Raw genomic sequence first — 111,660 nt, forward strand, 5'->3', positions numbered from 1 at the left:
ACGGCCCAGCTCGAAGAGTTCAGTCACCGCCAGGGGCTGCGAGATCTCGACCAGCATGCCTTCGTAGCGCTCCAGCGTGGATTCGTCGGCCACCGGCAGCGTGATCTTCGTCGGGGCGATGGTCATGCCGCTGGCGCAGACGCTGATGGCAAGCGGCTCCTGGCTCGTGCCGGCGATCTGCGTGATGCTGTCGGGCTTGGCCCCAGCGGTCGTGGTCTGGCCGAACTCGGCGACCACGCCGGAGACCTGGACGAAGTCGCCCACGGCCACGCGGGTGGCACCGCTGGGGGCGTAGACGAAGACGCCCTCCGAGGTCATCGGATCGGCATCGGGGTCGAGCTGCTGAACGAAGAAGCCGTTCAGCTTGACGGTCGTGGTGCCGGTGTTCTGGAAGTCGCCGACGACCACGCCGCGCACCGTCACGGCCTGGTTCGCCAGGGGGCTGATGTCGCCCGTGCCTTGCACGGACGAGATGGCCTTCAGCGGCGCGCTGGCCGGAATGGCGGCGGTGCACGTGGCCGATGAAGGCGGAGGAACGACCGGCGGGTCCACGGCCGGAGGCGTCACCTCGGGCGGCGGCGTTGTCACGACCGGCGGTGTCGCTTCGGCCTGCGTTGCTGGCGGCGGCGTGCCCGCAGGCGTGTCACCGGCCGGCGGTGTGCTGCTGCTGGCCGGCGGCGCAGCAATCAGCGGAAAGGGTGCGTTGCCGCCACCGCCGCCGCCGCAGGCGGTCAGCGCGATGGCCGATATCAACGCTAATGTTCTGAACAGCCACGTGGGCCCTGATCCTCGATGTGTCATGTGGGTTTCTTTTGTATTTGGGGGAAAGGTCCGGCAAGCGAACCGCAGCCGTTTATATGGACCTTGTGTGTAACCCCCGCGAAACCCAACGCCAGAGTGGTCGTTTTGCAGCAACCCCTTGCCGATCCGCTCCAGTAGCCCCTTCTTTGACGACACCAGGGCCGAAGCGGCTATGGCATGCCGCGCGCCAGCAAGTGATCGACAAGCCTGCGCTGCGGAAAACTCAGCGCCTCCTGTCGCGTGCAGAGATACATGCGGCGCGAGGCCCATGCATCGGTGAGATTGATGAAGCGCAGCTTCATCTCCTTGCGATACGTCGCTGCCGCCCCCTCGGGCAAGATGCCCACGCCCATGCCCGCTTCGATCATCCGGCACACGGCCTCGAAGCTCTTCACCCGCACGCGAAGCCGCAACACCTTGCGCGCGCTCATCGCCGCGTCTTCCATCGTGCGCGAGATCGCGGAGTCGTCTTCGAGCCCCACGAAATCGAAGTCGAGCAGTTCCTCGAACGACACCTCGCGGCCACGCAACGGATGCTTCTGCGGCGCGATGGCCACGAGCCGGTCGGTGCGGTAAGGAATGAAGTGCAGCGCCGGGTCGGCCGCCTCGCTGGTGATCACGCCAACGTCGGCCTGCCGGTCGCGAATGGCCTGCACGATGTAGACGCTGCGGTGCTCTTCCACGCTCACGCGAATCTCGGGGTAGCGCTGCCGAAAGCTCGCCACGTCGTCGGGCAAGAACTGGCCCATCGCCGATGCGTTGGCATGAAGGCGCACGCGACCGGTCGCGCCCTGCGCGTAGTCCGACAGGTCAGCACGCATGCGATCGACGTCGCGCAATATCTGGCGCGCATGCATGGCGAGCGACTCGCCGGCGCCGGTGGGCGTCACGCCGCGCGAGCTGCGGTTGAGCAGGCCAACGCCGAGCTGGCTTTCAAGGATCGCCAGGCGCCGGCTCGCGGCCGACAGCACCATGTGGCTTTCGGCGGCGGCCTTCGACAGGCTGCCGTGCTCAATCGCGCGCAGGAAAAGCGCCAGCGAATCCAGGTCGGGTCTCATCGCGTTCTCGTTGTGGGGACGGGCACCGAGCCCGGGGGCGGACATTGTCGGGCCTGCGGGGTCTTGCGGGGTTCGCAGGGCCGCCGAATGTCTTTCGGCGAAACGCCACTGCCAAAGACAAATCTTCCGTTAAGCACCCGAACCCGCCTCAACGAAGAAGCACTTTCCGCGCACAACGCGGAAGAATCGTTGCTGCCCCGCCGTCTACCCCGGCGGGGCGTTTCGCGGGCCGGCCCTCTACCGGGGCCACGTCCGCATTCCACGAGTCCTACCCGGAGTCTTTTTCAGTCATGGCATCCCACGAACTGGCCAGCGTTGCGCTGGACGACAAGTACACGGCCACCGAAGGCCGGATCTACCTCAGCGGCATCCAGGCGCTGGTGCGCCTCATGCTCGTGCAGAAATGGCGCGACCAGTCGGCCGGCCTGAACACAGCGGGCTTCGTCTCGGGCTATCGCGGCTCGCCGCTCGGTGGCCTGGACGAAGCGCTGTGGAAAGCCCAGCCGCAGCTCGAAGCCAACGCCGTCAAGTTCTTGCCGGGCGTGAACGAAGAGCTGGCCGCCACCGCCGTCTGGGGCACGCAGCAGGTGCACCTGACCGGCGAGGCCGCGGTCGATGGCGTCTTTGCCATGTGGTACGGCAAGGCGCCCGGCGTGGACCGCTGCGGCGACGTGTTCAAGCACATGAGCCATGCGGGCACGTCGCCCCATGGCGGCATCCTGCTGGTGGCGGGCGACGACCACGGCGCGTCGTCTTCCACGCTGCCGAACCAGAGCGACCACCTGTTCGCGGCCTCGATGATCCCGATGCTCTATCCGCAGAGCGTGGAGGAATACATCGAACTGGGCCTGCATGGCTTTGCGATGTCGCGCTTTGCAGGCCTGCCGGTGGGCTTCAAGGCGCTGGCGGACACGGTCGAGTCTTCGGGCTCCATCGCGGCCGGCGCGCTCGACGTGCACACGCGGCTGCCCGAAGGCTTCGTGTTTCCGCCGGGCGGCGTGCATGCGCGGCTGTCGACCGACACGCTCGGCGTGCAGGCGCGCAAGCAAGAGGCGCTGATGCAGGACTACAAGATCTACGCCGCCATCGCCTATGCGCGCGAGAACCGCCTGAACCGCGTGACCATCGATTCGCCGAATGCGCGGCTGGGCATCGTGGCCTCGGGCAAGTCGTACCGCGACGTGCTCGAAGCGCTCGAAGAACTGGGCATCGACGCCGACGAGGCCGCGCGCATCGGCATTCGCCTGTTCAAGGTGTCGATGCCATGGCCGCTGGAGCCCGATTCGATCCGCGAGTTTGCAGATGGGCTCGAAGAGATTCTTGTGGTCGAAGAAAAGCGCCAGATCGTCGAATACCAGCTCAAGGAGCACCTGTACAACTGGCGCGAGAACGTGCGCCCGCGCGTCATCGGCAAGTTCGACGAACAGGGCGAATGGGGTGCGCATCCGCGTGGCCACTGGCTGCTGCCGGCCACGGCCGACTTCTCGGTGGCGCAGATCGCACGCGTCATCGCCGGGCGCGTGGCGCGCTTTCACACCAGCGACCGCATCCGCATGCGGCTCGCGATTCTCGACGCGAAAGACGTGGTGCTCGGCAAGGCCGTGGCCACGCCGCCGCGCCCGGCCTGGTACTGCGCGGGCTGCCCGCACAACACATCGACCAAGGTGCCCGAAGGCAGCCTTGCGCTCGCGGGCATCGGCTGCCACGTGATGGCCACCGCCATCTACCCCGAGCACAACAAGACCACCACGCACATGGGCGGCGAAGGCGCGCCGTGGCTCGGGCAGGCGTGGTTCTCCAAGCGCAAGCACGTGTTTGCCAACCTGGGCGACGGCACCTACTACCACTCGGGCTCGATGGCGATCCGCGCGGCGGTGGCGGCCGGCGTGAGCATCACCTACAAGATCCTCTACAACGACGCGGTGGCCATGACCGGCGGCCAGCCGGTGGACGGGCCGATCAACGTGCCGCGCATCGCGCACCAGATGGCGGCCGAAGGCGTGAAGCGCCTTGCGCTGGTGGCCGAAGACCCGACGCGCTGGGCCGACCGCAGCATGCTGCCGGCGGATCGCGAGGGCTTCATGCTCACCGTGCACCATCGCGACGACATGGACGCGGTGCAGCGCGAACTGCGCGAGTTCGAGGGCGTCTCGGTGCTCATCTACGACCAGGTGTGCGCGGCCGAGAAGCGCCGCCGCCGCAAGAAGGGCGAGTTTCCGCAGGCCGCGCGGCGCGTGTTCATCAACGAGGCCGTGTGCGAAGGCTGTGGCGACTGCGGCGAGCAATCGAACTGCACCGCCCTGCTGCCCCAGCCGACCGACCTGGGCCTGAAGCGCCGCGTCGACCAGAGCGCGTGCAACGCCGACGAGTCGTGCATCAAGGGCTTCTGCCCGAGCTTCGTGACCGTGGAAGGCGTGAAGCCGCGCAAGCAGGCACCGGTGGTGGCGAAGGCAACATCTGAAGAACCGCCGCTGCCCGAGCCCGCGCCGCTCGCGCTCGATGGCATGCACAACATCCTCATCACCGGCATCGGTGGCACGGGCGTCATCACCATCGGTGCGCTGATCGGCATGGCGGCGCACCTCGAAGGCAAGGGCATCAGCGTGCTCGACATGACGGGCATGTCGCAGAAGAACGGCTCCGTCACTTCGCACGTGCGCATCGCACGCGATGCGGCGCAACTGAAGGCGCAGCGCATTCCCACCGGCGAGGCCGACCTGATCCTGGGCTGCGACATGCTCACGGCCGGCGCGCCCGACGCCATCGCGCGCATGCGACCGGGGCGCACCTATGCGCTGGTCAATACCTTCGAGCAACCGACCGGACACTTCGCGCAACAGCCCGACTGGGAGTTTCCGGCCGCGCAGGTGCGCGCGCTGATCGAGGAATCGGTCGAGGGCCGCGCCGACTTCATCGATGCGACGCAACTGGCCACGCGCCTCATGGGCGATGCGATTGCGGCCAACCTCTTCCTGCTGGGCTTTGCGTTCCAGAAGGGATTCGTACCGCTGTCGGCCGATGCCTTGAACAAGGCCATCGAGATCAACGGCGTGGCGGTGAAGGCGAACCAGGCGGCGTTCCGCTGGGGGCGCAAGGCGGCGCTCGACCTCGCGGGCGTGACGCGCGAAGCCACGCCGTCGAAAGTCGTCGCGCTGCAGCGGCCGCAAAGCTTCGAGGCGCTGGTGGCGCATCGCATCGAATTGCTGACCGCGTACCAGAACGCGGCCTATGCGCAGCGCTATTCGGAGCTGGTCGAGCGCGTGCGCGTGGTCGAGCAGCGCGCGCGCGGCGGCAACGTGCTGGCCAAGGCCGTGGCCTCGGGCCTCTACAAGCTCATGGCCTACAAGGACGAGTACGAGGTCGCGCGCCTGTACACCGACAAGCGCTTCATGGAAAAGTTGAATGAGCAGTTCGAGGGCAAGCCCACGCTGCGCTTTCACCTCGCGCCGCCGATGCTCGGCCGCCGCGATGCCGAAGGCCATGCGGTCAAGACCAGCTTCGGGCCGTGGATGCTGGGCGCATTCGGCCTGCTCGCGAAATTCCGTGGCCTGCGCGGCACAGCGCTCGACCCCTTCGGCCGCACCGCCGAACGGCGCATGGAACGCCAGTTGATCGACGACTACCGCGCGATGGTCGAAGACCTGCTGGCGCGCTTCGATGCCATCGACTTCGACACCGCACTGTCACTCGCGCGGCTGCCAGAGCAGATCCGCGGCTTCGGGCATGTGAAGGAAGAGAGCGTGGTGTCGGCGCGGGTGCGGTGGCAGGCGCTGGTGAAGAAGCTGGATGCTGCGGCAGCAGTGCCGCAGCGCGGCAAGGTCAGCGCTGTCTTGTGAGTCAGTGGTCCGCGCCGTGGGGTGGAAGCGGCGGCAATGCGCTGTCGTCGCCCCGAAGCCACGGCCGGTCGGCCCACGCGAGCATCTCGCGGTCGCCCCGGCTGTCGCCGTAGGCGTAGACCGTGGCTGGGCGCTCTCCGTCGCCCAGCCATTGCTTCAGGCGCACCACTTTCTGCGGACCCCAGCAGTTTGGGGAAGCCAGGCGGCCGGTGAATCTGTCGTCGGTGAATGCGAGTTCGGTCGCCAGCACCGCGTCGAAGCCCGCTTGCGCGGCCCACACGTTCAGGTAGAGCGATGGGGACGCGCTGACCAGCACCAGCCGGTGCCCACGGCGCTTGTGCTCCCGGACTCTGTCGAGCATCTCGGGACGGATCATCTCCAGCAGTTCGTGCGTCGCGAAATGCCGCGCTGCGTCTTCCAGTTCGCGCCGCGCCATGCCGCCGATGGTGGCGGAGAGGAACTGCGCCTTGGCGGTGCCCCGGTCGCAGACGCCAGCCCATGCGCCTGCCAGCCAAGGTGACGAACGCAACGCGCCGGTGGCGAATCGCCCCTGGCCGACCAGCCCGTGCACGAACGCGCGCAGGCTGTCGGAAGTGGAGATGGTGCCGTCGAAGTCGAAGGCGGCGAGGGTGGGGGTTGTGGGCATCCGAGGGCTGCTTGCCGTTGGGCAGCGGTGCGCGAGAAGGCTAGAGTTTACCGGCGCTCATGTGCTGCGCCGCTTCGCAGCGGGAGCGGACCGTCGTTGGCGGGCTCTAGACTTCGCGGTTCGGCGGTGGATTCAACCGGTTGCTATCGCCCGATGAGCCAAACGCTGCCACCGTCGAACGGTTCGTTCAATGGTGCGGCAGTGCACGATTCAAACCCATGCGAATCAACTCGAGTGATGCTCGATGGGTTGGTTATGGCCACGAAAGCGTGGCCTCTGAATCCGAAGCTCTGACGGACGCGGGGGCTACAGTTGGCCAGAAGCCGACCTTCCCATCGACTTCCCAATCGCGAAACCAGACATCGAAAGGCGGACCTGCATGGGCTATGAGATATACATCACTCGCGCACCGTCGCACCTTCAGACAAAGGAATTTCCGATTTCCCGAGGCGAGTGGCAGGACGTCGCTGACTCTGATGATGAGCTCGTATATTCGAACGAAGATTGGTACGAGCGCCGCCTAGATTCGGGAGAGGTTGAGCGCATGCATCCGTGGCGCTACATCAAGCATCCGGATCGTCCACCCCTCTGGTTCAGCGACGGTGCAGTTCACACGAAAAGCCCTGATCAGGCCACCATCGCAAAGCTCGTGTCGTTGGCAAAGAGGCTCAATGCCATTGTTCTCGATGAGGATGGCGGAAGCAGCTATGGCGCAGATGGCACATGGAAGCCGTGGGAGCCTCCAGCAGACCCGAGATTGCCATGGTGGAAGCGTTTGTTTGGAGCACGAAACTGAAGAGATTCGCTCCCAAGAGCAAACGCCGTGGCTCGAGCGTCCGCTTTCTGAATGTCATCACGGCCGCTTCGGGCCCGAAGCCCTGCGTCGGCGACCGGCTACAGTCGGCCAGAACCAGTTACTCCGATCAGAGAAGCCGCGCGATGAGCCAAGAAGCTTCACACGACGAGATCGAATGGTTCCATGATTTGGCAAAGCTGCCTGTCGAGGAACTTGTTCAGCAAGCGACTGACCACAACCGCACGAGGTTCAAGAAGTTCGTGACTGCGAGCTTGCCGGATCACGTGCCACCTGACAACCAATCACCCGCCGAATTTGCGACGACGGTCCTCGAGCTCAGGGCAAACCAACGTGGATGGAATCGAGCCCTCGGTGAAGCGCTAATACACGCGGACGACCAACGGTCCGAAGGAAACTTGCAGGCCGCGATCTCGGCATTGCGCTCTTTTGCCAACTCATGCCCCTGGAAAGCCTTTGGGGATTTCGCGCACGCCCAGGCCGACAACCTCGGGAAGGACCGGAATTAGCAAGAGGCCGCATTCGGCCAGAACCAGTCGTTCGCAGCGTCGGGCAAAATCCGGCTAGAGGCAGCCGGTCGCTGGGTCTCTGCGCACCGCCGCATTCGTTTGACATTCTGGAGGGCCAGTGGCAGGAACCATTTCAATAAGCGCGGGCGCTTTTTTTGACTTGCGGACGATTGACTTTGAATGGGTCGCGGAAGAGCTCCGCTCGCGCAGAACAGTTGAAAACAACTCGGCGCTCTCGGCTGTGCTTCAGTCACACGACGAATATGGTATGGATTTTCTTGTCGCAGATAAGTTGGACGCATACGACTTTCGCCGCTTTGGCGAAGCGTTCGATAGCCTCACAGCAAATCTGCAGTCCACGGCGGCTGGGCGGGACGGATTGTTGACATTCTTGGCGTCGGTTCAAGCTGCGATTCACAACGACTCGCGATGGATGCTCCCCGACCCCACTCGCAATCATCCCAAGCTCGTTGCTGAGTAGAACTAGCCATCCTCAACTTCGGACGCGATTCGGCCAAATTCCGTCGTTCGCCGCCGGCCTCCAATTCGTCGCACAGCAGTCATTCCTCCTGTACCGCCGCGCCCACTGGTAGCATTCCGCACTGTAGCAAAGCCTTGTGGAGGGGTATAGATGGCGGCAGGATTGGGGCAACGGAACGCTCGAGTAGGAGAGCCTTCGTTTTGGCTGTGCATCGCGCTTTGTGTGGCTGCCTTAGCCGCAGGGTGCGCCACAGGGGGGCGCGACAACGCCAGCGAATCCACCATAGTCGGCCGGTGGTCGATTGTTTCCAAAGGATGCGCCGAGCAATATGAGTTTCGCGCTGACGGAACCTTTTCCAGCGCGAGCAGAAACGAGCGTCTTGACGGCCGGTACTCAGTTCAGGAGCTTACGGGTCGGCCTGCTTCTGCAAAGGTCACACGCAGCATCGAGAGGGACAATCTCGGCATGGACTGTTCCGGGTCTTATCAGGACGACACAGGCCGTCAGGACGTCCGCTTCATAGTCTTAGACACTTCAAAGAACCGAATGCAGGTATGCGGAACGGATGCCGCAACGGGTTGCTACGGTCCCCTCATTCGGCAAGTGTCACCTGCCGCCCCAGCCTCAGTTAGCTCGCCCGCAGATGCTGGAGCAAGCAGGCTTCTTGGTCACCAGTGAGATGGTGTTGTAGGCGTGGTTTCGGCCATAACCGGTCGTTCGGGAATGTCGCAGAATCTCAGTGGCATTCCTTGACCAATTCAATCCATGAACATGCTCTTTCGTTTTGCATTCATTGCTTGCGCTACTTGGGCGATGCTCACAGCTTGTGCATCGCATGCCCCAGAAAGAACGGCTGAGCCATCGCTCAAGCTTTCTGAGGGTGCAAAGGTCGGCGTGTTTATCGGCATCAGCCCACAGCCCAAGCAACTTCATCAAGGGATGACCGTTGCTGGAAATTTCGTAAAGACTTACCCCTTCAACTGGGGGCTTGAAAAAGATGTCAGGTCGACGATCAACGAGGCGCTGAAGGCGCAGGGCTTGGTGCCTATCGATCTCAATGAGGCCAAGCTCAATGCTGGCTACTTGACCCTGCAAGAACTACCGGCGATTCGCGAACAATCGGGCGTCCAGGCTATCGTTGTCGTCAAGAATGTTCGCTCATACATCGGCCTGCCGGTACATCAGTACGCCGATGTGCCAGGCGTGTACAGCGTCCGCACTTGGCTGCGCACGAGCTTTACCACCGTCGCGCCGCTGCAATGGAATGTTTGGTCTCTTGACGGTTTGGGCGAAGACATCGCAACGAGGCCAGAACTCGCGAAGCAACTAAATACGCTTCGCCAGATGCGCCCCGAGATGTGGAAAGGTGTGGAGGTAGCTGACTATGAAGCCATAACCGCTGCTGAATTCCAGCCGGTCAAGGCGATCATTCTGAGGTCGGTCGCCCAGACAGCGGAGCAAGTCGCCCGGACGTTGGTCGCGCGATAGTCATACAGAGGTGGAAAAAGATTGCCAAGGATCACCCTTTCATGTCCTTGGTCGGCGTCGCGGTGGTCTCCGCGCGTTTCTCAGGAACCAGCCGAATAGCAAGTTGCGGATTCTTTACGGGCCGCACGCGGATGAACCAGTCCTCCCAATTCATGTTTGATGGGGACGTCATCTTTCTGTGGCGCGAGATCGCTGCCCTCAGCGTCTCCCACCACGAGGGCGGCTTCGCACACATTGGCTAGTGAGGCGGCGTGGAAACCTTCTTCCACTTTTCGCTCTGAAGCAGGAAGCCCCTTCGCGACGGCCGCTCGACCGGCTACAGTCGGCCATGAACGGACATTGCTCACGAGCTTCCGATCGTTTTGCCGACACCGACGCACCGAGCTGCCAAGGCCATACAGCGTGACTAGGGCATATGTAGAAGCGATCCCCAATGACCATCACCATCAAGCGAACAGCAGTCGGCCACGAGTTTTTTCAAACCTTGGTAGCGCCAGTCGTCTACTTTGATCATTGGGCAGTTCGCAGGTTTGCGGAGGAGCGAGAGGTGCAAGACAGATTTGTCCGCGCACTTCATCGGGCAGGGGGGACGCTACTCGTCTCACTGACGAATTTTGGTGAATTCAGCGCTATGACAGACCGAAGGCAAGCTGTCGAGGCTGAGGAGTTTTTAGATCGGGTGCTGCCTTCGCTCTACATTGCGGACTTCGGCGCTGACCCCGGTTTTCTTCAGGCGCAGGGGCGCCCTGGCCCGCGTCCGGAAAATTTGCTTTTCCGCCAAATGGCGGAGGAATGGGACGCGAATGGCAATCGCATCTCCACTAGAACGCTCATCGTCAACTCAGTCGATCAACGCCACATCGTCCAGCCGGCCTTCCAGGAACTGAAGACCGGGGTCGCGGCGGTCGTCAACGCAATACGAACCGATCCGGTCAGGGTAGCGTTTGCCCGTATGGATCGCATCGCCGAAGGGGCAACTTTTCGCGACGTTCTCCAGAACGCGCTACTTCGCGACTTCATGCTCGACCAGAACGCAGCTTTCAGCGAGAACGACGCCATGGACTTCAACCATGCGATGGGTGCTTGTGTCTCGAGCGACATTGTCTTGTTGGACGCCAGTTGGGTCCATAAAGTGCGCGAGGCGGACCGTCGGCTACAGGCAGCCAACGCGACGCGCCATCGGTTGCCACGCGCCTTTTCGCAGCGGGAAATCGACATGTTCCTCGACGCGCTGGAGGCCCTTCAGCCTAACGACGGAAAGCAGCTTCCGGTTCTCATTCGTGTGTAGGGCGGCAGCACCAGCCGAGTGACTGCTTTGCGCGCCCCAAAGCTCGGAGTTCGCGAGCGGCTACAGTCGGCCACAAGCGGACTTTCGATCAGAAATCGACCGCACATAGAAGGCTCTCTAGTTCCTTTGCTGATCGTCTTGGTGGGTGGCGAGATCGAAACTCATCTCCTGAGTCGCAGAAGAACTAGGCGTTGCAGATAACTCCCCAACAACGGGCCAACTGAGAATGCATCCACCCAACTACAAGTGCACGGGCTGCAGCAAGGTCTTCAGCTATGCGTTCCACGGGGCACACTGCTACCTCAGAGTGGGTTCCGCGCAGCCTGGTGGCCCTTTGTCTGATGCCGATCTGCTGACCATTCCTCTGCGCCCAGCCTGGTGTAAAGACTGCGCGGCCCTCAGCGTGGTGGAGGACATTGCCCCGGTCCGTGCCTTCGAAGATGCCTACGGCGCAGTGCGGGCTGGCCGCCCTGTGGAGTACCCCGTGGAAACGCACTTCATGGAGGCCGAGCAAGCGCAAGAACAAGTGTCGGACTATCTGCGCTGGCGGCTTGACCGCAGACATCCGCCCCGCGCGCTGTGCTGCGGCGGCAGCAACTATCAGCCCATGGATGTACCACAACCGCTATTCAAGCACGCGGATTGTGATTCTGGCGTCATCGAGCCGGCCCCGAGTTTCTTAATTTCAGGTGGCATCTACCGCCGCCCCGCAGTAGGCACACCAGCAAACATCCGCCTCTACAGCGGCGAGGGTGTCCTTCTAGGCAGTCTGCGGTGGAGCAGTCACCAAACTCTCATATGGGACGTGAGCCCTGCCGAGTACCCGCGGTCAGAGGAAGATTAAGACGACTCATGAGGCCGCATAGGGCCCGTGGCTGCCGCTGATACGATGGCCGCTCGCGGCCAGAAGCTGACCTTCCCGGTACACACTAGATCATGAGAAAAGAGCAGGTCGAAATCTATTCCGATACAAGCAACGCCGCAGTTCTACGGCACCCGGACCGCCACTTTCCCGGCTGCTTGGTTCAAGGCGATACGCTTCACGGACTTCAGCAGTCGGTTCGTCGCGTCCAACGCAGTGCCCATCTCCTCGACGAGGAGGCTGCTGCAGATCTCGCCGATGTTGCAGATCATCTTGAGAGCCTTATGAACCACTACAAAACAGTGCTCACAGCCCACGCGATCAAACTACCGTTCACTGATACGTCGAGCGGCTGACGCCGCCATCCGGCCAGAAGCTGACGTTGCTGGGGCTTCACCAGTTGAAACCATGAATGCAACCCAGAGCTAACGGTATAAGGAATGTCGATGTTGTCGATCTTCAAATTCACGCGGCAGCCTGCAGCGAAGTTTCGCGTCATCGAGGAGCACTGGTTTCTAGACAAGTACCACTTCGGCTCGGACGATCCCGGTGTCGTGGCTGCATGGCTGCAGCAGAACGGCGGCCGCGGCCAATCGTTGAAGTTTGACGCAGGACTGCACGTGCGCACGGCGAGTGGAATTGTGCGGAGCGGTCCGGTGCTGGACGCATGGATCGACGCTCACTTGGAGCAGACGGGGCGGCGCTCAAGTTAGTCTGTCCACGAGATGGTGTCGAACGTCCGATTCGGTCCTAATCGGAATGCTAAGCCCGGCCCCGAAGCTCGCCGGTCGCAACAGGCTGCAGTGGGCCAGGAGCCGACGTCCAGCGCCCAGGCACGTTTGGTCATGAGCCGGCGCCAATCTGCTCGCGCGGATCGTGATATGGGCGCAATTGCACGGCGGTGTTTCGCCGCACTCGTGCCGTACTATGTTGAGGTGCAGATTCAGTTCAGCCAGAGAGGTTCTTGCGTATGACAGTTCAGCTCCGAATCGTTCGCCCAGTCCGGTCAGTTGAGCGCTCGCTCGCCATGTATTGCGATGGCCTTGGCCTGCGGGAACTCGACCGGTTTGTAGACCACCAAGGATTTGCTGCGGCAATAGTCGGATTCCCTGCCTTGCCCTACCATTTCGCGTTCACGCATTGCGGCGACCACCCGATAATCCCGACCCCCACGGTGGAGGACCTCACCGTCTTCTATATGCCGGACCCTACAGAATGGCAGCGCTCATCCGAAGCCATGCTCACCGCCGGATTCACCGAGGTCTCGTCCTTCAATCCGTATTGGCAACGCCGCGGTCGCACGTTCGCAGACCTCGATGGCTACCGCGTTGTGCTTCAGCAGGCAGCGTGGGGAGCGCAATAACGTGCGCTGAAGCGCTCGCGAACGTGTAGAGCGAACTAGCCTCACCCGAACGACCGCTTTGGAGCAGTGCTTAAGACCGGTTCGGGCCCTTTGCGCTGAGGATCTGTCCAGCTACATTCGGCCAGAATCCGACATCCACACAAGAAAATCGTATGACAAGCTCTGTGCCCGTTGACACGCGCCGCGCGGGCGCTATGGCCCTGGCATCGCGTCTGGCACCTCGCCTGGGAGCCGCCTTCGGCTTCCTGCTGGCGGGACTGGGCGCCTTCGCTCAACCACAGCCCCAGCTCCCAGCGCAACCACAGGCCCGACTCCAGGCTCAGCCGCAACGCGGCGTTCTGGATTTGAGCTACAAGGTTGGAAGGCCCACGTTCCCCGTCGCTGCCTATCAGGGCATCGGTGCCCCGGAGTTCAGGTCGATGGTGCGCCAGGCTTTCCAGAAATCGGGCTTCTCGTTCGTCGCCGTGGATGAGCAGAAAAACAAGTCGACGGTCTTCAAGTTCAAGCTCGATGTCGATGCGAAGACACGGCCGGCGGTGCTTCTCGTGTCCGCAGATGAATTGCTCGATGGCCGGAAGAAGTGCAGTCCCTGTTTCCTGAGGTTTGCCGAAGTCAGCAACGCGCAGGAGATCAATGCGCTGCCATGGATGGCCCAGTACGACCTGAGCGCACGACTCGTTCCGGCGATCGACAAGGCGTACGCGACGATCGAGTCCGCCGGGCGCGAGCATCTCGCCCCTTCGTTCGGCTTTAACTACAAGCGGCAGTGGGAAGGCGAGCAGAACCTGTTCGGCAACTCCTTCGTCGGGATCAGCGTATCCGATCTCAAGGAAAGCATCGTCCGCGCCTATCGGAGTGTCGGCTTTGTTCCTCTTGAGGGCGATGTCTCGTCAAGAGCATCCGAACTCGCGGTGACCTTCAGCTTCCCTGTGGATCCTGCCAAGGAAGGCGGCGTGGTCTATCAGATCAGGCTGCACAACCAGTACGACGAAGACGGGCGATGCCACCCGTGCGAGGCCACCGAGAACTACGACCCGTACCAGCCGCTTCCTCCGTCGGGCTTGTCTGGGGTCCTGAGCCGCGCGACTCTCGAATCGAGGTTCACGGCCGCGCGGAATGCCGCATACGACAACATGCGGACCGAGCTCGAGCGCCGACTGCGGCCGCGCTCCGTGTTCTCGGTTCCGCCCAAACGAGCCCCACTGGGGTCGCCTCCGCCTGCGCCCACTCTGCCTGTCGTGACATGACAGCTCGCGCAGAGCCTGCGTCAGGGAGCGCCACGATGGCCAGGGTGTGCAGAGAGCATTGGATCATCTTCGGCAACCTGTTCGCGGCGCTCGCGGCTGGAGCACTCGCCTCGTGGTCTACCCCCATGATGCTGGCCGTGCTTTACGTCGATATATGGCTGCTGGCCAATCCCCATATCGTCGCGACCTACACGCGCATCGGCTCGATGTCGTCGCACACTCGCCTGCGATGGGCCTTGATCGTCGTCGCCCCCATCCTGGTTCTGGCGGGATTGACGGTCGTTGCGCTCGCATATGAAGCGACCGGACTGTTCGCCCTGTATTTCGCGCTTCAGGCCTTTCATGTTGCCCGCCAGAGCTATGGCATCGCGAGACGCCACGACCGTCGGCTCCAGGTGCCATTCCGCAACCTGCCCTATCTGCTGATCTATCTGTTTCCTACGTGGGGATACCTGCACCGCGGCGCGCAGGCACCCAGCAGCTTCCTGGGCTACCCCATCTGGCTGCCACCCGTGCCCCAGGAGCTGGCCCTTGCGGCAGGCATCGCGGCCATTGCCGGTTCGCTGTGCTGGCTGGTGTGCCTGGGCTACGCCAGGCGAGCGCCGCAGGCGAATGCGCCCTTCGACACTTTCGTGCTTTCCCACTTGGTGGTCTCGCTGGTTGGTTATGTCTGGATCAGCGACATCACCGTGGGCTGGCTGGTGGTCAACGTCTGGCACAACATCCAGTATCTGGTGTTCGTCTATCGCCAGCGGCAGCCCGGCGTTGGGGCGGACAGCGTAAGCAGCGAGGCATCGGACACTGCTCCGGCACACGGCAAATCGCTGCTCAAGAAGCTGAGGCCACCGGCGGCCTTCTTTATCGGATGCGCGATTTGCGGCGCAGCCCTCTTCATGGCCGCCAGTCACATCGGAGGAAGTCTCCTCTGGCTTGGGCTTCCGACGGTCCTCATTGCACACTTCACCCTGAACTTTCACCACTATCTTGCGGACAGCGTGATATGGAAGCGCCATCGTGCCGGTAGGCTCAACGGTATCTCGCAATGCTGACGCAGACGGATGCTGTAGCACCGTCAACCGAACCGTAGGGCCGAACTGGGCCACTTCGCGATACCAGCGCGACCGGCTACAGTCGGCCAGAACCCGACGTCCACACAAGAAGACCGTATGACAAGCTCTGTGCCCGTTGACACGCGCCGCGCAGGCGTTATGGCCCTGGCATCGCGTCTGGCGCCTCACCTGGGAGCCGCCTTCGGCGTCCTACTGGCGGACCAAGCTTCGAAGGCGGCTGCCGCACGAGTTCTTGTCGAGGGAGAGGTCGTTCACGTCGGGTCCTTTGCCGACCTGGTACTGGCTCACAACCGGGGCGCAGCCTTTTCCCTTTTCGCTGACGCCTCGGGCTGGCAGCGATGGCTGTTTATAGGCCTCGCCATCGCGGTGGCGATGTTCATCCTCAGATCGCTTGCGCAGCCGAACGGAGAACCTTGGTCTCGAACTGCTTTGGCACTGGTGCTCGGTGGCGCGCTGGGCAATGTAGCCGACCGCTTATGGCACGGGCATGTAGTCGACTTCATCTCGCTTCATTGGCGCGAGGTTTACTACTTCCCTGCCTTCAACGTTGCCGATTGCGCCATCACAGTTGGCACCGCCCTCCTGGTCTTCGCCGAGATTAGGCGGTCGCGCACCGGCGGAAATCCATCCGCAGCAGCCTGAGACAGCAGACGGCCAGGACCCGTCACTCGCACCCACGGCAGAATTCGAATGAGCTGGGTCGTAGCGATTCGCAGAAAGTGAACGAATGCCGAACTACTTCGCCTATGGGTCCAACATGTCGCAGGACCAAATCCGTGCACGTTGTCCGTCCCACAAATTCATCTGCGCCGCCGAGCTGCCCGGCTACAAGCTGGCATTTACGAGATACTCTAGCAAGCGCGAGTGCGGCGTCGCTGACATCGACCCGGCGCCAGGGCAGTCTGTGTGGGGCGCGCTGTTTGAGGTGAACGATGAGGACTTGGCCAAACTTGACCGCCACGAGGGAGCGCACTTGAGTCCGCCAGCCTATGTACGTGTTCAAGTACAAGTCGCAGCCTCGGATGGCGGCTCTCTTGATGCAATCACCTATGAGGTCCTCGACAAGGCGGCGGCCGAGCACTCCCCAAATGTGGAGTACCTTAGCCTCATTCTCGATGGTGCTCGGAAGTGGGGCCTGCCCCAGGCCTACCAAGAGACGCTGAGAAGGTTCGAGGATCAATCTGAACGGTGAGCGGCAAGATGCGGCCACAACTGGCCGTTCGCCGTGCCGACACAATGCGGCCAGAAGCGGAAACTGAACCGCTTGTCCGGGACGTAGCGCCACATTTTCAGCGTGAGATGAAAACGCTGAACAGCATCAAGATCGACGCCGAGACTCATGGTCGTCGCTTCGCCCATAGACAGTGCTCGGACTGCATAGATCAGCACCAACTCTCGAAAGAGGCTAGGTAAGCTTCGTGCGAGGTCACGCGAACGTCCTCCGCCTTGGTCTACCCTGTTCACAATGGACGCTCACAGATGGCCCGACATCCAAAATGCTTGATCTCTATGCCCCCATCGAGCCAGGAAACTCCGCTGCAGGATTCAGGATAGGTCAGTCACTATCGAGCATAGAACCGTTCCTCCAGGACGTTAGTCATGTTGACTACGCTCCTGATTTTCATCTCAACGCCGCACTGGCAGCGAACAAGGGAGCCCTTGTCCTCCGAGACTTTGGTGGCCACGGAGGTGTCACGATATTCTTTGGTTCAGACGTCGTCCGCCTAGTGTTTTCGGCGCGCGAGCAGCTTGGGAGCATTTACGTCTTCGAGGGCTACTTGGGCACATACGAAGGCGTGCGGGTCGGGGACATGCTGGCAGCGCTGTCAACGTCTGAGGCACTCGAATTTGATGATGGCGACGAGATGTATTACCGCCTCGATGGCGACGGGCAATACCTCCCCGGCTTTGCGGTTGTCGCGGTGGCGGCCGAGACGTCAGAGCGCGCTTCAACCCAGGTCACAGGCTACTGTGTCCACGACTGGAACATCCTCCGAGCTCGGGCTTGATCGTGTAATCATTGGGAGAACTGCGGCTACAGACGCGGTCTTGCGAGCAAACGCATCTCGGCTTCAGGCTATTTCTCACCAGAGGGGGATACGGCACTGGATAGAGATCACCGACGATGTTCAGAAGCGGCTTGAGTATCTGCATCATCAGTGGCCCGACGAGGATTGAGGGCAGCACGTCGATTGCGGCTGATCGCGGCGACTTTCAGTGGAACGCTATGACCGCTTTGGAGAACTGTGAGCGGCAGCTCAGGGCCCGATTGCGACGGTCAGGCGTCGCGGCGTAAGGACCACAACCAGCCTGAAGCAGTCATCCAGATCGACTTGCATTGGGCGGTCTGCAACGAGCCCCTTTTCTCTCCATCGGCACCGGCTCGACCCGCATACTGCGGCGCCTGCCCGCGCATAGGGCCGGTCGCATCGACGAGTTGTGTCCTCACAACCGGCACCCCGTCTGCCGCCCCACACAACAGGCCGCCGACTTCATGTTCGGCGGCCAAGGTGAGGCAACGTGTCAACGACCTCGTCATCAAGCGCGATTGATCGACACCCCCCCATCCACAAGCAGCGCCGCCCCAGTCATAAACGACGCAGCATCAGACGCCATATAAAGAACCGACTGCGCCAACTCTTCCGGCGTAGCAATGCGCTTGAGCGCATGCAGCCCTGCCACATGCGCCATCGCCTCAGGCGAGTCGCTCATCTCCCGCCCCATCGGCGTGTCGACACCACCAGGCAGGATCGCATTGACGCGAACCGCCCTCGGGCCCAATTCGGCGGCGAGCGATTGGGTCAATCCGATCAGCCCCGCCTTGCTGGCGGCGTAGGCCGCGACACCCGGAAACCCGACGGTGTAGCCGACGAAGGTCGAGGTGAAGATGATGCTTCCGGCGCCACGAGCCAGCATCGCCGGTATCTGATGCTTCGCCCCAAAAAATGCGCTGGTGAGATTGGTGGCGATGGTGTCGCTCCAGCCCGCCGCCGATACGCCCGATGTGGGGCCCATTTCGCCGAGTGTCCCCGCGTTGTTGAACGCGATGTCCAGGCCGCCGAAACGGTCGATGGCCGTCTGGACGAGGGCCTGCGCATGCTCTTCTTCTCGCACATCGCCCGCGACGCAAACGGCCCTTCCGCCCTTGCCGGTGATCTCTTCGACGAGGCTTTCCAGTTCAGCCCTGCGGCGACCGGCGACGACCACTGCCGCGCCCTCGCGCGCGAAAAGCCGCGCCGTGGCGCGCCCGATGCCCGAGCTGGCGCCCGTCACGATCGCGACCTTGTTTGCAAGCACATCCATGTTTCTCTGATCCACATATTGAGTTGATGAGCGCGCAGCATGTGCGCTGGGGCGTTTCGTGTCTGGTCGTTTGTGGACATCCGATTTCGATGGAATTCGCACGACGAGTGGCAGGCTCCGCGTCGACTCGCCAGTCAAGATGAAGCGGCTGTGCGGCCGCCTTGTTGGCACCGCACAGCAAGCGCGGCCCCTGCCCTCTTCGCCCTGCCGCATCCCCCGCCCGCGAGGGCGCCGCCGCGATCAAGGCAAAATTCCGGTCGCCGCGCCGGTCGGCCCTGTCCCCATGCCGCCCCTCACGCCCGAACCCACGATCTCCAGGCCTCGCCCCGGCCAGCGCACGCTGTACGCCTGGGCGGCGGCCGTGCTGGCGGCGCTCCTGCTGATCGGCATCGCGGGCCAATGGGCCGCGAGCCGCGAAGCGAGCTTCCAGGCGGACTCGATCCGCCGCGCGATGGAAGTGCATGTGCTGGGCCTGCGCGATGCCGCCGGCAAGTACAGCTACCTACCGTTCACCGCGGGCATGCATCCCGACGTGCTGGCCGCGCTGGCCCATCCGCAAGATCCGGCCACGCGGCAGCGCGCCAACCGCTACATCGAGGAAGTGAATCGCCTGGCCGGCTCCGACGATCTGTACCTGATCGACCTGCAGGGCCTCACGCTGGCGGCGAGCAACTGGGCGACGTCGCACAGCTTCGTCGGGCAGTCTTACGCCAACCGACCCTACTTCATCGACGCCCGCGCGGGCCGCAGCGGGCTGTTCTACGGCGTGGGCCAGACCACGGGCGAACCGGGGCTGTTCATCTCGGCGCCGGTGCAGCCCGAGGGCGGCCCGGTGCTGGGCGTGGTGACGGTCAAGGTGAGCCTGCGCGAATTGCAAGAGGCCTGGGGTTTCGCGCGCGAGCCGATCCTTTTGACCGACGCGCGCGGCATCGTGTTTTTGAGTTCGGTGCCGGCGTGGCTGTACCGGGCCAACCACGCGCTGGACGAGACGGATCTGGACTGGGTGCAGCGCCACCAGCAGTACGGCCCGCGCACCAGCTTCCCGTTGTTGCCATGGAAGGTGGCACGCGACGAAGGGCAACCGGGCTACCTGGTGCGCACCGACATCGACGGCAAGCCGCGCCGCTTTCTCGCGGTGGACGAGCCGCTGCCCGACCTGGGCTGGACGCTGACGGTGATGGCCGACCATTCGGAAGTGACGAACGCGCGCGAGCGCACCTGGATGCTGGGCCTGCTGTGCGCCGGCGTGCTGCTGCTGGGCGGCCTGTACTGGCAACTGCGCGAGCGCCGTTTCGCCGAGCAGCGCGACGCGCGGCGCGACCTCGAACTGCGGGTGCGCGAGCGCACGCACGCGCTCGACGAAGCGCATGCCTTCCGCAAGGCGATGGAAGATTCGCTGCTGGTGGGCATGCGCGCACGCGACCTCGAGGGCCGCATCATCTACGTCAATCCGGCCTTCTGCGAGATGACGGGCTACAGCGCCGACGAGCTGCTCGGCAAGCTGCCGCCCTACCCCTACTGGCGCCCCGAAGACACCGCGCAGCACTGGCGCGAGTACGAAACCATGATGAGCGGGCAATCGGCGCTCTCGGGCTTCGAGTCGAGCGTGCGGCACCGCAACGGGCACGAGGTCATCACCATGGTCTACACGGCGCGGCTGATCGATGTCGAGGGCCGCCACAGCGGCTGGATGAGTTCGGTGGTCGACATCACCGAGCAAAAGCGCGCCGAACTGCGCCAGCGCCAGAACGACGAGCAACTGCAGCATGCGCAGCGGCTGGCCAGCCTGGGCGAGATGGCCTCCACGCTCGCGCACGAGCTGAACCAGCCGCTGATGGCGTTGAGCAACTTCGCCAGCGCGGCCAAGGCCTTTGCGGAACAGGGCAACCAGTCGCTGCTGGTCAGCAGCCTGGACGAAACCGTGGCGCAGGCCCAGCGCAGCGCCGAGATCGTGCGGCGCATTCGCGGCTTCGTGCGCCAGCAGACCGTGGGCGCCGAAGACTGCGCGGTGGCCGCGCTGGTGACGAACGCGCTGGCGCTGTTGCAGGGCGAGATGCGGCTGCGGCAGGCCCGCGCCGAGGTGCGCATTCCGCCCGCGCTGCCCGCCGTGCGCGGCGACCGCGTGCTGCTGGAGCAGGTGCTGCTGAACCTGCTGTCGAACAGCCTGCAGGCCATGCAGACCACGCCGCCGGAGCAGCGCGTGGTCGAGGTCGAGGCCGAGGTGCTTGGCGGCCGCATGCACATCCGCGTGGCCGACCACGGGCCGGGCATCGACGCCGCGCTGGCCGAACAGGTGTTCGCGCCCTTCTTCACCACCAAGGCCGGCGGGCTGGGGCTGGGCCTGAACATCTGCCGCACCATCGTGGAGGCCCACCGTGGCCGCCTGTCTTTTGCCAACCGTGCCGAAGGCGGTACGGTCTTCACCCTGGAACTGGAGATTTCATCGTGAATGCGCTTGCCAACAACCTGTGCGTGGTGGACGACGACGAAGCCGTGCGCCGCTCACTCGGCCTGCTGCTGCTGTCGCGCGGCTACGCGGTGCAGACCTTTGCCTCGGGCGAAGACTTCCTGGCCGGCGCCGACCTGCAGCGCGCGGGCTGCGCCGTGCTCGACCTGCGCCTGAGCGGCATGAGCGGGCTGCAGGTGTTCGATGCGCTGCGCGCGCAAGACAGCCCGCTGGTGGTGTTGTTTCTCTCGGGCCATGGCGACATTCCGATGGCGGTCGAGGCGGTGCAGAACGGCGCCTTCGGCTGGCTCGAAAAGCCCTGCAACGACGAGCGCCTGCTCGACAGCATCGCCCGCGCCCTGCAACAGGCCGGCGACATTGCCGTGCGCCGGCAGGCCCGCCAGGCCGCGCAGGCGCTGTGGGCCAAGCTCACGCCGCGCGAGATGCAGGTGGCCCGGCTGGTGGCCGAAGGGCTGCCGAACAAACGCATCGCCCTCGAACTCGCCCCGCTGGAGCTGCGCACGGTGGAAACCCATCGCGCCCACGTGTTCGCCAAGCTGGGGCTGTCGAACAGCCACGAGCTCGACCGCTTCCTGCGGGAGCACGGGCTCTGAGCGTCGGCGGCCCGGCCGCCCCCGCTCAGGTGACGAAGAAGCGGTCCTGCCCGTCCTCGGTATCGAAGTAGGCCTTGTGCGTGCGGCGCACCGGCCGCCCGTCGGCCAGCCGGTAGCTGACGCGGGTGCAGACCGGCTGGTAACGCTTGGTGATGCTCACGCGCTCGGCATAGGCGCGGCACTCGATCACGGTGTTCCGGTGGTCGAAGGCATCGACCACCTCGATCCGGTCCGTTTCGCGGATGACTTGCTCGTAGGTCGCCATGGTTTCTCCTTGCGCCAGTGGGAGAGAGAGCCGGGAAATGACCCGATTGGAGATTCCCATGCCTACTACGTGCTGACTTGGCGGGTGGATGCGCGGGTTTGTGATGAAAAAGGCCTAGGTATTTACCCTTGCGTACACCTACGCAGCCGCGCGGCCGGAGGCTACGGACGACGGCGCGGGCACGGCGCGCCAGACTCGCCGGCACGGCTTGCCGCGTCCTCGCGGCGGGCCGCAGCCAGAAGAGACAAGGATTCCTCCCATGACCGCCATCGCCAGTCCGGGCGCCAGCGCCGGTGCCTCCGGCACCGAAGCCGCCGACACCACCCCCTACACCTTCGAAGAAAAGCGCAAGCGCATCTTCGCGATCTTTGCCGCTTCGTCCGGCAACCTGGTGGAGTGGTTCGACTTTTATGTCTACGCGTTCTGCGCCATCTACTTTGCGCCCGCGTTCTTTCCCAAATCGGACCCGACCGTCCAGCTGCTGAACACCGCCGGCGTGTTCGCAGCCGGCTTCCTGATGCGCCCCATCGGCGGCTGGCTGTTCGGCCGGCTGGCCGACCGCAAGGGTCGCAAGACCTCGATGGTGACCTCGGTCGTCATGATGTGCGTGGGCTCCCTCGTCATCGCCTGCCTGCCGACCTACGCGCAGATCGGCGCCGCGGCGCCCGCGCTGCTGCTGGTCGCGCGGCTGCTGCAGGGCCTGTCGGTCGGTGGCGAATACGGCACCACCGCCACCTACATGAGCGAAGTGGCAATGCGCGGCCAGCGCGGCTTCTTCTCGTCCTTCCAGTACGTGACCCTGATCGGCGGCCAGTTGCTGGCCGTGGTCGTGGTGGTGGTGCTGCAGCAGTTCCTGGACGAAGCCGAGCTGCGCAGCTGGGGCTGGCGCATTCCCTTCGTGCTGGGCGCCGTGGCGGCCATCGTGGCACTGATGCTGCGCCGCACGCTGACCGAGACCGCCAGCACCAAGACCCGCACCGCCAAGGGCGCGGGCAGCGTGGCCGAGCTGTTCAAGCACCACAAGCGCGCCTTCTTCGTGGTGCTGGGCTACACGGCCGGCGGCTCGCTGATCTTCTACACCTTCACCACCTACATGCAGAAGTACCTGGTGAACTCGGCCGGCATGTCGATCAAGACGGCCAGCAACGTCATGACGGCCTGCCTGTTCATCTACATGTGCATGCAGCCGCTGTTCGGCGCGCTGTCGGACCGCATCGGCCGGCGCAGCAACATGCTGCTGTTCGGCGCGCTGGGCGTGCTGATGACGGTGCCGGTGCTGACCAGCCTGCAAAGCGTGAGCAGCCCGCTGATGGCCGGCGTGCTCATCACCGTGGCGCTGGCCGTGGTGAGCTTCTACACCTCGATCAGCGGCATCGTGAAGGCCGAGATGTTCCCGCCGGAAGTGCGTGCGCTGGGCGTGGGGCTTTCGTATGCAGTGGGCAACGCGATCTTCGGCGGCAGCGCCGAGTACGTGGCGCTGGGGCTGAAGTCGATCGGCCACGAGTCGTACTTCTACTGGTACGTGACGGCCATGATGGCCGTGGCCTTCCTGGTGAGCCTGCTGCTGCCGAAGCAGGCGACGTACCTGCACAACGACAAGTAAACAAAGCCGCCGCGGGGGCCAGGCGCCCGGCATCCCGCGGCAAGGTGCGATGCGATGCAGTGCGTCCGGCTAGAGCTGGATGCCCTCGAAGCTGGTGATCAGCACCAGCCCCTCGCCCACCCTGGGTTGCGCGGCATTGGCGATGGTGTCGGCCGCACGGACCAGGTCGCCGAAATCGAGCCCGGCCTGGGCTTCGATCTTCGCGATCGGCACGCGCCAGTGGTTCACGTCCACCGACGGCAACGGCTGCGGCGCGCCCAGGCTGTGCCGGGCCTCCGACAACAGCTTCGACTGATCGACCACCAGCCCCACCGCCTTGGGCCCGGCCTGCCCCTTCCAGACCACGACCTTGAAGAACGACGAAGGGATCTGCACGTCGTCGGCCCAGAGGTCGATCTTGTCGTCGAAGATCGGCCCCTGGAAGACGACCAGCCTGCGTTTGGTGTCACCGGCCAGCGTGCCGTTTTCGAGCACATAGCGCTCCAGCCCCTGCCAGTACTTGGCGCTCTGGTTGAACCTGAAATGCTGGGGCGAGCAATTGGTGAAATGGAAGGTGTCGGCATTGGCCCGCGCGGCCTCTTCCGGCGTGCCCCAGGTCGGATCGGTGCGGCGCGTCAGGTGGCCGCGATCGAAGTAGGTGGACCACGCCGAATAGAAGGTCTGGTCCAGCACAAGGCTCGCGCTGATGCGCGGGTCCTTGAACCAGACCTCGCCTTCCGAGGCATTGGCCTGGCCGGTCTTGCGGTCGACATCGAGGTAGGTCTCGCCGTCGATGTTCGTCGCCGTGAACGCGGCGATCCGCTTCGACTTGTTCACCTTCAGGCTGAAGTGCTCGTACTTCAACTCCCCTTCCGCCGCGCCCGCCTCGCCGGCGCGCAGCGAAGCGATCTGCCTGGCCAGCGCGGGCGAGGGTTGCGGCAACGGCAGCTCCAGGCCAGGAATGAACCCCGAGTCGTAGCCGTTGCGATTGCCGTAGTCCTGGTCGACCTGCACCGCCTCTGCGCCACGGGTCAGCACCTTCGGCTGCAAGGCGGCGGGCGATGGCACCGGCGCGGAAGACGTCGATGCCACGGCAACACCCGGCTGCATCTGCGATTGCACCGCCTGCCCGATGCTGATCGTCAATTCGACGGGCACGGTCAGTCGGATCGATTGTGGGGAAGGCGACGCGCTCGAAGTGGCCATGGTGTGCTCCGTGGTGGGGTTCGTGATGTCGATGACCTTGGCCTCCTGCGCCGAGGGCCGGGGCGGCGAAAGCCTGCGGTCGCCCGCTGCGGCCGGCGTGCTGGCGGCCACGGCGAGCGCCTCGCGCAGCAGGGCTTGCCACTCTGCGGGCAACCCGCTCATGCGGCTCGCAAGGTCGCGGTAGATGGCGCTGATGCGCACGCCTTCGTTCACGTTTCTCGGCACCTCGCTGCCGAAGGTGTCGCGGTCGATGAAGGGCTCGCCCCAGTGGTGAAGGGCCACCAGTTGCCAGTCGTCGTTGAACACCGGCGAGCCTGACGAACCCTGCTCGGTGTCGGTCTCGTAGAGCAGCGTACGGTCGGTGCGCGCCGTGAGGATGTTGTTGCGCACCGTGATCATCTTCGGCCAGCCCGAGGGGTGCTGGACGATGTTCGTGTTCATCCCGAGCACGTGCTTGTCGGGCTGGTCCGACAGCGCGCAAAAACCCAGGTCGCCCGCCTCGGCCAGGCCCGACTGCCTGCGGCCCAGCGCGATCAGGGCGTAGTCGAGCTGGTCGTCGGGCGAGAACAGCGCAAAGCGGTCGGGGTCGAGCAGGAAGGTCGTGGTCGGCTTCGGAACGCCGCGCTCGTCGAGCTCGCGAAAGAAGGTCACCTGGGCGCCCCGCGCCGCAGTCGCGTCTTCGATCACGTGGCGGTTGGTGATCAACAGGTTCGGGCTGACCATGAAGCCGGTGCCGATCTCCGCCTTGGTGCCGTAGTTGACCTCGACATAGCCGACCGCCCTGGCACTGAGCGCGCCCTGCGACAGGAATCCGACCCGCTGGAAATCTTCGGTGCTGCCGGTGATGGACTCCGCGCCGCTGGACGACATCAGCATGCGATGCCGCACGGCATAGGCGCGCGACCGGTCGACGTCCGGCTCGGCCTCGCGCCAGCGGCCCGAGGCCACCAGCTTGCGCACCTGCTCGCGCGCCTGGGCGGTGCGCTCCACGCAGTCCTGAAAAGCGCCGATCGCGTCCTCGTTCATGGCGGTCCCCTTGCGAAGGCGCGGGGTTCAGATGAACCGCGCGACGCGGTTCATTGGATCGGCGAAAGGCGTCAGTGGCATGACACCCGAGGACTGCGCGAACCCCGGAGCGGTTCGGCCGCGGCGTGGCGTCAGTTCGACTTTGCCGCGCGCCTCAATGCATCAGGGTCCAGTACCGTCAAGGCGCTGTATTCGAGGCCGATGGCCCCGGTGTCCGCCAGTGCCTTCAGCTCCTTGTTGATCGCCTGCCGATTGGCCTGCAGCATCGTCGCGAGACTGGACTGCGACAGCTGCAAGCGAACGCCGCCTTGTGCGGTGCGGCTGCCGTAGAGCGCGGCAAGGCGCTCGATCGTGGCGGCCACGCGCCGTTGCAAGGCGCCTTCGATCTGGCTGCGCAGCGTTTCGACGTGCGCGGCGTGCTGCTGCACGAGCATGAACAGCATTCCCTTCCAGAGCATCGGGTCCGCGTCGAGTATCGAGAGGATCAGCGGAGTGGGCATGTGAATCGCCACCACGTCGCTGTGGGCGCTGAAGTCGTAGGCCGCGCGCTCTGCGTTGCCGAAGACCTGGGTCATGCCCATGACCACGCCGGGGCCCAGCAGCATCACGACCGATCGCTCGCCCTGCGGAGACACACGTGCCGCCATCGCTTCGCCGTAAACGATCAGGAAGGTTTCGGCCGGCGTCCGCAGCTCGCTCGAGAAGACATCCCCCCGCAGATGGCGTCCGACACGGGAATGCGAAAGGAGCTTTTCCATCGCCACGCGCGACCAGGATGAAAAGGCCGGCACCGTGCGCAACTCGGCGCTCATGAGCATTGCGTCTGCAATGGAGGCGCGCAATTGGCTCATGCGGGAACCGCGTCATTCAGTGGCGCGGAAGGCCGCGACATTCTCTGCAGCGCCGGCGCGTCGAGGATCACGATCTCGTTGTATTGAATCCTGACCACGCCCAACGCAGCCCAGGCCGACAGTTGCTTGTTCACCGATTGGCGGCTGACCTGCAGGATGTCCGCAAGGCTCTGCTGGCTCAGGCGAATGCGTATGGCGTCTTTCTCGATCGCCCGAACGCCGTAGAGCGCAGCAAGCTGCGCCACGACGCTGGCAAGCCGCTGCGCCAGCGAGCCGACGATCTGGCCGATGACCAGGTCGATCTGCGTGCGCTCCTGCTGCAGCACCATGCGGGCCATGTGCTTCCAATGCAACGGGGCCTTGTCGAGAAACCCGAAGAGCAGATGCCCCGGCATGTGGATCGCCACCACCTCGTCGTTCGCGATGTATTCAAGGATGCGGCCACCCAGATCGAGCATGTACGAAATGCCGAGGATGTGGCCCGGCCCCCGCAATGCCCAGCTCAGGCGGACGCTTTCGGACGAGGTTTCGACATGCACGACATGGCCGGACACGATCACGAAGATGGTTGGCTCGCCCGCCTGGACATTGGCCGACAGCAGGCTCCCGCGCTCATGCCAGCAGAGCGTGGAAGCGGCGACGAGCTGGCTCATGGCGACGGGCGCCCACTCGGCAAAGCAGGGCATTTCTCGCAATGTGCTTTCGATCAGCTCTTTGTGGTTCAAGCGAAGCCTGGCATTGGCCGCTTGGCTCTCTTGACGGGGGGATCGGTCGGTCGTTCCGGCAGACATTCGCGCTGCCGGACTCACGGGTACCCAATGAATTCGTTCTGCAAACGCAATGCGACTTTGTCGGACACCAATGTGTCTATCAAGTCAACGCTGAACGTGTCATTCGCACGAGACTTTTCAATCCGTTTTTCTTCTCGAAAGACGCTGGCACCGAGATTGCAGAACTCGCCTGCAGTCATTGCCAATTCCAGGTGATCGCTCTCCAAAGCAGCAACCAGAGATAAACGATATTTCATCTCGAATGTCGAGTTAAAAGAGGGCTCGATGCTGAAGGTTGGCTCGTGCATTGGGAATCATCATTTCTGCAAATCCAAATCACATAAATGAACAACCTCAACTGGAACGATCTGCGCTACGTGCTCGCGGCCGTGCGCAACGGATCGGCCGCCGCTGCAGCCCGTGCGATGCAGGTGTCGCACGCCACGGTCTTGCGACGGCTCCAGGAGGTCGAGGCCAGTTTCGGTTTGAAGATATTCGGCCGCACGCCGGGCGGGCACGCGCTGACGAAGGAAGGACAGGTGGTGTTCGAGCTGGCTGAATCCGTCGAAGCCCAGGTGGGCAGGACGCAACGCCTGGTCGACGCGCAGGGCTCGGAGATGGAAGGAGAAATCCGGTTCACGACAACCGACTCCCTCTTCGCAGCGGCCGTCATGCCGCTTCTGGCGTCGTTCCATGGGCAGTTCCCCACCATCAAGGTCCGCACGTCGATCGGCAACGCGTTGCTGGACATCGAGAACCACGCGGCCGACGTGGCGCTTCGCCCCTCCATCGCGCCGCCCGATTCGCTCGTGGGGCTCCGGTTGTGCCGTGTCGACTTTGCCGTTTATGCATCGCGGACTTACCTGTCGCGCAACACCGCCAGATCGCCCAGGGACATGGCTTGGCTGATGCCCGACGAATCGCTGTCGCGCACGCCCATCTTCCGCTGGCTGAAGGAGAGCCTAGCGCCCTCGCATGTGCAGCACGCCTTCGACTCCTTCGTTGCGCTGCGCCGGGCGGCCGAGGCCGATCTGGGGGCGACCGCCCTGCCGCGGTTTCTCGGTCGCGCGTCGGCCACCCTCGTTGCCTTGGGCAACATTCCAAGATCGGCGTCCGCCGACCTGTGGCTGTTGACGCACCCGACCTTGCGCCACAGCCGGCGCGTGCAGGTGTTCATGGACCACATTGCGCAGGGCATTCGCGCGCAGCGGGCAGCGTTCGAGTCGGGCGCCGACCTCCAGGAATGGTCCGCCGAACGCGATCTGCGATGGCGGCCGGATGAATGGGCCGACGGCGAGCCTTCGGGGTGATCCGGCCGCGCCAGCCGCCATCCTGGCGCCCCGGAACAGCCGGGAATACCCTCTGACCGCTCCGAATTCTTCTTGCCTACATTTCTTGCATGCAAGACAAGGCATTGCTTGCATGCAAAAACTCGACAAAACAGTCTGGCAACAGACAGGAGATTCCATGCCTCGCTTCGCCAAATCGCTTTTCGGTCAGGTGGTCATCGCGCTAGTGCTCGGCGTGCTCGTGGGGCTGTTTGCGCCCGAGTACGCCGTCAAGCTCAAGCCGCTGGGTGACGGGTTCATCAAGCTGATCAAGATGATCATCCCGGTGCTGGTGTTCTGCGTGGTGGTGCACGGCATCGCCGGCGCGGGCGACCTGAAGCGCGTGGGCCGGGTGGGCGTGAAGTCGCTCATCTACTTTGAGGTGCTGACCACCGTCGCACTGGCGATGGGCCTGGTGCTGGCCTTCGTGTTCCAGCCGGGCGCGGGCATGAACGTCGACCCGGCCAAGCTCGACCCGGCCGCAATGAGCGCCTATGCCTCGACCGCCGACAAGCTCACGAGCGGCGGCACGGTCGAGTTTCTGATGAAGCTCATTCCGACCACGGTGGTCAACGCCTTCGCCACCGGCGACGTGCTGCAGGTGCTGCTGTTCGCGGTGCTGTTCGGCTGCGCGCTCACGCTGCTGGGCGAGCGCGGCAAGCCGGTGGCCGTGGTGGTCGACGCGCTCTCGCTGGTGCTGTTCAAGATCATGGGGATCATCATCAAGCTGGCGCCGCTGGGCGTGCTGGGCGCCATCGCCTTCACGGTGGGGCAGTACGGCATCGGCTCGCTCAAGCAGCTGGGCATGCTGGTCGCCCTGTTCTACGGCGCGGTGCTGATCTTCGTGTTCGTGGTGCTGGGGCTGGTGATGCGCATGTCGGGCTTCAGCCTGGTCAAGCTGCTGCGCTACCTGCGCGAAGAGCTCACCATCGTCTTTGCCACCACATCGTCGGACAGCGTGCTGCCGCAGGTCATGGCCAAGCTGCGTCGCATGGGCATCCGCGATTCGACGGTGGGCCTGGTGATTCCCACGGGCTACTCGTTCAACCTCGACGCCTTCTCGATCTACATCACGCTGGCCGCAGTGTTCATCGCGCAGGCGACCAACACGCCGATCTCGATGGCCGACCTGCTGACGATCCTGGCGATCGCGCTGGTCACGTCCAAGGGCGCGCACGGCGTGCCGGGCTCGGCCATCGTGGTGCTGGCCGCCACGCTGCATGCGATTCCGGCGATTCCTGCCATCGGGCTGGTGCTGGTGCTGTCGGTCGACTGGTTCATGGGCATCGCCCGCGCACTGGGCAACCTGATCGGCAACTGCGTGGCGACCGTCGCGATTGCCGCATGGGAAGGCGACATCGACCGCGAGCGCGCGCACGCGGTGCTCGACGGCACCTTCTCCCCCGACGACGAGCCGCTGGCCGAGCCCGATGCCGCGCCCGTGGTAAACAGCGGCACCGCCGCCGCCGCATCGCGCGGCCACTGAAGCGAACGAAGAGAAAGAAGAGAAGCAAGACCCATGGCCACCGACGTCAGCCCCACCGCCATCGCCGAGCGCGTCGTCGAGGCCATCCTCGCGCAGAAGCTCGCGCCGGGCGAGCGGCTCGGCGAGCAGGCGCTGGCCGAGAACTTCTCGGTGAGCCGCACGATGGTGCGCGAGGCGCTCATGCAACTGCAGGCGCGCGGCTTCGTCGAGGTGCAGTCGCGCCGCGGCTGGTACGTGGTGGAGCCTTCGGCCGAAGAGGCGCGCGATGCCTTCTCGGCACGCCGCATCGTCGAGGCCGGCATCCTGGCCGCGAGCGAAGGCCGGCCGCTGGCCAAGGTGATCCGCAAGCTGCGCGACCACATCGCCGACGAGCGGCGCGCCATCGAAGGTGCCGACGCCGCCACACGCGCCTTCTTGCTGGCCGACTTCCATGTGTGCCTGGCCGAGCAGATGGGGCACCAACTGCTGGTCGACGTGCTGCGCGACCTCACGGCACGCACCACGCTGGCCGCCACGCTCTACCAGTCGAAGCACGAGGCCGGGCAGTCGTGCGCCGAGCATGGCGCCATCGTCGCCGCGCTCGAAGCGGGCGATACCGACAAGGCGCGGCAACTGATGCTCGACCACATCGGCAATGTCGAACGCGCGCTCGAAGTGGATGCCACCGCCGAGCCCGACGCGCCGAGCCGGCTGCGCGCCACGCTGGCGCCGGTGGCCCTGCCGCGCGCCAAGCGCTGAAGCCAGCTGTGCATTAGTGCCGGCGGCCGCTACCAATCCGATAGCGCGTATCGACCGTCACGCGTCCGTTTCAGGCGGATTCGCCATGCAACCCCACGGCACCGCACGAGGGCGCTCCGGCTGACACGGACCCGGCTTCCGGCTCGGCTACAGTCCGAGACACTTATGAACTCACCCCAACTCCAGCGCGGCGTGTTTCTCGCCCTTCTCGCCGCCGTGACCGCCGCCTTCATCTGGGTGCTGATGCCGTTCTTCGGCGCGGTGCTCTGGGGCGTGGCGCTGGCGATCCTGTTCACGCCGCTGTTCAAGTGGCTGCTCAAGAAGATGCCCGGCAAGCCCAACGTTGCGGCCCTTTCCACGCTGACCATCTGCCTGTTCATCGTGATCCTGCCGCTGGCGATGGTGGGCGTGTCGCTGGTGCAAGAGGTGGCGCTGGTCACGCAGAGCATCCGTTCGGGGCAGCTGAACTTCGCGGCCTACTTCCAGCAGATCCTCGATGCGGCGCCGCAGTGGCTGCTGAACCTGGTCGAGCGCTTCAACCTGGGCGACATGGCGGCCTGGCAGGCACGCATCTCGGCCATCGCGGGGCAGGCCAGCCAACTCATCGCGAGCCAGGCGCTGGCCATCGGGCAGAACACCTTCGACTTCGTCGTCAGCTTCTTCGTGATGCTGTACCTGCTGTACTTCCTGGTGCGCGACGGCGCGACGCTGTCCAAGACCATGCGCGACGCCGTGCCGCTGGCCAAGCCGCACACGCACTACCTGCTCAACAAGTTCACCACCGTGATCCGTGCCACCGTCAAGGGCAACGTGGCCGTGGCCATCGCGCAGGGCACGCTCGGCGGGCTGGCCTTCTGGTTCCTGGGCGTGCAGGGCGCGCTGCTGTGGGCGGTGCTGATGGCCTTCCTGTCGCTGCTGCCGGCCGTGGGCGCGGCGCTGATCTGGGGGCCGGTGGCCATCTACTTCCTGGCCACGGGGCACTTCTGGCAAGGCGGCGTGCTGATCTTCGTGGGCGTGTTCGTGATCGGCCTGGTCGACAACATCCTGCGCCCGCTGCTGGTCGGCAAGGACACGCAGATGCCCGACTACATCGTGCTGATGTCGACCATCGGCGGCATGGCGATCTTCGGCATCAACGGCTTCGTGATCGGGCCGGTGATCGCGGCGCTGTTCATGGCCGCGTGGGGCCTGTTCGCGGACTCGGGCCACGTGGGCACGGGGCATGACCCGGTGGTGGAAGACGCGACGGGCGCACAAGGCACCGAAGGCGCCGAAGACAAGAAGAAGGGCCAGGGGAAGGCCTGAAACGCGGCAGGCAGGTAATGGGGCAGTGACGAGGCGCCCCGCTCCGGCCTGATCGCCTCGCTCCGTTTGCTCCCTTTGCTCCCTTTCCGCGCATTTCGCGCGCACATTCCCGCATTCCGTCGCATGGCGCTGGGCACCGCAAGGTGCCTGCGAGATCGTCGGGCCTCCAAACCCAGAAGAGGCCTGCCATGCACCTTTCCAAGTTCCCGTTCCGTCCGGCCGTGCGCGCCCTGTGCGCCGCCGCGATCCTTGCGCCCGTGGGCGCCCTTGCCGCCGACCTGAGCCTGAGCGTCGCCGACGGCCCCGCCGCCGACGCCACGCTCTACGCCGCGCTGTACAGCGACGCCGCCGGCTACGCCGACAGCAAGCCGGTCGCGTCGCAGACCACGCCGATGCGCGGCGGCAAGGCCCAGCTCGTGTTCCCCAACCTGGCACCGGGGCGCTACGCGCTGCGGGTGTTCGCCGACGAGAACGGCAACGGCAAGCTCGACACCAACCTCATGGGCATGCCGATCGAGCGCTACGGCTTCTCGAACGACGCCAAGGGCAACAGCGCCGCCCCCGACTTCGAGGCGGCGGCGATCCGCGTCGACGCCGACATGCAGACCGTCATTCACCTGCGCTGAGGTGCCCGCCATGGAACGACGCGAACTCCTGCGCCTGCTGGCATCGGCCGGCGCCCTGCCCCTTTTTGCCCCGCTGGCGCGCGCCGCCGGCACGGCCGACGCCACCGGCGGCGACAACTGGCAAGCCCAGTTCGAGGCCGCCAGCGCCCCCTGGAAGACGGGCTTTGCCACGCCCGCCAACGACCTGCCCCTGACCCGCGCCACCGTGCGCGGACGCTTTCCCGATGCCGTGGCCGGCACGCTCTTCCGTGTCGGCCCGGCCGGGCACGACATGGGCGGCGAGCGCTACCACCACTGGTTCGATGGCGACGGCATGGTGCATCGCTTCGTGATCGACGGGGCCGACGTGCGCCACCAGGGCCGCTACGTGGCCACGCCCAAGCGCGTGGCCGAGGTGCGGGCCGGCCATCGCCTGTACGAAACCTTCGGCACCATGCCGCCGGGCGGCGAGTCGCCGACGTCGGCCGACAGCATCAACGTCGCCAACACCAGCGTGCTGCCGCTGCAGGGCGAGGTGCTGGCGCTGTGGGAAGGCGGCTCGGCCACGCGCATCGACGCACGCACGCTCGACACGCTGGGCGTGAAGACCTGGCGCGCCGACCTTGCGGGCATGCCGTTCTCGGCGCACCCCAAGGTGGACCCGGACGGCACGGCGTGGAACTTCGGCGTCAGCTCCGGCCAGGGCCTGCTGGCGCTGTACGAGATCGCGCCCGAAGGCACGCTGCGCCGCGCCGCCGTGGTGCCGGTGGCCGACATGCCGATGGTTCACGACTTCGCGGTGACCGAGCGGCACCTCGTCTTTCTCATGCCGCCGCTGGTGTACGACAACAAGCGCAAGGAAGCCGGCTCAACCTTTCTCGATGCCCACGTCTGGCGGCCCGAACTCGGCATGCGCGCACTGGTCGTCGACAAGCACGACTGGGAGCGGCGGCAGATGCTCGAGCTGCCGGCGGGCTTTCTCTTCCACGTGGGCAATGCCTGGGAAGAAGACACGCCGCGCGGCACGCTGATCCACGTCGACTACGTGCGCTCGGACAACACCGATTCGGTGTTCATCTCCAACCGCGAGGTGATGCGCGCGCGCCGCGTGCGGGGCGCCGACCCGCACCTGACCGTGGCCACGCTGAACCTCGGCACCGGCAAGGCCACGCAGGTGGCGTTGGCGCAAGAGGCCGAGTTTCCGCGCATCGATCCGCGCCGCGTCGGCCTGCGCCATCGCCAGGTGGTGCACGCCACGCAGATCCGGCCCGACCTGCCCGGCTTCGGCGCGGTCGCGCGAACGGATGTCGAGACCGGCCGCAGCCAGCGCTTCAGCTACGGCGCGCAGGCCATCGTGGAAGAACACGTCTTCGTGCCGGACGGCAAGAAGCCCGGCTGGGTGCTGGGCACGGCGTTCGACTTCGGCCGGCAGAAGACGGTGCTGTCGTGCTTTGCGGCCGACCACCTTGCTGCGGGACCTGTGGCGCAGGCGACGCTGCCGTATGCGCTTCCCTTGGGGCTGCACGGGGCCTTTGTGCCGGCCTGACTTCGGAGGCTGCTCGAGGCCTCTGTTCGAGAGGCTGCAGATTGCCGCGGCGCTTCAAGGGAAGTGCATTGCGCGAACGCCAGAACGACAAACGGACCCCGAGGGGTCCGTTTGCTGGAAACCGTTCGCCCAGATCAGCCGGGTGTGTAGGTCATCTTCGTCACGAGCGCTGGCGATTTCGGATCAACGCCCTTGAGCAGTTGGCCTCGGTAGGGGCCTTCGGCAGCCAGCCACATCTCTTTCGTGGCGCCCATCGAGATCGCCGACACACCCACCGCGACCCTCAACGAGAACTTACACGTATCGAAGGTTCCCAACGGCGTTTCCAGCTTCTCCCGGCCGTGATAGGTGAGTTCGCCCATCGCCGGCAGGGAAGTCGTCGGATCGCTGCGACCATTGAAAGTCCTGGTCTCGATCACGGAAGATTGTTGGCTTGCAACCTGCCCGGCCTTCATGTCGACAGGAAACGAGAACGGCGGCGTAAAGACCTGGGAGACGGAAGAAACCCGATCCAGAACGAAACCTGGGCCCAGTGGAGCCCCGGCTTTCGGATCGATCTTGATCTCTTCGGTGAATGCTTTCCCGTAGAGCAGGATGCTGCCATTCACCAGATCCTTGTATTCCTTCTTGACCATCTTTCGCTGATACACAGAGGGAAAACTGGATGTTTCCGTGCCGACGTTGAAGGCCACCGGATTGGCGCCGGCAAACACCTCTCGTCCTTCGGTCACGCTTGTTCTCTGGAAGGCGGTGGTCGCGGGGTCCGCGCCCGGCTTCACCGCTTCGAACTCCAGGCGCGTTCCTTCGCGGAAGTCGGCTTCGTTGAAGCATGGCGCCGAACTGTCCGCCACGGGTGCGGGCGCCGGTGCCGGTGGCTGCGCTTGATCGGCCGCCGGTGCCGGCGCGGCGGCGATCGGCAATGCGGAGAATCCGCCGCCCCCACCGCCTCCGCATGCGGAAATCGCTACCGCTGCGGCCGCAACGGCGAGCAATCGCGCGCGCGGCATCGTTGAGTTGATATCTACTCTCTTCATGGTTCCTCCCTGTTGATGATCACTTCTGCTTATTGCAGGGAGCATATGTTTGACTTCGGCAGATCCACGCTCCCTCGCGCGAATTAAGTCACGAAGAATCCGACCAAAACCCTGAATGGCTTTGGTGAGAGGAACGCGGTCAATCACATACAGGCGCGGCAACGAAGCCGACCATTCGCCGGAGACGCTGATCGTGGCGTGCGTCTGTTCGACCCGCCAGCACCACGGCGGTTGAGCAATGCGGCCCCCGCCCTCAGACCGCCCACCACCCCTCGTCGAACCGCCCCTGCAGAAAAGCCACGAAGCCCGACACCTTCCCCGGCACCAGCTTGGGCGATGGAAAGACGGCGTGGATCTCCTGCTCGGGCAGCGCATGGTCTGCCAGCACCGAGACCACCTTGCCCGCGGCCAGCGACTCGCTCGCCACATAGCGCGGCATCAGCGCAATGCCCAACCCATCGCGCGCGGCCGCCAGCACGGCCGACAGGTTGTTCGAGCGGAAGCGCCCCGACACCGGCACCGTCACCGGCTCGCCCTTGGGCGTGTGCATGCGCCAGAACTCGTCGCCCACCACGCTGCTGTAGATCAGCGCCACGTGCGCGCTCAGGTCCTGCGCGCGCTTGGGCGTGCCGTGCTTCTTCAGGTAGCCCGGCGACGCGACCATGACCCACGGATTCGCGCCGAGGTAGCGCGCACCCAATGACGAATCAGCCAGCTTGCCCATGCGGATGGCCACGTCGATGCCTTGCGCGATGAGGTCGACATAACGGTCCTCGAAGCTCAGGTCGAGCTGCACCTGCGGATGCCGGCGCATGTACTCCAGCGCCAGCGGTACCACCACGCGCCGCCCGAAAGCCACCGACGTGCCCACGCGCAAGAGGCCCTGCGCCTGGTTCTGCCGCAGCTGCACGATGCTGTCGGCCTCTTCGGCCTCGCGCACGATGGTCTTGCACTTCTCGTAGTACAGCGCGCCCGGCTCCGTGAGGCTCACGCCGCGCGTGTTGCGGTTGAGCAGCCGCACCTTCAGCCGCGCCTCGGTGGCCGCGACCTGCTTGGTCACGGTGGGCTGCGTGGTGTTGAACTCGCGCGCCGCCTTCGAGAAGCTGCCGGTCTCGACCACGCGCACGAACATTTCCATTGCCAAGAGACGGTCCATGGCCGGATGTTAGTCACTTATTCCGCCATGGAATAGGTTTTATGGCCCGCAGCCGTCTTCTTCGAATGCGCCCCGCTTCCTACAGTGAGGCCACCTCAAGGAGACATTCAATGGCAAAGATGACAGCGGTCCAGGCTGCGGTTCTGGTGATGGAAAAGGAAGGCGTGACGCAGGCCTTCGGCGTGCCCGGCGCGGCGATCAACCCGCTGTATTCGGCGCTGCGCCAGCGCGGCACCGTCTCGCACATCCTGGCGCGCCACGTCGAGGGGGCCTCGCACATGGCCGAGGGCTACACCCGCGCCGTGGCCGGCAACATCGGCGTGTGCATCGGCACCTCGGGTCCGGCGGGCACCGACATGATCACCGGCCTGTACTCGGCCTGGGCCGACTCCATTCCCATTCTTTGCATCACCGGCCAGGCGCCGCGCGCGCGCCTGTACAAGGAAGACTTCCAGGCGGTCGACATCGAGTCGATCTCCAAGCCCGTCACCAAGTGGTCGGTCACAGTGCGCGAGCCCGGCCAGGTGCCGCAGGTCTTCCAGCAGGCCTTCCACCTGATGCGCTCGGGCCGCCCCGGCCCCGTGCTGATCGACCTGCCCTTCGACGTGCAGATGGCGCAGATCGAATTCGACATCGACGCCTACCAGCCGCTCACCCCCTACAAGCCGGCTGCCACCCGCGCGCAGGTTGAAAAGGCCATCGGCATGCTGAACGCCGCCGAGCGTCCGCTGATCGTGGCCGGCGGCGGTGTCATCAACGCCGATGCGGCCGACCTGCTGGTTCGCTTTGCCGAAGCCACCGGCGTGCCGGTGATTCCCACGCTGATGGCCTGGGGCGCGATTCCGGACGACCACCCGCTCATGGCCGGCATGTGCGGCCTGCAGACCAGCCACCGCTATGGCAACGCGACCATGCTGGCGAGCGACTTCGTGCTGGGCATCGGCAACCGCTGGGCCAACCGCCACACCGGTTCGGTCGAGGTCTACACCAAAGGCCGCACCTTCGTGCACGTCGACATCGAGCCCACGCAGATCGGCCGCGTGTTCACGCCCGACTTCGGCATCGTGTCCGACGCCAAGGCCGCGCTCGAGCTCTTCGTGCAGGTGGCCGAGGAGATGAAGGCCGCCGGCAAGCTGCCGAGCCGCAGCGCCTGGGCCGGCGAATGCCGCGACCGCAAGAAGACGATGCTGCGCAAGACCAACTTCGCCGACGTGCCGATGAAGCCGCAGCGCGTGTACCAGTGCATGAACAACAACCTGGACCGCGACACCTGCTACGTGAGCACCATCGGCCTGTCGCAGATCGCGGCGGCGCAGTTCCTGCACGTGTACAACCCGCGCCACTGGATCAACTGCGGCCAGGCCGGCCCGCTGGGCTGGACCATTCCCGCCGCGCTGGGCGTGCGCGCCGCCGACCCGACGCGCAAGATCGTCGCGCTCTCGGGCGACTACGACTTCCAGTTCATGATCGAAGAACTGGCCGTGGGTGCGCAGTTCAAGCTGCCGTACATCCACATCGTGGTCAACAACTCCTACCTCGGCCTGATCCGCCAGGCGCAGCGCGGCTTCGAGATGGACTACTGCGTGCAGCTCGCGTTCGACAACATCAACGCGGCACCCGACAGTGGCATCGAGCGCAGCTACGGCGTGGACCACATGAAGGTGGTCGAGGGCCTGGGCTGCAAGGCGATCCGCGTGAGAAAGCAGGAAGAGATGGCGCCCGCCATCGCCCGGGCCGAAGCCCTGATGGCCGAGTTCAGCGTGCCCGTGGTCATCGAGGTGATGCTGGAGCGCGTGACCAACATCGCGATGGGCACCGAGATCGACGCCATCAACGAGTTCGAACCGCTGGCCGAGAGCACGGCCGATGCACCCACGGCCCTTGCCGTGGCGATGCTGGACTGAGAGAGAACGCAAGAAAGAAAGCAAGAACGGAAGAGAGACAGACATGCCCAAGTTCGCAGCCAACCTCACGATGCTCTTCACCGAGCTGCCTTTCATGCAACGCTTCGAGGCCGCCGCCAAGGCCGGCTTCAAGGGGGTCGAGTACCTCTTCCCCTACGCCTTCGAGAAGAAGGAGCTGGCCGCCGCCCTGCGCGACAACGGCCTGCAGCAGGTGCTGCACAACCTGCCGGCCGGCGACTGGGACAAGGGCGAGCGCGGCATCGCCTGCCACCCCGACCGCACCGGCGAGTTCCGCGAAGGCATCGCCATGGCCATCGACTACGCGACCGCGCTCGGCTGCCTGCAGGTCAACTGCCTGATCGGCAAGATTCCGCCCGGTGCCGACATCAACGTCGTCAACCGCACGGTGCTGGACAACCTGCGGCTGGCCGCGCGCGAGCTGGAGGCCGCGGGCCTGCGCCTTCTGATCGAGCCGATCAACAGCTTCGACATTCCGGGCTTCTACCTCACGCGCACCGACAAGGCACTGGCGCTGATCGAGGCGGTGGGCTCGTCGAACCTGCGCGTGCAGTACGACATCTATCACGCGCAGCGCATGGAAGGCGAGCTGGGCAACACGCTCACCAAGCACCTCGCGCAGATCGGCCACATCCAGCTGGCCGACAACCCCGGACGCGGCGAGCCGGGCACGGGCGAAATCAACTACCCGTGGCTCTTCAGGCACATCGACGCGCTGGGCTACGACGGCTGGATCGGCTGCGAATACAAGCCGCGCACCGACACCGTCGCGGGACTCGGCTGGCGCGAAGCCCTCACGCAGCCGCAATGAACAACACAGGAAACACAGACATGGCAACCCAGCAAAAAATCGGATTCATCGGCCTCGGCATCATGGGCGCGCCCATGGCGGGGCACCTGCTCGACGCGGGCTTCGAGCTCTTCGTGAACACGCACGGCAACACGCCGGAGCCCTTCGTTTCGAAGGCGACCATCTGCGCCTCGGGCGCCGAGGTGGCGCGCAAGGCCGACATCATCTTCATCATGGTGCCCGACACGCCCGACGTCGAGAAGGTGCTGTTCGGCGAACCCGGCAAGGAAGGCGTGGCCGCGGGCCTGAAGGATTCGCACGGCAAGATCGTGGTCGACTGCAGCTCCATCGACCCGATCGCGACGAAAGACTTCGCACGCCGCATCACGGCGCTGGGCGCGGGCTACATCGACGCCCCGGTCTCGGGCGGCGAAGTGGGCGCCAAGGCCGCGAGCCTGACGATCATGTGCGGTGGCGAAGAAGGTACCTTCGGCCGCGTGAAGCCGCTGCTCGAGAAGATGGGCAAGAACGTCACGCTGGTGGGCGGCGCGGGCGACGGCCAGGTCTGCAAGGTGGCCAACCAGATCATCGTGGCGCTGAACATCGCGGCCGTGGGTGAAGCGCTGGTGTTCGCCTCGAAGGCCGGTGCCGACCCGGCCAAGGTGCGGCAGGCGCTGATGGGCGGCTTTGCCAGCTCGCGCATTCTGGAAGTGCATGGCGAACGGATGATCAAGCGCACCTTTGCGCCGGGGTTCCGCATCTCGCTGCACCAGAAGGACCTGAACCTGGCGATGCAGAGTGCGCGTTCGCTTGGCGTGTCGTTGCCGCAGACGGCCAATGCAGCGCAGCTCATGAATGCCTGCTCGGCGCTGGGCTATGGCCAGCTCGACCATTCGGCGCTGGTGAAGGCGCTTGAAGCGCTGGCCCAGCACACTGTTTCGCCGGACTGAGGCTCCTTGAAGGGCTGCGCAGGGGTCGGAGTCATTCGGGGTGCGCGCGGATGACACCGGGTACTCCCCTCCGCGAATGTCCCCCGGGGCTGCGCCCCTCCTCCTTTATTTCGCTGCGGGGAGCACCCGGTGCCATTCGCACAAGGCACGCTGCGTGTGTACAGCCGATCAACAGTGCTCTGACAACGCTCACGCTGGCGGCGTGCTCCCCGCAGCGAAATAAAGGAGGAGGCCGAAGGCCGGGGGACATTCGCGGAGGGGAGTACGCCGTCGGCGTGAGCGACGCCCCGAATGCGCCGGGAACCATGCCCCGGCCCCACGCATGAGATCAGCTCTTCGCAGTTTCCAGCGATTCCTTGAGATTGCGCCGGCGCCACGCCCAGGTCTTGATGGCCTGCGGCAGGATGCCGACGCACGACGCGTAGTACGTCACCTTGAAGCCCCAGAAGCGCGGCCCGATGGGCGTGTTGCGGAACAGGTCGCCGGCCAGGATGGACAGCAGCGCCTCCTGCATGCGCCAGATGTTGCGCGGCGCCATGAACAGGCGGCGGATGGCCGGCGAGGTGATGCGGTAGATGAACCACGAGAACATCTTCGGCCCGCGCTTCATGACCTTCTCGTAGTGTCGGAAGGCCTTCTCGGCCTCCTTCGCCTCGCCCTTGAGCCAGAAGTCGGCCGCGGTGGCGGCCTCGAAGCCGCTGTTCATCGCCAGGTACACGCCCGACGAGAACATCGGATCGACGAAGGCATAGGCGTCGCCGACCATCATGAAGCGGTCGCCGCGGCAGAACTTCGAGTCGTAGGCGTAGTTGCCGGTCGAGGTCGCGCCTTCCATCAGCGTGGCGTTCTTCAGACGCGCGGCCAGCTTGGGCGCCAGCGCGATGGTTTCCATCAGGAACTCTTCGAGCGACCCCTTGCGGCGCTTGAAGTAGGCCGGCGATGCCACCGCGCCCACGCTCACCGTGCCGTCTTTCAGCGGGATGTACCAGAACCAGCCATGGTCGAACCAGAACAGCGAAATGTTGCCCTCGAAGCGGCCCGGCCGGCGCTCGGCATTGGCGAAGTGGCCATAGAGCGCGGCACTGGCGTGCTTGCGGTTGCGCTGCTTGGCGTCGAACTGGTTCGACAGCAGCGTGTCGCGCCCACTCGCATCGATCACGAAGCGCGGGCGCCAGCTGGTTTCGGTGCCGTCGTCGGCCTTGACCTTCACCAGCGGGCGGTTGTCGGGCATTCCCTTGCCGGCATCCATGTCCACGCCGGTGACGCGCTGGCCTTCGAAGGTGCGGGCGCCGCGCTTGCCGGCATGGCGGAACAGCAGTTCGTCGAATTCCGAGCGGCGCACGTGCACGGCATAGGGAAAACTCTTGTCCATCGCCTGGCCGAAGTCGAAGTGGCTGCTGTGGTCATGCCAGGGCGAGACGAACTCGGCACCGTGCTTGCGCAGGCCGATGGCCTCGACCTCGGTGCGAACGCCCAGCCGGTCGAACAGCGGCATGTTCATCGGCAACAGCGATTCGCCGATGTGAAAGCGCGGATGCTGCGCCTTCTCGATCAGCACCACGTCGTGCCCCTTGTCGGCAAGCAGCGCCGCCACGGTGGAGCCCGAAGGGCCGCCGCCGATGACGACGACGTCCGGGTCGGTGCCGATGAAAGGTCCGGGTGTCATGCGCTGCCCCTCTGTTGTCGTTTTGTATCGTGGTTGACGATGCCCCAATTAACTTTGGGTAACAGTGCCGCAGTTTAGCGAACCGGCCAACCGGGCCGATCAGGCGGAAGATATGCATCCAGGTGTTATCGATCCAGGCCTTTTCGGCATTCACCCTGAAAGAACAAGCCGCACTTTTGCGGTAGCCTCATTGCCCGTCAGAAACAAGGAGACATTCATGGCTGCACCCCTTTCCCCCGCAGAAGAAGCACTTCGCGAAGCAGCGCGCGAATACCACCGCTCGCCCGTCAAGGGCAAGATCTCGGTCACCCCGACCAAGCCCCTGCTGAACCAGCGCGACCTGTCGCTGGCCTATTCGCCAGGCGTGGCCTATCCCTGTCTCGACATCGCGGCCGACCCGGCCCTGGCCACCGAATACACCGCCCGCGGCAACCTCGTGGGCGTGGTCACCAACGGCACGGCCGTGCTGGGCCTGGGCAACATCGGTCCGCTGGCCGCCAAGCCGGTGATGGAAGGCAAGGGCTGCCTGTTCAAGAAATTCGCCGGCATCGACGTGTTCGACATCGAGCTGGCCGAGAACGACCCCGACAAGCTGGTCGAGATCATCGCGGCGCTGGAGCCCACGCTGGGTGGCATCAACCTCGAAGACATCAAGGCGCCCGAGTGCTTCTACATCGAGAAGAAGCTGCGCGAGCGCATGAACATCCCGGTGTTCCATGACGACCAGCACGGCACGGCCATCATCTCGGCCGCAGCCCTGCTCAACGGCCTGGAACTGGTCGGCAAGAAGATCGAGGAAGTGAAGATCGCGGTGTCGGGCGCCGGCGCCGCCGCCATCGCCTGCCTGGACGTGATGGTGGGCCTGGGCGCCAAGCCCGCCAACATCTACGCCTGCGACTCCAAGGGCCTGATCTACGCCGGCCGTGCCGGTGGCTTCGACGAATCCAAGACGCGCTACGCCCAGAAAGACACCGGCGCCCGCACCCTGGCCGACGTGGTCAAGGACGCCGATGTGTTCCTCGGCTGCTCGGCTCCCGGCGTGATGTCGGCCGAGATGGTCAAGACCATGGGCACGCAGCCGATCATCCTGGCGCTGGCCAACCCCGAGCCCGAGATCCGGCCCGAGCTGGCCAAGGCCGTGCGGCCCGACTGCATCATCGCCACCGGCCGTTCGGACTATCCGAACCAGGTCAACAACGTGCTGTGCTTCCCGTACATCTTCCGCGGCGCGCTCGATTGCGGCGCCACCAAGATCACGGAAGAAATGAAGCTGGCCTGCGTGCGCGAGATCGCCGAGCTGACCAAGGCCGACATCAGCGAAGAAGTGGCCACCGCCTATGCCGGCCAGGAGCTGGCCTTCGGCCCCGACTACATCATTCCGAAGCCCTTCGATTCGCGCCTGATCCTGCGCATCGCGCCGGCCGTGGCCAAGGCCGCCGCTGCCTCCGGCGTGGCCACGCGCCCGATCGAGGACATGGAGAGCTACCGCCAGCACCTGACGCGCTTCGTCTACCAGACCGGCATGTTCATGCGCCCGGTGTTCACCGCCGCCAAGCTGGCCACGGCCAAGCGCGTGGCCTATGCCGAAGGCGAAGACGAGCGCGTGCTGCGCGCCGCACAGCTGGCCGTCGACGAAGGCCTGGCAAGGCCGATCCTGGTGGGCCGCCCCGCCGTGATCGAGGCGCGCATCAAGAAGGCCGGCCTGCACATCCGCGTGGGCACGGACTTCGAGATCGTCAACCCCGAGGACGACCCGCGCTTTCGCATCTACTGGGAGAGCTTCCACAAGCTCATGGGCCGCCGCGGCGTCACGCCCGAGGCCGCCAAGACGATGGTGCGCCGCTCCAACACCACCATTGCCGCGCTGATGCTGCACCTGGGCGATGCCGACGCGATGATCTGCGGCCTGGTCGGGCGCTTCGACGTGCACCTGGAGCACATCCGCAACCTGATCGGCCTGAAGCGCGGCGCACCGGGCTTCGCGACGCTGAACGCGCTCACGCTCGAAAAGCGCACCGTCTTCATCACCGACACCAACGTGAACGAAGACCCGAGCGCCGAGCTGCTGGCCAGCATCGCGATGATGGCCGCCGAGGAAGTGCGCCGCTTCGGCATGCCGCCGAAGGTGGCGTTCCTCTCGCACTCGAACTACGGCACCTCGAGCCGCGCCTCGGCGCGCAAGATGCGGCTGGCGCGCGACCTGTTCTCGCAGATGGCACCCGACATCGAGTGCGACGGCGAAATGCATGGCGACTCGGCCCTGTCCGAAGAAGTGCGCCGCACCGCCCTGCCCGAGACCACGCTCACCGGCGAAGCCAACCTGCTGGTGTGCCCGAACCTCGACTCCGCGCACATCCTCTACAACGTGCTGAAGATGACCGGCGCCAACGGCATCACGGTCGGCCCGATCCTGTTGGGTGCGGCAGGCTCGGCGCATGTGCTGACGCCTACGTCGACCGTGCGGCGCATCGTCAACATGACGGCGCTGGCAGTGGCCAACGCGACGACGGCGCTGAAGTAAGCCTGATCTCGCATCATTGAAAGCGCCCCGCTGCGGCCATCGCAGCGGGGCGTTTTTCTTGATGCCGCTCAGGCGTAGAAAGGCGATGCGATGGGTACCTGCGCCGGGTCGAAGACATTCCAGGCCAGCAGTTCTTCAGCCTCTGGCGGCGGCTCACAGCCACCCACGCGGCTGGGCTTCCAGCCGAAGCGCTGCTTCGTATCGGCCAGCGCTTCGGCACGCTTGAATGCGGCCAGCGCCGAGTCGATGACGGGCACGCCCAGAACATCCTGCAGCTGTCTGTAGAAGCCGAACTCCAGCGTGCAGCCGAGGATGAGCGCCTCGGCGCCGTCTTCGTCGATGGCGCGCCGGCCCTGCTCGACCATGCGGCGCACGGTCTCGTTGCGGTCGCGCTGGAAGTCTTCCACGCCCAGCTGCAGCGCGCGGCACGAGGCCAGCAGATGGCCGTGGCCGTACTCGCGCACCCGCGACTCGATGCGCGGCACCCACTTGCGGCGCCCGACGATGATCGACACCTTCTGCGCCAGGTTCGATGCGATCTCGAACGACGCCTGGCATGGCGCGACCACCACCGTCTCGCCCGAAATCTCGCGCGCCTCGACCAGCACCGGGTCGTAGAAGCAGCCGACCACCACGGCGTCGAACTGCTTCACGGCGGCATCGCGCACCACGCGCACGATGTCGGCGCCCAACAGCGCCTCGTAGCTCTGGTATTCGACGTGGTGCTGCACCGAAGGGTTGCGCAGCGACACCACCTCGACCTCGGTGCCGGGGTTCTTCACTTCGGCGAACTCACGGGCAAAGCGCTCGTTGTAGGTGTCGTTGCCGACCGTTCGTATCCATCGCACGCGCAATGTCATGGTGATTGCTCCCTGTGTGGGTTTGAACGGATCAGGCCAGCGCTTCTTCTTCAGGCGCGAAGGCCTCGCCCAGCGACTTTTCGAGTGGCCGGTACAGCTCGGGCATGAACATCGTGCGCGAGAGCAGCAAGCGCGCGCGCGGTGCCACCAGCACGCGCAGCTTCGCGCCCTGGCGCACATGCGCCGACACCACCGGCTTGCCGTCGTCCGAGAAGGTCATTACCAGATCAGGGAAGCGCGCGATGCGCTTGCCGCCTTGCTCCAGCAGCATGTATTCGTTGATGAAGCGCAGCGTGGTGCCGGCCGTGTCGTCGAGTTCGACCACGCCCACGTCCAGCCCTTCCTGCTGCTCGCAGCGGTAGGTGCGCACGGTGCCCTCGGCCACGATGCGGCCATCGAGCGAACGGGCCACGGCATCGACACCGCCATCAAGGTAGGTCTGGCCCAACGCAATCGCATGGCTGATGGCGCCCGGCGCACCGTGCTGGCGGGCGTAGCCCACGCTCACCGGATTGCGCGCCACGGCCACGAGGCCGCCCGCCTCGACCGAGGCGCGGCGCACCACGGCGGAGGTCTGTTCGAGCCGGCCCGACACCACGCCTTCGACATAGCGGTGCGGCTCGCCGCCCGAATAGGCCTGCACCGACAGGTAGTCGGGCTCGGTGTGCAGGCCCAGCGCGCCCATCACGCTCGACGGATGCGCGCGGCCGTTGCAGGCCAGGTCGATCACGGGCAGGCCGGTCATGGCGGCGTGGAACCAGCCGTTGACCGTGGTCTCGGCACCGTTCTCGTTGGCATGCAGGCCGACCAGCTTCTGCCCCGCGGGCAGCTCGCGGCGCAGCAGTTCGAGCGTGCGCAGCAGGTGTGCGGGTTGCACATGCGGATCGGGCGCGGCCGGTGCGCCGACCAGCGCCATCGTCGCGGTGAGCGCCGCAGGGTCGAACTCGTCGATGCTCCACAGCTGCGGCGTGCCGACCTGCAGCGCGAGCTTCGCGGCGCGCTCGCCGGCTTCGATCAGCCCGCCACCGCCGCCACCGAGGATGGCGCCGCCCCAGATGGCCGCGCGAACGTCGTCGCTTGTCAGATTGCGTTTCATGGATTCGTTGTTCCTGTGTGATGAAGGGAAGAAAAAAGAAAGGTGCGCAGCGCTACTTGCGCAGGCTCTTCACGGCGCCGGAGAAGAAACTGTAGAGCGCATCGCCCGCGATCACGCCGCCTGCAAACACTTCGAGCTTTTCGCGCGCGGACGCGCCGACCACGCGATGCACGACGAGGCGGCAGGCGATGCCGGCCGCGACCATCCAGCCGGCCATCGGGCTCGCGATGAGCAGGCCGGTGGCGAACAGCACGCCCAGTTGCTGGCGCGAGCCGCCCAGCACTTGCAGGATGGCGCCGGGAATGGCCCACAGCGCCAGGTTGCGCGCCGTGTCGCCCGAGATGCCGGCCTTGATGGCGGCCACATAGGCGGCGTTGATGGGCGCCGTCTGGTGGTTGGCGAAGAACATCCTGTAGGTGCAGGCGACCACGACGATGGCCACCGCGAAGCCCACCATGCCGGCGATCATCTGTTCGCGCCGGCCGTCCAGCTCGAAAGCCGTGCCCGAGGTCTCGCCGCGCAGGATGTGGCCCGCCTTCAGGTCGTAGCCCATGTCCGCGAAGGCCGGCCCGGTGGCGGCGGAGAAGCCGGCCAGCACCACCAGCGCCTCGGGCGGAAAGCCGATCAGGATGCCGATGAGCAGCGAGATCAGCGCCACCGCGAACGCGGGGAACCAGCCCGAGTGCATCGCCGCGATGCCGACGATCAGCTCATGCACGAAGGCCGCGAAGGTGCCGTAGATGACGAAGCACACGAGCATCGCGGGCGACATGCCGGTGTAGACGCCGGTGCCCGCGGCCAGCAGCACCATGATCGCCAGATAACCGACGCTGCCCAGCCGCAGCGAGCGGCCCAGCGCGGTGGCGCCACGTGCCTCTTGCGTGTCGGTGGCTGCATTGCGCGAGCCGCTATCGCGCTTCTTCAGCACCACGCGCCCCACCTGCACCAGCGCGACGATGCCGGCGCCGATCATCATGCCGTGCGGCACGTACAGCGCGCCGATGTCCATGCCGAAGAGCGGCGTCGAATAGCCGCGCACCAGCAGCCCGATGCCGAAGGCGATCATCGCGCCGAGGCCACCGATCAGCGCCACGCCGAAGGCCGACATCGGCAGCTTGAACACCGCGCCCGCCACGCCCGTCGCCAGCCCGCCGAGCAGCAGCCAGGCCTGCTTGCCACCACCGTCGCCGGCCTTGATGGCCTCGGCCGCGGCAATGCCCAGCGGCCACGGGTTCTTCGCCGGAAAGGCGGGCGTGTCGAACATGCGATAGAGCAGCCACGCGTCGAGCAGCATCGCCAGGCTCACGCCCACCAGCATCGGCACCACCATGTCGGGCAGGCCGAAGAGAAAGGGAATGCCGATCGGCAGGAACAGGCTGTTGGCCGCGCCGAAGGTGGCCGATGAAATGCTGGTCTGCGCCAGGTTCTGCGCATGCACCGAGCGAAAGCCACGGAACATCGCCAGCGGCACGCGCGCCAGCGTCATGGCTGCGAGCGCGCCGATCAGCGAAGTGCTCGGCGTGATGCCCAGGCTCGCCAGCATCTGGATGCCGACGATGGCACCGAACACGCTCAGCACCACGGTAAGGATCAGGTTCGCAGGCGCCAGCGCTTTCGGATGGGGGGCGCTCGATGCCTGCGCGGCCGGCCAGGCTTTCGATGCAGCGCCTTCGTCGTGCAGCGGCACGGCCGCCGTCACTTCATGGGTCATGGTCATTCCTTGAAAGTTCCATTTTTTGGAACTCAATCCAATAAAATAGAACCGAATGATAGGACGGCGCAATCCGCTGTCAAGGCGCGTTCGCACCCATCCGGGAAGACCCCGATGCGGTCGAACCTATGATCCCCAACCCGCCACAAGCCAAGAAATATGAGCACCCTCGCCAACGCCATGGACGTCCTGAAGCTGATCGCGCGGCTGCGCCGCGACATCACCGTGACGGACGTGGTGACCGAGCTGGGCCTGCCGAAAAGCTCGGCCTCGCGCACGCTGAGCATGATGGCCAGCTACGGTTTTCTCGACCGCGACGCGGCCACGCGCGCCTACCGGCCGGGCGGCGTGATCATGGAAGCCTCGTACCACTTCCGCGCCTCGCGCAACGCGGCATCGCTGGTGGAAGAGGCGCTCGATGCCCTGGTGCGCGAGACCAGCTTCACCGGCTACATCAACGTGCTCGACGGCGTCGACACGCTGGTGATCCAGATGCGCACCGGCGCCGGCGCGCTGCAGATCTACACGCCGCCGGGCAGCCGCGCGCCGGCTTACTCGAGCGCCATGGGCCGTGCGCTGCTGGCCCGCCAAAGCGACGACGAAGTGGTCGCGCTGCTGGGCACCCGGCTTGACCAGGGCCGCGGCCATGCGCCGAAAACCCGCAAGGATCTGCTGGGCCGGCTGGCCGTCATCCGCGAGACCGGCTGGGCCTTGTCGCGCGGCGAATACGTGACCAACGTGGCCGGCATTTCGTCGGCGGTGTTCGACGCCGCCACGCGCCAGACCTACGCCTTCGGCATCGCGCTGCCGGCGGAGCTGCTGTCGGAGCCGCTCATCGAACGTTTCGGCGCGATCGTGCGCGATGCCGCCAGCAGCGTTGGCAAGCGGGTCGGCGACCCTTATTGGCTCGGCTTCGGTGCGCCGGATGCCTGAATCCCGGGGCTGAACCCCTGGAAGGTGCAGGCCATGCACCACCGTGTTTCACCGGAAGGGTTCGCACCAATCGCGTGCGGGCACCGTTTTTGCTTGAATGCCGAAGCATTCACATTCACGGAAACCGCATGAACAAGCGCCAACTGATCCAGTCCTTCCTCGCCGCCTCGGCTCTGAGCTTCGGCCTTGCTCCGGCCTTTGCGCAGACCCCGACGCCGATCAAGTTCCAGCTCGACTGGCGCTTCGAAGGACCGGCCGCGCTGTTCCTGCACCCCGCCGCCAAGGGCTACTTCAAGGCCGCCGGCCTCGACGTGACCATCGACGCCGGCAACGGCTCGGGCGGCACCGTCACGCGCGTGGCCTCGGGCGCCTACGAAATGGGTTTTGCCGACCTCGCGGCGCTCATGGAATTCCACGCCAACAACCCCGACAGCCCGAACAAGCCGGTCGCGGTGATGATGGTCTACAACAACACGCCGGCCTCGGTCATGGCGCTCAAGAAGAGCGGCATCACCAAGCCGGTCGACCTCACGGGCAAGAAGCTCGGCGCGCCGGTGTTCGACGCGGGCCGCCGCGCCTTCCCGATCTTCGCGAAAGCCAACAACATCGGCGCCGTCAACTGGACCGCGATGGACCCGACGCTGCGCGAAACCATGCTGATGCGCGGCGACATCGACGCCATCACCGGCTTCACCTTCACCTCGCTGCTCAACCTCGAGGCGCGCGGCGCCAAGACGGCCGACGTGGTGATCCTTCCCTACCCCGACTACGGCGTGAAGCTCTACGGCAACGTCATCATCGCGTCGCCCAAGCTCATCAAGGAGAACCCGGCGGCGGTGAAGGCCTTCCTCTCAGCCTTCACCAAGGGCGCGAAGGAAGTCATTGCCAACCCGGCCGCAGCCATCGCCTCGGTGAAGGCGCGCGACGGCATCGTCGACAGCAAGCTCGAAACACGCCGCCTGCAACTGGCCATCGACACCGTCATCAACAGCCCCGATGCGCGCACCGAGGGCTTCGGCGTGGTCAACGCGGGCCGCATGGCACTGATGGCGTCGCAGGTGTCGGACGCGTTCAACACCAAGACCCGCGTGAGCCCCGATGCCGTGTGGACAGCCTCGCTGCTGCCGCCCGCCGCTGAACTCAACACCGTCCTGCGCAAGTGATGCAGGCAGCCCCGTCGGACACCACGGCTCCCTTCGTCGATTTCCAGGACGTCTGGCTCGCCTACAACGAAGAGCTGCTGCGCGCGAACCACTTCGCGGTCGAGGCCATCGACCTGAAGGTCAGGCGCGGCGAATTCATCGCCATCGTCGGGCCTTCGGGCTGCGGCAAGTCGACCTTCATGAAGCTCACCACCGGGCTGAAGATGCCGTCGATGGGCAAGATCCGCATCGACGGTGCACCGGTCACCGGGCCGCTGAAGATCTCGGGCATGGCCTTCCAGGCACCGTCGCTGCTGCCGTGGCGCACCACGGTCGACAACGTGCTGCTGCCGCTTGAAATCGTCGAGCCCTACCGATCGAACTTCAAGGCCAGGCGCAAGGAATACGTCGAGCGCGCGCGCAAACTGCTGCAGAAGGTGGGCCTTGCGGGCTATGAAGACAAGTTTCCGTGGCAGCTCTCGGGCGGCATGCAGCAGCGCGCGAGCATCTGCCGCGCGCTCATCCACGAACCCAAGATGCTGCTGCTCGACGAGCCCTTCGGCGCGCTCGATGCGTTCACGCGCGAAGAGCTGTGGTGCATCCTGCGCGACCTCTGGACCGAGCAGCAGTTCAACGTGATCCTGGTCACGCACGACCTGCGCGAATCGGTGTTCCTGGCCGACACGGTGTACGTGATGAGCAAGAGCCCGGGACGCTTCGTGGTCAAGCGCGAGATCGAACTGCCGCGTCCACGCGAACTCGAACTCACCTACACGAAGGAGTTCACCGACATCGTGCTGGAGCTTCGCGGGCACATCGGCGCCATCCGCAACACGGGCATCAGCGCGGCGCAAACGGCCGCCGCCGTGTCGCACTGAGCGGAGCGCACCCATGAAGAACACCAAGCAAATCGAACGCTGGTCGCCGTGGCTGCTGCTGGTCGCGGTGATCCTGCTGTGGCAGATCATCTGCGCGGGCTTCGAGGTTTCCGACTTCATCTTCCCGAGCCCTTGGCGCATCTGGACGCAGTTCTGGGAATACAAGGAAATCATCGCGGGCCACGCGTGGCGCACCTTCTGGGTCACGATGGCGGGCTTTGGCCTGGCGATCGTGGTGGGCGTGCTGATGGGCTTCGTCATCGGCAGCTCGCGCATTGCCTATGCGGCGATCTACCCGCTGATGACGGCCTTCAACGCGCTGCCCAAGGCGGCCTTCGTGCCGATTCTGGTGGTGTGGTTCGGCATCGGCGTCGGCCCGGCGATCCTCACGGCCTTCCTGATCAGCTTCTTCCCGATCATGGTCAACATCGCGACCGGCCTGGCCACGCTGGAGCCCGAGCTCGAAGACGTGCTGCGCGTGCTCGGCGCCAAGCGCTGGGACGTGCTCATGAAGATCGGCCTGCCGCGCTCCATGCCCTACTTCTTCGGCTCGCTGAAGGTCGCCATCACGCTGGCCTTCGTCGGCACCACGGTGAGCGAGATGACGGCCGCCAACGAAGGCATCGGCTACCTGCTGATCTCCGCCGGCTCGGCCATGCAGATGGGCCTGGCCTTCGCGGGCCTGATGGTGGTGGGCGCGATGGCCATGCTGATGTACGAGCTTTTCAGCGTGATTGAAAAGCACACCACCGGCTGGGCGCACCGCGGTTCGCAGAACCAGTAAGCGCACGACCACGTCGCGGCCCGGCGCAAGCCGGGCACGGGCATCCTCGTGCCCCGACCCGCGCCAATGCGGCCTTACCAGGGCTGCGTGGTCGGCAGCACGAAGACCTCGGCCACGTTGACGTGCTTCGGCGCCTTCAGCGCGAAGAGGATGGTGTCGGCGATGTCCTCGGCCTTGAGAAAGGTCATCTGGTCCTTCAGCGCTTCCATCTGCTCGCGGTACTTTTCGTCGGAGATGTGTTCGAACAGCTCCGACTCGACCGCGCCGGGCTGAATGCAGGTCACGCGGATGTTGTGCTTCGGTGCAACCTCCAGCCGCAGCCCTTCCGAGAACGCCGTGACCGCATGCTTGCTGGCGCAATAGACCGACAGCCCCGGAAACACCTTGCGGCCCGCAATCGACGAAGTGTTCACGATATGGCCACCACCTTGCCGCTTCATGTACGGCAGCACTTCCGCTGTCGTGTTGAGCAGGCCCTTCACGTTGACATCCATCATGCGATGCCATTCATCGGTCTTGAGGCTTTCGACATCCGAGATGGGCATCAGGCCGGCGTTGTTGAAGGCGATGTCGATCGCGCCCCAGGCGTCCGCCAGCTTGCGCACGCCCGAGGCGACGGATGCCTGGTCGGTGACATCCATCTCGATTGCCAGCGCCTCGCCGCCCGCGGCACGGATATCGGCCACGAGTCGATCGAGCCGGTCGCGGCGGCGGGCGGCGACACCGACCTTCACGCCATTGGCAGCCAACTTGCGCGCGGTTGCGGCACCGATCCCGCTTGAAGCACCGGAGACCAGTGCGACTTTTCCATTGAGTTCCATGACAGTTTTCTTCCATTCATCCAGTTGAGGTTTCGTACCTTGTCGTGCCTCTTCGGCACGGGATGAATGGTCGGCTTGCAGCGCGTTTGGAGCGCTCGCGCCGTTGCGGACACTGTCGGGATCTTGCTGTCCGTCGGCTCAGCTCCTGCCGCGGTATTCACTCGGCGCCACGCCCACCTCGCGCCTGAAGACCTGGGCAAAGTGGCTGGGGCTGGTGTAGCCGACGTCGAGACCGATCTCGATCACAGGCTTCGTGGTGTCGCGCAGCAAACGGCGCGCACGTTCGATGCGCATGCGGATGAAGTAGCGCGAAGGCGCAAAGCCCGTCGTCTTCTTGAATGCGCGACAGAAATGGAATTCACTGAGCCCCGCCGCGCGTGCCAGCGGTTCGAGCTGGAAGCTCCGGGCCAATCCGGCCTCGAGCATGTCGATGATGCGGTGGAGCTTGAACGCGGGCAGGCCGCCGCGCGGTGCGGGAGAGCGCTTGCCGGGGTCGGGATACGCGCGCGCAAGATGGACCGCCAAGCCCTGGGCGAGCCCCTGCACCATCAACGCGCTGGGCTTGTGCCGCGACATGAGTTCGCTGCGCAATTGTTCGAGGAAGAGCGACAGCGTCGGATCGCTCGCGCCGGACACCTCCCTGAGCACCAGCACCGGCTCGTCGTCGGGCTGGATCTCCTTGAAGGCCCGGCGCATGACGTCGAGCCCCAGGTAGACATGCATCACGCGAAAAGGCTCCCTGCCTCGCGTCGTCCAGCGAAGCTCGCACGGCCTCGGAGATGTGGTCAGGAAGAAGTCGCCGACGTTGACCGCATTGGCAATCCAGGTGCCGCCCAGTTCGCGCTCTTCCACGACGGCGCTTCCCGAGAGCACCCATACGATGAGCGGCTCGGGCACGGCCGGGATGATCGGGCTCTCCTGCACCGGTCGGCGCTGGAAGACCTGCACGAGCAGGTCTTTCCACGGCTTGCCCTTGCTGCTGGCAATCAGTTCGCCCGGTACGCGCTCGTCAAGCGCTTCGGCGGTTGCGCGGTCTGTTGAAGGCATGGCGTTCGTCGGTCGGTGCTGCGTTGCAAGGATCGCATCGTCGGTGCCTCGGGTCCAGTGACGAGGCATCGACGCCGCGGATGGGCAGTGCGCGAAGCCCCTCGGCCGCCTCAACCGCCGCAGTTGTTCGACGCGTCGACCGCGCTGTTGCGCATGTCGAACCACTGGCTGGCGGCCTCGCCCACCGATTTGCCCGAACCGTCTTTCATGGCGGCCACCAGCGTGCGCGTGCCGCCGATGAGGCTGTCGATCTTGTCCTTGTACATCGCGCACACCGGGTCCCACGCGGGCGGTGCCTTCGGGTCCTTGCGCAGCGTGCCGAGCTCGGTGTTCGCGGCGCTCACGGCCTGCAGCGCGGTGTCGATGGCGGGCACGTTCTGCTTGTCGTCGAGCGCGGCCTTCACGGCGGTCGCGAGCTTGCGGGTTTCGAGCGAGACCTTCAGCTTGTGGAAGCCGACGGTTCCGGGCTTGAGCGTGGCCAGTTCCGCCTCATCGCGCTTGAGCGTCTGCGCCGACAGCGCCGTGCCGAAGGCCACGGTGGCCTTGTTGGCCGCACTCAGGGCCGCAACCAGCGGGCCGTCCATCTGGCGCGCCTTGGCGCCCTTGTCGCTCAGATATTCCTTGGTGCTTTCGTAGGTGCGGGCTTCCTTGATCAGCGGGTTGACCGCTTCGAGCGCAGCCTTGAGCGCCTTGCCGGGTTCGTCCAGCTCCGGCAGAGACTGCGTCATGGCCATCGCCTTCTCGAACGCGCGCAGGGCGGCGTCGACGTCGCCACCGCCGAAGCTGTAGCTGTCCAGCGGCGCGCCGGCCTTGGCGATCTTCGGATTGGCGCGCTGGTAGTCGCGCAGGATCTTGCCGAAGCTGTGCCATTGCAGCAGCTTGTTGTAGGCCATCACGTAGGCATTCAGTTTTTCGACCTGCTGCTTTTCAGGCACGACCAGGCCGGGCGCAGCGGTCGGTACCGCCGACGACGCCGGCGCATCCGGCTTGCATCCGGCCAGGACGACGGTCAGCGGCAGGGCCAGAACGGCAACGAGACGGGCGGCGTTGTGCGTGCGAAATGCTGTCATGCGGGTTCCTCCTGAGGTGATGAATCCGCAGACTCTAAACGGCGGCGACCGCCGTCTTCTTCAGGTTCCTGTGCTATGGCTGGCGGGTGCGGCAAGGCCTTCCGGCGAGGCGAGCAGCAGCGACGCTTCGTCGCGCCAGTAGGCCACGGCCGCCAGCCAGCCCTCCCACACGCAGCCGTTGCAGCCGCGCCCGCAGCAGGTGGTGGGCTCGGGTGGCGGCACGCGCAAGTCGACCTGTTGTGCGGCGGCTTCGGACCGGATGGCCGCGATCAGCGCCTGGGCGCTCGCGAGGTTGGTCGGCGGGGGAAAGTCTGTGTCGGCGAAAGGCATGGGCAGCGGTCGATTGTCGGTGCTTCAGCAGCTCTTCAGGGACGGCGCCGTGTGCTCGCACAGAATCGCGGCGATGGCCCGCTCCGCTGCCAACCCGTCTGTCTTTCCGGCCACGCTGCCGCGCATGGCGCACGTCGATCTGCTGCGTGGCCTGCTGGTGGTGTTCGTCATCCTGCTGCATGCGAACCTGCGCATTCCGTTCGGTCCGCCGGCGCTGGCGCAATCGCTGGGGCCGCGGCTCACCGGCATTCTTTTTCGCAGCGGCTACTACGCGGTGATCGTGTTCTTCGTGGTCTCGGGCTATCTCATCACGAGCGCATCGATCCGCCGCTGGGGCCGGCTGTCGCAGGTGCGGCCCGCGGCGTTCTATCGCTTGCGCGCCGCGCGCATCCTGCCGAGCCTGCTGCTGCTCCTGGCGGTGTTGAGCGTGCTGCATCTGGCGGGCAGCGCATGGTTCGCGCTCGACACCGACAAGGTCTCGCTCTGGCGTGCGTTGCTGGCGGCGCTGGGGCTGCATCTCAACTGGCTGGAGGCACAGGTCGGCTACCTGCCAGGGCCATGGGGCGTGCTGTGGTCGCTGTCGGTGGAAGAGGCCTTCTACCTGGGCTTTCCCCTGCTCTGCGTGCTGATGCGCAACGAACGGCGGCTGGGCCTGCTGCTGCTCGTGCCGATCGCGCTCGGGCCGTTCGCGCGCAGCGTGTTCAGCGACAACGAACTCTGGCAAGACCACTCGTACCTCTCCGGCATGGACGGCATCGCCTTCGGCTGCCTTGCGGCCCTGCTCGCGCACCGCATGCCCCGGCTGCCGTCGGTGGCCGTGCAGCGGCTCGTGCTGATCGCGGGCGTGGTGCTGAGCGTGGGTGTCTTCTGCTTTCGCAAGGAGGTGTTTCACCTGGGCCTGACGCGCTTCGGCTTGCAGGTGACGCTGCTCGAGATGGGCGTGGCGCTGCTGCTGGTGGCCACGCAATGGCGGCCGTGGACATGGTGCGAAAGCGCCGCGGCTGCGCCGCTGCGCTGGTTCGGGCGGCACAGCTACGAGGTCTACCTGAGCCACATGTTCGTGGTGATTCCCGCCGCCTGGCTGTACCTGCAGGCCGACGCATCGCCTGCGTGGATTCCGCTCTGGTTCGTGGCCGTGGTCGCGGCCTCGGGCCTGCTGGGGCAGGCGGTGGCGCGGTGTTTTTCCGATCCGTGCAACCGCGCGCTCAGGGCGCCGGGAGGGTTCGGCGCACTCAAATCGTTCAGGCTGCTCAGGCGTCGAGGTTGAGTTCGAGCCGCATCTTCGCGCCGCCCGACTCGCTCGATCCGATGGTCAGCTGGCCGCCATGCAAGCGCGCGACCTCGGCCACCAGGTGCAGCCCGAGGCCGGCCCCGCGGCCGCGCGGCACGAGCCGGTGGAACGGCGCCACCACGCGCTCGCGGTCGGCTTCGGGAATGCCGGGGCCCGAGTCGAGCACCTCGATGCACGACGGCTCGCACAGCCGCACCTGGATGTCGCAACCCTGCCCGCCATGCTCGATGGCGTTCTGGATCAGGTTGGCAAGCGCGCGCTCGAGCGAGGGCGCATCGCCGCGCACCGCCAGCACGTGCGGTGCATCGACCGACAGCGTGCAGCGGTTCATGATCGCCAGTGGCGCGATGTCGGCCGCCGCCCGTTCGCACAGCGCCTTCAGGTCCACCTGCTGGTCGTGCGATGCGATGTGGTCGAGGCGCTGCAGGTCGAGCAACTGCTCGGCGAGCGTGGCCAGTCGCGCCGAGGCCTGCATCAGCTTCACCTTGAGCGGACCGTTCGGCAGCCCTTCGAGGTGGATCTGCAGCGTGGTGATGGGCGTGCGCAACTCGTGCGCCGCATCGGCCAGAAAGCGCTCCTGCCGGTCGTAGCCTTCGTTGAGGCGGTCGAAGGCGCGGTTGACGGCATTGACCAGCGGCCGGATCTCGCTGGCCACGTTGTCCAGCGGCAGGCGCGTGGTGCGCTCGTGCACGTCGATGCTCTCCGCATGTTCGGCGGTGGCCACCACGCCCTTCAGGCCGCGCTTGACCACGAACGGCGTGGCCAGGATCACGCCGAGGCTGGTCAGCAGCGCCATCGGTGCGACCAGGAACAGGAACACCATGCCCGTGCCCTTGAGCGTGTTCTTGACCGTCAGCGGGCCGCCGGTCTGCACCATCACGTTGACCGGGCCCGCACTGCTCTGCACGCGCTCGAAGCGGGCCTTGGGCTGCGTGTTGTCCGACGAGGGCTCGATGCCCATGCGCTCCATGCCGTTGAGTGCGGACAGGAGCGCGACGTACCTCGGCGGCACCTCGCCTTCGCGGATTTCACCGCCCTTGTCATCGCGGGCGATGAACCAGAAGGGTGGATCGGCCTTCTGCAGGCGCTGGAACTCGGACGTCGGCGCCATGACGAGCTTGCCTTGGGCATCGCGGGCCAGCGCCCGCTGGATCACCCCGATGGTCTCCTGCCCGGTTTCATCGACCATGCGGCCCAGCACCCAGACCAGGCCGATGAAGCCGCCCAGCACCAGCGAGCCGACCACCACCTGCAACAGGATCAGGCTCCAGATCAGCCGCCATCGCAGCGAGAGCAGGCTCATCATGGGGAAGACGACGTGGCGCAGATCAGGTAGCCCACGCCGCGTATGGCATGGATCTCGACCTGCGCGCCGGCCTTGTCGAGCTTGGAGCGCAGGCGCGAGACGTGCGTGTCGAGCGCGTTGGACTGGATCTCGTCCTTGTGGCCGTACACGCGGTCTTGCAGCGCCTCGCGCAGCACCGTGCGGCCGCGGTGCTCCAGCAGGGCTTCGAGCACGAGCAGTTCGCGGCGCGGCAAGGTGAGGCTCTGCTCGCCCACATGGGCCTGCCGCGCGTGATGGTCGAAGTGCAGCTGGCCGAGCGTCATGACGAGGTGGGTGCGCACCGCCGGGCGCCGCGCCAGCGCGCGCACGCGCGCCATCAACTCGTCCATCGAGAAGGGCTTGGCGAGGTAGTCGTCGGCACCGCCGTCGAGGCTCAGCACGCGCTCGGCCACGTCGGTCATGGCGGTGAGCACCAGCACCGCCGTGGCGATATCGTTCTGGCGCAGGAAGGACACGAGCGACAGGCCATCGCCATCGGGCAGGCCGCGGTCGAGCACGATCACGTCATGCTGGGCGCCGAGCACGGCTTCTTCAGCTTCGCGCAGCGAGCCCGCCACGTCGACCACCGCCTGGTTCTGACGCAGCGCCGACGCCAGGGCTTGCGCCAGATCGACTTCGTCTTCGACAAGCAGGATTCTCATGAGGGGAGGCAGTGCACCGGGTGCTGGAAAAAGAAGCGGGCCATTCTAGGAGAGGGCTTCGCAAGGAAGGCGCAATGTTCGCGCAATGCAGGTGCATAAGCTGTGCCGTTTCGTCCTACACACCCTTCATCGGTGACATCCCGCCCCGCGAGCCCCTCTACCCTGCGTTCAGTGCCCTGGTACATGGCGTTGGGACAGCGGATCGCCACGCTCTGGGTGGTCAAGATGATCGGCACCGCGCTCGGCATCACGGGCTTTTTCTTCCTGTACTTCTGGGTGATGCACAACCCGCCGTCGGAGCCGACGGTGATGCCGCTCACCCCGCTCGACCACTGGGTCGGCGTGAGCGACGATGCGATGCTGCTGTACGGCTCGCTGTGGTTCTACATCTCGCTGCCCTCGGCCCTTGCAAGGGACAAGGCCGAACTGTGGGCCTGTGCACGCGACGCCGCGATCATGGCGACCGTCGGCCTGGTGGTCTTCTGGTTCTTTCCGACCACGGTGCCGGTGTTTCCGGTCGACTGGGCGAACTACCCGGCGCTGCAGTTCCTCAAGGCCACCGACGTGGGCGGCAATGCCTTTCCGTCGCTGCACGTCGCGTTCGCGGTGCTCACCACGGTGATGCTGGGGCGCCAGCTGCGCAGCGTGAGGGCGCCCGGCTGGACGCATGCGGTGAATGTGCTGTGGTCGCTGGGCATCGTCTATTCGACGCTGGCGACGCGCCAGCACGTGCTGATCGACGTGCTCGGCGGCATGCTGCTCGCGGGCGTGGTCAGCTGGGCAGGAACCGCGCGCAGCGGGCTGGTGTGGCGCGAAGCCTAGGCGCCCAGGGCATCTTGAGCACCCTGGGCACGGGGTCTCACCAGAAGATCCAGAGGGCGAGGCCGCCGAAGATGGCCCACTTCACAAGGTAGTACACGCGCTTGTCCCAGGCCTTCAGGCGCTTGCCGACCACGCGGATCTGGTAGATGTACTTGAACGCGCGGTTGATGCCGCCCGTCTTGTCGCCCGCATCGTTGGGCGAGCTGGCGGCGGCCAGCAGGTTCTTGGCGAACCAGCGGTTCACCGCACTGGCCCAGCGGTACTTCAGCGGGCGCTCGATGTCGCAGAACAGGATCACGCGGTCGTGGTCGGTCGTGTTCTCGGCGTAGTGGATGAAGGTTTCGTCGAACACCACGGCCTCGCCGTCGCGCCAGTGGTAGCGCTGGCCGTCCACGTCGATGTAGCAGCCTTCGACGCCGGGGGTCCACAGGCCCAGGTGGTAGCGCAGCGAACCGGCGAAGGGGTCGCGATGGCGCACCAGGCGGCTGCCGGGTGGCAGCTCGGCAAACATGGCGGCCTTGATGGTGCCGATGCCCTTGAGCAGTTCGGTCGTGCGCGGGCACAGCACCGCGGCCGACGGATGCGCCTCGTCGTACCACTTGAGGTAGAAGCGCTTCCAGCCACTCTTGAAGAAGGAGTTGAAGCCCACGTCGTTGAACTGGCTCGATGCCTTGATGCTGCCGCCGTTGCGCATGGCCAGCGCTTCTTCGCGGATGACTTCCCAGTTTTCTTCGAGGATGCGCATTTCAGGAAACTGCGCGGGCGACAGGTACGGCGTACCCGGCACCTTCGAGAAAAGGTACATGAAGACGTTCAGCGGGGCGAGGAAGGTCGAGTGGTCAGAGAGCTGTCTGAAGAACTTGTGCCGGACCTGGCCGCGGAAATGAACGTAGAGCGCGCTGAGCGCGAAGATAGCAAGAATGACCCACTTCATTTTGGAAAGTGTCCTGTAGAGCGCACCGGCTAGTGTAAATCGGGGCCCCGAAACGGACCTGACCAGGCTCTTTGACCGTGTCCCGACCCCGGGGAAGAAGGTTCAGCTGCAGAGCATGGGCTGCGGCGCCTCGGCCATCGCCAGCGGCAGCCGCACCGAGGCCAGCAGGCCGCCCCCCGGGGCTTCGCCCAGCACCACTTCGCCGCCGTGCTTGTCGACCACGGACTTGACGATGGCCAGCCCCAGGCCGCTGCCGCTCTGGCTCTGGTCGGGGTTGCGGAAGAAGCGGTCGAACACCCGCTCGCGCAGCACGGCCGGAATGCCGGGCCCCTGGTCGGCCACCGTCAGCAGGGCCTGCGCGCCGTCGCAGGCCACGTGCACCGTGACGGTCGCGCCCGGCGGGCTGTACTTGATGGCGTTGTTGATGAGGTTGTCGATCATCGAGACCAGGCTCTCGCGCTCGCCGAGCACCGGCACGCGCTCGTCGCTCACCAACTCCAGCTCGACGTCGCGGGCACTGGCCAGGCCTTCGATCATGGCCAGCCGGTCTTGCACCAGCGCATCGAGCGACAGCATGACCGGCAGCGTGTTGTCGGACACCGCGTCGCTGCGCATGAGCTGCAGCAACTGGCCTACCAGCCGCGCCGCGCGGTCGTTGCTTCGCAGCAGGTTGCCCATCAGTTCGCGCTGGCCCTCGTCGGTGCTCTGCTCTTTCAGCGCCTCCACGTTCACGCGCATCGCGGCCAGCGGCGTGCGCAGCTCGTGGGCCGCATCGGCGATCAGGCTGCGCTCGCGCGAGGTGCTGTCGCGCACGCGCTGCAACAGGCTGTTGATGCTCTGCACCAGCGGCTGCAGTTCCTTGTGGGGCGGCGTGTACGACAGCGGCGTCAGGTCGTTCGGGCCGCGCTCGGCGGTCTCCTTGCTCACCTGCCGCCACGGACGCAGCGCCAGCCGCACCGACAGCCACGCCGGAAAGATCAGAAACGGCAGGCTGATCACCAGCGGCAGCAGGTAGAAGCCCCGGTACATGACCGTGACCGTCAACCGCCAGACGCTGGGTTCGGCCAGCATCACGCTGGTGTCGGAGTTGGGCGACGCCAGCGTGCGCGCACGCCACTCGCGCCCGCCCGCCTTGACGGTCTCGATGAGGTTCGGCGCCGAATTCAGGATGACGGGCACGGCCGCCGTCGAGCGATAGATCAGCTTGCCGCGTTGCCACACCTGCATGACGGGCGAGGTGTCCGATGCGGCGTCGCCGTCGCCCACGGTTTCGAGCAGCGCAGCGTCGAAGGCGGCAAGCGTTTCCTGCTGCTTGTCGGGCCGATCGGCCAGGTTCTGCGCGATCGAGGTGACGGTCTGGAAGATCTTGTCGTACTTCAGCAGCTCCGGGTCTTCGTACGAGTCGTACAGCAGCAGCGCGATGGCCATGGTCCACAGCAGCGCGACCACGCCCATCTGCGCCAGCAGCAGGCGCCGCATCAGGGAAGGTTGTTTCCAGTTCTTCCAGCGCTGCGCCAGCGCCTGCATCATTTCGGGCTGCTCCGCACCAGCGATTGCACGTCGATCACATAACCGATGCCGCGCACCGTGCGGATGTAGCCCTGGCCGATCTTGCGGCGCAAGTTGGAGATATGCACTTCCAGCGAGTTGCTGCCGTTGGCCTGCCCGCCGGGCAGCACCTGCTCTTCCATCACGCGGCGCGTGACCACGCGGCCGGTGCGCTTGAGCAGCAGCGCCAGCAGGTCGAACTCGCAGCGCGACAGTTCCACCGGCTCGCCGTCGACGATCACGCCGCGCGTGGGCTCGTGCAGCGCCAGGCCGCGCATGCGGATGGTCTCGTCGTTGAAGCCGTAGCTGCGGCGCGCCAATGCCCGCACGCGCGACAGCAGCTCGGCCAGCGCGAAGGGCTTGACGAGGTAGTCGTCGGCGCCGTCGTCCAGGCTGCGCAGGCGGTCGTTGAGCGCATCGCGTGCGCTCAGCACCAGCACCGGCAGGATCTGCCGGTCGCGGCGCAGGCGGAACAGCAGGTCGAGCCCGTCGCCATCGGGCAGCCCGAGGTCGAGCAGCACCATGTCGAAGGTTCCGCCGTCGAGGGTACGCAGCGCATCGTCCAGGCGGCGGACCCACACCACGTCCATGCCCTGATTGGCCAGGGCGATGCGCACGCCATTGCCGAGATCAAGGTCGTCCTCAACAAGCAAAAGATTCATGGGTCTCCACGCGAAATCGCCCGATTCCGGGATAAGGGCCGAAGTATCTGCCAAGCCCTGGCAGCGCACTTCAGGAAATCTTCATTAATCCCGCAGCGGTTCTTCAGGTACGAAAACGACACTGGAGCGACCCCTTACCCCTTGCACACGGAGCATCGATTTGAATCGACCACCAGTCCCGCCTGCCCGACCCACCCGGTTTCAACCCCGGCGCAGAGACGTGCTGCGCGCCCTGGCGGCCTGCCCGCCGGCCTTTGCACTTGCAGGTGTCGCCGGGCTCGCGGCCTGCGGCGGCAGCAGCGGTGCGCGCGTCGGGGCCGGAACCGGCACGGGCAACGGACCCGTGGCCGTCACCGACCGGCGCGTGAAGGTGTCGGGCACGCCCGATGTGTCTTTGCAGGTGCGCGACTGGCAGCGCCCCGGCACCACCGGGCCGACCATTGTGCTGCTGCCGGGCCTGGGCGGCAACGCCCGCTGCTTCGACAGCCTCGCGCCCGCGCTGGCGTCCCGCTCGCGCGTGCTGGCGATCAGCCGGCGAGGCTACGGCCTGTCCGACAAGCCCGTGCCGGTGAAGACGGCGACGCAGCACTACGAGGTGGACACGCTCACCTCCGACCTGAAGGCGGTGCTCGACGAACTGGGCCTCTTGCGCGTGGTGCTCGGCGGCCATTCGATCGCGGGCAACGAGCTGACGCGTTTTGCAGGCCGCTACCCCGAGCGGGTGCGCGGGCTGGTCTACCTCGACACCACCTTCGATTACACGCTGAACGGCGACACCGGCGGCGAGGAACTGCCGCTCAACCGCCGGCTCGACGAACCCAGGCCAACCGCCAGGGACAGCCGCTCGTTGCAGGCCGCCATCGCGTTCAATCGGCGCAAGACCAAGAACTGGTGGCCCCCGCTCGAGGCGAACCTGCTCGATGCCGTCGACCTGCGCATCGACGGCAGCGTGCGAATGAAAACGTCGGAAGCCATCGACACCGCCGTGGACACGGCCGCCCACAGCTTCTCGCCGGACTACAAGGCCGTGCGCGCCCCGGCGCTGGTCGTGACCGCCCTGCCCGCCGACAACCGCGACCTGTTTCCCTGGCTCGAATTGCCGCTGGACGCAAAGACCGAGAAGGACGCGGCCGACTACCTGCGCATCTTGCGGCGCGCGCGCATCTCGGACTCGAATCTCCTGGTGGCCGCGCTGAACACCCCGCACCGGCTGACCCTCGACAACTGCGGCCACACCGACTTCTACATGGAGCGCGAGGCCGAGGTGTTGCGGGCGATCCAGTTCATGACGTGGGCCTGAGCGCCGACACCACCTCCCCCGCCATCGCGTGCGCCTTGCTGCTGCCTGGGCATGCGATGCCGCCGGCCCGCGCCTTCAGCCATGAAGAGCGTCGCGCCGGCGGTTCGGCCGTCGCGGACGCACAAGCAACCCTCTCGTCTCTCCTGTCAGTAACGGAACCTTCATGAAGTCCAAGAAAACCGGCCCCCGCGGCATTGGCCCCGCATTCGATGTCATCGGCGGCAAATGGAAAGCGGTATCCTCTGGGAGCTGCACGCGCAACCCTGCCGCTTCGGCGAACTGAAGCGGCTGCTGCCGGGCATCAGCGAGAAGATGCTGATCCAGCAACTGCGCGAGCTGGAAGCCGATGGCATCGTCCATCGCGAGGTGTTCCACGAGGTGCCGCCCCGCGTCGAATATTCCGAGACCAAGCTGGGCACCACGCTCAACGAGGCGCTCGCCCCGCTGGCCGCCTGGGGCGACCGCCATGCAAAGCGCGTGGACGCCGCGCGCAAGAAAGCCGAAGCGGCGAAGTGACCGTGCGCGCCGCACGCTTACTGCGTGCTGCGCCGATCGATCAATCGGCCCAACCGGTCTCGATCTCGGTTTTCACCTCGGTCATGAGCTTGTGGACCGGGCACTTGCCCGCCACGCGCAGCAGCTCGTCGCGCTGCGTTTCGGTGAGGTTGCCGCTCAGGCGCAGGCCCGACTTCAGGCGATAGACGCCCTTGCGTTCTTCGCTGTCGTCGCGGTCGACCACGACCTCGATGTCTTCCACCGGAATGCCCTTGCGGCGCGCGTAGATCAGCACCGTCAACGCCTTGCAGGCGGCCAGCGATGCGTCGTACAGGTCGTGCGGCGTCGGGCCGCCATCGCTGCCGCCACCCTCCGGCGAGGCATCGACCGGAATCTCGTGGTTGCGGATCTTGAGGGTGTGCCGCGTGCCGGTGGTGTCGTCGCGGCGGATCGAAATGCTCATGCCGGTGTCCTTGGTGAAGGGAAGAAATTCATTCAGGGCGCGAGCGGCTTCACGTACAGGATGGTCGTGAAACCGCTGTGCCATTCGAGATCGGGGTAGCGGCCCGCCTCGCGGTAGCCATGCGCCGTGTAGAAGCCCTGGCTGCTTTCGTTGAAGGTGTCGGTTTCGAGCCGCGCCACCTCGACGCCCGCCGCGCGCATGCCGTCTTCGGCGAAGGCCATCAGCGCGCGGGCGATGCCCTTGCGCTGGTGCGCGGTGGGCACGTGCAGCGCATGCACGAAGTCGTGTTCCCAGTGCACCATGCCGACCACCTCGCCGTCGATCTCGGCAACGAAGAAGGCAGTGCCCATCTGGTCGATGTAGCCGACCGGCTCGCCGCTCTCGCGGTAGGCCTGCAGGGCCTCGGGCGTGAGCTGCGGCTGCCAGGTGCTCGCGAAGGTGTCGTCGAGGATGGCCTTGACGGCGTCGAAGTCGGCGAGTTGCCAGGGACGGATGGTGATGGCGGTGGTGTCTTGCATGCGCTCGCGATGGTAGCCGCGGGGCTCAGCGGTCGACGGCGAGCATCAAGGTCTCCTTGATCTCTTCCATGACCACGTAGCTGTGCGACTCGGCCGCCACCGGCAGCTTCTTCAAGATGTCGCCCAGCAGGTGCCGGTACTCGCTCATGCCGCTCAGGCGCGCCTTCACGAGGTAGTCGAAGCTGCCCGACACCAGGTGGCATTCGAGCACCTCGGGCATGTGCAGCAGCTCCTGCTTCACCTTGTCGAACACGTCGCCCGACTTGGCCGACAGCTTGATCTCGACGAACACCAGCAGCGTCTTGCCCAGCGCCTCGGGCGACACGCGCGCGTGGTAGCCGGTGATGACGCCGTCGCGCTCCATGCGCTTGACGCGCTCGGCGCAGGGCGAGGCCGACAGGCCGATGTGCTCGGCCAGCTCGGTCATGGAAACGCGGCCCTGGCGTTGCAGCAGGTCGAGGATCTTGCGGTCGATTCGGTCGAGTTCGGGCATTTCACTCCGCGCGTGGCATTGGAGGTTTTTCGGCAGTGGATTTCACCGTCAAACCGTCAAAAACAATGAAATCCACTGCATTGTGCACTTTAGATTCACATCATTCCATTTGAATCAGCGGATACACCATGAAAGTCATCGTTCTCGGCGGCGGCGTGATCGGCACCACCACGGCTTACTACCTCGCACGCTCCGGCGCCGAGGTCACCCTGCTCGACCGGCAGGCCGGCCCGGCGGAAGAAACCAGCTTCGGCAATGCCGGCCAGGTGTCGCCCGGCTACTCCACGCCGTGGGCCGCGCCGGGCATTCCGCTGAAGGCGATCAAGTGGATGTTCCAGAAGCACGCGCCGCTGTCGATCCGCCCCGATGGCACGCTCTACCAGCTGCGCTGGATGGCCGCGATGCTGCGCAACTGCTCGCCCGAGCGCTATGCGATCAACAAGGAACGCATGATGCGCGTGGCCGAATACAGCCGCGGCTGCCTGCAGCAGCTGCGCGCCGACACCGGCCTGCAGTACGAGCAGCGCACCGGCGGCACGCTGCAACTGTTCCGCACGCAGGCGCAGCTCGATGCGGTGCAACGCGACATCGCGGTGCTCGAAGAATGCGGCGTGCCTTACGAACTGCTCGACCGCGATGCGCTCGCCCGCGTCGAGCCCGCGCTGGCCGGAGCGCGCGACCGACTCACGGGCGGCCTGCGCCTGCCCAACGACGAAACCGGCGACTGCCACCTGTTCACGCGCGGCCTGGCCGACATCGCACGCGGCCTGGGCGTGGACTTCCGCTTCGGCCAGACCATCGACGGCCTCGAAACCGACGGCGACCGCATCACCGGCGTGCGCACCACCACGGGCAAGATCCTCACGGCCGACCGCTATGTGATGGCCTTCGGCAGCTACTCGCGCGCCGCCATCGCGTCGCTGGGCCTCGACATTCCGGTCTACCCGGTCAAGGGCTATTCGCTTACCGTGCCGCTGGTCGACGAATCGCTCGCGCCGCAATCGACCGTGCTCGACGAAACGTACAAGGTGGCCGTCACCCGCTTCGACAACCGCATTCGCGTGGGCGGCATGGCCGAACTCGGCGGCTACGACCTGCGCCTGAACCCGAACCGCCGCGCCACGCTCGAGAAGGTGGTGAGCGACCTGTTCCCCGGCGGCGACCTGCCCGCCGCCAGCTTCTGGACCGGCCTGCGCCCGATGACGCCTGACAGCACGCCCATCGTCGGCGCCACGCGCTACGGCAACCTGTTCCTCAACACCGGCCACGGCACGCTGGGCTGGACCATGGCCTGCGGCTCGGGCAAGCTGATCTCCGACATGGTGACCGGCCAGCGGCCGGAGATCCGTACCGACGGGCTGGGGATGGACCGCTACGAGCAAGGCCCGTCGCGCGGTACGCGTCCTAGCCCTGCGGCTGCGCCGGCCTGACGCTGGGGGCGCTCGCGGTTTGGGCGCTGCGGTTCAGGGCGGCGCCCACGCCGACGGCGTACTCCCCTCCGCGAATGTCCCCCGGGGCTGCGCCCCTCCTCCTTTATTTCGCTGCGGGGAGCACGCCATCGGCGTGAGCGTTTTCAGAGCAGTCGTTGATCGGCGATGCACCCGCAACGTGCCCTGTGCGAATGGCATCGGGTGCTCCCCGCAGCGAAATAAAGGAGGAGCGAAGCGGGGGACATTCGCGGAGGGGAGCACCCGATGTCATTCGCACGCGCCCCGAACGACAGCACCCAAGACAACAGCGCAAGAGCCCCTCAAGCCGCCTTGGCAATAGGAACAACCGCGCTGTTCATGCCGCGATAAACCTCAGCCTCGCCATGCTTCGCCAGCAACTGCATCAGATGCTTGCGAATCAACATCCCAGGCCGGTCCGACTCCATCGAATACTCCACACCCCGCCGCCGCGTATCGACCAACGCATCAGGGTCCGTCGACTCCAGGATGTCCTTGTCCTCCCGCGTGATCTCTTCGTCGAAGTCGATCAGCATCTGCGCCGCGCAATCCGCTTCGGTGTCGTTGCGGAACAGCCATTGGCACAGCTGCATGCGGCCGTCGTCGATGGGCGTGAAGCAGTTGATGATGATGTGGCGGATGCCCGAGGGGTACTCGATGTCGAGCCGCCGCGAGAACGGCAGAAAGTAGGCGTTGCGCATGTGGCGCGTGGTGATCGCATCGGTCACGCCGCTGATCGCGTGGAACTTCACCGGGTTGTTCGCTTCGATCACCGTCTCCGCGTAGAAGCCCGCGTCGTTCTCGACCAGTTCGTACTTGCTCGGCTTCGGGCTCGCGGCCACGCCGAAAGTGGCGCGATGCACGAAGCTGAAGTGCGAGTTGTCGAAAGAGTTTTCAAGCGCGCGCATCGGGCTGGTCTGCCACTCCTCGTAGAACTGGAAGATGGTTCGATAGCCCGCGTCCTCGAACTCCGAAATCGCCGGAATGTCGGCAATGGGCTCTTCCAGCGCCACCCATGCGTAGCCGTAACGCGAAGTGCAGCGGTAGGCCGTGGTGCGGTAGTCGGGCGAGATCTTGCGGTCGGCCTCGTACTGCGGAATCCGGATCACCTGCCCGCTGCGGTCGTAAGTCCAGCCGTGGTAGCCGCATTGAATGGCGCCCTGCCCGCAGGCCTTGCCTTCGCCATCCACGCACCAGCCCTTGGAAAGCTTCGCGGTGCGATGGCAGCAGCGGTCGCGCAGCGCAGCGGGCTGGCCGTCGGCGTCGATGAAGAGAACGATGTCTTCGCCCAGCAGCCTGAAAGGCTTGGGGCCTTGGGCCAGTTCGGTGAGCGGCATGACGGCATGCCAGAACTTGCGGAAGACGGGTTGTTGGGTGACGAGCATGCGCGGACTCCTTCTGTGTGCGTGTGGGGACGAACGTGAAAGAGCAATTTCCGACCGCGATGCCTTTCAGGTGTGTGAAGGCAAGGGGCTGAACGCTTCTACTCTGCGCCAGATGCCATGCAAATTGCGCGCCCGGATTGTGGCGCGCCCGCGCGGCCGATGCACGCACTTTCTCGCAAAGCCCGAGCGGATCGCCTTGGCATGCCTCCTGCATGACCACCCGCAAGAGTAGAAGCGTTCAGCAGCGCACGCACCACCCGAGTGCGCCGCCCGGAAATTGCTCTTGAAGCACCTTCTGCCTTCCACGCAGGGGGTTTCAAGACCCACGATTCCGAGGCTCACCATGCACCGCCGATCCTTTCTCGCGGCCACCTCCGCCGTCGCCGCATCGCTTGCCGCCCCTTCCGTACTCGCCCAGGGCGGCAACAAGCTCACGCCGCTCAAGTTCACGCTCGACTTCCGCATCAACGGGCAGACCGCGCCCTTCTTTCTTGCGCAGGCCAAGGGCTACTACAAGGACGAAGGCCTCGACGTGAGCATCGACACCGGTGCCGGCTCGGTCGCGTCGATCACGCGTATCGCCAGCGGCGTCTACCAACTGGGCCTGGGCGACATCAGCTCACTGATCGAGTTCAATGCGCAGAACCCCGGCACGCCGATGGTGCAGGCCGTGTACCAGTACTACAACCGTGCACCGTTCGTGATCATCGGCCGCAAGGACCGTGGCGTGACGGGCGACTTCAAGAGCCTTGCCGGCAAGAAGGTGGCAGCCGCCGCCGTCGAATCGACCCGCCGCGCCTGGCCGATGGTGGCGCGCAAGCAGGGCATGCGCGCCGATGCCTTCCAGTGGCAGACCACCGACTTCAGCGCGCGCGACAACGTGATGGTGCGCGGCGACGTCGATGCCGCCACCTACTTCCACGACTCGGCCATCTCGCTCTTCGCGCGCATGAAGCCGGAAGAACTCTCCGTGCTGAAGTACGCGGACGCGGGCGTCAACCTTTATGGCAACGCGATCCTTGCGGGCAGCAACCTCGTCGCGCAGAACCCGAAGGTGGTCGCCGCCTTCCTGCGCGCGACCAACCGCGCCATCGTCGAGACCTTTGCCAACGCGGCGCCCAGCATCGCCGCCATGCGCCAGCGCGAGCCCATCCTCGACGAGAAGATCGAGCTTGAACGCTGGGGCGTCACGGCGCAGTATGTGGGGGCGGCGGACACGCGCGGCCATGGCCTCGGCGATATCAAAAAGCTCACGCTCGAACAGCAAGTCGATGAAGTGGCCGATGTGTTCGGCCTGAAGGTCAAGCCTGCGTCCGACGCCATCTTCAACGGCGCCATGCTCCCCTCGCGCAGCGAACGAACGATTCCTACCAAGGCATGAACTCCAGCAACCCCACCGCCTACCCCGAAGAAGCCACGCTCGACGAACGCGACGGCCGCTACCTGCGCAAGGCCATCGTCTGGTCGCATGCGGCGCGCCGGCGCGGCAACCGGCCTTTCGGCTCGGTCATCGTCTCGGCGGCCGGCGAAGTGCTGGCCGAAGCCGGCAACAGCAACAACGAAACCGGCGACTGCACCGCCCATGCCGAGGTCAACGCGCTGCGCGCCCTGGCCGGCCGCAACATCACGCGCGAAGAACTCGCGGGCGCCACGCTCTATGCCTCGGGCGAGCCCTGCGTGATGTGCGCGGGCGCGATCTTCTGGTCGAACATCGGCCGCGTGGTGTTCGGCATCGACGCCGAACGCCTGCGCGTGTTCCGCGGCGAGCGGCAGGACCAGCGCGATGCCGAACTGTCGTGCCGCGACGTGTTCCGCGCTTCGCCGCATCCAATCGAATGCATCGGCCCGGCGTTGATCGACGAAGCGAGTGCCGCGCACGACGGGGCCTGGAAGACCTGACCGGCCGCAAGAGCGCGCACTAGACTCGCCGCATGCCCTGGCACGCCCGTCTCCATCTCGACTACCAACAAGAAGCCGCCCGCACCGTCGCCCGTTTCCGGCATGACGGGCCGCTGCGTATCCTGCAAAGCCTCTACCCCGAAGGCGACACCGTCTGCCACAACGTGCTCGTGCATCCGCCGGGCGGGCTCGTGGGTGGCGACACGCTCGACATCGACATCGAAGCCGCCGATGGCAGCCACGGCCTGATCACCACGCCGGGCGCCTCGCGCTTCTACCGCTCCGAAGGCGAGCTGGCGTTGCAGCGCACGCGCATCCGGCTGGCGGCCGGCGCGCGGCTCGAATGGCTGCCGCTCGAAGCCATCTGCTACAGCGGCTGCCAGGCCGAGAACCGGTTGCGCATCGAAGTCGAACCCGGTGCCGAACTGCTGGGCTGGGACGTGACCGCGCTCGGCCTGCCGAACGCCAACCAGCCCTTCGAGCGCGGCAGCTACCTGCAGCACATCGAAGTGCCCGGCGTGTGGCTGGAGCGCGGGCGCATCGACGCGGCCGATCGCCGGTTGCTGCAAAGCCCGATCGGGCTGGGCGGCCATCGCTGCATGGCCTCGCTGTTCTTCGTGGCGGGCTCGCCGATCGCACGCGCGCGGCGCGATGCGCTGCTGGCACAGGCACGCGCACTGCTCGAAGCGCACAGCCTGTTCGACAGCGCGGGCGTCACCAGCCCGCATGCCGAGGTCGTGGTGCTGCGCGTGCTGGCACCGGTGGTCGAACCCGCGATGCAGTTGCTGCGGCAGGTCTGGCAGGCATGGCGTGGGGAGCTGTGGCAACTGCCGGCTGCCATGCCGCGCATCTGGGCGACGTAGGGCAAGCCCCGCACCGGGCCACGGGCGGGGTCAGGCCGGCGTGTCGGTGCCGGGCAGGCGCAGGTGCTTCTTCAGCGTCTCGAACACCTGCCGCGTGACCGGGTTCACCACGTGGTTGCGCACGTAGAGGTAGTACGCCAGGTCGGGCAGGCGCGGCATGCCGTCGCCCGCGCCGAGCACGCGCAGGCCCGCATCGAGCTGCTCCACGCCGCGCGCCGTCACGCCCAGGCCCGCACGCAGCGCCGCCTTGATGCCGATCAGGCTCGACGATGTGTAGCGCGGCGTCCAGGCCACGCCGGCCGCATCGAGCGCCTCGTGGCCGATGCGCCGGAAGATGCTCGGCCCGTCGGCCATGATGAGCGGCACCGGCTTGGTCGGGTCGTGCACGTAGCTCGCGGCGCACAGCCACACGGTGGGCGAGTTGCGCAGCACCACGCCCTCGAACTGCGGGTCGGCGCGGTTGGAGATGATCATGTCGACCTCGCCACTCTTGAGCGAGGTCATCAGGTAGGGGCTGCGGCCGATGTGGATGTCGAGTTGCAGCAGCGGCGAAGTGCGCGCCACCTCGGTCAGCAGCAGCGGCAACATGGTTTCGGCCACGTCGTGCGGCGCGCCGATGCGCAGGTTGCCTTCGAGCTGCCCCTGCCGCATGCTGCGCAGCGCCTCGTCGTTGAGCGCCAGCATGTGGTGCGCGTAGGTGAGCAGCCGTTCGCCATGCTCGGTCAGCCGTTTCTGGCGGCCCTGCTTCACGAACAGCGGATGGCCGATCTGCTCTTCCAGTCGCTGCATCTGCTGCGTGATGGCCGACTGCGTGCGGTCCAGGTGGACGGCCGCCGCCGCAAAGCTGTGGTGGCTGACAACGGCCGCGAAGGAGCGCAGCAGTTCAAGGTCGAGCGTGGGCATCCATTAATTCTATTGATGTGTTTCTTGCGCCACTTGGATTGTTGCGTCACGTCCCTGTCACTACAGTGAACGCACACCGAACAGCCCCCACAGGAGATTCCCCGCATGAGTACCCCGTCCGAGCAGCGCCGCCAGGCCGTCGAAGCGTCCATCGCCACCATGAAGCAAACCATCGGCGGCGCTGAACCCACCCGCGAAAAGCTCGCGGTGGTGCTGGACGCACTGCAAGGGCTGGCCGCCCACACCGCGTACTGGGGCGCCGCCGACTTCCCGCCGCCCGAGGCGGGCGAGCACCAGGCCCGCTACCTCATTGCCGAAGACGCGGACCAGAGCTATGCGCTCTACCTGAACGTGATGCGGCCGGGCAAGAAGATCGTGCCGCACAACCACACGACCTGGGCCTGCATCGCGGCCGTGGAAGGCACCGAGCACAACCGCGTGTACGAACGCACCGACGACGGCGCCGTGCCGGGCGTGGGCCAGCTCGAAGAAACGGCGCTGGTCGTCGTGGCACCGGGCACGGGCATCGCGCTGATGCCTGAAGACATCCACTCGGTCGAGATCCAGGGCGAGCAGGTCATTCGCCACCTGCACATGTACGGCCGCGCGCTTGAAACGCTGAACCAGCGCACCGCCTACGACCTCGCCGCCGGCACGCACCAGACCATGGGCATCGGCGTGCAGACGCGCCGCTAGACGCCTCTCCCTTCTCCTTCTTCGCAATTCACGGATGCGGGCCGCCATGCGGCCTCGCAGGGACGCGCTCGTCCCGCCGCATCCGCCGACACCGATACCGACACACCCTTGCCCATGACGACCTCCCGCATCGACCCGAAGACCCTCAAATCCTGGCTGCACGACGGCAACGAGATTGCGTTGCTCGACGTGCGCGAGCATGGCCAGTACGGCGAGGCGCACCTCTTCTACGGCATCCCCCTGCCCTTCAGCCGGCTGGAGATCGATGCGCCGCGCCTCGTGCCGCGCCGCAGCGTGCGGGTGGTGGCCTACGACGCGGGCGACGACAGCACTGCCGACGTCGCTGAACGCGCCGCTGTGCGGCTCGCCGCGCTGGGCTACACCGACGTGCACGTGCTGCAAGGCGGCACGCGCGCCTGGAAGGCCGCGGGCTATGTGCTCTTCGCGGGCGTCAACCTGCCTTCGAAGACCTTCGGCGAACTGGCCGAAGAGGTCTATCACACGCCCCGCGTCAGCGCCGACCAGCTGGCCGAGATGCTCGCGCGCCAGGACAAGGTGGTCGTGCTCGACGGGCGCCCCGTCAGCGAGTTCCACAAGATGAACATCCCGGGCGCCACCTGCTGCCCCAACGGCGAGCTGGCCTACCGCGTGCGCCGGCTGGTGCCCGACACCACCACGCCCATCGTCATCAATTGCGCGGGCCGCACGCGCAGCATCATCGGCGCGCAGACGCTCATCAACCTGGGCCTGCCCAACCCGGTCTACGCGCTGGAGAACGGCACGCAGGGCTGGTACCTGGGCAATCACATACTGGGACACGGCGGCACGCAGCGCTATGCGGACGACAGCGGCAACACCGACCTGCGCCCCGCCGCCAAGGCGCTGGCCACCCGCTTCGACGTGCCCACGGTCACGGCGCAGGCCGTGCAGCAATGGGCCGGCGATGCCAGCCACAGCCTGTTCCTGTGCGACGTGCGCACGCCCGAGGAGTTCGCGGCCGGCAGCCTGCCCGGCGCGCAGCACACGCCCGGCGGCCAGCTGATGCAGGCCGGCGACCAGTACGTCGGCGTGCGCGGCGCGCGGCTGGTGCTGTTCGACAACGACGGCGTGCGCGCGCCCACCGTCGCGAGCTGGCTGCGGCAGATGGGGCATGACGCGAGCGTGCTCGAAGGCGGGCTTGCGAGCGGCCTGTCGTTGGCGCCCGCCCCTGCATCCATCGCACCGGCGCTGTCGACCATCGATACGCCCACGCTGTCGGCACGGCTCGCGCGAGGCGATGTCGCGCTGGTCGACCTGCGCGCCGGCATGCAGTTTCGCGCCGGCCACATTCCGCAGGCCCGCTGGTCGATCCGCCCGCGCCTTGCCAACGACGTGAAGGGCGAAGCGCGCCAGCTCGTGCTGGTTGCCGATGACGCCGCACTCGCAGCCTGGGCCGCGGCCTCCGAACTCGCCGGCCACACGGCCGCCCCGCTGCTGCTCGAAGGCGGCATGGCCGCATGGCACGCCGCCGGCCTGCCGGTCGTGGCCACGCCCGACTTGCCCAGCGACGCCGACTGCATCGACTACCTGTTCTTCGTGCACGACCGGCACGACGGCAACAAGGAGGCCGCGCGCCGCTACCTCGCCTGGGAGACGGGCCTCGTCGCGCAGCTCGACGCGCAGGAGCGGGCCGCCTTCCGGTTGCCCGCCGGTCCCTCCGCATCGCACTAGGTGCACCGCATGGCTCGCCTTGCGCGGGCCGCCCGCACCCGCCCCGGTTTCGCTTTCCGTTCGTCGTTGTCTGTTCCCAGCCCAGGAGTTCCGTCATGTCGTCTGCCAGCCGCATCCCGCACCTTGCCCGCCTTGCCCACTTCACCCACTTTGCGGTCGCCGCCGCGTGGCTCGCAACGCTGGCCCTGCAGCCCGCCTCGGCCGAGCCGCTGCCCGCGCGCAACGGCTTTCCGTCGCAAACGGTGAAGTTCGTCTCGCCCTTCCCGCCGGGCGGCGGCAACGACGCGACGGCCCGCCTCGTCACCGCGCGGCTGCCCGAAATCATGGGACAGGCCGCGGTGGTCGACAACCGCGGCGGCGCGGGCGGCAACATCGGCGCCAAGGCCGTGGCCGACGCCAGGCCCGACGGCTACACCGTGCTCACCTCGCAGGTGTCGATCATGGCGGTCAACCCCACGCTCTATGCGTCGGCCGGTTTCGATCCGGTCAAGAACTTCATTCCGATCACGCAGATCAACGCCGCGCCGCTCGCGCTCGTGGTGGATGCGAACTCACCGCTCAAGAGCTTTGCCGACCTCGCCGCGAAGGCCAAGGCCAGCCCCGGCAAGGTGACCTATGCAACGCCGGGCAACGGCACGCTGTCGCACCTCGTCGGCGTGGTGCTCTCGAAAGACGACGGCATCGCCATGACGCACGTGCCCTACAAGGGCGCCGGCCCCGCGCTCACCGACCTGCTCGGCGGGCAGGTCGACGTGCTCGTGACCTCGACGTCTTCGGTCGCGGGCCTCGTGCAGAACGGCAAGCTGCGCGTGCTGGCCGTGACCAGCCCACGCCGCATCGGCGTCTTTGCCAAGTCGCCGACGCTCGAGGAACTGGGCTACGCCGGCGCACGCTTCGAAGACTGGTACGGCTTCTTCGCACCGGCCGGCACGCCGCCCGAACGCGTGGCCTACCTGAACGAGGCCATCGTGCGCGCGCTGCGCCTGCCCGAAGTGGTCAAGCTCGTGAACGACGGCGGCAGCGAAGTGGTGGCGAACTCGTCCGAAGCCTTCGCCGCGCAATTGCGGCAGGACATTGACCGCTGGTCCCGAATCGTCAAACTCTCGGGGGCCAAGGCAGACTGACGCACCCGACCAGACCCGACCCGGCCCACGCTTTCACACCATGTCCGATTCGCACCAAGACTCCACCGGCCTCTCCGTCGACACCCGGCTCACGCGCACCGGCAAAGCGCCGTCTTATGCGGGCGGCGCGCCCGTCAACACACCGCTGGTGCGCGCCAGCACCGTGCTGTTCGACAGCGTGGGCGCCATGCGCGACGCGCGTGCGCGGCGCGACGACGAGCGCATCTTCAGCTACGGCGCACGCGGCACGCCCACCACCTTCGCGCTCGAAGACGCAGTGAGCGAGCTGGAAGGCGCCTACCGCACGCGGCTCTTTCCGACCGGCCTCGCGGCCATCGGCATGGTGCTGCTGTCGTACCTGAAACCTGGCGACCATGTGCTGATGTCGGACAGCGTGTACGAGCCCACGCGCAACCTCGTGCATTCGTTCCTCGCGCCCTACGGCATCCGCAGTTCGTTCTTCGCGGCGGACGGCAGCGGCATCGAAGCGCTGTTCGAGCCCACCACGAAGCTGGTGTATGCCGAATGCCCCGGCTCGCTGGTCTACGAGATGTGCGACCTGCCCAGGCTCGCCGCGCTGGCGCATGCACGCGGCGCCTTGCTCGCGGCCGACAACACCTGGGGCTCGGGCGTGCAGTACCGCCCGCTCGCGCTGGGTGCGGACATCTCGACGATGGCCGCCACCAAGTACCTCTCGGGCCATTCGGACGTGATGATGGGCACCGTCGCCACCACGCGCGAAGCCTGGCAGCCGCTCAATGAACGCTGCGACGCCTTCGGCATGACCGTGAGCCCCGACGATGCATGGCTGGTGCTGCGCGGCATGCGCACGCTGTCAGCGCGGCTGCAGATGCACGAGCGGCACGCGCTCGACGTGGCGCATTGGCTCGAAGCGCGACCTGAAGTGGCAACGGTGTTCTGCCCTGCGCTGCCGCAGCATCCGGGGCACGACATCTGGCGTCGCGATTGCCAGGGCACCAACGGCCTGCTGTCCATCGAGCTGCAACCCGGCATCGAGAACGCGGCGGTCGAGCGCTTCGTCGATGCGCTCACCCTGTTCGGGCGCGGGTCGTCATGGGGCGGCTATGAAAGCCTGGTGGCCTGGACGAACATGCGCGCCGCGCGCAGCGTGACGGACTGGAGCCAGCGCGGCGCGGTGGTGCGGCTGCACATCGGGCTGGAAGCGCCGGCGGACCTGACTGCGGATCTGGCGCGCGGGTTCGATGCGATGAAGGCAAAGGCCTGAGGCCTTCAGTCGCTGCCTGTTCCCGCATCGCCGCCATTCTTATCCGCCCATCGACCCAGCCACATCAGCGGACAGGGCTGCTGCTTCATGCAGAAGCAGAGGCTGATCCCAAGCCGGCGAGCACATTCAACACATTCAAGGTCGCGCCGTCGAGCATGGACCGCGGCCTGTGCGCCACCCCGAGCCGCCACGTCAGCGCCGGCATCAGCGGCACGATCTGAACGCGTTCGGCCGGCACCGTGTCGGCGTCCGGTTGCGACGGCAGCAGCGCGGCACCGTAGCCAGCCTCCACCAGCCTGCGAACCGCTGTATCGACGTTGAGCTCGATGCGCGGTCGTGGCGCCAGGCCCGCCGCGGCAAACCACGCCACCGTGAGCTGGTGCATGGAGGTATTGGCTTCGTTGAAGATCAGCGGCTTGCGGGCCAGCCAGGCCGGCGTGGCGCGCTTGGGTGCTTTCCAGCGCTGCGGCACGAAGGCCATCATCGGTTGCTCGCGCCATGGCGAAACCACCAGGCCGGAGACCACCGGTGCGGGCATCGCCACCAACCCGATGTCGAGCGTGCCGGCGGCCAGCCGCGCGATCGCTTCGCTGGTGACGAGAATGCTCACTTCGACATCGATCTCCGAGTGCTCGGCTTCGAGTGCCTCGAGCACCTGCGTGAGCATGTCCAGCACCACGCCTGTCGAAGCACTGAGGCGCACCCGGCCGGTACGCCCTTCATGGCGCCGCCGGGTCGCATCGACGAGGTCTTCGGTGTCCCGCAGCAGTTTTCGACCGCCCTCGACCAGCACGGCGCCCGACGCGGTGGGAAGAATGCGGCCCTTGCCGCGAATCACGAGCGGCGCACCCAGACGCGACTCCAGCTCGCTGATGTGCAGGCTCACGGTGGGCTGCGCCAGGTGCAGCGCTTTCGCCGCGGCAGCGAAGGTGCCGAGGTCGACGATGGCAATCAGCGTGCGCAATTGATCGAGGTTGAGGTGGCGCATCGGAAACACTGAAGGTGAGCTCAGAAATCTCAACTTCCACAGTAGCACGTCTCGCCGGAAGATGATCGTTCTCCAACCGGGAGTACCTCATGGCAACACTCACGCTCGTTGTATTTCGTCAATGGCTCCTCGATGCCCTTTTCGACGGCGCCCGATGTATCGAAAAGCGCCGACGCCTCCGTGTGGACGCATCTCAACTGAAGGCCATGAGCGAGCACGAACTGTGTGACCTGGGTGTCGGTCGCAGCGAGGTGCCGGGGCTGCTGCGGATGGCTGGCGCGGCGCCATCGGGTCGCCCGTGAATCTTGGAAACCGGCGCTGAAGCGGCTCTGGCAAAGGGTACCTGTCGTGGCCGTTGGCCATCGCCGGCAGCGCATTGAGCGCACGACCTTCCTTGCTTTTCACGCCGATGATCGTGGCGCAGCGGAGCCCTAGCGCCCCAGGTGCCTGTCGAAGAAGCGCGCGATATCACCGAATGCTTCCCGGGTCTCGGGCGCATCCGGGTTCATCCCGTACTGCGCGTGCGACTGCCCTTCGTACACGTTGAGTTCCGCCTCGACGCCGGCGCGCCGCAGCTTGCGATGCGTGCGCACCGTGTTCGACAGGAACAGGTCGCGCGTGCCCGTGGTCAGGATCGCGGGTGGAAAGCCCTTGAAGTCGCCGTAGATCGGCGACAGCTGCGGGTCTTTCAGGTCGCGCCCCGCGGCATACAGCAGCGCGGCGCGCCCCAGCCAGCCGTCCCAGGTCACCAGGACGTTGTCGATCCATTCATTGGTCTGGTAGCTGTCGCCGATCTTCGCGATGTCGGACCACGGCGTTCCCGGTGCGATGGCGCCGGGCAGCGGCACGCTCTCGGCCTTCGCGCGAAGCACCAGCGCCAGCGTCATCGCGCCGCCCGTCGAAGTGCCGAAGACCGCCATGTTCTGCGGCTTGTTGGTCTTGACCAGTTCCTTCCAGACGGCCATCGCATCGTCCATGGCCGCGGGATAAGGAAAGTCGGGCGGCATGCGGTAGTCGACCGACACGACCTTGAAGCCGCCGAAGCCGGCCAGCAGCATCGCTTCGGGCAAGGCGGATTCGCCAGGGCCGAACACATAGCCGCCGCCATGCACGTGCATCAGCAGCCGCTTCTCGTTGCCGCGCGCGATCTTGTGGGGCGTGACGATGAAAGCGTTCACACCGGCGATCTTCGTGGCCTGCACGGAGACGCCGAGCTTTTCCTTCAGCGCGGGAATCATCGCCACGACGGGCGCGGCACGGCTGTTGACCAGCGCCTTCCACTCGGCTGCGTCCTTGGGCGCCGCGTTGAAGTGGCCGGGGTAGCCGCCGCCGATCAACGCCTGCATCTGCGGGCTGACCTCGTTCGTCGGAACCGGACTCACCTGCGCCGGAGAGCGCCGCGCACCGGCCTGCGCATTGGCCGTGCCTTGCGCAGCCGCCTTCTCGGCATAGGTTGGAGGCAGTTGCGAACAGGCGGTGAGCGCGACGGCCGCGAGCAACAACGCGAGCTGTGAGGTGAGCCTGAAGTTCATTGTCTTCCTCTGTAGTTCTTTCGATGGATGAGCCTGTCCCGGGCCTCGCAGGGGCGCCGTCATGCTCTCACCGTGCTTGCGTCGTGGGCCTCCGTTCAAACCCCAACTGTGCGAACGCACGATCTTTCAGCGGTGACCGAGGTGTTTCCGATACCAATCCAGCGCCTGCGTGGAAGCGATCTCGAAGTCCTTGATGTACGGGTCGAAGTGCCCCGAGCCCGGCAACAGCGTCAAGGCCTTGGGCTCCAGCGCCTGGTTGTACGCCAGCAGCGCAAGGTCGGCGGGCGTGACGGTGTCGCGCTCGGCCACCACCATCAGCAAGGGCGTGGGGCTCACGCGCTGGATGTAGTCACCGGGGTTGTAGGCACGAGACCATTCCACGGAACGCAGGCTGACCTCGGGCACCTGTTGCGGCGCGCGGCGATAGGCGGCGGTGTACCAATCGACCGCCTCCTGCGTCTTGTAGACGGCTTCGGAACCTGCATCGCCCATGATCGGCAGCATGCGGGGCGCACTTCCCCGCGCCCGCTGCTGGCGGTCGTCGGCAAGACGGGCCAGCAGCCGGGCTTCGGCCTCGCCGTTGACGCGCCGCAGCGCGGACTGCGTTCCGCTGACCGTCGGCACCTGCGCCACGGCACATCTCACACGGCGGTCCGTGGCCGCCAGAACGATGGCATGGCCACCGCTGTAGCTGCTGCCCCAGACGCCGATGCGCCGCGCATCGGCTTCGGACAAGCCGCTCGCGAAGGTGACGGCGTGGCGCATGTCTTCGATCTGCTGCCAGGGGTTGATCTCGCGGCGCGGCGCGCCGTCGCTGCTGCCAAAGCCCCGATGGTCGTACAGCAGCACCATGAAGCCGGCGCCGGCGAAGCGCTCGGCGAAGAGGTCGGTGAACATCTCCTTGGTGGTGCCGTAGCCACCGCTCATGACGATCAGCGGGTGCCGTTGTTCGTGCGGCGCCGGCTCGACGGGTTGGTACAGCCAGCCTCGCAGCGTGATGCCGTCGGCATCGAAATCGACGTCCTTGCGAACAAAGGGTGGGGCTGGATGGGCTGCCGCGAAGGGCGTGCAGGAATGGGACATGGGGTCTCGGTTCGACATGCCCCCGAGTGTGGGCAGCCCTCTTCCCGCACGCTTGCCCGAAGCTGCCGACTTCTGCGCCGAATCGGACACGGCCAGCCGCGCCGGCGTGCCGGGCTTCAGCGCTGCCGCAGGTATTTGCTGGGCGGCACGCCCATGAAGCGGCGGAACACGTGAGTGAACGCGCCCGGTGTTTCGTAGCCCAGTTCGAGCGCGATCGCCGTGATGCCCTCGCCCGATGCGAGGCGCGGCAGCGCCGCCAGCACCCGGACCTGCTGGCGCCATCCGATGAAGGTCACACCGAACTCCTGCCTGAAAAGGCGTGCCAGCGTGCGCTCCGACACATGGACCTCGCGGGCCCATTCCGCCAGCGAGCGCGCGTCGCCGGGCCGCTCCAGCAGGGCATTGCACACGCGCGACAGGCGTGCGTCCCGGGCGCTCATCAGGCCCAGCTCGACGGCGTCCCTGGCCCAGTCGATCTCGCCGAGGATGAGCGAGAGCACGCGTCCTTCGTGCCCGTCTTCGTCGTGCGCGATGGCGATGGTCGATGCGCGGCCGATCAGCTCGCGCAGGAAGGGCGACACGCGCAGGGTCTGCGGCTTGCGGGGAAAGCCGGCGGGAATCGCGTCGGCACGCACATAAAGGCTCTGCATCGACACCGTGCCCCGGGCCCGCATGGCGTGCTGGGTATGGGGCGGTATCCATAGTGCGTGCTGCGGCGGAATCAGCCACAGCCCGTCGGCGGTGGCCAGCTCCATCAGGCCCACGGGGGCATACACCAGTTGGCCCCTGTCATGGCTATGCCGCCCGGTGTCCCAGCCATCCGGATAGGTCTTGGGCATCACGCCCAGCGCGGCCGGGGCGTTTTCGTAGTCGGCCCGATGGGTGCTCTTGGCGGGCGAGGTCATGCGATCCCTACGCATCCACCTCTTCCGCCGCCAAGGCCGCCAGATAGATGCACACGCCCGCCACCGCTGTCGACAACACCGCCAGCGTGTAGGCGAGCCGCTTGCCATGAAAGAGCGACCCGAGCCAGGCCTCGGACTCGACCATCCAGACGGTCGCCTTGCCGCCCATCCGTTCGACCTCTTGCAGTTCGCGCTTCGATGCGTCCAGCGGCACCGTGTAGACCTGCCCGTTCACCACGCGCTGGTCGGCAGCCTTCACGTCTTCATTGCGCTCGGCGACGAGAAAGAGAATGCCCGCGACGATCCAGCCGGCGATGAGGATGACGATGCCTGTCTGGCGCAGGCGGCGATGGGGTGGCGTGGCGGGCGAGGTCATGGGGCGGCTAGCCCCGGATTCTGACCGAGCCCCGCCCACCCGTTCAGCCGCAGGCGCTCTTGCCCGCCGGCGACCCGCGCAGCCTGTTCAGAAAAGCCAGCTGGACCTTCGCCGTTTCACTCCCCTGTTCTGCGGCCCGGAGCATCCATGTCCGCGCTTCGCAGCGGTCAGCCTTCACCGCCGGGCCGTACAGCGTCTGGCCGGTCAGCAGCACCATGCCCAGCATCTCCTGCGCCTCGGCATGGCCTTCGGAGGCGGCTTGCCGCAACTGGTCGAGCATGGTGCCGTAGTCGCGGTCGGCCTGCGCTTCCAGGGCGAGCTGAAAGCGCTGTTCGGCCTGCAGATCGGTGTTCGCGTCGAAGGGCTTGGCCGCGGCGAGTGCCGCAGCGAGCAACAGCACGCCTGAAAGAAAAATGCGCCAGCGCAGCGACCAGCTGGCGATCTGGTTGAGTTCGGATGACATCGATGTTCTCCACGAGTGACGTGGATGCCATCGTGGCGCGAAGCCCCGCGAAAGAGAACTTGGAATTCACGCAGCCTGCCTCAGTCGCCGCCTGAGCCCCACAGGCGCATCGAGGCTCAGAACATCGACAGCACCAGCGCATTGACGCAGTAGCCGCCGACCGTGAGAAACACGAAGAGCAGCGCCCCCAGCTTCAGCGGCTGCACACCGGCACGGCGCAGGCTCACAGCGCTGGTCCGCAAGCCCATTGCGGCCATGGCGGTGGCCAGCAGCAGCGTGTCGAGCTGCACCAGCCCTTCGACCAGCGCATGCGGCAGCACGTCGAGCGAATGCACGGCGCTCACGGCGATGAACAGCACCGCGAACCACGGAATGCGCACCTGCTTCCAGCAGGCCTTGAAGCTGGTCGCGCCCTTCATCGATGCGGCCGACTGGAACGACAGCCACATGAGGAACGGCGCGAGCATCATCACGCGCAGCATCTTCTCGACCACGGCCGCGTTGGCTGCGGCGGGGCCGACGGTTTCGCCCACGGCCACCACCTGCGCCACCTCGTGGATGGTCGATCCGGCGAACAGGCCGAAGGCATGCTCCGAAAGCCCGAGGTACGGGAACACCAAGGGGTACAGCACCATCGACAGCGTGCCGAACACCACCACCGTGGCCACGGCGATCGAGACCTTGTGCTCTTCGCCGCGCACCACGGGCTGCGTGGCCATGACCGCCGCAGCACCGCAGATGGCGCTGCCCGCGCCGATCAGCGCGGCGGTCTGCCGGTCGAGCCCGAGCCAGCGCGTGCCGACGTAGACGGCGATGCCGAAGGTCAGCGCCACCATCGCCATGCCGATCAGCAGGCCGGGCCAACCGACCGCGCCAATGTCGTGCAGCGAGATGCGAAAACCGTAGAGCACGATGCCCGCGCGCAGCAGCACGCTGCGCGCAAAGTCCACGCCCGCGCCTGCGCGATCCGCCACCGAAGGGAAGGCCGTGTTGCCGACCAGCATGCCCAGCGCGATGGCCAGCGTCATTGCGCTCAGGCCCATCTGCAGCATCGGCCCCCACTGCGCCAGCAGCGCTGCCATGGCAGCCAGCAGGGCCGCGAGCAGCAGGCCGGGCCCACGGCTGCGAACGAAAGAAAAACCGGGCAAGGAGGCAACAAGGGAATCCATGGCCCCGAGGTTAGGAATGGACGCCCCATGAGTCAAAGACATAAACTTCACCGATGCATGAAATGAAGTTATGGCAATGAACCTGCACCTGCTGCGCCTCTTCGTCGCGGTGGCCGAGGCGGGCAGCTTTTCTCGCGCGGCCGAAGGGCTGTGGATCAGCCAGCCGGCGGTGTCCAAGGGCATCCGCGAACTGGAGCACCAGCTCGACCTGACATTGATCGAGCGCGGCGCCGGCAAGGGCTTCCGGCTCACCGAGGCAGGCACCTCGCTGCTCACGCATGCGCGCGGCATCTTCGCGATGGAGCGCGCGGCACTCGACGATGTGCGTGCGCGCGTCGGCGTGCAGCGCGGCAGCCTGACCATCGGTGCCAGCACCACGGTCGCGAGCTACTGGCTGCCGCCCTATGTCGCGGCCTTCTGCGCCGCCTACCCCGCCGTGGTGCCGCGCGTGACGGTCGGCAACACGCAGTGGGTGTGCGAGCAGTTGCTCGAATGCCGCATCGACCTGGCGCTGGTGGAAGGCCGCGTCGATGAAGAGCGCATCGAGGTCAGCGAATGGAAGGCCGACCCGCTCACGCTGGTGGTGGCGCCGGGCTCGACATTGCCGCGCCGCGCGGTGACGGCCGAAGCGCTGGGCCGCCAGAACTGGATCTTGCGCGAGCCCGGCTCGGGCACGCGGCAGGCCACCGAAGCGCTGTGCGAGGCCCACGGCATCGCCGCCCTGCCCTGGATGGAAATGGCCAGCAACGAGGCCATTGCGCGCACGGTGGCCAGCGGTGTCGGCATCTCGATGCTGCCGCGCGTGGTGGTGGCCGACATGCTCGCGCTCGGCGCGCTGCGCGAGCTGAAGCTGGCGGGCGGCGCCACCTTCTCGCGCCCGCTCTACCGGCTCGCGCTGAAGAACCGGCCGCTTGCACCCGCCGCGCTCAAGATGGTCGAGCTGCTGGAGCGCAAGGGCGCACTGGCCCGCGCGCAGCGGGCCTGAGGAACGACGCCAGCCGTCAGAACTTCGCGGTCAGCATCACCTGCAGCTCGCGCCCTGCGCCGGGCATGATCAGGTTGTCGACGCTGCCGTGTCCAGACACGTAGTACTTCTTGTTGGTAAGGTTCTTCAGGTTCACCGACAGCTCGTAGCGCTCGGTCTTGTAGCTGGCCGCCAGGTCGGCCGTGACGTAGCCCGGCAGCGTGACCAGGTTGCTGAGCGACGCATAGCGCGAGGCCACGTAGTTCACGCCACCGCCGGCGCTCAGGCCGTTGCCCAGGTCTTTCATGAGCCACACGAAGGCCGAGTGGCGCGGCGTAAGCGCCGCCACCTTGCCCTGCACCGGCAGCGCCGCGCCCACCGGCAGTTGCAGCGAACTGACCGTGGCCAGCGACTTCACCATGCGCCCGTCGAGGTACGCATAGCCCGCGCTGATGTCCCAGCGCCCCGGCAGCTTGCCGGCCAGCGCGAGCTCGACCCCGTTGGTGCGCTGCGTGCCCACGTTGATCTGCCGGGCGGGGTTGGCCGGGTCGGTGTTCTTCATGCCCGAGCGTTCGAGGTTGAAGACAGCGGTGGTGAAGTTGAGCGCGCCGTCGAGAAAGTCGAACTTGGCGCCGATTTCCTTGTTGACGGTGATCTCGGGGTCGTTCGCCGCGATGGCGGTCGACAGCGCGAAGGTTTCGGCCGAAGGCTGGAACGAGCGGCTGTACGACACGTAGTAGGACTGCGTTTCGCTCGGCTGCCACACCACGCCCGCGCGCGGGCTGAACTTGCGGTCGGTGCGTTCGATGGGCGCCTGCGTGCGCTCGAACGAGGTCTCTTGCCCGAACACGTCGTAGCGGCCACCGACCAGCGCCTTCCATTGCGGCGCCAGCGTGATCTGGTTCTGCGCGTAGATCGCGGCCGTCTTGAAGGTCGAGTTGCTCGGGATCGCGCTGGCCGCCTGGTAGCTCGCCAGCGGAATGGGCGCCGGCGCGCTCATCGGGTTCAGGATGCTCACGCGCTCGTAGCCAGTGGCCGACGACACCGAGTACAGGCGCTTGTCCTGCTTGCCGAACTCCGCGCCCAGCAGCCACTCCTGCTTGAAGCCGCCGAGGTTGTTGCGCCAGGTCAGTTCGGTCTGGTTGAACCAGCCGCTTTCGTCGCGGTCCACGAAGCCGCGCGTGCGGCCCACCGTCATGCGCACCGGGTCGGTGGTGCCGCTGGGCAGGGTGTTGAAGCGGTCGAGCTTGTAGGTGTAGTAGCGCGTGACGTTGCGCAGGTCGAGCGATGCGCTGAAGCGGTGGTTCAGCGTCGAGGTGAACGACTGCACGCGGGTCGTGGTGGTGTCGTCGCGCTTGCCGAACGCGGAGCCGTAGTAGGTGCCGATGGGCACGTTCACCGGCCGGCCATTGAGCGCGGGAATGCCGAAGTCGGTCAGGCGCTGGTCGTAGGCGTTGGTGTACTGCAGCAGCAGGTCGGTCTGCGGGCTGAACTTGATCGCCAGCGACGGTGCGATGTTGTAGCGGTCGATGAACTGCTGGTTGCGGTAGCTGCCCGACTTCTCGCGCGCGACATTCAGGCGAAACGCCATGTTCTCGCCGATGGGCGTGTTCAGGTCGGTGGTCAGCCGCTTGAAGTCGTGGGAGCCCAGGCCGAGCGAGACCTCGCCGAAGGGACGCTCGAACACGGGCTTCTTGGTCACGCGGTTGATGAGGCCGCCCGACGAGCCGCGCCCGTACAGCACGGCGGCCGGGCCCTTCAGCACCTCGATGCGCTCGGTGTCCGAGAGGTCGCGAAAGTACAGCGCGTCGTCGCGCACGCCGTCCACGAACCAGTCGGCAATGGCCGAGAAGCCGCGAATGACCACCTGGTCGCGCTGGCCGTCACCCGCGTTGAACGACACGCCGGGCGCATTGCGCAGCGCGTCCTGCATCGAAGTCGCGCCCTGGTCGCGCAGCAGCTGTGCCGGCAGCACGTTCACCGCCTGCGGAATGTCGCGCAGCGGCGCGCTGCCCTTGGTGGCCGTGCTGCTGGTGGACGGGGCGTAGCCCGCGTCCTGCTCGGAACTGACGGTGACTTCCTTGAGCGTGGTGCCGCCGGCACTCTGCTGGGCATGCGCGGCGCCGTTCAGGGCGGCGAGCACGGCAAGGAACAAGGATGGATGGCGCAGCCGGAAGCGCGGCGCAGGCGAACGAACGGACATGGTTGATTTCCCTCAGGGCGATTTGTTTTGTGTAAATCGCGAAGCGACATGCCGTTTCGCCACCTCTCAAGTGGAGAAACCGGATGTGCCCTGCCTGGAAAAATCTGGGTTGGGTGCCTCTGCCGCGCGGCGCCGGCACGGGGCCGGGCTTGCAGCAAAGGGATCGCATCGCGCGAACCAAATGATTATAAATGTGTCGTCTTTGTGGCCGGCGCCCGCATGGGCCGCCGCGCCACTAGCAACAGCGGCCCTTGCCCGCGCCGTAGCGCGCTTCCAGCCGCTCCCTGAAGAAAACCTCGTAGCTCATCGGCGGCCGGTCCGGGTGGGTGGCCGCCATGTGGGTCAGGTAGGCGTCGTAGTCGGGCAGCCCGACCATGAGCCGCAGCGACTGCTTGAGCGAGCGCGCAAAGTAGCGCCCGGCTTCCGGCAATGCGAGGCCCATGGCGTTCAGTGGGCGGCGGACGAGGCAGCGCCCATCGGCTCGAACGGCGTCTCGTGCGTGGTCGGCCGGTTGGCCGCCCGCGCCGCAATGCAGGCCTTGATGCTGTAGACCAGCACGCTCAGCACCACGAAGATGAAGAGCGCGCACAGCGCCGCGTCGAGCCGGTCATTGAAGACGATGCGCGACATCGCCTCGGGCGTCTTGGCCGGCGCCACCAGCACGCCGTTGGCCAGGCCTTCGGTGTACTTCGCGGCGTGCGAGAGAAAACCGATCTTCGGGTCGGCCGAGAAGATCTTCTGCCAGCCCGCCGTGAGCGTGCAGGCGAGCAGCCATGCGGCCGGCGCAATGGCCACCCACGCATAGCGTTCGCGCTTCATGCGGAACAGCACCACCACGCCCAGCATCAGCGCCACGGCCGCCAGCATCTGGTTGGAGATACCGAACAGCGGCCACAGCGTGTTGATGCCGCCCAGCGGATCGACCACGCCCTGGTACAGGAAGTAGCCCCAGGCCGCCACGCACAGCGCGGTGGCGATCAGGTTGGCCGGCAGCGAGTCGGTACGCTTGAGCGCGGGCACGAAGCTGCCCAGCAGGTCTTGCAGCATGAAGCGGCCCGCGCGGGTGCCGGCATCGACCGCCGTGAGGATGAACAGCGCCTCGAACAGGATCGCGAAGTGGTACCAGAAGGCCATCATGGCCTGCCCGCCGATCACCTGGTGAAGGATGTGGGCCATGCCCACCGCCAGCGTCGGTGCACCGCCTGCGCGGCCGAGGATGGTGGTTTCGCCCACGTTCTTGGCGGTCTGCATCAGCATCTCGGGCGTGATGACGAAGCCCCAGCTCGAGATGGTCTGTGCGGCCTGCTGCGCGGTGCTGCCCACCAGCGCGGCCGGGCTGTTCATCGCGAAGTAGATGCCCGGCTCGATGCACGAAGCCGCCACCAGTGCCATCACGGCCACGAAGGATTCGGCCAGCATGCCGCCGTAGCCGATGAAGCGCGCATGGCGCTCGTTGTCGAGCATCTTGGGCGTGGTGCCCGAGGAGATCAGCGCATGGAAGCCCGAGACGGCACCACAGGCGATGGTGATGAACAGGAACGGGAACAGGCTGCCCGACCACACCGGGCCGTTGCCCTGCGCAAACTGCGTGATGGCCGGCATCTGCAGCGTGGGCATCACGAACACGATGCCGATGGCCAGCGCGATGATCGTGCCGATCTTCAGGAAGGTCGAGAGGTAGTCGCGCGGCGCCAGCAGCAGCCACACCGGCAGGCTCGCGGCCACGAAGCCGTAGCCCACCAGCATCCACGTGAGCGCCTTGCCGTCGAAGGTGAAGAGCGGCGCCCACTCGGCGCTCTGGCTCACGGCCTGGCCACCGAAGATGGCCAGCATCAGCAGCACGAAGCCGATCAGCGACACCTCGCCGATGCGCCCCGGCCGAATGAAGCGCAGGTACACGCCCATGAACAGCGCCACCGGCACCGTGGCCGCCACCGTGAAGGTGCCCCACGGCGATTCGGCCAGCGCCTTCACCACGATCAGTGCCAGCACCGCCAGGATGATGATCATGATCATGAAGGTGCCGAACAGCGCGATCATGCCGGGCACCACGCCCATCTCCTGCTTGACGAGGTCGCCCAGCGAGCGGCCGTCGCGTCGCGTCGAGATGAAGAGAATGATGAAGTCTTGCACCGCGCCCGCGAACACCACGCCCGCCAGAATCCACAGCAGGCCGGGCAGGTAGCCCATCTGCGCGGCCAGCACCGGTCCCACCAGCGGGCCCGCGCCCGCGATGGCCGCGAAGTGATGGCCGAACAGCACGTTCTTGTCGGTCGGCACGTAGTCCAGCCCGTCGTTGTGGCGGTGCGCCGGGGTCTTGCGCTTGCCGTCCAGGCCCAGCACCTTGTCGGCGATGAAGAGGCTGTAGTAGCGGTAGGCGATCAGGTAGGTGCAGATCGCAGCGGTCACGACCCAGAGGGCGTTGACGCTTTCACCTCGGGTCAGGGCCACGGTGCCGAGCGCAAATGCGCCGACCACGGCCACGACCAGCCACACCAGGTGGCGGCGGATGCTGTGCATGGGGATGTCTCCTCGATATGGAACCGGGGAGTCTTGCCGGACGGGGGTACGGGCGCATCCGTCGGACCGCGTGGGCGGCTTGCGTGGCATTGCGTAATGGAAAACCCGAATAATCAGCCGACCACGCCGCAGTGCAATGCCTGCGGGCCTACACGCACGAACCGGACCAGACCGCAACATACGCCCCTGCCACCGACGGCGCAGAAAGATCGAAGCCATGGACACGCCCCTTGCCACCCCTTTGGCCGCCACGCTCCCGCGTTGTTGCATCGCGGGCGGCGGCCCGGCCGGCATGGTGCTGGGCCTGCTGCTGGCACGGGCCGGCGTGCCCGTGGTGGTGCTGGAAAAACACACCGACTTCCTGCGCGACTTTCGCGGCGACACCGTGCACCCGTCGACGCTGGAGATCCTGCACGAGCTGGGCCTGCTCGACGACTTCCTGCAGCGCCCGCACGACCGCATCGAAGAACTGCGCGCCACCTTCGAGGGCCAGAGCTTCCCCGTGGCCGACTTCTCGCACCTGCCCTCGCATTGCCGGTTCCTGGTGCTGATGCCGCAGTGGGAGTTTCTGGATTTCATGTGCGACGAGGCGCGGCGCTACCCCGGCTTCGAACTATGGACCGATGCCGAGGCCATCGGCCTGCTGCAGGACAAGGGCCGCGTCACCGGCGTGAAGGTACGGCGCGGCCGCCACAGCGGCCAGCTTCAGGACATCGAGCTGCACGCCGCGCTGGTGGTGGCAGCCGATGGCCGCCATTCCACGCTGCGCGATGCCGCCGCGCTGCCGCACATCAGCTACGGCGCGCCCATCGACGTCTTGTGGATGCGCCTTCCCAAAGTCCCCGGTGACCCGGAAGCCACTGGCGGCCACATCGCCGGCGGGCATCTGCTGGTGACGCTGAACCGCGGCGACTACTGGCAATGCGCCTTCGTGATTCCCAAGGGCGGCCATGCCACGCTGCAAGGCAGGGGCATGGCCGCCTTCCACAACGAGATCGCCAGGATCGCCCCCTTTCTGACGGGCAGGCTGCTGACCGCCCTGCCCGACTGGGACGCGGTGAAGCTGCTCGAAGTGACGGTCGACCGGCTCGAATCGTGGTCGTGCCCCGGCCTGCTGTGCATCGGCGATGCGGCGCACGCGATGTCGCCGGTGGGCGGCGTCGGCATCAACCTCGCCGTGCAGGACGCGGTGGCCGCCGCCAACCTGCTGTCGTTGCCATTGGCCGGCAACGCCACCGGCAAGCAGATCGACAACCTGCTGCCTCAGTTGCAACGCCGAAGGGAATGGCCGGTGCGCGTGACGCAGGCGGTGCAGCGCATGGTGCAAGACCGCGTGCTGATGCCCGTGCTCGACGGCAAGCTTTCGGGCGCGGCGGGCCATGTGCCCTGGCCGCTGCGGCTGCTGTCGCGCTGGCCCTTGCTGCGCAGGCTGCCCGCGCGCGCGGTGGGCCTGGGCGTGCGGCCCGAACACGTGCAGTCGCCACGCGCCTGAGCACTTTTTTCTTTATGTCTTGTTTACGCGCCCGCGTGAACATTCAACGCCGTTTTTATGCGCGCTTTCGGACACTCGCTGCATTGCAAGGCAACGAGTGAGCAATGGACTTCGTGTGGTTGGCCGTCATCGCGGCCGTGTGGATCGTCTCGGCTGAAACATGGGTGCGCGCCCGCGGGCTCGACGCACCGCGCCGCAATGCGGGCAAGGCTTGACATGGTGTTGAACGCAACGCTCTGGTATCGCGCCGCCGCGTCGTGGGTCAGGCAGACCCGGGCGCGGCCCGACATGACCCTCTTCTGGTCGTGCTGCGGCACGCCCGCGCTCGGAGAACAGACGCGCGTCGGACGCCACTGCGGGCGCGACGTGCTCGTGGCCTCATGCGCTCATTGCGGGGCCGAATGGCTCAGCCTGTCGCGGGCGGAAAGCCCCAGCGACTGGCAGCCCTTGAAGCGCAGCGAAGCCACCGCTGCGCGACCGGCATGCAAGGCGGCACGCGCCATCGACGAACGCAACGCCTGGCGCAAGAGAAAGCAGCACGACCTCGAGGACTGAGCGGCCGCTCAGGGCCGCCGCGCCTGCATCGCCTGTCGCGACCAGTACACGCCATCCAGCCGATCGAGCCGCACCTCGCCCCCGGTCGAAGGCGCATGCACGAATCGCCCGCTGCCCACGTAGATGCCCGCATGCGACGGCGTGGACGGGCCGAAGAGCACCAGGTCGCCGGTGCGGATCTCCGACATCGCCACCGGCCGGCCGAAGCCCGCCATGCGCGCCACCGTGCGCGGCGGCACCTGCCCCACGCTGCTGCGGTACACATAGCCGATGAGCCCGCTGCAGTCGAAGCCGCCTTCGGGCGTGTTGCCGCCATAGCGATACGGCGTGCCGACCAGCCCCAGCGCATGGATCGCGATGCCGTTCGCCTGGTCGGGCGTCAGCGAAGACATGACGGGTGCGGAAGATGAAGGCGGCGGTGCCGGCGGGCTCGCACAGCCCAACACCAGAAGGCAGGCCCCGATCGGGAGCCATCGAAGCAGTTGTTGTTGAAGCACAGGCATGTGGCGTGGCGGGTCTTGTGGACGTGGGCGGACTCTAGCGCGAGTCTGGGGCCTGCTAGTGGCGTGCGTAGTGAGCACCGGCCATCACGAAAGGAATAAGAAGCTCGGGAATCAGGTACCCCAACCAGACAGCTGCAGGCTTGGGAAGGCCCACCGTTCTGATGGACAACAAGCGCCCGCAACCAGCAAGCAACACACCGAGTGCAAGGAGATAGACAAGATCGCCTTGCTGGCGGATCGTGAACGCAGCCCAGAGGCAGATGAGGCCTGTCGACAGATAGACCCCTGCCATGAACCTGTGCACGTTGTCGTAGCGCGGCGAGGTTTCAGGCTGCCCCAGGTACATCTGGAGACCGCCGCCAAAAATGGCGATGGCGGCCACCAAGAACAAGCATATCTGGACGACAACCTGGCTGGCGCTGAGCGGGACTTCAGATGACATGTCAGTGCTCCAATGCATTCGCAAGAAGACTCAAGGCTCTCATCGCCCCCATCGGGAGCGCGACATCGCGTGAGGTCGGGACATCAAACTCGCGGGGGTTGATGCGAATCAGCCGACCATCGAATCGCCCCACGACGTTGTGACTGAAGGATCTGACCGATGGGATTGCCGTACCCGCACCGATTTCAATCACCACAGGACGGCGCACCGAGGCCAACCACGCATGCATCCGTGTCGCCTGCGCCTGTTCGCGGCCTTCTCGCCATTCGAAGTCGCTGAACATCATGACGTTCGGTCGGGCCAAGCCTGCGCAACGAGGACATGCGGGCGAAAGATTGAGCAGCCGACACTCCGCTTCGTCTACTTCGGGAATGAAGTCGTCCGCGCTCCATATCTGCTGGCCGCAAGGTTTCGCGCATTGCAGATGATGAATCGACCCATGGCACTCGTAGATGGCATCTTCGGAAAATCCTGCTTTCTGAAAATGCCCATCGACGTTGCTCGTGAAAACGCTATACCCCTTTTCCATCCTCTCTCCCCACGACTTGAGCAGTGCAAAGCCATCGTGCGGTCGCGTCTTGCGGTAGAGGTTGAGCCGGTGCCCGTAGAAGCCCCAGGCCGTCACCGGGTCGTTCCGGAATGCTTCGGGTGAAGCGATGTCATGGAAAGAAATCTTCGACCGGGCCAAGGCCGGGTAGGCGCTCCAGAATCCCGCTCCTCCCCGAAAATCCGGGAGACCAGAATCCACCCCCATACCGGCACCGGCGCCAATGATCAAGGCGTCAGCCTCGGCAAGTAGAACCGCAGCCGCGTCAATCGATTTGAGCGTGTCTGAGTCAATCGTCATTGCCCTGCCTCCTTGAGCATCCACTCGCGAAACGCGAGCACGCGTGGATCTTCGCTGCTGCTTTCCGGACAGACAAGGTGGTAGGCGTAAGGCTGCGCCACCGGCACACCGATGTCGAACAGCCTCACCAGCCGGCCCTGCGCCAGATCGGTCGCGATCATGTCCAGGTCGGCCAGGCCCACGGCGCCGCTTTCGATGACCGCCTGCACCACGAAGCCTGAATCGGAGAACGCCACACACCGGCTGTCGTCGAAATCGGCGATACCGGCTGCGGCCATCCACATGCGCCAGTTGGGCCAGACCATGCCGTCGGTCTTCCAGTCCACGTAGCACAGCGTGTGCTGCAACAGGTCGCGCGGCGCCTGCAAGCCGGGGCCGGTTTCGAGCAGCTTCGGGCTGCAGACCGGCACGATCACCGTGTCGAACAGCCGGTCGGACCGCGCGTGCTCGTGCGTGCCGGTGCCGAAGCGGATCGCGACGTCGATGTCGTCCATGTCGAAACTGCGAAGCTCGTCGCTGATGTCGAAGCTCAGTTCCAGGCCCGGGTTCTCGGCGCGGAACCGGGGAAGCCTGGGCAGCAGCCAGTTGGTCGCAAACCTCGCACTCAGCGAAATGCGCAGGTGCGCGGCGCCGCGCGTCATGCGCCGGGCGCGGCCTGCGGCGCGCTGCAAGGTATCCAGCGCATCGGCCGTTGCCTCGAACAGCACCGCGCCAGCCGGCGTGAGCTGGATGGTGCGGCTGGTGCGCGTGAACAGCACCACGCCCAGCTGGTCTTCGATCTCCTTGATCTGGTAGCTGACCGCCGCTGGCGTCAGCCCGACCTCGTCGGCCGCACGCGTGAAGTTCAGGTGCCGCGCGGCCGCCTCGAAAGTCCGGAGCGCGCGCGTTCCCGGCAGCATGCGATTCATCGATCTTCAAGCTCCATTTGATGGTTCGTCGAGAACTACTCGTTTCCCAACGCCTTCGCCCCCGGGAATGATCGTGCGGATTGACAACGATGGAGTGAATATAAATGTCAGCCAGCTCGACCCCGTGCGAAGAGCGCACGGCCGGCGGGGCCTTGGGCAGCCCCGTGGACCCCCATGAAAACGCCCTGCACTGGCCCGCGCGCCTGTGGGTCGCCCTGCTCATCTTCAGCGGCGTGATTCTGCTGGACGGGCTCGACATCTCGATGATTGCCGTCGCGATCCCCGAGATACAGCACGAGTTCGGCATCAGCGCGGGCACCGCGCAATGGTTTGTCGGCGCCTACATCCTGGCGTTCGGCAGCTTCCTGTTGCTCGGCGGGCGATGCGCCGACCTGTTCGGCCGGCGACGCGTGCTGGTGACCGGGCTGGCCGTGTTCGCGCTGGTGTCGGTGTTCGGCGTGTTCGCCGACAACGCGTTCCTGCTCATCGTCTCGCGCTTCATCAAGGGCATGGCCGCAGGGTTCACCGGGCCGGCCGCCATGTCGCTGCTGGCCACCACCTTTGCCGAAGGACCGCATCGCAACAAGGCCTTCGGCATCTTCAATCTCTTCGAGGCGTCGGGCTACTCCTCGGGTTTGCTGATCGGAGGCCTGCTCGCTGCCATGAACTGGCGCTACATCTTCATCCTGCCGATCCCGGTGGCCGTGCTGCTGCTGTTGGCCGCCTTGCGTTTTCTGCCACCGGACCCGCCGCGCACCGAACGGCTGCGGCTGGACATTGGCGGCGCGCTGACGCTGGTTGCGGGAACACTGCTGCTGGTCTTCACCGTGGTCTCCGCGGAAGAGGCGGGCTGGGTGTCGCTGCGGACCCTCGGCGGGTTCGCCCTGTCCGTGCTGTTGCTTGTCGGTTTCGTCGTCATCGAGCGCAATGCGAAGCAGCCGCTGATCCGGCTGGGCATCTTTCGCAACCGGGGCCTGGTGGCCGCCAACATCAGCGCCGCGCTGCTGTACGGCGGCGCGATGGGCTTTCAGTTTCTGATTGCGTTGTACCTGCAGAACCTGCAAGGCTGGACGCCGTGGCAGATGGCGCTGGTGCTGCTGCCGGCGGGGCTGATGGTGGTCGTCATCGGGCTGAAGATCGGCGCGCTCATCGGCAGGTTCGGCGTCAACCGGGTGCTGCTCGTCGGGCTCTCGGCCTTCGTGCCCTGCTACCTGCTGATGCTGCGCATCGGGCCCGAGCCGGACCTGTGGGGCGTGCTGCTGCCCGCGTCGGTGTTGTGGGGCGTGGGCTTTGCGCTGAGCATCTCGGCGTTGATGGTGGCCGGCACCAACGGCGTGGCCGACGAAGAGCAAGGGCTCGCCGCCGGCCTGCTCAACAGCTCGCTGCAGGTGGGCGGGGCCTGCGGCCTCGCGGTGGTCACCGCAGCGATCCTGCCCGGCACACAACTGTCGATGCTGTATGCGGGCGTGGCGGTCATCCTGGCGTTTGCCGTGCTGACCCTGCTTGCGCAGCTGATCCGCGCAAAAGCATGAGGGGCCGCGGCAACGCGGATACCGCCAGGAACGATCAGGCCGCGTTGACCGCGTCCTTCAGCGCCTTGCCGGCGGTGAACTTGGGGGCCTTGCTGGCCTTGATGGTCATCGGCTCGCCGGTCGACGGGTTGCGGCCGGAGCGCTCGGGGCGGCTTGCCACGGCGAAGGTGCCGAAGCCGATCAGTTGCACCGTTTCGCCACGCGCCAGGGCGCCCGACAGGTTTTCGATGGCGGCGTCGAGCGCGCGGGCGGCATCGGCCTTGCTGAGGTTGGTGTCCGTGGCGATGGCGGCGATGAGTTCGGTCTTGTTCAAAACGAGGAGTTCTTTCTTCAATGGAAGGGTTGTCGAGAGGATTCGGTGCGCATGCTGCGCGCCGGCACCGAATTTAAACGCCCGCGGCACCGTATCGGCGGGCGCAGGCGTTTCAAAACTGAAACATCGTGATTGATGACCGGGTCTTGCCGTGCTCGGACCGGGCCTCGGCCAAGGCAGCGCGCTCGCGCCCGTGTGGCACGATCGACGGATGCTCGAGCCGTCACGCCGTATCCCGTACCGCACCTGGCCGGGTGCGCTCGCGGTCTTGCTCGCCATTGCGGGCTATGTGGGCGGCCTGACATTCTGGGACCGCCACACGCCCGGCAGTCGCCCATTGGACGCAGGGCAGACGGTGGCCGTCGGCCAGGCCCGGTTCGTGCCCGCCGAAGGATGGCAGATGGACGTGTCGCGTTCGAAGGCCGGCAAGTCTTTGCTGCTCCTCAAGGGAGGGCACAAATTCCTCGTGAACACATGGCCGTGGGCCGGCGGACCTGACGGGCCCCTCGTGCGGCAGCAACGGCTCATGGAGCGCGGCCAGGGCCTGCAGATCGACGGCGATGTGTCCGACTTCGTCACCGGCTGGGGATTGCAGGGCAAGACTTTCGCCTACTACGGATCGAAGCTCGGCGGCCGGTTCTGGCAAGTGGTGGACCAGCGGCGCCGGTCGCTGGTGCAGATCGATTTCTACGGCCCAAACGACGGCTTGAGCGATGCGCTGGATGACGCACGGCGCATGCTCGACTCGATGGACCTGGAGGCACCGCAATGAGTGGTTCGGACGTTTTTGAACAAGACCGGAGCGCGTGGCCCGTCGGCACCGATTCATTTTTCCAGCCGCGCCGCGCGGCCTTCTGGTTGCTGGCGGCGCTGATCGTCAATGGCTTGTTCTACATCGTCAGCATGCTCGCGGCGGGGTTCCGCGTGGTGCCCATCACCGTGCTGCTGGGGCTGCTGGTGTGGGGCGGCTACACGCTCGCGTTTCTTCTTGTCTTTCGCACGCTGGATCTGCTCGAACAGCATTCCCCGGAGGCTTTCGTGCTGGCCTTTGCGTGGGGCGGCCTCGGCGCGGTCTACTTCGCCGCGCCTGCCAACATCGCCATCCAGAGCCTGTGCGCCAAGCTCGTGTCGCCCGACTTCGTTGCGGTCTGGGGGCCGGCGGTGGCGGGGCCGATCACCGAAGAGTTCCTGAAGCTTGCCGGCGTCATCCTGGTGGTGATGGTTGCCCGCAACCAGTTCCAGACCTACCTCTCGGTGCTCATCGTCGGCGCCATGACGGGCCTGGGTTTTCAGGTGATCGAAAACCTGAGCTACACCGTCAACGCCTCCATCCACTTTCCGCTCGAGAACCAGGTCTACCCCGTGTTTCTCAACCTGCTCACGCGCGGGCTGCTGAGCGGACTGTGGAGCCACGCGGCCTACACGGCCGTCGCGTCTTTCGGTGTCGCCTGGTTCCTGCTGCACCCCGAGCGCCGCATGGTGACGAGGCTCGCTTGCGCCTTCCTGTGCTTCGCGCTGGCCTGGGCCATGCACTTCATATGGAACTCGCCCTTTCTCGAAGACCTCTTCGACGACGGCTACGGCGAGATGGCGCTGCTGCTCGTGGTCAAGGGCATCCCCGTGCTGATCGCGGCCGGGCTCTTCTGGCGGGCTGCCGCGCGCGAGAACGGCGCCTACCTGCATGCGCTTGCGGCCTACTTCGTGCCCGAGCGCGACCTGATCCGCGACGACGAATGGGTCCGCCTGGGCGCCCCCTTGCAACGCTACAAGGTCCGCATGGAAATAGGCTGGACCTTCGGCCTGCGCGCAAGGCGCCTGAAGCGGCGGATGCAGCACGAGCAATTGCGGTTGATCCGCAAGGCCATGACCTATGGCCGCGGCCCGCAAACGCTGCCGCATGAAATCGCGGTGAGGCGGCTGCGTGCGGAACTGGAGCCGCTGATCCAGCCTCAGCCCCAGGCTTGAGGCAGTCGACGGGATCGGCATCCGGTCCATGGTGAGTCAGTCGTGGGCGAAGACCAGCAGCAGATTGTTCGCGGGCATCGCATGGCGCTCTTGCAGCGTCAGGCCTGCCTGGCTCGCTTCCGCAGCCACGTCTTTCAGGCGACGGATGCCCCAAGCCGAGTTCCTGGCGCGCAAGTCTTCGTCGAACGCCAGGTTGCTTGGGGCGGGCGAGACTTCTTCCTCGAAGTAAGGCCCGTATGTGATCAGCAATCCGCCGGCAGGCAGATGCCGCGCTGCTCCTTGCATCAGGGCCGCGCATGTCGCCCACGGCGCGATATGCAGCATGTTGGCGCAGTAGATTGCGTCGAACTTTTCTTCGCTCTCTGCGAACGCGAAACCTTGTGATGGCCACTGAGGCGCCATCACGTCGAGCAGCAACGGCGGCCGGAGATTGGGCAGCGCGGCTTCCGCGACACGGCTTGCAATGGCGGGGAGCATGCGGGCGTCTGCGTCGGTAGGTTGCCAAGTCCAATCAGGCACCGCCGATGCGAACCAGGCTGCGTGCTGGCCTGTGCCCGATGCGATCTCCAGCGCGGCGCCCTGCTTGCCGAGGATGCGGGTCAGCACTTCAAGGATGGGCTGCTTGTTGCGATCGGCGGCGGGGCTGTGGGGAAGGTCGTGCATCGTGGCTGTGTGTGGATGGAGGCTGTTGGAAGGGTAGCAGGGCCAAGCTGCCTGGACGGATGCCGGCCGCTGCAATGGCACCTCCATTGCAACGATGTCAGGCGCGCAGCTCCAGCCCTCTCCACGCCTCGAACACATCCACCTGCTTGTGCAGCCAGTCCAGAGGTACCGAGTTCGTCCCCCAATGGTGCAGCCGCCCGGCTGCCTCACCAAGATTCCACAGATGCCGAAGCTGCACGAACAGCGGCAACGCGGCCAAGTCTTGCTCGCTCACCACGCCACCGCCCGCTCGGTAGCCGCGCAGGTAATGCGTCCAGCGCTCGCGCAACGCGTCGTCGGGTTCCTTCAGGCTCTTGCGAAACAGGTACGACCAGGGCAACACGCTCAGGTCGTATGCCAGGAAGCCCGGGCCTGCGTCGTCGAAATCGAAGAACACGGTTTTCTTGGTGCCGGCGGCGTCCGTGCTCACATGGTTGTTGAAGCCGTGCGTGTCGCCATGGCAGACGACCCGTGTCAGCCCGCTCTCGGCTGCGGCCAGTTCTTCAACAAGACGCTGTACCAGGCGGCTGTACGTCTCCAACAACTCCTCACCCAGCTCCGGGTATGCCTTCAGGTAGGCCAAGGTCTTGCCGGCAAGGTGATGTCCATCAAGCACATAGCGGCTTGACGGGCCCGCGTAGTCGCGCGCCGCCTCGTGGATGTGGGCCAACGTGCGGCCGGTCAATTCGAATTCGTCGAGCGCATCGGGCGTCACACCTTCGGCATGACGAAACAAGGCCAATGCACGAGGCCCTTCGGGGAATTGCAGTGGGACACGTGTGCGTCCATCGACCGCCAGCACCGGCGCCGCCACGCTGGCGCCCCTGGAAACCAGGTGCGCCAGCAGCGCGATTTCAAAATCAACGTTGAAGTCACCACGCGGGCGAATCGAGTACAGCCGCGCTACGTACCGGGTTCCGTCGACCGAACGCAATGCGTAGTTGTCGTTCAGGCCGCGGCGAATCAGACTGCACTGCTGCACAGGAACGCCATGGTGCTGTGCCACCCAAAGCGCGACGGAAGAAGTCGCAGCAGTCGTGTGGGTGGGGACGAGATCGGGATCGTTTTTTGGGATATCGGTCATGGCACGTTGTTCGTCCGGTGGTGAGCCTCGCCAGGGCACTCTTGCTTATTTTGGACTCGCTCTGGCGGCAGCTGTGAACTCGCGTTCCATCTTGACGTTGCTGGCCAACATCGATTGCCGGCCGGCACATGGCCGAACGCCCTCACCCCATTGCCGGATACCATCCGTCGCGACGCAACCTCCCGCCACAACCCAACCGACGAAATGCGACACGTCATCTACTACGCGCTGATGCTCCTCCTGGCCTTCGTCTGCTACCGGTACGGACAGAATCTTCTTCGCAAGGGGCCTCGCGACGAGAACGGCGAGCTGGTCAAGGGGCCGTTGGGTCCGGTGGGTTTCCTGATGTGCGCGGGCATCGCTTGCGCCCTGCTTTTCTTCATGCTGCGCGCACTGATTCGCCGCGAGATCCAGTGCCTCGGCAAGGGCTGCCAGGGCCAGCTCTACACCATGGCCGCGAATGCGGCGGAGTACTGGTCCAACATGTTCTTCCTGCTGTGGATGGTGGTGGGCCTCGGCTATGCGCTCTACCTGACGCTCAAGATCTGGTTCCGGCACTAGCGGCGCCACGGGGGCAACGGCCCAAAGGAATGAGCGCCAAGAAAAAAGGCCCGCGCGATGCGCGGGCCGAAAAGGGAACTTACCTCTAGCACCCTTGGAGAAACCCTGGATTCCGCAACACATCGCGCTGCGGAATCGGCCATGGCTAGAACGCGTGGCGCAAGCCCAGGTCGTAGCCCGTCGACGTCTTCGGCGTGAACGCGCTGCCGCCGACGAAAGACGGGCCACCCACCGTGAGCGCGGCACCGTTCTTGTTGCTGATGCGCGCGACAGTGGCGTAGAGCGCCGTGCGCTTCGACAGGTTGTGAACGTAGCCGATGGCCAGCTTGTTGGCCTTCGGATCGCCCACCGTCGCACCGAAGGGAAGACCCACCGGAGTGTTGAGGTCGTACTTGACCTGCGAATAGGAAGCCCGGATCAGACCTGCGCCCACCGGCACCTTGACGCCGACCAGGTAGCCCGTGAGATCGGTGTCCGGAACGCCGCCGCCGAAAGGCGTGGTGGCGTACTTGCGCGAACTCGTGGCGCGCGACAGTTCGCCGAACAGCTGGGCCGGCCCGAAGTCGTACGAGGCACCGAGGTTCAGGGTCTTCACCGAATCGGTGGTGCCAACATAGAAGCTGTCCGCGGTCGTGCTGTTTCCATAGGACAGGGCCACGTCGAAGGGACCGTTGGCATAACCGACGCGGCCGCCGATGTACCGGCCGGCCCGCACCGTCGCGACCGTGCCCGGATTGAGTCCGCCCGCGGCATTGAGGCCCGGCGGCGTCGTGGAGCCCGGGTCGTACTTCGTGTTCTCGTTGATCGCATACATCAGCTGGCCGTAGAAGCCACCGAGGTTCGGCGGAAAGAAATAGCCGATGGAATTGCTGGCACGGTTGTAATTGAGATCGCCGCCGAAGCCGCCGGGGCCGCCTCGCGTATTGGTATTGAGCGCCGTGAAGATCAGGCTGCGGCCCACACCGACGATGCCGAAGGGATCGAACACGATGTCGTTCCAGGCCGTGGGAACGTAGTCGCGTCCGAGGCGCAACTCGCCGAATCCGCCCGACAGGCTGACCGTGGAACGGCGCTGGAAGGTGGCGATGCCCGTGCTGCCGTCGTCCGGCGAAATCGGGGCTTCGAGCCAGAAGCTGGCCGCCATTCCGCCGCCCAGATCTTCGGTGCCGCGAAAGCCGAGCCGGCTCGATGCGTAGTTGCCATTGCTCAGGGCAGTGCGGCTGGCGGTGCGAGAACCCTGGTTCAGGTAGAACGGATTCAGCAACGTCCCCCGGTTCATGTCCTGCGACTTGGACGAATAGCTGCTGACGCCGACATCCACGACACCAAACATGGTCACGGATGTTTGTGCATTGGCCAGTCCGATGCCGGACAGCGTTGCTACGGCGATGAACGTTCTTTTCATTGCGGATCCCGAATTGAAGGTTTGATTCATGCGTCCTCGGCGGTGACTTCGGACGCTTGTTTCGGATTTCATGGCGCTCCTCTCCGGGCGTCCATGAAATCCGGATGCGCGCTGGAATTTCAGGTTTTCTGCCTGCATTGATTTCCGGGCATCTGCGTTGAATCATCTCCTTCGGTTTTATTTTTCGGATTACATCTTTCGCACCTTCAAATTACATATTTGCCATCTCGGATATTTGTTTTTCGAATCGAATCGGGCGCATTTCGGGCGCACGAAATTTGAAAGACTGATGACTGCCTTATTCGAAGAAGGGGAAAGAGATGCGAAAGCGCCGCCGCAAGAGAAAGCATCTCTTCGGAAGCGGCAATGAACCGGGAAGATGGGGACAAGAAATGACGTCTCGCCCATCTCTCGCAACGGAGACGGGCATCGCCTCAAGATGGGCGCGCGAACAAGTGCGAACGGTCAGCGCAACTCAGCGCCGTTCGAATTCCCGCGCATGCTCCACCGCGTACTTGATCAGCTCGGCCTGCCCTTCGATGCCCAGCCGCCGCTTGATGCTTTGCCGATGCGCCTCCACCGTGCGCACGCTCAATCCGAGGTCGCGCGCAATCTGCTTGCTCGATTCGCCGCGGCCCAGCGCGGTGAGGATCTCGCTCTCGCGCGGCGTGAGCAACGGCCTGGGCTCCTGGTTGCGAAACAGCTTCTTCGACACGGCCGGGCTCAGGAAGGTACCGCCGGCCGACACGGCCTCGATGGCGGCAACGATCTCGGCGGCCGGCGCGTCTTTCAGCACATAGCCGCGCGCGCCCACCTGCAGAGCCTTCTGCACGTACTCGGGGTTGTCGTACATGCTGAGCATCACGATGTGCGGCGCGGGCTGGCGTTGCAGCAGCAGCGCCGCAAGGTCGATGCCGTTCATGTCCTTCATGCCGACATCCATCAGCAGCAGGTCGGGCCGCACGGTGCCGACCTGCGCAAGCGCTTCGGCGGCGCTGCCGGCCTCGCCGACGATCTCCAGGTTGGGCATGGTGCTGAGCCGGGCGCGCAGGCCGTCGCGCACCAGCGGATGGTCGTCCACCAGGAACAGGCGGATCACTGCCGGCCCCGCCGATGCATCGTTGGCTGTCGTCGCTGTCATGTGGTTTCGGGCTTCGCGCTGCGGGCCGGCACCTCGGCCAGGATGGACGTGCGGCCGTCGTTGGAACACATCGTGAGCCGGCCGCCGATGGACTCCATGCGCTCGCGCATGTTGCGCAGGCCGATGCCGCGCCGGGGGTCGAGCTGCACGGCCTCGATGTCGAAGCCTATGCCGTCGTCGCTCACTTCGAGCCGCACGCCCTCTTCTTCGTCGAAGCCCAGCGCCACGTGCACGTGGCGGGCCTGCGCGTGCTTGCGCACGTTGGTCAGCGCCTCTTGCGTCAGGCGAAAGAGCGCGGTCTTGACTTCGGGCGACAGCTCGAAGGCTTCGCCCTGCCGCATGATGGACGCGTCGGCACCGCCCTCTTCCCTGAACTCGTCGACCAGCCGCTCCAGTGCTGCAGGCAGACCCAGCGTGTCGAGCAGCGCGGGGCGCAGCCGATGCGAGATGCGGCGCACCTCGAGCAACGAATCGTTGAGCCGCTGCAGCGCCTTGCCGAGCGCGGGCGGTGTGGGCTGCTGCTGGCGGTCGAGCGATTCCACGGCCGATTCGATCAGCAGCTTGGCCGACACCAGCGTCTGGCTGGTGCCGTCGTGCAGCTCGCGCGCAAGGTGGCCGCGTTCTTCTTCCTGCGACTGCACCACGCGCCGCGCGAGCAGGCGCAGCTTGGCCTCTGCCGTGCGGTGCTCGCTCAGGTTGAGCAGCAGGCCGGCAGCGCTGACCACGCCCAGGCACAGCGCGGCAATGCCGGCGATCCACAGCAGCGTGGCGGTGACGTTGGCGTTCATCTGCCGGTCGAGCGTGTCCATGGTCGACTGGATGTCGTCCAGGTACAGGCCGGTGCCGACCATCCAGTTCCAGCGCGGCATGGCGGTCACGTAGCCGAGCTTGGGCGCCATCTGCGCGCTCGACGGCTTGCGCCATTCGTACTCGACGTAGCCGCCGCCGTTTTCTTTCGCGCTCTTGATCAGCTCCTGGATGGTGTAGCGGCCGCGCGAGTCGCGCAGCTCCCAGAGGTTCTGTCCGACCAGCTCGGGCTGGCGCGAATGCATGAGCGAATTGCCCTCCAGGTCGTAGACGAAGAAGTAGCCGTCGTCGCCGTAGTTGAGCGCGGCCAGCCGGCGCAGGGCCTCGTTGCGGGTGGCCTCGTCGTCCTGGCCCGATTCATAGAGCGGGAGCAGGTTGCTCACCGCCAGGTCGACATAGCTGCGCAGCTCGCTGCGGCGCTGGGCCATGTAGCTGCGCTCGATGAGCGCGCGCTCGCGCTGCGCAAGGTCGTGCTCCTGGTGGCGCACCGCCAAGGCCACCAGCACCAGTGCGACAAGCAAAGGTGCCACGGCAAGCGCAACGATCTTGGTGCGGAGGTTCATCGGGGGCAAGGCTACCACCCCCGCTTGCCGGCCTACCTGTCCTCGTAGGCCTCCGCAGGCCGGTCGTTCGGCGACAGAAACGCCGCCTTCAGCGAATCGCTCAGCGGGATGTTGATGACCGCGTTCTTCGGCGGAATCGGCGCCATGAACCACTTGGCGTACAGCTTCTCCAGCGCACCCGAGGCCGCGGCGCCGGCGAGATAGCCGTCGACGGCGCTCTTGAAGGCGCGGTCGTCCTTGCGCAACATGATGGCGATGGGTTCGATGCCCAGCGGCTTGCCCACGATCCTGAAGTCGGCCGGATTGCGGGCATTGGCGATGTTGCCGGCCAGGGTGTTGTCGTCCATGGCGAAGGCATCAGCCCGGCCGCTTTCCAGCAGCAGGAAGCTTTCCGCGTGGTCCTTGGCCAGCACCACGGTGATACCGAAGCTTCTGTCCTGTTCGAGCTTGCGCAGCCGCTGGACCAGCGTGGTGCCGGTGGTCGTCACCACGGTCTTTCCCTTGAGCTGCTCGACGGACGCGATGCCGCTGGCAGCCCGCACGGCAAAGCGCGCTTCGGTGATGTAGGTCGTGTTGGCGAACGCGGCCTGCTGCTGGCGCGCGGCATTGTTGGTGGTGGAGCCGCACTCGATGTCGATGGTGCCGTTCTGCAGCAGCGGCAGGCGGTTCTGCGAGGTCACGGCCATCTGCCGGATGGCAACGCCGGGCAGCAGCTTCGTCAGCATCTGCTCGCAAAGCTCCACGTGGTAGCCCACGTAGGCGGTGCCGAGCGAGTACGACAGTGGCGGCGACGCCTCCCGCACACCCATGGTGATCGTGCCTGCCGCCTTTGCCTTGGCCAGCGTGCCGTTGTCCTGCGCGCCGGCACTTGCGAAAACAAGGGCCAGCACGACGCCGAGAAGAAGGGGCCTGGTCGTCATGGCGTTCAGTTGCTCACTGCGGCGGGCTCGGAGACCTTCGCGGCCGCAGGGACCACGGGCGCGGGCCGGGCGATCTCGTCGAGGCTTTCGCGCAGTGCGCGGTCGAGGATGGCGGTGGCGCGGTCGATCTCCTCGTTGCTCACCGTGAGCGGCGGCGCAATGCGCCAGACCGAACCACGCTCGGGCCGGCGGCGGATGTTCATGCTCAGGCCCAGCTCGAAGCACTTCTTCGTCGTGCGGGCGCCGAGCTCGTGGTACGGCAGGCGCGATTCGCGGTCCTGAACCAGTTCCACGCCCAGCAGCAGGCCTTCGCCGCGCACATCGCCGATGGCCTCGTAGCGCTTCTGCATGTCGAGCAGTTGGCCGCGCAGGTAGGCACCCGTGGTGCGGGCGCGCTCGATCAGGCCTTCCTGGTGGATGGTTTCGAGAACGGCCAAGCCCACCGTGGCGGGCAACGGATCGGAGACGTGGCTCGTGTAGAAAGTGAAGCCCTTCTCGAACACGTCCTGTTCGATCTTCGGGCTGGTGACGGTCGCGGCCAGCGGCAGGCCGCCGCCCATGGTCTTCGAGACCGACATGATGTCCGGCACCACGCCGTAGAAATCCGACGCGGTGCGATGGCCGATGCGGCCGAAGGCGGTTTGCGCCTCGTCGAAGATCAGCAGCATGCCGCGATCGTCCGCTGCCTTTCGCAGTGCCTGCATGTACGACCTGGGCGGCACCAGCACGCCGCCGGCGCTGATGATGGGCTCGATGATGATGGCCGCGCGGCGACCGGTCGATGCCATGTCGTACATCTTCAGGCCGAGTTCGAGGCAGGTCAGCGCCGACTCTTCGGCCGACATGCCCTTGATGTAGGGCCGGTAGGCGTTCGGCTCGGGCATCACGAACACACCGGGCACATGCACGCCATAGCCCTTGCGGTCGCTCGCGAACGACACGGCACTGGTGCCGCCCGTCACGCCATGCCACGAGCCGCCCACGGCCAGGATCTCGAAGCCGCCCGTGTACATCTTCGCCATGCGAAGCGCGACCTCGTTGCTCTCGGAGCCGGTGTTCACAAAGATCGACTTGGTGAGCGGCGCGGGCATCCAGTCGGTCGCCATCTTCTGCGCGAGTTCGGCGACGACCTCGGGGATCATGCCGCTGAACATGTGGAAGGCCTTCTCGCCCGCTTCATGCACCGCGCGCACGATGGCCGGGTGGTTGTGGCCGATGGTGGCGCACATCTGGCCCGAGGTGAAGTCGAGGATCTCGCGGCCGGTGTCGTCGATCACGATGGCGCCCCGGGCACTGCGGAACAGGTTGGGGAACGTGTCGCCGCCGTAGCGAACCATGTATTGCTTTGCCGCCGCACGAAGTTGCTCGCTCATGATCGAATCCTTGAGGTTGTGAAGAGAGGATTCGTGAATGGTCGCGAGCAGCGGCCCTGCGGTCCAATGTCGAGTTTGCATCCGGCCGCAATGCGCGGCACGCATGGGCGATGCGAAAAACGAATGGGCACACGGCTTGCAATCCGCGTGTGCCAAGGAGCAGATTTCGCGATGGACACTCGTTGGTTTCAGGACTTCGTGACGTTGGCCGAAGTGCAGAACTTCACCCGCGCAGCGGAGATGCGCAACGTGTCGCAGGCCGCATTCAGCCGCCGCATCCAGGCGCTGGAGCAATGGCTGGGCGCCAAGCTGATCGACCGGGCCGCGTTCCCGACACGGCTCACGCCCGCGGGCGAGCGCTTTCGCAAGGTGGCGACGGGCTTGATGAACCAGATCGCCGACGCAAAGGCCGAGATCGGCGACGCGCCATCGCGCAACCACGTGCGGATCGCCTCGACCTATGCACTCGTCAGCACGCGGCTGCCGATCTGGTGGCCGCAGTGGTCGGAAGAAGGCGACATCACCTGCAGCCTGGAAGTGGGCAACGTGCACGACACGGTGTCTGCGTTCAACGCGGGCTCGGCCGACATCCTCATCGGCTTTCACCAGGCGGCGCATCCGGTGCAGCTCGACATGGCGCGCTTCGACCGGCATGAACTCGGCGTTGAAAAGGTGCGGCCGTATGCGTCGCGTGCGCTGACCGATTCGGACCGGCTCGCGCTGCCGGGCACGCATGCCAAGCCGGTACCGCTGCTCATGTATTCGCCCAGCGGCTACTTCGCACGCGTGGTCGATTCGGCCATCGAGCAGTCGTCCCAGCCGCTGGTGGGTTATCGCGCCTTCGAGGCCGAGATGACGGACGTTCTGGGCGACCTGGCTTCGCAGGGCATGGGCATCGCATGGCTGCCCGACAGCTCTTTCGTTTCAGGCCGGCTCGCGGACCTCGTGCCCGTAGGCGACGGCACCTGGGACGTGGAAGTGAGCATCGTGGCCTACCGGTCGCGGGTCAACGCACGGGGCGTGGTCGGGCGGCTGTGGGAGCGCATCTGCACCGCCCCTGACGCGCTTTGAGGGCGAACCCCTTTCCTTCGGATCGCGTCAGGTGTCGGTGGGCACATCGTCCCAGTTGTCGCCGTATCCGACCATCCAGCTCAGCGCATAGCGCCGCTCGATGACGATGCCGGCGTCAAGGCCCGGGGGCACGGGCTGGCGGCGCAGTTGGGCATCGCGCACATGCCAGTGCTCATCGAGCAGGCGGCCTTCTTCGTCTTCCACCGCAACCGCCGGGCGCAGTGCCGCGCTCGCGATGAATTCGGCTGGCGATTGCATGGCCCGCCGCAGCATCGGGTTCGACCAGCTTGTGCTGCGCTCGTTGGACGGCGGCATCGCGGGCAAGCCGCCAAGGGCCCAGATCATCGGCACCATGGCCTCCGCGCGCCAGCCGAGGTTCGTGATGTCCTGTTGCGGCGGGCGCTGCGCGTGAAAGATGAAGTCGTGCTCCTTGGGAGAAAGAAACGCGGTGATGCCGTGCGCCTTGGCCCATGCGATGCCTTCCTGCGCGATCTCTTCGCGGGTGTTGGCGCGCCACACCACGGCGACCAGTGCCAGCAGCCGCTGCGCGACCTGCTCCGCGGTGCGGGGCACGCGCTGTTCGTCGTCTTCATCCCCGGTGTCGTCGGGCGGTTTCAGCAATGCGTGCAACGAACGCTCGATGATGGCTTCGCGCTGTTCGGGTGCCTTCCGGTACGCAAGAAAGGGAAGGTAGAGAGGCCATTGCCAGGTGCGGCCGCTGCCGTCGGTCCACACCACGCGCGCGCGGGTCTGGTCGCCGTACCAGATCGCGCGGGCGCGCACCCTGGTGGCCTGCGGCACGTGGTGCTTCACGGCCGCCACGCAATGCTTGCTGAACGCGATCATTCCTTTCTTGAAGGCGTCGCGTTCGTTCTGCCGGTCCCACCAGCGGCGAAGAAAATTCATGGCGCGCAGTCTAAGCGCGGGGCCATCACGGCCCTGTCGTTCAGCGCCCCGACGTGGCGGTGGCTGGTGCTGTGCGGCCGATGAATTCGGTCCCGTAGTACAGCAGCGCCACGGTCACGAAGCCGCCGCCGAGCAGGCACAGGCCCGTCCAGCCGTGGAAGGCGTACACCGCCGCCGCGATGCCCGAAGCGATCGCCGCGCAGATGAAGATGAAGGTCATGAACAGGCCGTTGAGACGGCCGCGCAACTCGGGCGCCAGCATGAACAGGCTGCGGAAGTTGAGCACCTGGCACAGCTGCACCGCGCCGTCGAGCAGGATGCCCGCCGCGACGAGCCCGGCCAGCGAATGGAAGTGCATCGACACGCCGCCCAGCACGAAGGACAGCAGCGCGACCACGATGGCCGCACCGGTGGCGGGCCGCGTCAGTCCCCGGTCGGCCAGCCGGCCCGCGACCGGCGCCAGCAGCGCACCCGCCGCACCGGCCAATGCGAACAGGCCGATGCCGCCCTGCCCCATGCCGAACTCATGCACCAGCGCCAGCGGCACGGCCGTCCAGAAAGCCTGGAAGGCCGCGAACATCATTCCCTGGTATAGGCCGCGGCGACGCAGCAGCGGCGTGTTCCACACGATGCCGGGCAGCGAAGCCATGGTGCGCGCATAGCCCACCGACGCATGCGCGTGCCGTTGCGGCAGCACGCGCCACAGCACGACGATGAGCGAGGCCATCAGCACGGCCGAGATCCAGAACACGGCGCGCCAGCCCAGGCTGGCCGCCACCACGCTCGCGAAGGGCCGTGCGAGCATGATCCCGCCGAGCAGGCCGGCCATGATGTTGCCGACGACCTTGCCGCGCGTGGCCTCGGGGGCGAGATGCGAGGCGAAGGGCAACAACACCTGCGCCGCCACGGCGCATGCGCCCACCACGAAAGACGCCGCCAGGAAGGTGACGGCCGAGCCCGACAGCGCGATGCCCACCAGCCCGATCACCGCGCCGAACAGCGCGCCGACGATCAGGCGCCGGTTCTCGACCACGTCGGCCAGCGGCACCAGCAGCAGCAGGCCTGCGCCGTAGCCGAGCTGGGTCAGCGTCATGATCAAACCGGCCAGGCCGGCGTGCAACTGCAGCGTGTCGGAGATGGGGCCGATCAGCGGCTGCGCGTAGTAGATGTTGGCCACGCACAGGCCGCAGGCGACGGCGAAGACCAGTGTGAGTGCGGGCGAGAGGCCGGTGATGTGGCCGGCGTCGTTGGCCGCCTTGGCGGCATGGGCCTCATCGGCTCGGGCCACTTGCGCGGCATCGGGAAAGGGAGCGTCGGGAAGTGGCACGGAGAGCCTCTGTAGCGGGCGATGGCTCTCTCTGAAAAAGAGAAAGAGGACCAAGGGTTAACCCGGGGCGGGCACCTTAGCATGGCAGGCCGATTCCTGCAGGCGCGGGTCAATGCAGGCTGGTGGGGCGGCCCGAAGCGACCCAGGCATCGAGCCCCCCGGTCAGCGGCAAGGCGCGCCGGGCACCACGCGCCAGCAGCACGCGCGCGGCCTGCGCGGCCGACACCTCGTTGGGGCAATTGCAGTACAGCACCACGTCGCGGTCGGGGTCGAGCGTCAGGTCGAGCGTGCGCTGTTGCAGCGCCTTGAGCGTGTACGGCAGCGCGCCCGGAATACGGCGCGGATCGACCTGTATGCCGGCCTTGCCGCGCACGTCGATGATGATCGGCGGCTGCTCGCCGCTCAGCAGCTCGTGCAGCTCGTCGACGCTGATGCGCGGCATGCCGGTCAGCCGCTTGAAGGCCACGCGGCGCCAGTAGCGCACCGCCAGGAACACCACCAGCAGCACCGCCAGCGCGGCCGTGGCGATGCCGCCGGCCTGCGCCATGACGGCCAGCACTTCCTGGATCTGGTTGCGAAAGAGCCAGCCCAGGCCGAGGAACAACCCCGTCCAGACCAGCGCGGCGCCCACGTCGAAACCGATGAATCGCCGCACCGACATGCCCAGCGCACCGGCCATCGGCGGTGCCACCACCGACACGCCCGGCACGAACTTGGCCGCCACCAGCGACAGGCCACCCCAGTCGGTGATGAGCGATTCGCCGCGCCGCACGCACGAGTCGGGCGACAGCGAGATGCGGCACAGCAGCCGCATGAAGCGATAGCCGAAGCGGCGGCCGGCATAGAACCAGGCGCCGTCGCCCAGCAGGTTGGCGACCACCGCGGCGAGCACCACGCCGGCCACCGACACGTCGCCCGCCGCCAGCAAGGCCCCCGTGACGACCAGCACGGCGGCGGCCGGCACCGGCAGCCCGAGGCGGGCGGCAAAACTCGCGGCAAACACCACCAGGATGGCGTTCTGCACCAGCAGCGACATCAGCTGTGCCATGACAGCCTTTCGGTCGGGCCGGTGAAGAGAGTTCGCAAACGAGGTAGGGGGTTCATGCCACCCGCGATTCTCCAGCATGGCCCAAGAACGTACCGCCCCACGGGCATTCGCGAGGTGCAATAAAACCAGCCTGGCCGGGGCCTGTGGCATCGCCTCCCGGCAAGAGATGTTCGGCCGTCACATGCAATGCGAAAGCCCGGGCAGCGCGTTAATGCGCAACGCTGAAGCCGAAGGTATTCATCCCGTCCGCACTCGACGCGCACACCTGCCCGCCATGCATGCTCGCCACCGCCTTTACGATGGCCAGCCCCAGGCCGTGGCCGTGGTGCTCGCCGCCGTCGTTGCGCGCGGCATCGACGCGGTAGAAGCGGTCGAACAGATGCTGCAGATGCTGCTCGTCGATGGGCGCGCCGGGGTTCGACACGGTGATCCAGGTCGCGGCCATCTCTTCGCGCAGGGTGACGGTGATCTGCGCGCCCGGCTTCGAGTGCTCGATGGCGTTCTGCAGCAGGTTCGACATGGCTCTACGGAACAGCGCGCTTTCGAGCCGCGCCTCGGCCAGCACGCCGCCTTCGATGCTGACCTGCGTGCGGGTCTCGTCGAGCACGAACTCGAAGAACTCGATGGTCTTGCGCACCTCCTGCGCCACCGGCGTGAGCATCAGCCCGGTGGCCACCTCGCCGCGGTCGGCACGCGCAAGGAAGAGCATGTCGTTGACGATGGAGCGCACCCGTTCCAGGTCTTCCAGGTTGGCCTGCAGCACCTCCTGGAACTCGCCCGCGCTGCGCTGGCGCGACAGCGCCACCTGCGTGCTGCCGATCAGGTTGGCCAGCGGCGTGCGCAGCTCGTGGGCCACGTCGGCATTGAACGATTCGAGCTGACCGTAGGCTTCCTCGAGGCGGCTCAGCGCGCCGTTGAAGGCTTCGGCCAAAGCGGAAAGCTCCACGGGAAGCGACTCCGC

At 66.1% G+C, this 111,660-nt stretch carries 108 protein-coding genes (2 of these 108 only partly in view); 52 read left to right on the forward strand and 56 right to left on the reverse strand.

The window, feature by feature from the left end; all coding sequences use genetic code 11:
* Positions 1–801 carry the 5' end (the start) of an ExeM/NucH family extracellular endonuclease gene (locus tag ACGLHS_RS07490; protein ID WP_394478386.1) on the reverse strand. The gene continues 2,079 nt to the left of window position 1, outside the view, so the window shows 801 of its 2,880 coding nt (coding positions 1–801); it begins with the start codon at positions 799–801; its stop codon lies beyond the left edge, outside the window.
* Positions 802–971: 170 nt separating this feature from the next.
* The gene (locus tag ACGLHS_RS07495) at positions 972–1,859 is read right to left on the reverse strand and encodes a LysR family transcriptional regulator (protein WP_093238513.1); all 888 of its coding nucleotides are present in this window, start codon (positions 1,857–1,859) and stop codon (positions 972–974) included.
* 290 nt (positions 1,860–2,149) lie between these two features.
* On the opposite strand from ACGLHS_RS07495, the gene ACGLHS_RS07500 reads away from it, so the two are divergent.
* A complete protein-coding gene (locus tag ACGLHS_RS07500) occupies positions 2,150–5,695 on the forward strand; it encodes an indolepyruvate ferredoxin oxidoreductase family protein (RefSeq protein ID WP_394478389.1) in 3,546 nt (1,181 codons plus the stop codon).
* Position 5,696: 1 nt separating this feature from the next.
* Here ACGLHS_RS07500 and ACGLHS_RS07505 read toward each other — a convergent pair whose 3' ends face one another.
* Entirely contained in the window at positions 5,697–6,341 is a 645-nt protein-coding gene (locus tag ACGLHS_RS07505; protein WP_394478391.1) for an HAD family hydrolase, read from the reverse strand.
* Between the two features lie 379 nt (positions 6,342–6,720).
* Between ACGLHS_RS07505 and ACGLHS_RS07510 the strand changes: the two genes are divergently transcribed.
* The 12 genes from ACGLHS_RS07510 (at position 6,721) to ACGLHS_RS07565 (ending at position 16,655) form a co-directional block, all read left to right on the forward strand.
* Positions 6,721–7,137, forward strand: a complete 417-nt coding sequence (locus tag ACGLHS_RS07510) for a hypothetical protein (protein WP_394478393.1) — start codon at positions 6,721–6,723, stop codon at positions 7,135–7,137.
* Positions 7,138–7,280: 143 nt separating this feature from the next.
* Positions 7,281–7,664 carry a hypothetical protein gene (locus tag ACGLHS_RS07515; protein WP_394478395.1) on the forward strand — a complete coding sequence of 128 codons (384 nt, stop codon included), beginning with the start codon at positions 7,281–7,283 and terminating at the stop codon, positions 7,662–7,664.
* Between the two features lie 118 nt (positions 7,665–7,782).
* Positions 7,783–8,145: a hypothetical protein gene (locus ACGLHS_RS07520; RefSeq protein WP_394478397.1), complete on the forward strand. Its 363-nt coding sequence runs from the start codon at positions 7,783–7,785 to the stop codon at positions 8,143–8,145.
* A gap of 765 nt (positions 8,146–8,910) precedes the next feature.
* Positions 8,911–9,633 carry a hypothetical protein gene (locus ACGLHS_RS07525; RefSeq protein ID WP_394478399.1) on the forward strand — a complete coding sequence of 241 codons (723 nt, stop codon included), beginning with the start codon at positions 8,911–8,913 and terminating at the stop codon, positions 9,631–9,633.
* Between the two features lie 433 nt (positions 9,634–10,066).
* The gene (locus ACGLHS_RS07530) at positions 10,067–10,921 is read left to right on the forward strand and encodes a hypothetical protein (protein WP_394478401.1); all 855 of its coding nucleotides are present in this window, start codon (positions 10,067–10,069) and stop codon (positions 10,919–10,921) included.
* A 936-nt stretch (positions 10,922–11,857) separates the two neighbouring features.
* A complete protein-coding gene (locus ACGLHS_RS07535) occupies positions 11,858–12,139 on the forward strand; it encodes a DUF6959 family protein (RefSeq protein WP_394478403.1) in 282 nt (93 codons plus the stop codon).
* 90 nt (positions 12,140–12,229) lie between these two features.
* Positions 12,230–12,496, forward strand: coding sequence for a hypothetical protein (locus ACGLHS_RS07540; protein WP_394478405.1), 267 nt, complete (start codon positions 12,230–12,232; stop codon positions 12,494–12,496).
* Positions 12,497–12,753: 257 nt separating this feature from the next.
* Positions 12,754–13,146, forward strand: a complete 393-nt coding sequence (locus ACGLHS_RS07545; protein ID WP_394478407.1) for a VOC family protein — start codon at positions 12,754–12,756, stop codon at positions 13,144–13,146.
* Positions 13,147–13,298: 152 nt separating this feature from the next.
* On the forward strand, positions 13,299–14,393 hold the full coding sequence (locus tag ACGLHS_RS07550; protein ID WP_394478409.1) for a hypothetical protein: 1,095 nt from the start codon (positions 13,299–13,301) through the stop codon (positions 14,391–14,393).
* A 35-nt stretch (positions 14,394–14,428) separates the two neighbouring features.
* Positions 14,429–15,442 carry a hypothetical protein gene (locus tag ACGLHS_RS07555; protein ID WP_394478411.1) on the forward strand — a complete coding sequence of 338 codons (1,014 nt, stop codon included), beginning with the start codon at positions 14,429–14,431 and terminating at the stop codon, positions 15,440–15,442.
* Positions 15,443–15,559: 117 nt separating this feature from the next.
* The gene (gene lspA, locus ACGLHS_RS07560) at positions 15,560–16,105 is read left to right on the forward strand and encodes a signal peptidase II (RefSeq protein ID WP_394478413.1); all 546 of its coding nucleotides are present in this window, start codon (positions 15,560–15,562) and stop codon (positions 16,103–16,105) included.
* Between the two features lie 85 nt (positions 16,106–16,190).
* Positions 16,191–16,655: a gamma-glutamylcyclotransferase family protein gene (locus ACGLHS_RS07565; RefSeq protein WP_394478416.1), complete on the forward strand. Its 465-nt coding sequence runs from the start codon at positions 16,191–16,193 to the stop codon at positions 16,653–16,655.
* Here ACGLHS_RS07565 and ACGLHS_RS07570 read toward each other — a convergent pair.
* Positions 16,640–16,804 (reverse strand): hypothetical protein, encoded by a 165-nt coding sequence (locus ACGLHS_RS07570; RefSeq protein ID WP_394478418.1) that lies wholly within the window; start codon positions 16,802–16,804, stop codon positions 16,640–16,642. The genes ACGLHS_RS07565 and ACGLHS_RS07570 overlap by 16 nt on opposite strands.
* A 155-nt stretch (positions 16,805–16,959) precedes the next feature.
* Here ACGLHS_RS07570 and ACGLHS_RS07575 point away from each other — a divergent pair, with 155 nt between their 5' ends.
* Positions 16,960–17,472 carry a hypothetical protein gene (locus tag ACGLHS_RS07575; RefSeq protein WP_394478420.1) on the forward strand — a complete coding sequence of 171 codons (513 nt, stop codon included), beginning with the start codon at positions 16,960–16,962 and terminating at the stop codon, positions 17,470–17,472.
* Between the two features lie 529 nt (positions 17,473–18,001).
* Here ACGLHS_RS07575 and ACGLHS_RS07580 read toward each other — a convergent pair.
* Complete coding sequence (locus ACGLHS_RS07580) at positions 18,002–18,766, reverse strand: SDR family oxidoreductase (protein ID WP_394478422.1); 765 nt, start codon at positions 18,764–18,766, stop codon at positions 18,002–18,004.
* Positions 18,767–19,049: 283 nt separating this feature from the next.
* On the opposite strand from ACGLHS_RS07580, the gene ACGLHS_RS07585 reads away from it, so the two are divergent.
* Together ACGLHS_RS07585 and ACGLHS_RS07590 are read left to right on the forward strand one after the other, a co-directional pair.
* Positions 19,050–21,215, forward strand: a complete 2,166-nt coding sequence (locus tag ACGLHS_RS07585) for an ATP-binding protein (RefSeq protein WP_394478424.1) — start codon at positions 19,050–19,052, stop codon at positions 21,213–21,215.
* Positions 21,212–21,826, forward strand: a complete 615-nt coding sequence (locus tag ACGLHS_RS07590) for a response regulator transcription factor (RefSeq protein WP_394478426.1) — start codon at positions 21,212–21,214, stop codon at positions 21,824–21,826. The genes ACGLHS_RS07585 and ACGLHS_RS07590 overlap by 4 nt, the downstream gene beginning before the upstream one ends.
* Positions 21,827–21,851: 25 nt before the next feature.
* Here ACGLHS_RS07590 and ACGLHS_RS07595 read toward each other — a convergent pair whose 3' ends face one another.
* On the reverse strand, positions 21,852–22,091 hold the full coding sequence (locus tag ACGLHS_RS07595; RefSeq protein ID WP_093238502.1) for a hypothetical protein: 240 nt from the start codon (positions 22,089–22,091) through the stop codon (positions 21,852–21,854).
* Between the two features lie 259 nt (positions 22,092–22,350).
* On the opposite strand from ACGLHS_RS07595, the gene ACGLHS_RS07600 reads away from it, so the two are divergent.
* Positions 22,351–23,694 (forward strand): MFS family transporter, encoded by a 1,344-nt coding sequence (locus tag ACGLHS_RS07600; protein WP_093238501.1) that lies wholly within the window; start codon positions 22,351–22,353, stop codon positions 23,692–23,694.
* Between the two features lie 69 nt (positions 23,695–23,763).
* Here the strand turns inward: ACGLHS_RS07600 and ACGLHS_RS07605 are convergent, their stop codons facing one another.
* The 4 genes from ACGLHS_RS07605 to ACGLHS_RS07620 form a co-directional block, all read right to left on the reverse strand.
* Positions 23,764–25,905: a DNA/RNA non-specific endonuclease gene (locus tag ACGLHS_RS07605; protein WP_394478429.1), complete on the reverse strand. Its 2,142-nt coding sequence runs from the start codon at positions 25,903–25,905 to the stop codon at positions 23,764–23,766.
* Positions 25,906–26,036: 131 nt separating this feature from the next.
* Positions 26,037–26,756 (reverse strand): Crp/Fnr family transcriptional regulator, encoded by a 720-nt coding sequence (locus ACGLHS_RS07610; RefSeq protein ID WP_394478432.1) that lies wholly within the window; start codon positions 26,754–26,756, stop codon positions 26,037–26,039.
* Positions 26,753–27,481, reverse strand: coding sequence for a Crp/Fnr family transcriptional regulator (locus tag ACGLHS_RS07615; protein WP_394478434.1), 729 nt, complete (start codon positions 27,479–27,481; stop codon positions 26,753–26,755). Before ACGLHS_RS07615 ends, ACGLHS_RS07610 begins: the two co-directional genes overlap by 4 nt.
* 80 nt (positions 27,482–27,561) lie before the next feature.
* Positions 27,562–27,834: a hypothetical protein gene (locus ACGLHS_RS07620; protein WP_394478436.1), complete on the reverse strand. Its 273-nt coding sequence runs from the start codon at positions 27,832–27,834 to the stop codon at positions 27,562–27,564.
* Positions 27,835–27,870: 36 nt separating this feature from the next.
* Between ACGLHS_RS07620 and ACGLHS_RS07625 the strand changes: the two genes are divergently transcribed.
* The 6 genes from ACGLHS_RS07625 to ACGLHS_RS07650 all read left to right on the forward strand — a co-directional run bounded on the left by ACGLHS_RS07625 (position 27,871) and on the right by ACGLHS_RS07650 (position 34,534).
* Positions 27,871–28,836 carry a LysR family transcriptional regulator gene (locus tag ACGLHS_RS07625; RefSeq protein WP_394478438.1) on the forward strand — a complete coding sequence of 322 codons (966 nt, stop codon included), beginning with the start codon at positions 27,871–27,873 and terminating at the stop codon, positions 28,834–28,836.
* A 157-nt stretch (positions 28,837–28,993) separates the two neighbouring features.
* Entirely contained in the window at positions 28,994–30,340 is a 1,347-nt protein-coding gene (locus tag ACGLHS_RS07630) for a C4-dicarboxylate transporter DctA (protein WP_394478440.1), read from the forward strand.
* A 33-nt stretch (positions 30,341–30,373) separates the two neighbouring features.
* Positions 30,374–31,078: a GntR family transcriptional regulator gene (locus ACGLHS_RS07635; RefSeq protein WP_394478442.1), complete on the forward strand. Its 705-nt coding sequence runs from the start codon at positions 30,374–30,376 to the stop codon at positions 31,076–31,078.
* A gap of 165 nt (positions 31,079–31,243) precedes the next feature.
* Entirely contained in the window at positions 31,244–32,383 is a 1,140-nt protein-coding gene (locus tag ACGLHS_RS07640) for an AI-2E family transporter (protein ID WP_394478444.1), read from the forward strand.
* Between the two features lie 188 nt (positions 32,384–32,571).
* On the forward strand, positions 32,572–33,009 hold the full coding sequence (locus ACGLHS_RS07645) for a DUF2141 domain-containing protein (RefSeq protein ID WP_394478446.1): 438 nt from the start codon (positions 32,572–32,574) through the stop codon (positions 33,007–33,009).
* A gap of 10 nt (positions 33,010–33,019) precedes the next feature.
* Positions 33,020–34,534 (forward strand): carotenoid oxygenase family protein, encoded by a 1,515-nt coding sequence (locus ACGLHS_RS07650; protein ID WP_394478448.1) that lies wholly within the window; start codon positions 33,020–33,022, stop codon positions 34,532–34,534.
* Between the two features lie 134 nt (positions 34,535–34,668).
* Here ACGLHS_RS07650 and ACGLHS_RS07655 read toward each other — a convergent pair whose 3' ends face one another.
* Together ACGLHS_RS07655 and ACGLHS_RS07660 are read right to left on the reverse strand one after the other, a co-directional pair.
* Complete coding sequence (locus tag ACGLHS_RS07655; RefSeq protein ID WP_394478450.1) at positions 34,669–35,568, reverse strand: hypothetical protein; 900 nt, start codon at positions 35,566–35,568, stop codon at positions 34,669–34,671.
* A 253-nt stretch (positions 35,569–35,821) separates the two neighbouring features.
* A complete protein-coding gene (locus tag ACGLHS_RS07660; protein ID WP_394478452.1) occupies positions 35,822–36,724 on the reverse strand; it encodes a LysR substrate-binding domain-containing protein in 903 nt (300 codons plus the stop codon).
* A 110-nt stretch (positions 36,725–36,834) separates the two neighbouring features.
* Between ACGLHS_RS07660 and gcl the strand changes: the two genes are divergently transcribed.
* The 3 genes from gcl to ACGLHS_RS07675 are packed head-to-tail and all read left to right on the forward strand — an operon-like array spanning position 36,835 to position 40,386.
* Positions 36,835–38,628 (forward strand): glyoxylate carboligase, encoded by a 1,794-nt coding sequence (gene gcl / locus ACGLHS_RS07665; protein WP_394478454.1) that lies wholly within the window; start codon positions 36,835–36,837, stop codon positions 38,626–38,628.
* 43 nt (positions 38,629–38,671) lie between these two features.
* Positions 38,672–39,457, forward strand: coding sequence for a hydroxypyruvate isomerase (gene hyi / locus ACGLHS_RS07670; RefSeq protein ID WP_394478456.1), 786 nt, complete (start codon positions 38,672–38,674; stop codon positions 39,455–39,457).
* 20 nt (positions 39,458–39,477) lie between these two features.
* On the forward strand, positions 39,478–40,386 hold the full coding sequence (locus ACGLHS_RS07675) for a 2-hydroxy-3-oxopropionate reductase (protein WP_093238481.1): 909 nt from the start codon (positions 39,478–39,480) through the stop codon (positions 40,384–40,386).
* 328 nt (positions 40,387–40,714) lie between these two features.
* On the opposite strand, the gene ACGLHS_RS07680 is transcribed toward ACGLHS_RS07675, so the two are convergent.
* Complete coding sequence (locus tag ACGLHS_RS07680; RefSeq protein ID WP_394478459.1) at positions 40,715–42,052, reverse strand: NAD(P)/FAD-dependent oxidoreductase; 1,338 nt, start codon at positions 42,050–42,052, stop codon at positions 40,715–40,717.
* A 217-nt stretch (positions 42,053–42,269) separates the two neighbouring features.
* On the opposite strand from ACGLHS_RS07680, the gene ACGLHS_RS07685 reads away from it, so the two are divergent.
* Positions 42,270–44,573 carry an NADP-dependent malic enzyme gene (locus ACGLHS_RS07685; protein ID WP_093238478.1) on the forward strand — a complete coding sequence of 768 codons (2,304 nt, stop codon included), beginning with the start codon at positions 42,270–42,272 and terminating at the stop codon, positions 44,571–44,573.
* 68 nt (positions 44,574–44,641) lie between these two features.
* On the opposite strand, the gene ACGLHS_RS07690 is transcribed toward ACGLHS_RS07685, so the two are convergent.
* The 3 genes from ACGLHS_RS07690 to ACGLHS_RS07700 are packed head-to-tail and all read right to left on the reverse strand — an operon-like array spanning position 44,642 to position 48,240.
* Complete coding sequence (locus ACGLHS_RS07690; protein ID WP_394478462.1) at positions 44,642–45,433, reverse strand: aspartate/glutamate racemase family protein; 792 nt, start codon at positions 45,431–45,433, stop codon at positions 44,642–44,644.
* 31 nt (positions 45,434–45,464) lie between these two features.
* Positions 45,465–46,529, reverse strand: a complete 1,065-nt coding sequence (locus tag ACGLHS_RS07695) for a DUF917 family protein (RefSeq protein WP_394478464.1) — start codon at positions 46,527–46,529, stop codon at positions 45,465–45,467.
* A 52-nt stretch (positions 46,530–46,581) separates the two neighbouring features.
* Positions 46,582–48,240, reverse strand: coding sequence for an OPT/YSL family transporter (locus ACGLHS_RS07700; RefSeq protein ID WP_394478466.1), 1,659 nt, complete (start codon positions 48,238–48,240; stop codon positions 46,582–46,584).
* Between the two features lie 159 nt (positions 48,241–48,399).
* On the opposite strand from ACGLHS_RS07700, the gene ACGLHS_RS07705 reads away from it, so the two are divergent.
* The 4 genes from ACGLHS_RS07705 (at position 48,400) to ACGLHS_RS07720 (ending at position 51,977) form a co-directional block, all read left to right on the forward strand.
* Positions 48,400–49,173 carry an IclR family transcriptional regulator gene (locus ACGLHS_RS07705; RefSeq protein WP_394478468.1) on the forward strand — a complete coding sequence of 258 codons (774 nt, stop codon included), beginning with the start codon at positions 48,400–48,402 and terminating at the stop codon, positions 49,171–49,173.
* A gap of 128 nt (positions 49,174–49,301) precedes the next feature.
* Entirely contained in the window at positions 49,302–50,336 is a 1,035-nt protein-coding gene (locus ACGLHS_RS07710) for an ABC transporter substrate-binding protein (RefSeq protein ID WP_394478470.1), read from the forward strand.
* Positions 50,336–51,193, forward strand: a complete 858-nt coding sequence (locus ACGLHS_RS07715; RefSeq protein WP_394478472.1) for an ABC transporter ATP-binding protein — start codon at positions 50,336–50,338, stop codon at positions 51,191–51,193. The genes ACGLHS_RS07710 and ACGLHS_RS07715 overlap by 1 nt, the downstream gene beginning before the upstream one ends.
* A 13-nt stretch (positions 51,194–51,206) precedes the next feature.
* Complete coding sequence (locus ACGLHS_RS07720) at positions 51,207–51,977, forward strand: ABC transporter permease (protein ID WP_093238469.1); 771 nt, start codon at positions 51,207–51,209, stop codon at positions 51,975–51,977.
* Between the two features lie 74 nt (positions 51,978–52,051).
* On the opposite strand, the gene ACGLHS_RS07725 is transcribed toward ACGLHS_RS07720, so the two are convergent.
* The 4 genes from ACGLHS_RS07725 to ACGLHS_RS07740 all read right to left on the reverse strand — a co-directional run bounded on the left by ACGLHS_RS07725 (position 52,052) and on the right by ACGLHS_RS07740 (position 55,245).
* Positions 52,052–52,798: an SDR family oxidoreductase gene (locus ACGLHS_RS07725; protein ID WP_394478475.1), complete on the reverse strand. Its 747-nt coding sequence runs from the start codon at positions 52,796–52,798 to the stop codon at positions 52,052–52,054.
* Between the two features lie 138 nt (positions 52,799–52,936).
* Entirely contained in the window at positions 52,937–53,845 is a 909-nt protein-coding gene (locus tag ACGLHS_RS07730; protein WP_394478477.1) for a helix-turn-helix domain-containing protein, read from the reverse strand.
* 110 nt (positions 53,846–53,955) lie between these two features.
* On the reverse strand, positions 53,956–54,915 hold the full coding sequence (locus ACGLHS_RS07735) for a DUF3829 domain-containing protein (RefSeq protein ID WP_394478479.1): 960 nt from the start codon (positions 54,913–54,915) through the stop codon (positions 53,956–53,958).
* A gap of 60 nt (positions 54,916–54,975) precedes the next feature.
* Positions 54,976–55,245 (reverse strand): oxidoreductase-like domain-containing protein, encoded by a 270-nt coding sequence (locus tag ACGLHS_RS07740; RefSeq protein ID WP_394478481.1) that lies wholly within the window; start codon positions 55,243–55,245, stop codon positions 54,976–54,978.
* Between the two features lie 73 nt (positions 55,246–55,318).
* Here ACGLHS_RS07740 and ACGLHS_RS07745 point away from each other — a divergent pair, with 73 nt between their 5' ends.
* Complete coding sequence (locus ACGLHS_RS07745; RefSeq protein WP_394478483.1) at positions 55,319–56,512, forward strand: acyltransferase family protein; 1,194 nt, start codon at positions 55,319–55,321, stop codon at positions 56,510–56,512.
* On the opposite strand, the gene ACGLHS_RS07750 is transcribed toward ACGLHS_RS07745, so the two are convergent.
* Positions 56,496–57,842, reverse strand: coding sequence for a sensor histidine kinase (locus ACGLHS_RS07750; protein WP_394478485.1), 1,347 nt, complete (start codon positions 57,840–57,842; stop codon positions 56,496–56,498). The two genes, ACGLHS_RS07745 and ACGLHS_RS07750, sit on opposite strands and share 17 nt — an antisense overlap.
* Positions 57,839–58,522, reverse strand: a complete 684-nt coding sequence (locus ACGLHS_RS07755) for a response regulator transcription factor (RefSeq protein ID WP_093238462.1) — start codon at positions 58,520–58,522, stop codon at positions 57,839–57,841. Before ACGLHS_RS07755 ends, ACGLHS_RS07750 begins: the two co-directional genes overlap by 4 nt.
* Positions 58,523–58,654: 132 nt before the next feature.
* On the opposite strand from ACGLHS_RS07755, the gene ACGLHS_RS07760 reads away from it, so the two are divergent.
* Positions 58,655–59,344 carry a phosphatase PAP2 family protein gene (locus tag ACGLHS_RS07760; protein WP_394478487.1) on the forward strand — a complete coding sequence of 230 codons (690 nt, stop codon included), beginning with the start codon at positions 58,655–58,657 and terminating at the stop codon, positions 59,342–59,344.
* Between the two features lie 37 nt (positions 59,345–59,381).
* Here ACGLHS_RS07760 and lpxO read toward each other — a convergent pair whose 3' ends face one another.
* The 3 genes from lpxO to ACGLHS_RS07775 all read right to left on the reverse strand — a co-directional run bounded on the left by lpxO (position 59,382) and on the right by ACGLHS_RS07775 (position 62,488).
* Positions 59,382–60,278 (reverse strand): lipid A hydroxylase LpxO, encoded by an 897-nt coding sequence (gene lpxO / locus ACGLHS_RS07765; protein ID WP_093238461.1) that lies wholly within the window; start codon positions 60,276–60,278, stop codon positions 59,382–59,384.
* Between the two features lie 102 nt (positions 60,279–60,380).
* The gene (locus ACGLHS_RS07770) at positions 60,381–61,808 is read right to left on the reverse strand and encodes a HAMP domain-containing sensor histidine kinase (protein WP_093238460.1); all 1,428 of its coding nucleotides are present in this window, start codon (positions 61,806–61,808) and stop codon (positions 60,381–60,383) included.
* A complete protein-coding gene (locus tag ACGLHS_RS07775) occupies positions 61,805–62,488 on the reverse strand; it encodes a response regulator (protein ID WP_093238458.1) in 684 nt (227 codons plus the stop codon). Before ACGLHS_RS07775 ends, ACGLHS_RS07770 begins: the two co-directional genes overlap by 4 nt.
* A 220-nt stretch (positions 62,489–62,708) precedes the next feature.
* Between ACGLHS_RS07775 and ACGLHS_RS07780 the strand changes: the two genes are divergently transcribed.
* Both ACGLHS_RS07780 and ACGLHS_RS07785 read left to right on the forward strand, forming a co-directional pair.
* Positions 62,709–63,788, forward strand: a complete 1,080-nt coding sequence (locus ACGLHS_RS07780; RefSeq protein WP_394478490.1) for an alpha/beta fold hydrolase — start codon at positions 62,709–62,711, stop codon at positions 63,786–63,788.
* A 225-nt stretch (positions 63,789–64,013) separates the two neighbouring features.
* A complete protein-coding gene (locus ACGLHS_RS07785; RefSeq protein ID WP_394478492.1) occupies positions 64,014–64,304 on the forward strand; it encodes a winged helix-turn-helix transcriptional regulator in 291 nt (96 codons plus the stop codon).
* 40 nt (positions 64,305–64,344) lie between these two features.
* Here the strand turns inward: ACGLHS_RS07785 and ACGLHS_RS07790 are convergent, their stop codons facing one another.
* The 3 genes from ACGLHS_RS07790 to ACGLHS_RS07800 are packed head-to-tail and all read right to left on the reverse strand — an operon-like array spanning position 64,345 to position 65,757.
* Positions 64,345–64,746 (reverse strand): OsmC family protein, encoded by a 402-nt coding sequence (locus ACGLHS_RS07790; protein WP_093238454.1) that lies wholly within the window; start codon positions 64,744–64,746, stop codon positions 64,345–64,347.
* A 32-nt stretch (positions 64,747–64,778) separates the two neighbouring features.
* Entirely contained in the window at positions 64,779–65,264 is a 486-nt protein-coding gene (locus tag ACGLHS_RS07795; RefSeq protein WP_394478495.1) for a GNAT family N-acetyltransferase, read from the reverse strand.
* A gap of 25 nt (positions 65,265–65,289) precedes the next feature.
* A complete protein-coding gene (locus tag ACGLHS_RS07800; protein WP_093238451.1) occupies positions 65,290–65,757 on the reverse strand; it encodes a winged helix-turn-helix transcriptional regulator in 468 nt (155 codons plus the stop codon).
* 128 nt (positions 65,758–65,885) lie between these two features.
* On the opposite strand from ACGLHS_RS07800, the gene ACGLHS_RS07805 reads away from it, so the two are divergent.
* The gene (locus ACGLHS_RS07805) at positions 65,886–67,187 is read left to right on the forward strand and encodes a D-amino acid dehydrogenase (RefSeq protein WP_394478497.1); all 1,302 of its coding nucleotides are present in this window, start codon (positions 65,886–65,888) and stop codon (positions 67,185–67,187) included.
* A 320-nt stretch (positions 67,188–67,507) separates the two neighbouring features.
* On the opposite strand, the gene ACGLHS_RS07810 is transcribed toward ACGLHS_RS07805, so the two are convergent.
* On the reverse strand, positions 67,508–68,590 hold the full coding sequence (locus tag ACGLHS_RS07810; RefSeq protein WP_394478499.1) for a Rieske 2Fe-2S domain-containing protein: 1,083 nt from the start codon (positions 68,588–68,590) through the stop codon (positions 67,508–67,510).
* Positions 68,591–68,933: 343 nt separating this feature from the next.
* On the opposite strand from ACGLHS_RS07810, the gene ACGLHS_RS07815 reads away from it, so the two are divergent.
* The 3 genes from ACGLHS_RS07815 to ACGLHS_RS07825 are packed head-to-tail and all read left to right on the forward strand — an operon-like array spanning position 68,934 to position 71,352.
* Complete coding sequence (locus ACGLHS_RS07815) at positions 68,934–69,971, forward strand: ABC transporter substrate-binding protein (RefSeq protein WP_394478501.1); 1,038 nt, start codon at positions 68,934–68,936, stop codon at positions 69,969–69,971.
* Positions 69,968–70,489 (forward strand): nucleoside deaminase, encoded by a 522-nt coding sequence (locus ACGLHS_RS07820; RefSeq protein ID WP_394478503.1) that lies wholly within the window; start codon positions 69,968–69,970, stop codon positions 70,487–70,489. Before ACGLHS_RS07815 ends, ACGLHS_RS07820 begins: the two co-directional genes overlap by 4 nt.
* A gap of 32 nt (positions 70,490–70,521) precedes the next feature.
* Complete coding sequence (locus ACGLHS_RS07825; protein ID WP_394478505.1) at positions 70,522–71,352, forward strand: urease accessory protein UreD; 831 nt, start codon at positions 70,522–70,524, stop codon at positions 71,350–71,352.
* A gap of 30 nt (positions 71,353–71,382) precedes the next feature.
* Here the strand turns inward: ACGLHS_RS07825 and ACGLHS_RS07830 are convergent, their stop codons facing one another.
* Entirely contained in the window at positions 71,383–72,255 is an 873-nt protein-coding gene (locus ACGLHS_RS07830) for a LysR substrate-binding domain-containing protein (protein WP_093238442.1), read from the reverse strand.
* Between the two features lie 105 nt (positions 72,256–72,360).
* Here ACGLHS_RS07830 and ACGLHS_RS07835 point away from each other — a divergent pair, with 105 nt between their 5' ends.
* The 4 genes from ACGLHS_RS07835 (at position 72,361) to metC (ending at position 77,031) form a co-directional block, all read left to right on the forward strand.
* A complete protein-coding gene (locus ACGLHS_RS07835; protein ID WP_394478507.1) occupies positions 72,361–72,951 on the forward strand; it encodes a hypothetical protein in 591 nt (196 codons plus the stop codon).
* 114 nt (positions 72,952–73,065) lie between these two features.
* Positions 73,066–74,661: a rhodanese-like domain-containing protein gene (locus ACGLHS_RS07840; RefSeq protein WP_394478509.1), complete on the forward strand. Its 1,596-nt coding sequence runs from the start codon at positions 73,066–73,068 to the stop codon at positions 74,659–74,661.
* A 95-nt stretch (positions 74,662–74,756) separates the two neighbouring features.
* Positions 74,757–75,785, forward strand: coding sequence for a Bug family tripartite tricarboxylate transporter substrate binding protein (locus ACGLHS_RS07845; RefSeq protein WP_394478511.1), 1,029 nt, complete (start codon positions 74,757–74,759; stop codon positions 75,783–75,785).
* 40 nt (positions 75,786–75,825) lie between these two features.
* Positions 75,826–77,031, forward strand: coding sequence for a cystathionine beta-lyase (metC, locus tag ACGLHS_RS07850; RefSeq protein ID WP_394478513.1), 1,206 nt, complete (start codon positions 75,826–75,828; stop codon positions 77,029–77,031).
* Between the two features lie 85 nt (positions 77,032–77,116).
* Here the strand turns inward: metC and ACGLHS_RS07855 are convergent, their stop codons facing one another.
* Positions 77,117–78,019 carry a LysR family transcriptional regulator gene (locus tag ACGLHS_RS07855; protein ID WP_394478515.1) on the reverse strand — a complete coding sequence of 301 codons (903 nt, stop codon included), beginning with the start codon at positions 78,017–78,019 and terminating at the stop codon, positions 77,117–77,119.
* A gap of 89 nt (positions 78,020–78,108) precedes the next feature.
* On the opposite strand from ACGLHS_RS07855, the gene ACGLHS_RS07860 reads away from it, so the two are divergent.
* The gene (locus ACGLHS_RS07860; RefSeq protein WP_394478517.1) at positions 78,109–78,321 is read left to right on the forward strand and encodes a DUF1127 domain-containing protein; all 213 of its coding nucleotides are present in this window, start codon (positions 78,109–78,111) and stop codon (positions 78,319–78,321) included.
* Between the two features lie 129 nt (positions 78,322–78,450).
* On the opposite strand, the gene ACGLHS_RS07865 is transcribed toward ACGLHS_RS07860, so the two are convergent.
* From ACGLHS_RS07865 to ACGLHS_RS07890, 6 genes are all read right to left on the reverse strand, one after another.
* On the reverse strand, positions 78,451–79,551 hold the full coding sequence (locus ACGLHS_RS07865) for an alpha/beta hydrolase (RefSeq protein ID WP_394478519.1): 1,101 nt from the start codon (positions 79,549–79,551) through the stop codon (positions 78,451–78,453).
* A gap of 126 nt (positions 79,552–79,677) precedes the next feature.
* Positions 79,678–80,634, reverse strand: coding sequence for an alpha/beta hydrolase (locus ACGLHS_RS07870; protein ID WP_394478521.1), 957 nt, complete (start codon positions 80,632–80,634; stop codon positions 79,678–79,680).
* A gap of 116 nt (positions 80,635–80,750) precedes the next feature.
* Positions 80,751–81,539, reverse strand: coding sequence for an AraC family transcriptional regulator (locus tag ACGLHS_RS07875; RefSeq protein ID WP_394478523.1), 789 nt, complete (start codon positions 81,537–81,539; stop codon positions 80,751–80,753).
* A 7-nt stretch (positions 81,540–81,546) separates the two neighbouring features.
* A complete protein-coding gene (locus ACGLHS_RS07880) occupies positions 81,547–81,915 on the reverse strand; it encodes a hypothetical protein (RefSeq protein WP_093238427.1) in 369 nt (122 codons plus the stop codon).
* Positions 81,916–81,958: 43 nt separating this feature from the next.
* On the reverse strand, positions 81,959–82,378 hold the full coding sequence (locus ACGLHS_RS07885) for a sel1 repeat family protein (protein ID WP_394478526.1): 420 nt from the start codon (positions 82,376–82,378) through the stop codon (positions 81,959–81,961).
* Between the two features lie 116 nt (positions 82,379–82,494).
* Positions 82,495–83,547, reverse strand: coding sequence for a YeiH family protein (locus ACGLHS_RS07890; RefSeq protein WP_394478528.1), 1,053 nt, complete (start codon positions 83,545–83,547; stop codon positions 82,495–82,497).
* A gap of 76 nt (positions 83,548–83,623) precedes the next feature.
* Between ACGLHS_RS07890 and ACGLHS_RS07895 the strand changes: the two genes are divergently transcribed.
* Positions 83,624–84,532 (forward strand): LysR substrate-binding domain-containing protein, encoded by a 909-nt coding sequence (locus tag ACGLHS_RS07895; RefSeq protein ID WP_394478530.1) that lies wholly within the window; start codon positions 83,624–83,626, stop codon positions 84,530–84,532.
* Between the two features lie 16 nt (positions 84,533–84,548).
* Here the strand turns inward: ACGLHS_RS07895 and ACGLHS_RS07900 are convergent, their stop codons facing one another.
* From ACGLHS_RS07900 to ACGLHS_RS07910, 3 genes are all read right to left on the reverse strand, one after another.
* Entirely contained in the window at positions 84,549–86,714 is a 2,166-nt protein-coding gene (locus tag ACGLHS_RS07900) for a TonB-dependent receptor (RefSeq protein ID WP_394478532.1), read from the reverse strand.
* Positions 86,715–86,949: 235 nt separating this feature from the next.
* Positions 86,950–87,156 carry a YbdD/YjiX family protein gene (locus ACGLHS_RS07905; protein WP_093238419.1) on the reverse strand — a complete coding sequence of 69 codons (207 nt, stop codon included), beginning with the start codon at positions 87,154–87,156 and terminating at the stop codon, positions 86,950–86,952.
* A gap of 5 nt (positions 87,157–87,161) precedes the next feature.
* Entirely contained in the window at positions 87,162–89,234 is a 2,073-nt protein-coding gene (locus ACGLHS_RS07910; RefSeq protein WP_394478534.1) for a carbon starvation CstA family protein, read from the reverse strand.
* Positions 89,235–89,451: 217 nt separating this feature from the next.
* Between ACGLHS_RS07910 and ACGLHS_RS07915 the strand changes: the two genes are divergently transcribed.
* Entirely contained in the window at positions 89,452–90,726 is a 1,275-nt protein-coding gene (locus ACGLHS_RS07915) for an FAD-dependent oxidoreductase (RefSeq protein WP_394478536.1), read from the forward strand.
* Positions 90,727–90,942: 216 nt separating this feature from the next.
* Positions 90,943–91,281 (forward strand): hypothetical protein, encoded by a 339-nt coding sequence (locus ACGLHS_RS07920; protein ID WP_394478538.1) that lies wholly within the window; start codon positions 90,943–90,945, stop codon positions 91,279–91,281.
* 8 nt (positions 91,282–91,289) lie between these two features.
* Here the strand turns inward: ACGLHS_RS07920 and ACGLHS_RS07925 are convergent, their stop codons facing one another.
* Genes ACGLHS_RS07925 through ACGLHS_RS07940 form a run of 4 tightly spaced genes read right to left on the reverse strand, consistent with a single transcriptional unit; the run spans position 91,290 to position 93,981 of the window.
* Complete coding sequence (locus tag ACGLHS_RS07925; protein WP_394478540.1) at positions 91,290–91,784, reverse strand: C40 family peptidase; 495 nt, start codon at positions 91,782–91,784, stop codon at positions 91,290–91,292.
* A 55-nt stretch (positions 91,785–91,839) separates the two neighbouring features.
* Positions 91,840–92,226 carry a DUF4345 family protein gene (locus ACGLHS_RS07930; RefSeq protein WP_394478542.1) on the reverse strand — a complete coding sequence of 129 codons (387 nt, stop codon included), beginning with the start codon at positions 92,224–92,226 and terminating at the stop codon, positions 91,840–91,842.
* Position 92,227: 1 nt separating this feature from the next.
* Positions 92,228–93,073: an NAD-dependent deacetylase gene (locus ACGLHS_RS07935; protein WP_394478544.1), complete on the reverse strand. Its 846-nt coding sequence runs from the start codon at positions 93,071–93,073 to the stop codon at positions 92,228–92,230.
* Complete coding sequence (locus ACGLHS_RS07940) at positions 93,070–93,981, reverse strand: LysR substrate-binding domain-containing protein (protein ID WP_394478546.1); 912 nt, start codon at positions 93,979–93,981, stop codon at positions 93,070–93,072. Before ACGLHS_RS07940 ends, ACGLHS_RS07935 begins: the two co-directional genes overlap by 4 nt.
* A gap of 104 nt (positions 93,982–94,085) precedes the next feature.
* Between ACGLHS_RS07940 and ACGLHS_RS07945 the strand changes: the two genes are divergently transcribed.
* Positions 94,086–95,513 (forward strand): MFS transporter, encoded by a 1,428-nt coding sequence (locus ACGLHS_RS07945; RefSeq protein ID WP_394478548.1) that lies wholly within the window; start codon positions 94,086–94,088, stop codon positions 95,511–95,513.
* Between the two features lie 34 nt (positions 95,514–95,547).
* On the opposite strand, the gene ACGLHS_RS07950 is transcribed toward ACGLHS_RS07945, so the two are convergent.
* On the reverse strand, positions 95,548–95,826 hold the full coding sequence (locus ACGLHS_RS07950) for an HU family DNA-binding protein (protein WP_093238406.1): 279 nt from the start codon (positions 95,824–95,826) through the stop codon (positions 95,548–95,550).
* A gap of 211 nt (positions 95,827–96,037) precedes the next feature.
* Here ACGLHS_RS07950 and ACGLHS_RS07955 point away from each other — a divergent pair, with 211 nt between their 5' ends.
* A complete protein-coding gene (locus ACGLHS_RS07955) occupies positions 96,038–96,598 on the forward strand; it encodes a hypothetical protein (RefSeq protein ID WP_093238404.1) in 561 nt (186 codons plus the stop codon).
* The gene (locus ACGLHS_RS07960) at positions 96,595–97,791 is read left to right on the forward strand and encodes a PrsW family intramembrane metalloprotease (protein WP_394478551.1); all 1,197 of its coding nucleotides are present in this window, start codon (positions 96,595–96,597) and stop codon (positions 97,789–97,791) included. Before ACGLHS_RS07955 ends, ACGLHS_RS07960 begins: the two co-directional genes overlap by 4 nt.
* Positions 97,792–97,827: 36 nt before the next feature.
* Here the strand turns inward: ACGLHS_RS07960 and ACGLHS_RS07965 are convergent, their stop codons facing one another.
* Both ACGLHS_RS07965 and ACGLHS_RS07970 read right to left on the reverse strand, forming a co-directional pair.
* A complete protein-coding gene (locus ACGLHS_RS07965) occupies positions 97,828–98,454 on the reverse strand; it encodes a DUF938 domain-containing protein (protein ID WP_394478552.1) in 627 nt (208 codons plus the stop codon).
* Positions 98,455–98,551: 97 nt separating this feature from the next.
* Complete coding sequence (locus ACGLHS_RS07970) at positions 98,552–99,577, reverse strand: phosphotransferase enzyme family protein (RefSeq protein ID WP_394478554.1); 1,026 nt, start codon at positions 99,575–99,577, stop codon at positions 98,552–98,554.
* 204 nt (positions 99,578–99,781) lie between these two features.
* Between ACGLHS_RS07970 and ACGLHS_RS07975 the strand changes: the two genes are divergently transcribed.
* Positions 99,782–100,138, forward strand: a complete 357-nt coding sequence (locus ACGLHS_RS07975; RefSeq protein ID WP_394478556.1) for a hypothetical protein — start codon at positions 99,782–99,784, stop codon at positions 100,136–100,138.
* A gap of 145 nt (positions 100,139–100,283) precedes the next feature.
* Here ACGLHS_RS07975 and ACGLHS_RS07980 read toward each other — a convergent pair whose 3' ends face one another.
* The 5 genes from ACGLHS_RS07980 to ACGLHS_RS08000 all read right to left on the reverse strand — a co-directional run bounded on the left by ACGLHS_RS07980 (position 100,284) and on the right by ACGLHS_RS08000 (position 106,347).
* On the reverse strand, positions 100,284–101,543 hold the full coding sequence (locus ACGLHS_RS07980) for a porin (protein ID WP_394478558.1): 1,260 nt from the start codon (positions 101,541–101,543) through the stop codon (positions 100,284–100,286).
* Positions 101,544–102,018: 475 nt separating this feature from the next.
* Positions 102,019–102,684 (reverse strand): response regulator, encoded by a 666-nt coding sequence (locus ACGLHS_RS07985; protein WP_394478560.1) that lies wholly within the window; start codon positions 102,682–102,684, stop codon positions 102,019–102,021.
* Positions 102,681–104,054, reverse strand: a complete 1,374-nt coding sequence (locus ACGLHS_RS07990; protein WP_394478562.1) for a cache domain-containing protein — start codon at positions 104,052–104,054, stop codon at positions 102,681–102,683. The genes ACGLHS_RS07985 and ACGLHS_RS07990 overlap by 4 nt, the downstream gene beginning before the upstream one ends.
* Positions 104,055–104,086: 32 nt before the next feature.
* Entirely contained in the window at positions 104,087–104,974 is an 888-nt protein-coding gene (locus ACGLHS_RS07995; protein WP_394478564.1) for a transporter substrate-binding domain-containing protein, read from the reverse strand.
* A 5-nt stretch (positions 104,975–104,979) separates the two neighbouring features.
* The gene (locus tag ACGLHS_RS08000) at positions 104,980–106,347 is read right to left on the reverse strand and encodes an aspartate aminotransferase family protein (RefSeq protein WP_394478566.1); all 1,368 of its coding nucleotides are present in this window, start codon (positions 106,345–106,347) and stop codon (positions 104,980–104,982) included.
* Positions 106,348–106,518: 171 nt separating this feature from the next.
* Between ACGLHS_RS08000 and ACGLHS_RS08005 the strand changes: the two genes are divergently transcribed.
* Positions 106,519–107,418: a LysR family transcriptional regulator gene (locus ACGLHS_RS08005; RefSeq protein WP_394478568.1), complete on the forward strand. Its 900-nt coding sequence runs from the start codon at positions 106,519–106,521 to the stop codon at positions 107,416–107,418.
* 27 nt (positions 107,419–107,445) lie between these two features.
* Here ACGLHS_RS08005 and ACGLHS_RS08010 read toward each other — a convergent pair whose 3' ends face one another.
* From ACGLHS_RS08010 to ACGLHS_RS08025, 4 genes are all read right to left on the reverse strand, one after another.
* Positions 107,446–108,324, reverse strand: a complete 879-nt coding sequence (locus ACGLHS_RS08010; RefSeq protein ID WP_394478570.1) for a DUF4272 domain-containing protein — start codon at positions 108,322–108,324, stop codon at positions 107,446–107,448.
* Between the two features lie 40 nt (positions 108,325–108,364).
* Complete coding sequence (locus tag ACGLHS_RS08015) at positions 108,365–109,651, reverse strand: MFS transporter (RefSeq protein ID WP_394478572.1); 1,287 nt, start codon at positions 109,649–109,651, stop codon at positions 108,365–108,367.
* A 109-nt stretch (positions 109,652–109,760) separates the two neighbouring features.
* Positions 109,761–110,699, reverse strand: a complete 939-nt coding sequence (locus tag ACGLHS_RS08020) for a DedA family protein/thiosulfate sulfurtransferase GlpE (protein ID WP_394478574.1) — start codon at positions 110,697–110,699, stop codon at positions 109,761–109,763.
* 208 nt (positions 110,700–110,907) lie between these two features.
* Positions 110,908–111,660: the 3' portion of a heavy metal sensor histidine kinase gene (locus tag ACGLHS_RS08025; protein ID WP_394478576.1), read on the reverse strand. 624 nt of this gene lie beyond the right edge of the window; the window shows 753 of its 1,377 coding nt (coding positions 625–1,377); its start codon lies beyond the right edge, outside the window — the gene reads right to left on this strand; it ends in the stop codon at positions 110,908–110,910.

It is taken from the genome of Variovorax sp. VaC1 (assembly GCF_043658315.1).
GTDB lineage: Bacteria > Pseudomonadota > Gammaproteobacteria > Burkholderiales > Burkholderiaceae_C > Variovorax.

Coding starts and splice junctions, on each gene's coding strand:
- ACGLHS_RS07495 (WP_093238513.1), bottom strand. CDS start 1,859: ATGAGACCCGACCTGGATTCGCTGGCGCTTTTCCTGCGCGCGATTGAG.
- ACGLHS_RS07500 (WP_394478389.1), top strand. CDS start 2,150: ATGGCATCCCACGAACTGGCCAGCGTTGCGCTGGACGACAAGTACACG.
- ACGLHS_RS07505 (WP_394478391.1), bottom strand. CDS start 6,341: ATGCCCACAACCCCCACCCTCGCCGCCTTCGACTTCGACGGCACCATC.
- ACGLHS_RS07510 (WP_394478393.1), top strand. CDS start 6,721: ATGGGCTATGAGATATACATCACTCGCGCACCGTCGCACCTTCAGACA.
- ACGLHS_RS07515 (WP_394478395.1), top strand. CDS start 7,281: ATGAGCCAAGAAGCTTCACACGACGAGATCGAATGGTTCCATGATTTG.
- ACGLHS_RS07525 (WP_394478399.1), top strand. CDS start 8,911: ATGAACATGCTCTTTCGTTTTGCATTCATTGCTTGCGCTACTTGGGCG.
- ACGLHS_RS07530 (WP_394478401.1), top strand. CDS start 10,067: ATGACCATCACCATCAAGCGAACAGCAGTCGGCCACGAGTTTTTTCAA.
- ACGLHS_RS07535 (WP_394478403.1), top strand. CDS start 11,858: ATGAGAAAAGAGCAGGTCGAAATCTATTCCGATACAAGCAACGCCGCA.
- ACGLHS_RS07540 (WP_394478405.1), top strand. CDS start 12,230: ATGTTGTCGATCTTCAAATTCACGCGGCAGCCTGCAGCGAAGTTTCGC.
- ACGLHS_RS07545 (WP_394478407.1), top strand. CDS start 12,754: ATGACAGTTCAGCTCCGAATCGTTCGCCCAGTCCGGTCAGTTGAGCGC.
- ACGLHS_RS07550 (WP_394478409.1), top strand. CDS start 13,299: ATGACAAGCTCTGTGCCCGTTGACACGCGCCGCGCGGGCGCTATGGCC.
- ACGLHS_RS07555 (WP_394478411.1), top strand. CDS start 14,429: ATGGCCAGGGTGTGCAGAGAGCATTGGATCATCTTCGGCAACCTGTTC.
- lspA (WP_394478413.1), top strand. CDS start 15,560: ATGACAAGCTCTGTGCCCGTTGACACGCGCCGCGCAGGCGTTATGGCC.
- ACGLHS_RS07565 (WP_394478416.1), top strand. CDS start 16,191: ATGCCGAACTACTTCGCCTATGGGTCCAACATGTCGCAGGACCAAATC.
- ACGLHS_RS07570 (WP_394478418.1), bottom strand. CDS start 16,804: ATGAGTCTCGGCGTCGATCTTGATGCTGTTCAGCGTTTTCATCTCACG.
- ACGLHS_RS07575 (WP_394478420.1), top strand. CDS start 16,960: ATGCTTGATCTCTATGCCCCCATCGAGCCAGGAAACTCCGCTGCAGGA.
- ACGLHS_RS07580 (WP_394478422.1), bottom strand. CDS start 18,766: ATGGATGTGCTTGCAAACAAGGTCGCGATCGTGACGGGCGCCAGCTCG.
- ACGLHS_RS07585 (WP_394478424.1), top strand. CDS start 19,050: ATGCCGCCCCTCACGCCCGAACCCACGATCTCCAGGCCTCGCCCCGGC.
- ACGLHS_RS07595 (WP_093238502.1), bottom strand. CDS start 22,091: ATGGCGACCTACGAGCAAGTCATCCGCGAAACGGACCGGATCGAGGTG.
- ACGLHS_RS07600 (WP_093238501.1), top strand. CDS start 22,351: ATGACCGCCATCGCCAGTCCGGGCGCCAGCGCCGGTGCCTCCGGCACC.
- ACGLHS_RS07605 (WP_394478429.1), bottom strand. CDS start 25,905: ATGAACGAGGACGCGATCGGCGCTTTTCAGGACTGCGTGGAGCGCACC.
- ACGLHS_RS07610 (WP_394478432.1), bottom strand. CDS start 26,756: ATGAGCCAATTGCGCGCCTCCATTGCAGACGCAATGCTCATGAGCGCC.
- ACGLHS_RS07620 (WP_394478436.1), bottom strand. CDS start 27,834: ATGCACGAGCCAACCTTCAGCATCGAGCCCTCTTTTAACTCGACATTC.
- ACGLHS_RS07625 (WP_394478438.1), top strand. CDS start 27,871: ATGAACAACCTCAACTGGAACGATCTGCGCTACGTGCTCGCGGCCGTG.
- ACGLHS_RS07630 (WP_394478440.1), top strand. CDS start 28,994: ATGCCTCGCTTCGCCAAATCGCTTTTCGGTCAGGTGGTCATCGCGCTA.
- ACGLHS_RS07635 (WP_394478442.1), top strand. CDS start 30,374: ATGGCCACCGACGTCAGCCCCACCGCCATCGCCGAGCGCGTCGTCGAG.
- ACGLHS_RS07640 (WP_394478444.1), top strand. CDS start 31,244: ATGAACTCACCCCAACTCCAGCGCGGCGTGTTTCTCGCCCTTCTCGCC.
- ACGLHS_RS07645 (WP_394478446.1), top strand. CDS start 32,572: ATGCACCTTTCCAAGTTCCCGTTCCGTCCGGCCGTGCGCGCCCTGTGC.
- ACGLHS_RS07650 (WP_394478448.1), top strand. CDS start 33,020: ATGGAACGACGCGAACTCCTGCGCCTGCTGGCATCGGCCGGCGCCCTG.
- ACGLHS_RS07655 (WP_394478450.1), bottom strand. CDS start 35,568: ATGAAGAGAGTAGATATCAACTCAACGATGCCGCGCGCGCGATTGCTC.
- ACGLHS_RS07660 (WP_394478452.1), bottom strand. CDS start 36,724: ATGGACCGTCTCTTGGCAATGGAAATGTTCGTGCGCGTGGTCGAGACC.
- gcl (WP_394478454.1), top strand. CDS start 36,835: ATGGCAAAGATGACAGCGGTCCAGGCTGCGGTTCTGGTGATGGAAAAG.
- hyi (WP_394478456.1), top strand. CDS start 38,672: ATGCCCAAGTTCGCAGCCAACCTCACGATGCTCTTCACCGAGCTGCCT.
- ACGLHS_RS07675 (WP_093238481.1), top strand. CDS start 39,478: ATGGCAACCCAGCAAAAAATCGGATTCATCGGCCTCGGCATCATGGGC.
- ACGLHS_RS07680 (WP_394478459.1), bottom strand. CDS start 42,052: ATGACACCCGGACCTTTCATCGGCACCGACCCGGACGTCGTCGTCATC.
- ACGLHS_RS07685 (WP_093238478.1), top strand. CDS start 42,270: ATGGCTGCACCCCTTTCCCCCGCAGAAGAAGCACTTCGCGAAGCAGCG.
- ACGLHS_RS07690 (WP_394478462.1), bottom strand. CDS start 45,433: ATGACATTGCGCGTGCGATGGATACGAACGGTCGGCAACGACACCTAC.
- ACGLHS_RS07695 (WP_394478464.1), bottom strand. CDS start 46,529: ATGAAACGCAATCTGACAAGCGACGACGTTCGCGCGGCCATCTGGGGC.
- ACGLHS_RS07700 (WP_394478466.1), bottom strand. CDS start 48,240: ATGACCCATGAAGTGACGGCGGCCGTGCCGCTGCACGACGAAGGCGCT.
- ACGLHS_RS07705 (WP_394478468.1), top strand. CDS start 48,400: ATGAGCACCCTCGCCAACGCCATGGACGTCCTGAAGCTGATCGCGCGG.
- ACGLHS_RS07710 (WP_394478470.1), top strand. CDS start 49,302: ATGAACAAGCGCCAACTGATCCAGTCCTTCCTCGCCGCCTCGGCTCTG.
- ACGLHS_RS07715 (WP_394478472.1), top strand. CDS start 50,336: ATGCAGGCAGCCCCGTCGGACACCACGGCTCCCTTCGTCGATTTCCAG.
- ACGLHS_RS07720 (WP_093238469.1), top strand. CDS start 51,207: ATGAAGAACACCAAGCAAATCGAACGCTGGTCGCCGTGGCTGCTGCTG.
- ACGLHS_RS07725 (WP_394478475.1), bottom strand. CDS start 52,798: ATGGAACTCAATGGAAAAGTCGCACTGGTCTCCGGTGCTTCAAGCGGG.
- ACGLHS_RS07730 (WP_394478477.1), bottom strand. CDS start 53,845: ATGCCTTCAACAGACCGCGCAACCGCCGAAGCGCTTGACGAGCGCGTA.
- ACGLHS_RS07735 (WP_394478479.1), bottom strand. CDS start 54,915: ATGACAGCATTTCGCACGCACAACGCCGCCCGTCTCGTTGCCGTTCTG.
- ACGLHS_RS07740 (WP_394478481.1), bottom strand. CDS start 55,245: ATGCCTTTCGCCGACACAGACTTTCCCCCGCCGACCAACCTCGCGAGC.
- ACGLHS_RS07745 (WP_394478483.1), top strand. CDS start 55,319: ATGGCCCGCTCCGCTGCCAACCCGTCTGTCTTTCCGGCCACGCTGCCG.
- ACGLHS_RS07750 (WP_394478485.1), bottom strand. CDS start 57,842: ATGATGAGCCTGCTCTCGCTGCGATGGCGGCTGATCTGGAGCCTGATC.
- ACGLHS_RS07755 (WP_093238462.1), bottom strand. CDS start 58,522: ATGAGAATCCTGCTTGTCGAAGACGAAGTCGATCTGGCGCAAGCCCTG.
- lpxO (WP_093238461.1), bottom strand. CDS start 60,278: ATGAAGTGGGTCATTCTTGCTATCTTCGCGCTCAGCGCGCTCTACGTT.
- ACGLHS_RS07770 (WP_093238460.1), bottom strand. CDS start 61,808: ATGATGCAGGCGCTGGCGCAGCGCTGGAAGAACTGGAAACAACCTTCC.
- ACGLHS_RS07775 (WP_093238458.1), bottom strand. CDS start 62,488: ATGAATCTTTTGCTTGTTGAGGACGACCTTGATCTCGGCAATGGCGTG.
- ACGLHS_RS07785 (WP_394478492.1), top strand. CDS start 64,014: ATGGAAAGCGGTATCCTCTGGGAGCTGCACGCGCAACCCTGCCGCTTC.
- ACGLHS_RS07790 (WP_093238454.1), bottom strand. CDS start 64,746: ATGAGCATTTCGATCCGCCGCGACGACACCACCGGCACGCGGCACACC.
- ACGLHS_RS07795 (WP_394478495.1), bottom strand. CDS start 65,264: ATGCAAGACACCACCGCCATCACCATCCGTCCCTGGCAACTCGCCGAC.
- ACGLHS_RS07800 (WP_093238451.1), bottom strand. CDS start 65,757: ATGCCCGAACTCGACCGAATCGACCGCAAGATCCTCGACCTGCTGCAA.
- ACGLHS_RS07805 (WP_394478497.1), top strand. CDS start 65,886: ATGAAAGTCATCGTTCTCGGCGGCGGCGTGATCGGCACCACCACGGCT.
- ACGLHS_RS07810 (WP_394478499.1), bottom strand. CDS start 68,590: ATGCTCGTCACCCAACAACCCGTCTTCCGCAAGTTCTGGCATGCCGTC.
- ACGLHS_RS07815 (WP_394478501.1), top strand. CDS start 68,934: ATGCACCGCCGATCCTTTCTCGCGGCCACCTCCGCCGTCGCCGCATCG.
- ACGLHS_RS07820 (WP_394478503.1), top strand. CDS start 69,968: ATGAACTCCAGCAACCCCACCGCCTACCCCGAAGAAGCCACGCTCGAC.
- ACGLHS_RS07825 (WP_394478505.1), top strand. CDS start 70,522: ATGCCCTGGCACGCCCGTCTCCATCTCGACTACCAACAAGAAGCCGCC.
- ACGLHS_RS07830 (WP_093238442.1), bottom strand. CDS start 72,255: ATGCCCACGCTCGACCTTGAACTGCTGCGCTCCTTCGCGGCCGTTGTC.
- ACGLHS_RS07835 (WP_394478507.1), top strand. CDS start 72,361: ATGAGTACCCCGTCCGAGCAGCGCCGCCAGGCCGTCGAAGCGTCCATC.
- ACGLHS_RS07840 (WP_394478509.1), top strand. CDS start 73,066: ATGACGACCTCCCGCATCGACCCGAAGACCCTCAAATCCTGGCTGCAC.
- ACGLHS_RS07845 (WP_394478511.1), top strand. CDS start 74,757: ATGTCGTCTGCCAGCCGCATCCCGCACCTTGCCCGCCTTGCCCACTTC.
- metC (WP_394478513.1), top strand. CDS start 75,826: ATGTCCGATTCGCACCAAGACTCCACCGGCCTCTCCGTCGACACCCGG.
- ACGLHS_RS07855 (WP_394478515.1), bottom strand. CDS start 78,019: ATGCGCCACCTCAACCTCGATCAATTGCGCACGCTGATTGCCATCGTC.
- ACGLHS_RS07860 (WP_394478517.1), top strand. CDS start 78,109: ATGGCAACACTCACGCTCGTTGTATTTCGTCAATGGCTCCTCGATGCC.
- ACGLHS_RS07865 (WP_394478519.1), bottom strand. CDS start 79,551: ATGAACTTCAGGCTCACCTCACAGCTCGCGTTGTTGCTCGCGGCCGTC.
- ACGLHS_RS07870 (WP_394478521.1), bottom strand. CDS start 80,634: ATGTCCCATTCCTGCACGCCCTTCGCGGCAGCCCATCCAGCCCCACCC.
- ACGLHS_RS07875 (WP_394478523.1), bottom strand. CDS start 81,539: ATGACCTCGCCCGCCAAGAGCACCCATCGGGCCGACTACGAAAACGCC.
- ACGLHS_RS07880 (WP_093238427.1), bottom strand. CDS start 81,915: ATGACCTCGCCCGCCACGCCACCCCATCGCCGCCTGCGCCAGACAGGC.
- ACGLHS_RS07885 (WP_394478526.1), bottom strand. CDS start 82,378: ATGTCATCCGAACTCAACCAGATCGCCAGCTGGTCGCTGCGCTGGCGC.
- ACGLHS_RS07890 (WP_394478528.1), bottom strand. CDS start 83,547: ATGGATTCCCTTGTTGCCTCCTTGCCCGGTTTTTCTTTCGTTCGCAGC.
- ACGLHS_RS07895 (WP_394478530.1), top strand. CDS start 83,624: ATGAACCTGCACCTGCTGCGCCTCTTCGTCGCGGTGGCCGAGGCGGGC.
- ACGLHS_RS07900 (WP_394478532.1), bottom strand. CDS start 86,714: ATGTCCGTTCGTTCGCCTGCGCCGCGCTTCCGGCTGCGCCATCCATCC.
- ACGLHS_RS07905 (WP_093238419.1), bottom strand. CDS start 87,156: ATGGGCCTCGCATTGCCGGAAGCCGGGCGCTACTTTGCGCGCTCGCTC.
- ACGLHS_RS07910 (WP_394478534.1), bottom strand. CDS start 89,234: ATGCACAGCATCCGCCGCCACCTGGTGTGGCTGGTCGTGGCCGTGGTC.
- ACGLHS_RS07915 (WP_394478536.1), top strand. CDS start 89,452: ATGGACACGCCCCTTGCCACCCCTTTGGCCGCCACGCTCCCGCGTTGT.
- ACGLHS_RS07920 (WP_394478538.1), top strand. CDS start 90,943: ATGGTGTTGAACGCAACGCTCTGGTATCGCGCCGCCGCGTCGTGGGTC.
- ACGLHS_RS07925 (WP_394478540.1), bottom strand. CDS start 91,784: ATGCCTGTGCTTCAACAACAACTGCTTCGATGGCTCCCGATCGGGGCC.
- ACGLHS_RS07930 (WP_394478542.1), bottom strand. CDS start 92,226: ATGTCATCTGAAGTCCCGCTCAGCGCCAGCCAGGTTGTCGTCCAGATA.
- ACGLHS_RS07935 (WP_394478544.1), bottom strand. CDS start 93,073: ATGACGATTGACTCAGACACGCTCAAATCGATTGACGCGGCTGCGGTT.
- ACGLHS_RS07940 (WP_394478546.1), bottom strand. CDS start 93,981: ATGAATCGCATGCTGCCGGGAACGCGCGCGCTCCGGACTTTCGAGGCG.
- ACGLHS_RS07945 (WP_394478548.1), top strand. CDS start 94,086: ATGTCAGCCAGCTCGACCCCGTGCGAAGAGCGCACGGCCGGCGGGGCC.
- ACGLHS_RS07955 (WP_093238404.1), top strand. CDS start 96,038: ATGCTCGAGCCGTCACGCCGTATCCCGTACCGCACCTGGCCGGGTGCG.
- ACGLHS_RS07960 (WP_394478551.1), top strand. CDS start 96,595: ATGAGTGGTTCGGACGTTTTTGAACAAGACCGGAGCGCGTGGCCCGTC.
- ACGLHS_RS07965 (WP_394478552.1), bottom strand. CDS start 98,454: ATGCACGACCTTCCCCACAGCCCCGCCGCCGATCGCAACAAGCAGCCC.
- ACGLHS_RS07970 (WP_394478554.1), bottom strand. CDS start 99,577: ATGACCGATATCCCAAAAAACGATCCCGATCTCGTCCCCACCCACACG.
- ACGLHS_RS07975 (WP_394478556.1), top strand. CDS start 99,782: ATGCGACACGTCATCTACTACGCGCTGATGCTCCTCCTGGCCTTCGTC.
- ACGLHS_RS07980 (WP_394478558.1), bottom strand. CDS start 101,543: ATGAAAAGAACGTTCATCGCCGTAGCAACGCTGTCCGGCATCGGACTG.
- ACGLHS_RS07985 (WP_394478560.1), bottom strand. CDS start 102,684: ATGACAGCGACGACAGCCAACGATGCATCGGCGGGGCCGGCAGTGATC.
- ACGLHS_RS07990 (WP_394478562.1), bottom strand. CDS start 104,054: ATGAACCTCCGCACCAAGATCGTTGCGCTTGCCGTGGCACCTTTGCTT.
- ACGLHS_RS07995 (WP_394478564.1), bottom strand. CDS start 104,974: ATGACGACCAGGCCCCTTCTTCTCGGCGTCGTGCTGGCCCTTGTTTTC.
- ACGLHS_RS08000 (WP_394478566.1), bottom strand. CDS start 106,347: ATGAGCGAGCAACTTCGTGCGGCGGCAAAGCAATACATGGTTCGCTAC.
- ACGLHS_RS08005 (WP_394478568.1), top strand. CDS start 106,519: ATGGACACTCGTTGGTTTCAGGACTTCGTGACGTTGGCCGAAGTGCAG.
- ACGLHS_RS08010 (WP_394478570.1), bottom strand. CDS start 108,324: ATGAATTTTCTTCGCCGCTGGTGGGACCGGCAGAACGAACGCGACGCC.
- ACGLHS_RS08020 (WP_394478574.1), bottom strand. CDS start 110,699: ATGGCACAGCTGATGTCGCTGCTGGTGCAGAACGCCATCCTGGTGGTG.